Origin of the sequence: Streptomyces sp. NPDC000151 (genome assembly GCF_040301705.1) — a bacterium.
Taxonomy (GTDB): Bacteria; Actinomycetota; Actinomycetes; order Streptomycetales; family Streptomycetaceae; genus Streptomyces.
In genome coordinates this window covers 1-96,168 of record NZ_JBEPFC010000010.1, presented here as the reverse complement: position 1 = coordinate 96,168, position 96,168 = coordinate 1, and the positions used below count along the sequence as shown (strand labels likewise).

The 96,168-nt window shown below is 71.2% G+C and carries 87 protein-coding genes, 2 tRNA genes and 5 pseudogenes; 43 read left to right on the top strand and 51 right to left on the bottom strand.

Going from position 1 to position 96,168, the window contains the following annotated elements:
• Together ABT381_RS05745 and ABT381_RS05740 are read right to left on the bottom strand one after the other, a co-directional pair.
• Nucleotides 1-183: pseudogene (locus ABT381_RS05745) on the bottom strand (phosphoesterase); the annotation flags it as partial.
• A gap of 149 nt (nt 184-332) precedes the next feature.
• Nucleotides 333-767 (bottom strand): CBS domain-containing protein, encoded by a 435-nt coding sequence (locus tag ABT381_RS05740; RefSeq protein WP_351588196.1) that lies wholly within the window; start codon nt 765-767, stop codon nt 333-335.
• Nucleotides 768-882: 115 nt separating this feature from the next.
• Here ABT381_RS05740 and ABT381_RS05735 point away from each other — a divergent pair, with 115 nt between their 5' ends.
• Both ABT381_RS05735 and ABT381_RS05730 read left to right on the top strand, forming a co-directional pair.
• On the top strand, nt 883-1,359 hold the full coding sequence (locus ABT381_RS05735; protein ID WP_351588193.1) for a GNAT family N-acetyltransferase: 477 nt from the start codon (nt 883-885) through the stop codon (nt 1,357-1,359).
• A gap of 375 nt (nt 1,360-1,734) precedes the next feature.
• Nucleotides 1,735-2,700, top strand: a complete 966-nt coding sequence (locus ABT381_RS05730; protein WP_467754607.1) for a SigB/SigF/SigG family RNA polymerase sigma factor — start codon at nt 1,735-1,737, stop codon at nt 2,698-2,700.
• 70 nt (nt 2,701-2,770) lie between these two features.
• On the opposite strand, the gene ABT381_RS05725 is transcribed toward ABT381_RS05730, so the two are convergent.
• On the bottom strand, nt 2,771-4,009 hold the full coding sequence (locus ABT381_RS05725) for a PAS domain-containing protein (RefSeq protein ID WP_351588188.1): 1,239 nt from the start codon (nt 4,007-4,009) through the stop codon (nt 2,771-2,773).
• Nucleotides 4,010-4,347: 338 nt separating this feature from the next.
• Between ABT381_RS05725 and ABT381_RS05720 the strand changes: the two genes are divergently transcribed.
• The gene (locus ABT381_RS05720) at nt 4,348-5,133 is read left to right on the top strand and encodes an ANTAR domain-containing response regulator (RefSeq protein WP_351588186.1); all 786 of its coding nucleotides are present in this window, start codon (nt 4,348-4,350) and stop codon (nt 5,131-5,133) included.
• Between the two features lie 97 nt (nt 5,134-5,230).
• Nucleotides 5,231-6,436, top strand: coding sequence for an aminotransferase class I/II-fold pyridoxal phosphate-dependent enzyme (locus tag ABT381_RS05715; RefSeq protein WP_351588183.1), 1,206 nt, complete (start codon nt 5,231-5,233; stop codon nt 6,434-6,436).
• 71 nt (nt 6,437-6,507) lie between these two features.
• Here the strand turns inward: ABT381_RS05715 and ABT381_RS05710 are convergent, their stop codons facing one another.
• Genes ABT381_RS05710 through ABT381_RS05695 form a run of 4 tightly spaced genes read right to left on the bottom strand, consistent with a single transcriptional unit; the run spans nt 6,508 to nt 8,756 of the window.
• Nucleotides 6,508-7,155 carry a DedA family protein gene (locus tag ABT381_RS05710; protein WP_351588180.1) on the bottom strand — a complete coding sequence of 216 codons (648 nt, stop codon included), beginning with the start codon at nt 7,153-7,155 and terminating at the stop codon, nt 6,508-6,510.
• Nucleotides 7,152-7,934 carry an MBL fold metallo-hydrolase gene (locus tag ABT381_RS05705; protein WP_351588177.1) on the bottom strand — a complete coding sequence of 261 codons (783 nt, stop codon included), beginning with the start codon at nt 7,932-7,934 and terminating at the stop codon, nt 7,152-7,154. Before ABT381_RS05705 ends, ABT381_RS05710 begins: the two co-directional genes overlap by 4 nt.
• Before the next feature lie 40 nt (nt 7,935-7,974).
• Nucleotides 7,975-8,163 carry a DUF397 domain-containing protein gene (locus tag ABT381_RS05700; RefSeq protein WP_351588174.1) on the bottom strand — a complete coding sequence of 63 codons (189 nt, stop codon included), beginning with the start codon at nt 8,161-8,163 and terminating at the stop codon, nt 7,975-7,977.
• Nucleotides 8,160-8,756: a DUF5753 domain-containing protein gene (locus ABT381_RS05695; protein ID WP_351588172.1), complete on the bottom strand. Its 597-nt coding sequence runs from the start codon at nt 8,754-8,756 to the stop codon at nt 8,160-8,162. Before ABT381_RS05695 ends, ABT381_RS05700 begins: the two co-directional genes overlap by 4 nt.
• Here ABT381_RS05695 and ABT381_RS05690 point away from each other — a divergent pair.
• Complete coding sequence (locus ABT381_RS05690) at nt 8,755-9,150, top strand: ATP-binding protein (protein ID WP_351588169.1); 396 nt, start codon at nt 8,755-8,757, stop codon at nt 9,148-9,150. The genes ABT381_RS05695 and ABT381_RS05690 overlap by 2 nt on opposite strands.
• Here the strand turns inward: ABT381_RS05690 and ABT381_RS05685 are convergent.
• Complete coding sequence (locus ABT381_RS05685; protein ID WP_351588167.1) at nt 9,147-9,689, bottom strand: GNAT family N-acetyltransferase; 543 nt, start codon at nt 9,687-9,689, stop codon at nt 9,147-9,149. The genes ABT381_RS05690 and ABT381_RS05685 overlap by 4 nt on opposite strands.
• Before the next feature lie 174 nt (nt 9,690-9,863).
• Between ABT381_RS05685 and ABT381_RS05680 the strand changes: the two genes are divergently transcribed.
• From ABT381_RS05680 to ABT381_RS05665, 4 genes are all read left to right on the top strand, one after another.
• Entirely contained in the window at nt 9,864-12,050 is a 2,187-nt protein-coding gene (locus ABT381_RS05680) for a phage holin family protein (protein ID WP_351588165.1), read from the top strand.
• A gap of 141 nt (nt 12,051-12,191) precedes the next feature.
• Nucleotides 12,192-13,586 carry an amino acid permease gene (locus ABT381_RS05675; protein WP_351588163.1) on the top strand — a complete coding sequence of 465 codons (1,395 nt, stop codon included), beginning with the start codon at nt 12,192-12,194 and terminating at the stop codon, nt 13,584-13,586.
• A 33-nt stretch (nt 13,587-13,619) separates the two neighbouring features.
• Entirely contained in the window at nt 13,620-14,090 is a 471-nt protein-coding gene (gene aroQ, locus ABT381_RS05670; protein WP_351588161.1) for a type II 3-dehydroquinate dehydratase, read from the top strand.
• A gap of 108 nt (nt 14,091-14,198) precedes the next feature.
• Nucleotides 14,199-14,510, top strand: coding sequence for a 4a-hydroxytetrahydrobiopterin dehydratase (locus ABT381_RS05665; protein WP_351588159.1), 312 nt, complete (start codon nt 14,199-14,201; stop codon nt 14,508-14,510).
• Here ABT381_RS05665 and ABT381_RS05660 read toward each other — a convergent pair.
• The gene (locus ABT381_RS05660) at nt 14,443-15,456 is read right to left on the bottom strand and encodes a YihY/virulence factor BrkB family protein (protein ID WP_351588156.1); all 1,014 of its coding nucleotides are present in this window, start codon (nt 15,454-15,456) and stop codon (nt 14,443-14,445) included. The genes ABT381_RS05665 and ABT381_RS05660 overlap by 68 nt on opposite strands.
• Nucleotides 15,457-15,703: 247 nt before the next feature.
• Between ABT381_RS05660 and ABT381_RS05655 the strand changes: the two genes are divergently transcribed.
• Genes ABT381_RS05655 through ABT381_RS05640 form a run of 4 tightly spaced genes read left to right on the top strand, consistent with a single transcriptional unit; the run spans nt 15,704 to nt 18,255 of the window.
• The gene (locus tag ABT381_RS05655; protein WP_351588153.1) at nt 15,704-16,249 is read left to right on the top strand and encodes an RNA polymerase sigma factor; all 546 of its coding nucleotides are present in this window, start codon (nt 15,704-15,706) and stop codon (nt 16,247-16,249) included.
• On the top strand, nt 16,240-16,842 hold the full coding sequence (locus ABT381_RS05650; protein ID WP_351588150.1) for an Asp23/Gls24 family envelope stress response protein: 603 nt from the start codon (nt 16,240-16,242) through the stop codon (nt 16,840-16,842). Before ABT381_RS05655 ends, ABT381_RS05650 begins: the two co-directional genes overlap by 10 nt.
• Nucleotides 16,839-17,267, top strand: coding sequence for a hypothetical protein (locus ABT381_RS05645; RefSeq protein WP_351588147.1), 429 nt, complete (start codon nt 16,839-16,841; stop codon nt 17,265-17,267). The genes ABT381_RS05650 and ABT381_RS05645 overlap by 4 nt, the downstream gene beginning before the upstream one ends.
• Nucleotides 17,268-17,313: 46 nt before the next feature.
• Nucleotides 17,314-18,255, top strand: a complete 942-nt coding sequence (locus tag ABT381_RS05640; protein ID WP_351588144.1) for a class I SAM-dependent methyltransferase — start codon at nt 17,314-17,316, stop codon at nt 18,253-18,255.
• Nucleotides 18,256-18,285: 30 nt separating this feature from the next.
• On the opposite strand, the gene ABT381_RS05635 is transcribed toward ABT381_RS05640, so the two are convergent.
• Complete coding sequence (locus ABT381_RS05635) at nt 18,286-18,474, bottom strand: hypothetical protein (protein ID WP_351588141.1); 189 nt, start codon at nt 18,472-18,474, stop codon at nt 18,286-18,288.
• Between the two features lie 320 nt (nt 18,475-18,794).
• Here ABT381_RS05635 and ABT381_RS05630 point away from each other — a divergent pair, with 320 nt between their 5' ends.
• Nucleotides 18,795-18,950, top strand: coding sequence for a hypothetical protein (locus tag ABT381_RS05630; protein ID WP_351588138.1), 156 nt, complete (start codon nt 18,795-18,797; stop codon nt 18,948-18,950).
• A gap of 21 nt (nt 18,951-18,971) precedes the next feature.
• Nucleotides 18,972-19,229 carry a hypothetical protein gene (locus ABT381_RS05625; RefSeq protein ID WP_351588211.1) on the top strand — a complete coding sequence of 86 codons (258 nt, stop codon included), beginning with the start codon at nt 18,972-18,974 and terminating at the stop codon, nt 19,227-19,229.
• A gap of 172 nt (nt 19,230-19,401) precedes the next feature.
• Here ABT381_RS05625 and ABT381_RS05620 read toward each other — a convergent pair whose 3' ends face one another.
• The 8 genes from ABT381_RS05620 to ABT381_RS05585 all read right to left on the bottom strand — a co-directional run bounded on the left by ABT381_RS05620 (nt 19,402) and on the right by ABT381_RS05585 (nt 30,562).
• On the bottom strand, nt 19,402-19,809 hold the full coding sequence (locus tag ABT381_RS05620) for a hypothetical protein (protein ID WP_351588135.1): 408 nt from the start codon (nt 19,807-19,809) through the stop codon (nt 19,402-19,404).
• Nucleotides 19,810-20,088: 279 nt separating this feature from the next.
• Nucleotides 20,089-22,701, bottom strand: a complete 2,613-nt coding sequence (locus tag ABT381_RS05615; protein WP_351588132.1) for an SCO7613 C-terminal domain-containing membrane protein — start codon at nt 22,699-22,701, stop codon at nt 20,089-20,091.
• Nucleotides 22,702-22,953: 252 nt separating this feature from the next.
• Nucleotides 22,954-24,546 (bottom strand): eCIS core domain-containing protein, encoded by a 1,593-nt coding sequence (locus ABT381_RS05610; protein ID WP_467754591.1) that lies wholly within the window; start codon nt 24,544-24,546, stop codon nt 22,954-22,956.
• 285 nt (nt 24,547-24,831) lie between these two features.
• Nucleotides 24,832-25,665: an aldo/keto reductase gene (locus ABT381_RS05605; RefSeq protein ID WP_351588129.1), complete on the bottom strand. Its 834-nt coding sequence runs from the start codon at nt 25,663-25,665 to the stop codon at nt 24,832-24,834.
• 167 nt (nt 25,666-25,832) lie between these two features.
• Nucleotides 25,833-27,659 (bottom strand): AMP-dependent synthetase/ligase, encoded by a 1,827-nt coding sequence (locus ABT381_RS05600; RefSeq protein WP_351588126.1) that lies wholly within the window; start codon nt 27,657-27,659, stop codon nt 25,833-25,835.
• A 122-nt stretch (nt 27,660-27,781) separates the two neighbouring features.
• Nucleotides 27,782-28,798 (bottom strand): tyrosine-type recombinase/integrase, encoded by a 1,017-nt coding sequence (locus ABT381_RS05595; RefSeq protein ID WP_351588123.1) that lies wholly within the window; start codon nt 28,796-28,798, stop codon nt 27,782-27,784.
• Nucleotides 28,799-29,493: 695 nt separating this feature from the next.
• Nucleotides 29,494-29,676 carry a hypothetical protein gene (locus ABT381_RS05590; protein WP_351588208.1) on the bottom strand — a complete coding sequence of 61 codons (183 nt, stop codon included), beginning with the start codon at nt 29,674-29,676 and terminating at the stop codon, nt 29,494-29,496.
• A 43-nt stretch (nt 29,677-29,719) separates the two neighbouring features.
• Nucleotides 29,720-30,562 (bottom strand): SDR family NAD(P)-dependent oxidoreductase, encoded by an 843-nt coding sequence (locus ABT381_RS05585; protein WP_351588120.1) that lies wholly within the window; start codon nt 30,560-30,562, stop codon nt 29,720-29,722.
• A gap of 160 nt (nt 30,563-30,722) precedes the next feature.
• On the opposite strand from ABT381_RS05585, the gene ABT381_RS05580 reads away from it, so the two are divergent.
• On the top strand, nt 30,723-31,535 hold the full coding sequence (locus ABT381_RS05580; RefSeq protein ID WP_351588117.1) for a PaaX family transcriptional regulator: 813 nt from the start codon (nt 30,723-30,725) through the stop codon (nt 31,533-31,535).
• Nucleotides 31,536-31,795: 260 nt separating this feature from the next.
• Here ABT381_RS05580 and ABT381_RS05575 read toward each other — a convergent pair whose 3' ends face one another.
• The 3 genes from ABT381_RS05575 to ABT381_RS05565 form a co-directional block, all read right to left on the bottom strand.
• Nucleotides 31,796-33,259 carry a sulfatase family protein gene (locus ABT381_RS05575; protein ID WP_351588114.1) on the bottom strand — a complete coding sequence of 488 codons (1,464 nt, stop codon included), beginning with the start codon at nt 33,257-33,259 and terminating at the stop codon, nt 31,796-31,798.
• 125 nt (nt 33,260-33,384) lie between these two features.
• On the bottom strand, nt 33,385-34,731 hold the full coding sequence (locus ABT381_RS05570; RefSeq protein ID WP_351588110.1) for an MFS transporter: 1,347 nt from the start codon (nt 34,729-34,731) through the stop codon (nt 33,385-33,387).
• Nucleotides 34,732-34,765: 34 nt separating this feature from the next.
• On the bottom strand, nt 34,766-35,257 hold the full coding sequence (locus tag ABT381_RS05565; RefSeq protein WP_351588107.1) for an acyl-CoA dehydrogenase family protein: 492 nt from the start codon (nt 35,255-35,257) through the stop codon (nt 34,766-34,768).
• Between ABT381_RS05565 and ABT381_RS05560 the strand changes: the two genes are divergently transcribed.
• Entirely contained in the window at nt 35,256-35,789 is a 534-nt protein-coding gene (locus tag ABT381_RS05560) for an aldehyde dehydrogenase family protein (RefSeq protein WP_351588104.1), read from the top strand. The two genes, ABT381_RS05565 and ABT381_RS05560, sit on opposite strands and share 2 nt — an antisense overlap.
• 133 nt (nt 35,790-35,922) lie before the next feature.
• On the opposite strand, the gene ABT381_RS05555 is transcribed toward ABT381_RS05560, so the two are convergent.
• From ABT381_RS05555 to ABT381_RS05540, 4 genes are all read right to left on the bottom strand, one after another.
• Nucleotides 35,923-37,002 (bottom strand): MBL fold metallo-hydrolase, encoded by a 1,080-nt coding sequence (locus ABT381_RS05555; protein WP_351588101.1) that lies wholly within the window; start codon nt 37,000-37,002, stop codon nt 35,923-35,925.
• A 220-nt stretch (nt 37,003-37,222) separates the two neighbouring features.
• The gene (locus ABT381_RS05550) at nt 37,223-38,554 is read right to left on the bottom strand and encodes an MFS transporter (protein WP_351588099.1); all 1,332 of its coding nucleotides are present in this window, start codon (nt 38,552-38,554) and stop codon (nt 37,223-37,225) included.
• A 136-nt stretch (nt 38,555-38,690) separates the two neighbouring features.
• A complete protein-coding gene (locus ABT381_RS05545) occupies nt 38,691-39,470 on the bottom strand; it encodes a class II aldolase/adducin family protein (protein ID WP_351588096.1) in 780 nt (259 codons plus the stop codon).
• A 168-nt stretch (nt 39,471-39,638) separates the two neighbouring features.
• The gene (locus ABT381_RS05540) at nt 39,639-41,309 is read right to left on the bottom strand and encodes a helix-turn-helix domain-containing protein (RefSeq protein WP_351588202.1); all 1,671 of its coding nucleotides are present in this window, start codon (nt 41,307-41,309) and stop codon (nt 39,639-39,641) included.
• Between the two features lie 222 nt (nt 41,310-41,531).
• Here ABT381_RS05540 and ABT381_RS05535 point away from each other — a divergent pair, with 222 nt between their 5' ends.
• Genes ABT381_RS05535 through hpaD form a run of 5 tightly spaced genes read left to right on the top strand, consistent with a single transcriptional unit; the run spans nt 41,532 to nt 47,479 of the window.
• Nucleotides 41,532-42,557, top strand: a complete 1,026-nt coding sequence (locus ABT381_RS05535) for a ketopantoate reductase family protein (RefSeq protein ID WP_351588093.1) — start codon at nt 41,532-41,534, stop codon at nt 42,555-42,557.
• 59 nt (nt 42,558-42,616) lie between these two features.
• Nucleotides 42,617-44,065: a fumarylacetoacetate hydrolase family protein gene (locus tag ABT381_RS05530; RefSeq protein ID WP_351588090.1), complete on the top strand. Its 1,449-nt coding sequence runs from the start codon at nt 42,617-42,619 to the stop codon at nt 44,063-44,065.
• Nucleotides 44,062-44,988: a 4-hydroxy-tetrahydrodipicolinate synthase gene (gene dapA, locus ABT381_RS05525; RefSeq protein ID WP_351588088.1), complete on the top strand. Its 927-nt coding sequence runs from the start codon at nt 44,062-44,064 to the stop codon at nt 44,986-44,988. The genes ABT381_RS05530 and dapA overlap by 4 nt, the downstream gene beginning before the upstream one ends.
• Nucleotides 44,989-44,990: 2 nt before the next feature.
• The gene (hpaE, locus tag ABT381_RS05520) at nt 44,991-46,466 is read left to right on the top strand and encodes a 5-carboxymethyl-2-hydroxymuconate semialdehyde dehydrogenase (protein WP_351588085.1); all 1,476 of its coding nucleotides are present in this window, start codon (nt 44,991-44,993) and stop codon (nt 46,464-46,466) included.
• A 2-nt stretch (nt 46,467-46,468) separates the two neighbouring features.
• Entirely contained in the window at nt 46,469-47,479 is a 1,011-nt protein-coding gene (gene hpaD / locus ABT381_RS05515) for a 3,4-dihydroxyphenylacetate 2,3-dioxygenase (protein WP_351588082.1), read from the top strand.
• A gap of 258 nt (nt 47,480-47,737) precedes the next feature.
• On the opposite strand, the pseudogene ABT381_RS05510 reads toward hpaD, so the two are convergent.
• Together ABT381_RS05510 and hchA are read right to left on the bottom strand one after the other, a co-directional pair.
• Nucleotides 47,738-47,932, bottom strand: a pseudogene (locus ABT381_RS05510) (transposase); the annotation flags it as partial.
• A 111-nt stretch (nt 47,933-48,043) separates the two neighbouring features.
• On the bottom strand, nt 48,044-48,925 hold the full coding sequence (gene hchA / locus ABT381_RS05505; protein ID WP_351588079.1) for a glyoxalase III HchA: 882 nt from the start codon (nt 48,923-48,925) through the stop codon (nt 48,044-48,046).
• 562 nt (nt 48,926-49,487) lie between these two features.
• Between hchA and ABT381_RS05500 the strand changes: the two genes are divergently transcribed.
• The gene (locus ABT381_RS05500) at nt 49,488-50,768 is read left to right on the top strand and encodes an MFS transporter (RefSeq protein ID WP_351588076.1); all 1,281 of its coding nucleotides are present in this window, start codon (nt 49,488-49,490) and stop codon (nt 50,766-50,768) included.
• A gap of 62 nt (nt 50,769-50,830) precedes the next feature.
• A complete protein-coding gene (locus ABT381_RS05495; protein ID WP_351588074.1) occupies nt 50,831-51,847 on the top strand; it encodes an NADP-dependent oxidoreductase in 1,017 nt (338 codons plus the stop codon).
• A 112-nt stretch (nt 51,848-51,959) separates the two neighbouring features.
• Here ABT381_RS05495 and ABT381_RS05490 read toward each other — a convergent pair whose 3' ends face one another.
• Genes ABT381_RS05490 through ABT381_RS05480 form a run of 3 tightly spaced genes read right to left on the bottom strand, consistent with a single transcriptional unit; the run spans nt 51,960 to nt 54,159 of the window.
• Nucleotides 51,960-53,129: a PucR family transcriptional regulator gene (locus tag ABT381_RS05490; protein WP_351588071.1), complete on the bottom strand. Its 1,170-nt coding sequence runs from the start codon at nt 53,127-53,129 to the stop codon at nt 51,960-51,962.
• Nucleotides 53,130-53,149: 20 nt separating this feature from the next.
• Nucleotides 53,150-53,734, bottom strand: coding sequence for a TetR/AcrR family transcriptional regulator (locus ABT381_RS05485; protein WP_351588068.1), 585 nt, complete (start codon nt 53,732-53,734; stop codon nt 53,150-53,152).
• A 29-nt stretch (nt 53,735-53,763) separates the two neighbouring features.
• Entirely contained in the window at nt 53,764-54,159 is a 396-nt protein-coding gene (locus ABT381_RS05480) for an IclR family transcriptional regulator domain-containing protein (protein ID WP_351588065.1), read from the bottom strand.
• Between the two features lie 331 nt (nt 54,160-54,490).
• Here ABT381_RS05480 and ABT381_RS05475 point away from each other — a divergent pair.
• From ABT381_RS05475 to ABT381_RS05460, 4 genes and pseudogenes are all read left to right on the top strand, one after another.
• Nucleotides 54,491-54,640: pseudogene (locus ABT381_RS05475) on the top strand (peptidase C39 family protein); the annotation flags it as partial.
• A 587-nt stretch (nt 54,641-55,227) separates the two neighbouring features.
• Nucleotides 55,228-55,695 (top strand): annotated as a pseudogene (locus ABT381_RS05470) (oxidoreductase); the annotation flags it as partial.
• Nucleotides 55,696-55,917: 222 nt separating this feature from the next.
• Nucleotides 55,918-56,856 carry a YcxB family protein gene (locus ABT381_RS05465; RefSeq protein WP_351588062.1) on the top strand — a complete coding sequence of 313 codons (939 nt, stop codon included), beginning with the start codon at nt 55,918-55,920 and terminating at the stop codon, nt 56,854-56,856.
• Between the two features lie 385 nt (nt 56,857-57,241).
• Nucleotides 57,242-58,192, top strand: a complete 951-nt coding sequence (locus ABT381_RS05460) for an SDR family NAD(P)-dependent oxidoreductase (RefSeq protein ID WP_351588059.1) — start codon at nt 57,242-57,244, stop codon at nt 58,190-58,192.
• 135 nt (nt 58,193-58,327) lie between these two features.
• On the opposite strand, the gene ABT381_RS05455 is transcribed toward ABT381_RS05460, so the two are convergent.
• Nucleotides 58,328-58,672, bottom strand: a complete 345-nt coding sequence (locus ABT381_RS05455) for a hypothetical protein (RefSeq protein ID WP_351588056.1) — start codon at nt 58,670-58,672, stop codon at nt 58,328-58,330.
• Nucleotides 58,673-59,341: 669 nt separating this feature from the next.
• Between ABT381_RS05455 and ABT381_RS05450 the strand changes: the two genes are divergently transcribed.
• A complete protein-coding gene (locus ABT381_RS05450; RefSeq protein ID WP_351588053.1) occupies nt 59,342-60,766 on the top strand; it encodes an MFS transporter in 1,425 nt (474 codons plus the stop codon).
• Nucleotides 60,767-60,832: 66 nt separating this feature from the next.
• Here the strand turns inward: ABT381_RS05450 and ABT381_RS05445 are convergent, their stop codons facing one another.
• Nucleotides 60,833-61,429, bottom strand: a complete 597-nt coding sequence (locus ABT381_RS05445) for a TetR/AcrR family transcriptional regulator (RefSeq protein WP_351588050.1) — start codon at nt 61,427-61,429, stop codon at nt 60,833-60,835.
• A 171-nt stretch (nt 61,430-61,600) separates the two neighbouring features.
• Here ABT381_RS05445 and ABT381_RS05440 point away from each other — a divergent pair, with 171 nt between their 5' ends.
• The 3 genes from ABT381_RS05440 (at nt 61,601) to ABT381_RS05430 (ending at nt 65,038) form a co-directional block, all read left to right on the top strand.
• Nucleotides 61,601-63,181 carry a class I adenylate-forming enzyme family protein gene (locus ABT381_RS05440; protein WP_351588047.1) on the top strand — a complete coding sequence of 527 codons (1,581 nt, stop codon included), beginning with the start codon at nt 61,601-61,603 and terminating at the stop codon, nt 63,179-63,181.
• Between the two features lie 25 nt (nt 63,182-63,206).
• Nucleotides 63,207-64,403, top strand: coding sequence for an acyl-CoA dehydrogenase family protein (locus ABT381_RS05435; RefSeq protein ID WP_351588044.1), 1,197 nt, complete (start codon nt 63,207-63,209; stop codon nt 64,401-64,403).
• Between the two features lie 176 nt (nt 64,404-64,579).
• Nucleotides 64,580-65,038 (top strand): hypothetical protein, encoded by a 459-nt coding sequence (locus tag ABT381_RS05430; RefSeq protein ID WP_351588041.1) that lies wholly within the window; start codon nt 64,580-64,582, stop codon nt 65,036-65,038.
• A 291-nt stretch (nt 65,039-65,329) separates the two neighbouring features.
• Here ABT381_RS05430 and ABT381_RS05425 read toward each other — a convergent pair.
• The 3 genes from ABT381_RS05425 to ABT381_RS05415 all read right to left on the bottom strand — a co-directional run bounded on the left by ABT381_RS05425 (nt 65,330) and on the right by ABT381_RS05415 (nt 67,217).
• Nucleotides 65,330-65,403 (bottom strand) — tRNA-Met (locus tag ABT381_RS05425).
• A gap of 143 nt (nt 65,404-65,546) precedes the next feature.
• Entirely contained in the window at nt 65,547-66,317 is a 771-nt protein-coding gene (locus ABT381_RS05420) for an SDR family NAD(P)-dependent oxidoreductase (protein WP_351588038.1), read from the bottom strand.
• Between the two features lie 120 nt (nt 66,318-66,437).
• A complete protein-coding gene (locus ABT381_RS05415) occupies nt 66,438-67,217 on the bottom strand; it encodes an SDR family NAD(P)-dependent oxidoreductase (RefSeq protein WP_351588036.1) in 780 nt (259 codons plus the stop codon).
• A gap of 204 nt (nt 67,218-67,421) precedes the next feature.
• Between ABT381_RS05415 and ABT381_RS05410 the strand changes: the two are divergent.
• The 3 genes and pseudogenes from ABT381_RS05410 to ABT381_RS05400 all read left to right on the top strand — a co-directional run bounded on the left by ABT381_RS05410 (nt 67,422) and on the right by ABT381_RS05400 (nt 69,304).
• Nucleotides 67,422-68,281 (top strand): annotated as a pseudogene (locus ABT381_RS05410) (helix-turn-helix transcriptional regulator).
• Complete coding sequence (locus ABT381_RS05405) at nt 68,259-68,774, top strand: putative immunity protein (protein WP_351588033.1); 516 nt, start codon at nt 68,259-68,261, stop codon at nt 68,772-68,774. Before ABT381_RS05410 ends, ABT381_RS05405 begins: the two are co-directional and overlap by 23 nt.
• 95 nt (nt 68,775-68,869) lie before the next feature.
• A complete protein-coding gene (locus ABT381_RS05400) occupies nt 68,870-69,304 on the top strand; it encodes a VOC family protein (protein ID WP_351588030.1) in 435 nt (144 codons plus the stop codon).
• Between the two features lie 115 nt (nt 69,305-69,419).
• Here the strand turns inward: ABT381_RS05400 and ABT381_RS05395 are convergent.
• Nucleotides 69,420-69,493: transfer RNA gene (locus tag ABT381_RS05395), tRNA-Met, on the bottom strand.
• A 104-nt stretch (nt 69,494-69,597) separates the two neighbouring features.
• Entirely contained in the window at nt 69,598-70,392 is a 795-nt protein-coding gene (locus ABT381_RS05390) for a sulfite exporter TauE/SafE family protein (protein ID WP_467754589.1), read from the bottom strand.
• A 112-nt stretch (nt 70,393-70,504) separates the two neighbouring features.
• Here ABT381_RS05390 and ABT381_RS05385 point away from each other — a divergent pair, with 112 nt between their 5' ends.
• Nucleotides 70,505-71,302, top strand: coding sequence for an AraC family transcriptional regulator (locus tag ABT381_RS05385; protein WP_351588027.1), 798 nt, complete (start codon nt 70,505-70,507; stop codon nt 71,300-71,302).
• Between the two features lie 106 nt (nt 71,303-71,408).
• On the opposite strand, the gene rox is transcribed toward ABT381_RS05385, so the two are convergent.
• The 8 genes from rox to ABT381_RS05345 form a co-directional block, all read right to left on the bottom strand.
• Entirely contained in the window at nt 71,409-72,836 is a 1,428-nt protein-coding gene (gene rox, locus ABT381_RS05380; RefSeq protein WP_351588024.1) for a rifampin monooxygenase, read from the bottom strand.
• A gap of 169 nt (nt 72,837-73,005) precedes the next feature.
• Complete coding sequence (locus tag ABT381_RS05375) at nt 73,006-75,039, bottom strand: oxidoreductase (protein WP_351588021.1); 2,034 nt, start codon at nt 75,037-75,039, stop codon at nt 73,006-73,008.
• Nucleotides 75,040-75,060: 21 nt separating this feature from the next.
• Nucleotides 75,061-76,188, bottom strand: coding sequence for an NAD(P)/FAD-dependent oxidoreductase (locus ABT381_RS05370; RefSeq protein WP_351588018.1), 1,128 nt, complete (start codon nt 76,186-76,188; stop codon nt 75,061-75,063).
• 121 nt (nt 76,189-76,309) lie between these two features.
• Nucleotides 76,310-77,389: a LacI family DNA-binding transcriptional regulator gene (locus ABT381_RS05365; protein WP_351588015.1), complete on the bottom strand. Its 1,080-nt coding sequence runs from the start codon at nt 77,387-77,389 to the stop codon at nt 76,310-76,312.
• Nucleotides 77,390-77,442: 53 nt separating this feature from the next.
• Nucleotides 77,443-78,213 (bottom strand): amino acid ABC transporter ATP-binding protein, encoded by a 771-nt coding sequence (locus tag ABT381_RS05360; RefSeq protein WP_351588012.1) that lies wholly within the window; start codon nt 78,211-78,213, stop codon nt 77,443-77,445.
• Nucleotides 78,210-78,962, bottom strand: coding sequence for an amino acid ABC transporter permease (locus ABT381_RS05355; RefSeq protein WP_351588009.1), 753 nt, complete (start codon nt 78,960-78,962; stop codon nt 78,210-78,212). The genes ABT381_RS05360 and ABT381_RS05355 overlap by 4 nt, the downstream gene beginning before the upstream one ends.
• The gene (locus tag ABT381_RS05350) at nt 78,959-79,813 is read right to left on the bottom strand and encodes an ABC transporter substrate-binding protein (RefSeq protein WP_351588005.1); all 855 of its coding nucleotides are present in this window, start codon (nt 79,811-79,813) and stop codon (nt 78,959-78,961) included. Before ABT381_RS05350 ends, ABT381_RS05355 begins: the two co-directional genes overlap by 4 nt.
• Nucleotides 79,814-80,069: 256 nt before the next feature.
• Complete coding sequence (locus tag ABT381_RS05345) at nt 80,070-80,267, bottom strand: CsbD family protein (protein WP_351588002.1); 198 nt, start codon at nt 80,265-80,267, stop codon at nt 80,070-80,072.
• Nucleotides 80,268-80,486: 219 nt separating this feature from the next.
• On the opposite strand from ABT381_RS05345, the gene ABT381_RS05340 reads away from it, so the two are divergent.
• The 4 genes from ABT381_RS05340 to ABT381_RS05325 are packed head-to-tail and all read left to right on the top strand — an operon-like array spanning nt 80,487 to nt 86,651.
• Nucleotides 80,487-82,190, top strand: coding sequence for an amidohydrolase (locus tag ABT381_RS05340; RefSeq protein ID WP_351587999.1), 1,704 nt, complete (start codon nt 80,487-80,489; stop codon nt 82,188-82,190).
• Nucleotides 82,187-82,417 carry a DUF3311 domain-containing protein gene (locus tag ABT381_RS05335; protein WP_351587997.1) on the top strand — a complete coding sequence of 77 codons (231 nt, stop codon included), beginning with the start codon at nt 82,187-82,189 and terminating at the stop codon, nt 82,415-82,417. Before ABT381_RS05340 ends, ABT381_RS05335 begins: the two co-directional genes overlap by 4 nt.
• Nucleotides 82,414-83,838: a sodium:solute symporter family protein gene (locus ABT381_RS05330; RefSeq protein ID WP_351587995.1), complete on the top strand. Its 1,425-nt coding sequence runs from the start codon at nt 82,414-82,416 to the stop codon at nt 83,836-83,838. The genes ABT381_RS05335 and ABT381_RS05330 overlap by 4 nt, the downstream gene beginning before the upstream one ends.
• A 53-nt stretch (nt 83,839-83,891) precedes the next feature.
• Nucleotides 83,892-86,651, top strand: coding sequence for a SpoIIE family protein phosphatase (locus tag ABT381_RS05325; RefSeq protein WP_351587993.1), 2,760 nt, complete (start codon nt 83,892-83,894; stop codon nt 86,649-86,651).
• A gap of 70 nt (nt 86,652-86,721) precedes the next feature.
• Here ABT381_RS05325 and ABT381_RS05320 read toward each other — a convergent pair whose 3' ends face one another.
• Nucleotides 86,722-87,585 (bottom strand): LysR substrate-binding domain-containing protein, encoded by an 864-nt coding sequence (locus tag ABT381_RS05320; RefSeq protein WP_351587990.1) that lies wholly within the window; start codon nt 87,583-87,585, stop codon nt 86,722-86,724.
• A 167-nt stretch (nt 87,586-87,752) separates the two neighbouring features.
• Here ABT381_RS05320 and ABT381_RS05315 point away from each other — a divergent pair, with 167 nt between their 5' ends.
• Both ABT381_RS05315 and ABT381_RS05310 read left to right on the top strand, forming a co-directional pair.
• Entirely contained in the window at nt 87,753-88,817 is a 1,065-nt protein-coding gene (locus ABT381_RS05315) for a bile acid:sodium symporter family protein (protein WP_351587988.1), read from the top strand.
• Between the two features lie 9 nt (nt 88,818-88,826).
• Nucleotides 88,827-89,396, top strand: coding sequence for a putative glycolipid-binding domain-containing protein (locus tag ABT381_RS05310; RefSeq protein ID WP_351587986.1), 570 nt, complete (start codon nt 88,827-88,829; stop codon nt 89,394-89,396).
• A gap of 49 nt (nt 89,397-89,445) precedes the next feature.
• Here ABT381_RS05310 and ABT381_RS05305 read toward each other — a convergent pair whose 3' ends face one another.
• Nucleotides 89,446-91,308, bottom strand: a complete 1,863-nt coding sequence (locus ABT381_RS05305; protein WP_351587984.1) for an exo-alpha-sialidase — start codon at nt 91,306-91,308, stop codon at nt 89,446-89,448.
• 294 nt (nt 91,309-91,602) lie between these two features.
• Nucleotides 91,603-92,553, bottom strand: a complete 951-nt coding sequence (locus ABT381_RS05300; protein WP_351587981.1) for a quinone oxidoreductase family protein — start codon at nt 92,551-92,553, stop codon at nt 91,603-91,605.
• Between the two features lie 100 nt (nt 92,554-92,653).
• On the opposite strand from ABT381_RS05300, the gene ABT381_RS05295 reads away from it, so the two are divergent.
• Nucleotides 92,654-93,112, top strand: a complete 459-nt coding sequence (locus ABT381_RS05295) for a MarR family winged helix-turn-helix transcriptional regulator (RefSeq protein ID WP_351587979.1) — start codon at nt 92,654-92,656, stop codon at nt 93,110-93,112.
• 128 nt (nt 93,113-93,240) lie between these two features.
• Here ABT381_RS05295 and fdhD read toward each other — a convergent pair whose 3' ends face one another.
• The 3 genes from fdhD to ABT381_RS05280 all read right to left on the bottom strand — a co-directional run.
• A complete protein-coding gene (gene fdhD / locus ABT381_RS05290) occupies nt 93,241-94,080 on the bottom strand; it encodes a formate dehydrogenase accessory sulfurtransferase FdhD (RefSeq protein ID WP_351587976.1) in 840 nt (279 codons plus the stop codon).
• A 5-nt stretch (nt 94,081-94,085) separates the two neighbouring features.
• Entirely contained in the window at nt 94,086-94,946 is an 861-nt protein-coding gene (locus tag ABT381_RS05285) for a 2Fe-2S iron-sulfur cluster-binding protein (protein ID WP_351587973.1), read from the bottom strand.
• Nucleotides 94,943-96,168 (bottom strand): complex I 51 kDa subunit family protein (locus ABT381_RS05280; RefSeq protein WP_351587970.1); only part of this gene is annotated, 1,226 nt, incomplete at its 5' end. The genes ABT381_RS05285 and ABT381_RS05280, both read right to left, overlap by 4 nt.

The following is a 96,168-nucleotide window of genomic DNA, read 5'->3' as shown; positions in this document are numbered from 1 at the left end:
CAGCGCGGCCCGGCGCGCGGGCCGCCCGCCCAGCGCCGCCGCTCCCGCCGCCGCGCCCAGCCACAGCAGCCCGTGGTCGGCGGCGCGGCTCAGTTTGGGCAGCACCCGCTCGGCGCCGGGCCAGTGCCGGGTCGCGACCCCGTTGAACGTCCTGCGGTCCCACGTACTCAGTACAGTGCGCATGAGCCACATGTACCCCAGCGGGACCACCGCAGACGGTATGCGCCTGTCTGCCGGAGGAGTCACCGCAGACCCCACAGACCACACAGACGGCACAGGTGGCACAGACGGCACAGGCGGTGCGGACGGTAACGGCCCGTCGTCCGGACGGATCACCACCGACCCGGCGATCCGTCCGGCGCGGCCCGGCTGATGTCCGCCAGGGCCGAGTCGGGGTCCTGGTCCCGCGCCAGGTCACCGATGCTGACCATGCCCACCGGCGTGCCGTCCTGGACGACCGGCAGCCGCCGCACCGCGTTCCGGCGCAGCAGCGTCACCGCCGCCGAGACCGGCTCCTCGGGGCCGACCGTGACCGGTTCCGGGGTGCACACCGAGTGGCAGGGCACGCTGAGCGGGTCCACCCCGTCCGCCACCGCGCGCAGCACGATGTCCCGGTCTGTGACCACGCCCACCAGCTTGCCGCCCTCCGCCACCAGGACGTCTCCGATGTCGTGCGCGCGCATGAGCTGAGCCGCCTCCACCAGCGAAGCGTCGGGATGTACGGCTGTGACGGCCGGCGTCATGACTTCCCGTACCAACTGTGCCATTGCCTGATCGCCTTCTTCCTTCTCCTGCTCTCACGGCCGGCCTCCTGCAGGGGGAGTGCTGGCAGCAGTACCCAAGACGCTCCCGGCCATGCCCCTCGCGTGGTTCGATGGGCCGGTGATCAGACGTGGCGCGATGATCAGACGGCGCAGCGCGCGGGACCTGCCCGCGTGTGTACGCATCCTGCGCGCGGTGCACCTGCACAGCGGCTATCCGTACGCCTGGCCCGCCGACCCGGCGGGCTGGCTGACTCCGGAGGGGCTGACCGGCGCCTGGGTCGCCGAGGACGCGGACGGCCGCGTCGTGGGGCACGCCGCGCTGTGCGGGGGCGAGGTGAACCGGCTCTACGTCGCGCCGGCGGCGCGCGGCCGGGGCCTGGGCGACCGCCTGCTGGGCCACGTGACGGACGAGGCGGCGGCGCGCGGGCTGCGGCCCGTACTGGCCGTCAACGCCACGGACTCCGCCGCGATCGCGCTGTACGAACGGCGGGGCTGGCGGCCGGTGCGCACCGAACGCCAGGACTGGGGCGGGCCGGAGCCGGTCACCGTACGGCACTACGAAGCCCCACGGCACTACGAAGCCCCACGGCGCTGAGAAGCACCACTACGAAGCACCCACGACCGGTCGCCGGACGGTGGGCTGAAAAGCGGCTCGGCCCGGCGGTGGAGCGGCCGGCGGGCGGAATTCGTACGGAGTGAGTGGTGTGCGGTGCGCGCGGGCGGTTACCTGGGCGCCAGGCACGGCCGGTCGGCGGCCCCTCCGGTCCGGGCGCGGGACCGCTCGGCCCCAACGGACTTGAAGGGGGAAGGGTTTACGTAGGGGGCGTCCGGGCACGCGACTAACCGTGCTTCGGACCGGAGGCACGCCCGTGGAAGACCTTTCACGCTTCTCGGGCGCGCCTGCCTGGCCGCGCTTCCACGGGATCTGACGGACTCTGAGTCGACGGATCAGGGAGCCCAGACCATGCCCATGACATCCCAGGCCGAAGAACAGCACACCGCGATAGAACCCACGCCCGAGCAGCGCGCCGCGCGCCGGCGGCCCGACCAGGCACCGAGCCGGCCGCCCGGCAAGCCCGTACGCCGCACGAAGCCGCGTCGGGTCACGGCGGGCAAGGCCCCGCCGGGTGGCGGCAGCCGGCAGCGGGGGCGCCACTCCCACCACGACGCACCCGACACCGCGGCGGACTTCGAGCGGCTGTCCGCCCTCCCCGAAGGCCCCGAACGGGACGAGCTGCGGCGCCGCGTCGTCTGCGCCTGGCTGCCCATGTCCGAGCGGCTCGCGCTCCGTTTCCGCAACCGCGGCGAGTCCGCCGAGGACCTCCAGCAGGTGGCGGCGCTCGGCCTCGTGAAGGCCGTGGACCGGTACGACCCCGAGCGCGGCTGCGCGTTCGAGAGCTTCGCCGTGCCCACCATCGTGGGCGAGGTCAAGCGGCACTTCCGCGATCACATGTGGGGACTGCATGTACCGCGCCGCGTACAGGAGTTGCGCAACCGCGTCCGTACCGCGCGCCAGGAACTGACCCGCAGCGTGGACGACCGCGGACCCAGCCCCGAGGAGATCGCCGACCACACCGGCATGTCGCTGGAAGAGGTGCTGCTCGGCAGCCAGGCGCTGGAGAGCTTTACGACGCTGTCCCTGGACGCCGAACTGCCGGGCGCCGACGACGGTTACTCGCTCGCCGACACGCTCGGCGCCCCCGAGTCCGGCTTCGACCTCGTGCTGGACCGGGAGTCGGTCAAGCCCAAGCTGCGCAATCTGCCGGAGCGCGAGCGGGAGATCCTCTACATGCGGTTCTTCTGCGACATGACGCAGAGCCGGATCGCCGACCGGCTCGGCATCTCCCAGATGCACGTCTCGCGGATCATCAGCCGGACCTGCCGCCGCCTCGCCGACCAGGTCGGCGGCCGCCCGGAGGAGTACGCGGCCACCTGACGCCTGACGCCTGACGCCGGGACCGGCGCCCGTACCGTTCTCACCTGCTCTCACAGGACGGGCGCCGTGCTCACGGCCGGGTGTCGCGCAGCGCCAGTGCCAGGTGTCGCGACACCCGGTCCACGACACCGGCCTCCGCGAGGCTGAAGGCCCGGCGGGCCCCCGTACGGAAGAGCGTGAGCACACCCCGTACGGGGCCGCCCGCTTCCCGCAGCGGCACGCACAACAGGGAGGTGACCGAGGCGCGTACCAGCAGCGGCGCGCCCTGTGCGTCGTGCCCGAAGTCCGCCACGTCGTCGGGCCGCACCTGGAGGGAGGAGCCGCCGGTGCGGGCCGCGTCCTCGACGAGCGGACACCGCGCCGGGTCCTGCCCGGTGAGCGCCGCGGTGAGGTCCTCGCTGTCGTCCGGGCCGAGTACCAGGGTGCGGCGCAGGGCGCCGGGCCCGTCCGGCCCGTTCCCCTCCGCCGGCACCGTCTCGTCCAGTACCACCCAGTCGGCGAACCGGCCGGTCAGCTCCCGCACGGCCCGCTCCACCGCCGCCGGGGGAAGGCCCGGGTCCGGCGCCGGACCCACCGGCGGCCCGGACAGCAGCGCGGTGGTCGTGTCGTCGAGGAGGTCCATCAGCTCGGCGCCCTGCTTCACCTCCGCGAGGTGCGCGCGCTGCCCCTCCCCGCTGTCCCCCTGCTGTTCATCGCCGAGCCATATCCCGTTAATTGATGGTATTTCGTGCGAAGGGAACGCGCCGCGCCCGGTGTGGAAGACCGTGAGCACGGCCGTGCCCGGCTCCTGCGGCGGGCGCAGCGCCGTCATCGTCACGCGCAGCGGCTCGCCGGGCCCGTCGGGCGTGCGGAGCAGCCGGACGATCATGCTGCGATCGCCTTCGTTACGGGCCACGGCGGCGACCTGGGACCGGAAGGCCGCGCGCACCTCGGGGGCCAGCGAGCCGGTGAGCGGCCGCCCCGTCGCGTACCCCGCGCGCATCCCGAAGAGGATCGTCCCGGCGAAGTTCAGCCGCCGCACGACGGTGTCCGGATCCAGCAGCGCGACCACGCAGGGCGTCCGCTGGAACAGCGCCCGCAGCAGCTGCTGCTCCTCCGTCCCCGCCCGCGAGCCGTTGTTGCGGCCGGCCACCGCCAGCCCCTCGTACCGCGGCAGCAGCACGTCGACGACGTGCTGCAACTCGAAAAGGGCAGCGTCCAGCATCGGCTGCTGCTCCTGCGACGGCAGCGCCCGCGCGCTCCGCAACTCCTCCACGCGCTTGCGGAAATCCGCGAGATCTCCGCCCGCTGACTGCTCTACCCCGGCCATGCCCACACCGTATCCGGACCCGCCGCTACCGGCTCCGCCCGGAAGCCATCACGTCCGGAAGAGCCCCATGACGTCCGGAAAGAGCAGAGGTCATACCGCAATGAACGGAGGTCGTTCTGTGCGGGACGGGACGTGCGGGCCGGTCCCGGGAAACCGCCTCCCGAACGACGGGATACCGGCGTTTTCCGCGCCCGCCCGCCGGGCATCCGACTCCCTACGGGCCGGGCCTCCGACATATGCGGGCCGGCCGCGGCACAGCCTCTGCTGAACTGCACTGCCGCACCGCCGGCCCGGGGGCACCGACCGAGGACCGACAAGGACCGAGGGACTGACAAGCAATGGCGACCCACACCCTCTGCCCGGTGGACGAACCCGGCGACGCGCGGGGCTCGTCCGCCCGGAGCCTGGTGAACCTCGCGGACGTGGCCGCGCGGTGCACCCCGGACAGCTGCGGCGCCACCGCCACCGTCACCACCGGCGAAGCGGCCGCCGACCCGCCCGCCGCCGTCACCCATCCCGACCTGACCTCACTGGTCAGCGTCCAGTGGGAGTCCGGCGAAGGGCCCATCCAGGCCGCCCTGGCCTCCGGACACCCCGTCACCTCCGACGACCTGTTGCACGACGACCGGTGGCCCGCTTACCGCACCGAGGCGCTGGAGGCCGGCGTACGCTCCAGTACGACGCTGCCGTACCTGCGCGACGGACTGGCGGTCACCGTCACCGTCTACAGCTTCCGCCCCGGACTCACCGCGGACCCCGGCGACTGCGCGGCCGCCGCGCTCGGCGACCTCGCCGCCACCGGCCTGGCCCGCGACCGGAACTACCGCCGGGCGCTGGCGGAGGTCGGCCGGCTGGACGCCGCGCTCCGCTCACGCCCGGTCGTCGACCAGGCGTGCGGAATCATGATGTACGTACTGGGCTGCGACGCCGACGAGGCGTTCGGCATGCTGCGCCGGCTCTCCCAGCACACCAACCGCAAGCTCCACGACCTCGCCGCCGCCGTCGTCGAGACCCGCGGCCGCGGCCTGGAGCGGGAGCTGCGCGGCCTGCGCGACGAGAACGGCGGACGCGCCCGTGAGGAGAACGGCGGACGCGCCCGGGAGGCCCGCGGCGCCGAGCGGTGACGTGTCGCCGCGCGCGGCACCTCCGTGATCTGCAAGGGTGGTCGGGGCCCGTCGCCGCGCGGGCCCCGACCACCTGCCGTGGAGAGTGGAGGTACGGATGCAGCCGAGCGCCCTGGAGCCGCACCCGGATCCGGACCCGCCCATGGGGCTGCCCATCCTCCCGGAGCTGGCCGCGCACCTCGCCGCGGCGGCCGACCGCACTGACCCCGAACCGCCCGGCGGCGGCCTGCCCCTGCGCGCCGTCGCCTGCGGCTACTTCGAGCGCCGCGGCCTGGGGACCGCCGCCGAACGCGTGCTGGCCGGGCCCGGCGCCCCCGCCCTGCTGCTCGCGCTGCTCGCCGCGACCGGCGGCGACGTCGTACTGCCCCGCCCGTGCGCCGCGTGGTACGCCCCGCAGGCCCGGCTGCTGGGCCGCACCGTGCACCCGGCGCCGGTACCGGCCGAGTCCGGCGGCCTGCCGGACCCGTTCACCCTCCTGGAGGCCGTGCGCCGCGCCCGGGACACCGGCGGCGACCCGCGGGTGCTGCTGGTGTCCGTCGCCGACGACCCCACCGGCACTTGCCCGCCGCCCGAGCTGCTGCACGAGGTGTGCGAGGTGGCGGCCGACGAGGGGCTGTGGATCATCAGCGACGAGACTCGCCGCGACCTGCTGCACGACCCGCACGACACGGTCGTACTGAGCCCCGCCGAGATGCTGCCCGGCAACGTCGTCGTCCTCGCCGACCTGCGGGCCACGCTCGTACCGGCCTCCTGGCCCGCCGCGCTCGCCCGCTTCCCCGCCACCGACCCGGGCGAGGTGCTGCGCGCCGCCGCGCTCGATGCGCTGACCGGCCTCGCCACCCCGCTGCCGGGGCCGCTCGCCGCCGCCGTCGGCCACGCGCTGGGCGAGCCCGCCACCGTACGGGAGCGGATCGCCGCCGCGGCCCGGCTGCACGGCCGGCTCGCCGCCGGGCTGCAGGAGACGCTCACCGCCGCCGGTGCGGTCTGCCGCCCGCCGCACGCCGGCAGCCACCTCTACGCCGACCTCGAACCGCTCCGCCCCGCCTTCGCCGCCCGCGGCGTCACGGGACCGGCCGCGCTGGAACGGGCACTGGCCCGCTGGGCCGCCCGCGGCGGCCACCGCTTCGGCGACGATCCCAAGGCCCTGCGCGTCCGCCTCAGCACGGAGGCCCTGTTCGACCCGGACCCCGACCGCCGCAGACGCCTGCTGGCCGCCCCCGACCCGCTGGAAATCCCCGGAGTGGCGGAGGAACTCGCGGCCCTGGGCGAAGCGTTGGGAACAGCGAGGGGGACGGAGGGCTGACGGCCCGTCAGCCCGCTGGTCGAGTGCGTGCCCGGTGGTCGGGTGCGTCAAGGGCTACGTGAGGACGTACGTCAGATCGAGTGATCGTGCGGGCGGCGGAGGTGGCGGACGCGGCGCCAGGCCGCCGGGGCCGCGCTGAGCACGACCGTCAGGCCCACCGCCGCGACCACGCCCTGCCACGGCTTGCTGAAGAGCGAGCCGCCCAGTATGCCGATGAGCTGGTACGTCGCCGCCCAGGCCAGGCAGGCCGGCAGGTCGCCGCGGGCGAACCAGCGGACCGGCAGCTTCGCCAGCAGGCACGCCAGCATGATCGGGATGCGCCCGGCCGGCACCAGCCGGGAGAGCACGAGCACCAGCACGCCGTGCTCGTCCAGCCGCGTCCGGGCCTGCGCCAGCCGCTCCGGCGCCGACCGGTCGCGCAGCCGCTCCAGCCACCGCGAGCCGTTCTTCGACCGCACCCCGCGCGCGCCCAGCCAGTACAGCCCCATGTCGCCGAGGAACGCGGCGGCCGACGCGACGAGGAAGACCAGCAGCAGCGCGAACGGCGAGGTGTGGTGGAAGGCCACGGCGGCCGCCGAACTGACCAGCGCCCCGGTCGGCACCACCGGCACCAGCGAGCCGAGCACCACCAGCACGAAGAGCGACGGGTAACCGGCAGCCTGCTGCGTGGACTCCGGCGGGACCACGGTGGCCAGGGCCAGCGTCCAGGAAGCGCTCACCGGCCCGCCGCCAGCCGCACGGTGGCCCCGTGCTCCAGCCGGTGCACGGTCACCTCGGGCGCCACCAGCGCCGACTGCCGTACGAACTCCTGCCCCGGCGCGTGGAATTCGTGCGGCCGCACGGCGTCCATGCCGATCGGCCAGTACGTGCCGTAGTGCACCGGCACCGCGTCGCGCGGCGCGAGCCGGGCCGCCGCGACCGCCGCACGGCGCGCGTCCAGATGCCCGTGCCCGAGGAACGGACCCCAGCCGCCCACCGGCAGCAGCGCCACGTCGCACGGCCCGACCTCGTCCGCCATCCCGTCGAACAACCCGGTGTCACCCGCGAAGTACGTCGTCGCCGTGCCCCGGATCACATAGCCGAGCGCCGGCACGCGGTGCGGACCGTACGGCAGCCGCCGCCCGTCGTGCGCGGCGGTGACCGCCCGTACGGTGAGCGGGCCGACCTTGGTCTCCTCGCCCGGGCCGAGCTCCGTCACGGGCAGGTCGTGTGCGGCCGCGGTCCGGCGCAGCCCGGGCAGTGCCCGGGGCGCGCCGGGCGGCACGATCAGCCGCGTACCGGGCGCGAGGCGCGCGAGCGAGGGCGGGTGGAGGTGGTCAGCGTGCAGATGCGAGATCAGTACCGCATCCGCCACGGTGGCGCGGCCGTCGGGGACGGCCCCGCGCCGTCGCCGCAGATGCGCCAGGCGCCGCACGAACAGCGGGTCGGTCAGCAGCCGGGTCCCGGAGTCCTCGACCGTCGCGGTGGCATGTCCCCACCACGTGATCTCCACCGACACCGATGACCTCCGTACGCCGCGTATGCCCCGCCCATCGAGCCTACGCCCGAGCCGCGAAGGCTATGAACGCGGCAAACGCGTCCGGGCACACGTCGAGGGTGGGGCCCTCGGGGGCCTTGGAGTCCCGGATGTGGACGGTGGCGGGGCGGCTGGGGGCCACGGCGACCTCAACGCACTCGCCGCCGCTCGCGTCGCTGTAGCTGCTCTTGAACCACTTCAGATCGCTCATAGCTCATCCCTCAACTGTTTGATCAGCTTTGTCGATTCCTCCGGCCGGAGGGCCTGGCGCCCGATCATGGCATAGCGGCGCGCCAGCACTCCGACTTCTTCTGGTCGCGATACCAGAGTGCTATGCCCGTTGCCTTCTAGGTAGGCCAGGGTCGTCTGTTCCGGAGTCTCGATCACGGTCATGGGGCCGTAGAGCCCCGCATGCTCGCCCTGGCTCATCGGCATCACCTGGAGTACGACGTTGGGCCGCTGAGCGCACTCGATGAGGTGCTCGTACTGGCGCCGCATGACGTCCAGGCCGCCGAGCCGCCGCCGCAGCGCGGCCTCCTCATGGATGACGCTGATGCAGCACACCGGTTTGCGGTCGAGGAGCGCCCGGCGCTCCATCCGTGCCTTCGCCAGCGCCTCTGCGACAGGCCGCGGGCCGTGCGCAGGAGGCGCAGTACCTCCGCCAAGTACTGCTGCGCCGGGCTCAGGCCGGCCTTCTTCTTCGGCTGCGCCATTGCAGCCCCCCTCAACGTGGTTCAACGGTCGGTCAACGGTCCACGTGCAACCACTACCGAGCGTAGCCACCGCCACTGACAGTGGACCCATGAACGCAGAAAGTCACCCCTGGCGGCAGCGGTTCACTTCCGTCCCCCAGTCCGTGGGCAGGGCCCGGCGGGCCGTACGGACCGCGCTGCTCGCGCACGGCGTCGCGCCGGACACGGCCGACACCGTCGTTCTCGTCGTGTCCGAACTCGCCGCGAACGCGGTCCGGCACGGCCGCGTACCCGGGCGGCTCTTCGAGGTCCGCATCGGGCTGGACGGCGAGAAGGAGATCACCGTGGAGGTGGCGGACGCGGGCGACGCCCGGCCCGCGCTCCGGGGGCCCACCGAGGACGCGGAGACCGGCCGCGGGCTCGTGCTCGTCGCGGCGCTGGCCGTCGCCTGGGGCGTGCGGGACCGGCAGATCGGCAAGACGGTGTGGGCGCGGATCGGCCGCTAACGCCGGCCGACGTCGGAACCGGGCGCGTCGATGACGTACACCCGGACCGTCCGGCCGCACGTCGGGTCCACCGTCTCGCGGTCCAGCCGCATACCGAGCTTGCGCATGATCCGTTCGGAGGCGTCGTTGCCGCGCTGCGCGATGCTGATGATCCGCTCCAGGCCCCGTTCGCGGAACCCGTAGTCCAGCGCGGCGCGTGCTGCCTCCGTGGCGATGCCCCGGCCCCAGTACGGCCGGCCCAGCCGCCAGCCGATCTCCACGGCGGGCAGCACCTCCGGCAGGAAGTGCGGCACGGACAGTCCGACGAAGCCCGCCAGCTCGCGGGAGTCGCGCAGCTCCACCGCGAACAGGCCGAAGCCCTCGATGTCCCACTCCTGTTCCCAGGAGGAGATCCCGGAGGCGGTCTGCGTCAGGCTGCGGGTCGCGCCGCTCCCGATCCAGCGCATCACTTCGGGGTCGGCGTTCACGGCCGCCATCGGCTGAAGGTCTCCGGGGAGCCAGCGGCGTAACGTGAGCCGCTGCGTGTGCAAAGTGATCACGCTTCATCCTGCCAAATCCGGCTACCGCGCCACCGCGCGGGAAGCTGTTTCCCGCCCACCACCTACCCCTGCCATGCGTCGTCCATCGCGGTCCGGTCCGTTCCGGCGCGTGTGGCACGCTGAGGCGCGTACCGGTGACACGTACCGGACATGCGTGAGGAAAGGTGAGGCGGAGTGCGGCGACCCCGATGGCGGAGCGCGGGCCGTGCCCTGCTGCGAGTGATCGCGGTCTGGGCGGTCTCGACCGTCGCCATGCTCGTGCTGGCCGGTGCGCTGCCCGATTTCCGGCTGCAGTCGGCGGACGGCGACAGCGCCACTCGGACCGCGGTGACCGCGGCGCTCGGCGCCGGCGCCTTCGGCCTGCTCGGCGCGCTGGTGTGGCCGCTGCTCGTACGCGCCCTGCTGCTCGTGCCCGCGCTCGTACTCGGCCTGCTGGTCTTCGCGCTCAACGGCTCGCTGCTGCTGGTCGCGCTCTGGCTGATCCCCGACGGGCGCGGCGCGGCCTCCCCGGAGACGGCCGTGGTGGTCGCCGCCGTGATGTCGGCGGTCTCCTCCGCCACCGGTGCGGCGCTCGCGGTGGGGGACGACGACGCGTATCGAAGGCGGCTGGCCCGGCTGGCCCTCCGGCGGCGCGCCTCGGTGGTGCAGGACCCGGCGGGCGCCCCGCCCGGCACGGTCTTCCTCCAGCTCGACGGGGTCGGGCACGACGTGCTCGTGGACGCGCTCGCGGGCCCCGACCCGCTCATGCCCACGGTCGCGGGCTGGGCCGGTGCGACCCACACGCTCACCCCCTGGCGCACCGACTGGTCCAGCCAGACCGGCGCCAGCCAGCTCGGCATCCTGCACGGCACCAACCACGACCTGCCCGCCTTCCGTTGGTACGAGAAGGAGACCGGCGAGGTCATCGTCAGCAACCGGCCGACCAGCGCCGCCGAGCTGCAGCGCCGCGCGATGGCCAGGACCGGCAGCGGCGGGCTGCTGGCCGTGGACGGCGCGAGCCGCGGCAACCTCTTCAGTGGCGGTGCGGAGCAGCTCGCGCTGGTGCTCTCGGTGGCCGCCCGCCGGGGCCGGTACAACCGCTCCCGGGCGGGCTACTTCGCGTACTTCTCCGACCCGGCGAACGCCACCCGCACCGCCGCCTCCTTCGTGGTCGAGGTGTGCCGGGAGATCGGGCAGTCGCTGCGGGCGCGCTTCCGGGAGGACGGGCCGCGGGTCAAGCGCGGCGGCCTCTACCCCTTCGTACGGGCCTTCGCGACGGTCGTCGAGCGGGATGTGGTGGTCGCCGCGGTGATCGGCGACATGCTCGTGGGGCGGACCGCGATCTACGCCGACCTGGTCGCGTACGACGAGGTCGCGCACCACTCCGGGCCGGAGAGCCGGGACGCGCGGCTGGTGCTGCGGCGGCTGGACCGGTCGCTCGCGCTGATCGCCAAGATCGCCCCGCACGCGCCGCGCCCGTACCGGATCGTGCTCCTCTCCGATCACGGGCAGAGCCCGGGCGAGACGTTCGCCGGGCGGTACGGGCTGACGCTGGAGGACCTGGTGCGGGCCGGCTGCGGGCTGCCGGTGTCGCGGCGGGCGCGCCGCTCCAGCCCCACCGGCGCCGAGGCCCGGAACACCGCGCGCGCCGCGCTGCGCCGCCCCGAGGAGGAGCCGGAGGAGACCACCCGGCGCGCCCGCCGGGCCGCCGAGCCGATCGTGCTGGCCTCCGGGAACCTCGGCCTGGTGTCCCTGCCCTCGATACCGGGCCGGGCGACCCGCGAGCAGATCGACCGCCGCAATCCGGCGCTGCTGAGCACGCTTGCCGAGCATCCGGGCATCGGCTTCCTGCTCGTACGGTCCGAGGAGCACGGCGCGGTCGTGCTCGGGCCGCGCGGGGGCGCGCACCACCTCGATACCGGTCGGGTCGTCGGCGAGGACCCGCTGGCGCCGTTCGGGCCGGGCGCGGCGGACGCGGTACGCCGTACCGACGGCTTCCCGCACGTCGCCGACATCATGATCAATTCCTCGTGCGACCCGGAGACGGGCGAGGTGCACGCCTTCGAGGAGCAGATCGGCTCGCACGGTGGCCTCGGCGGCCGGCAGTCCCACCCGTTCCTGCTCTGGCCCGAAGACCTCACGCCACCGGCGGCCGAGGGCACGGAACTGGTCGGCGCCGAGCGGATACACCAGGTGTTCCGGCGGTGGCTGGGGGAGGGCGGCGGACCGGGCGTACCGGTGGGCCCCGAGCCCCGCCCCAGTACGGAGGAAGCATCGACCGCCGCCGCGCCCCGACCCAGTACGGACGAAATCCGGCCGGGGGGTGTCGGGCCCGAAGCTTTTTCGTCCGGTGACGGCGCCACGCAGGACAAACGGCGCTGATTTGGAGGCGGCCTCCGGGGTCGCGGACCATGGTGGGGCGCCCGCAGCCACCCGGCCGGGCGCGGCGCGTGCCGGTGACCCCGGTACGCACGGAGCCCGGCGACCTCGGGCGCAGCGCACAAGAGAGAGCCACCACCCGCCATGCACGACCGGCACACCCGCCGCTTCGGTCTGGGGACCGCCACCGCCCTGGTGATGGGCAACATCATCGGCGGCGGGATCTTCCTGCTCCCCGCCTCGGTCGCCCCCTACGGCACCGTCAGCCTCGTCGCCTTCGGCGTCCTGACCGTGGGCGCCCTCGCGCTCGCGCTGGTCTTCGGGCGGCTCGCCCAGCGCCATCCGGACACCGGAGGGCCGTACGTCTACGCGCGCGAGGCGTTCGGCGACTTCGCCGGCTTCCTCTCCGCCTGGTCGTACTGGACCATGACCTGGGTCAGCAACGCGGCGCTCGCCGTGGCCGCCGTCGGCTACGTCCACGTGCTCTTCCCCGGCCACGCCTCCAAGGGCATGGACCTGGCCGTCGCGCTGATCGCCCTCTGGCTCCCGGCGATCTCGAACTTCGCCGGCACCCGCTACGTCGGCGCCGTGCAGCTGGTCTCCACGGTCCTCAAGTTCCTGCCGCTCCTCTTCATCGCGATCGCGGGCCTCTTCTTCTTCGACCCGCACAACCTCGGCTCCTTCCACGCGGGCAGCGGCAGCTCGCTCGGCGGTCTCTCGGCCGCCGCCGCGATCCTGCTGTACAGCTACGTCGGCGTGGAGTCCGCCGCGATGAGCGCGGGCGAGGTGCGCGACCCGCAGCGCAACGTCGGCCGGGCCACGGTCCTCGGCGTCATCGGCGCGGCCGTCGTCTACCTCCTCGGCACCGTCTCGGTCTTCGGCACCGTCCCGCACGACCAGCTGGTGAAGTCCCAGGCCCCGTTCTCCGACGCGATGAACGCGATGTTCGGCGGCACCTGGGGCGGCACGCTGATCGCCGCGGCCGCCGTCATCTCGATCGTCGGCGCGCTGAACGGCTGGACGCTGATGAGCGCGCAGTCCCCGTACGCCGCCGCCCAGGACGGCCTGTTCCCGGCCGCGTTCCAGAAGAAGCGGCGCGGCGTGCCGACCGTCGGCGTACTGGCCTCGACGATCCTGGCCACGGCCCTCACCGTGATCAACTACGTCTCCGGCGCCGGCGGCGTCTTCGAGATCCTGGTCCTGATCACGACGTTCTCGGCCACCGTGCCGTACCTGCTGGCCGCCGGCGCGCAGGTGTACTTCCTGCTCACCGGGCGCCGCGACGAGGTGCGCCCCGGCCGCTTCGCCCGCGACCTGGTCCTCGCGCTGGCCGCCTTCGGCTTCACCTTCTGGCTGGTGGCGGGCGCCGGATACGCGGCGATCTACCAGGGCGTCCTGTTCCTCTTCGCGGGCATCCTGGTGTACGCGTGGATGCGGGCGCGGCGGACGGTACGCGAGCGGGAGTCGGCGGAGGGCCTCCAGGCGGCCGAGGGCCCCGCGGCGGCCGGGGAGACGTCAGAGGGGATACTGCAGCCCTGACAGCATCCCGTCGCCAGGAGAGTTGAGCGCACCATGCCCCGTCGTAGCCTCGCCACCGCCCCGATCCTCGTCCTCAACGGCCCGAACCTGAACCTCCTCGGCCAGCGGCAGCCGGAGATCTACGGCTCCGACACCCTCGCCGACGTCGAGGCGCTGTGCGCCAAGGCGGCGGCCGTACACGGCGGCACGGTCGACTGCAGGCAGTCGAACCACGAGGGGCAGCTCGTCGACTGGATCCACGAGGCCCGGCTCAGCCACGCGGGCATCGTGATCAACCCGGCCGCGTACTCCCACACCTCCGTCGCGATCCTCGACGCGCTCAACGCCTGCGACGGGATGCCGGTCCTGGAGGTGCACATCTCCAACATCCACCACCGCGAGGAGTTCCGGCACCACTCCTACGTCTCGCACCGCGCCGACGGCGTCATCGCGGGCTGCGGCGTCCAGGGCTACGCGTTCGCGATCGACCGCGTGGCCACGCTGGTGGCCGCCGCGCACCAGTAACCCCCGCGGCGCGCCCGTCCGCACATTGGCGCGAAAGCGGGTTCGGCGTGCGAGGCTGGGGGAAATGCTGGAATCCAGCTCCGTAGGCGATGGCTGAGAGGCGGCGACATGGACAGTCAGGTGGATCCGCTCACCGACAAGGAGCTCGAGGACCGGCTGGCGGAGCTGCCCGGCTGGACGGTCGCCGACGACAAGCTGACCCGTACGTACAGCTTCGACAGCCACCTCCCGGCGGCCGCGATGGTCATCCACGTGGCCCAGATCCAGGAGGAGCTGGGCCACCACTCCGAACAGACGCTGGGCTACAACAAGCTGACCATCGCGGTGAACACGCACAGCGCCGGCGGCCGCGTCACCGAGAAGGACTTCGCCCTCGCACGGCGGATCGAAGACGTCGCAGCGGGCCACGGGGCCCGCTGACCCGCCCCCGCCCGGCGCGCGGCCCCGCCGCCCGCGTCAGCTCCGCGTTGAACTGCGCGCCGGTCAGCAGGGACAGGTGGGAGAACCACAGCCAGATCAGGAAGACCACCGGGCCCGCGAGCGACCCGTACAGCCGGTTGAAGGTGCCGACGTACGACGCGTACAGCGCGAAGCCCGCCGAGGAGACCAGCCACAGCAGGACCGCGAGGACACCGCCGGGCACCCCGCGCCGCACCCCGCGCGAGGCCGGCGGCCCCGAGCGGAACAGCACCAGTACCAGCACGGTCACCAGGCACAGCAGCAGCGGCCACTTGACCACGCTCCAGGTCACCTCGGCGGCCCGGCCCAGCCCCACGGCGCGCCCCATCGCGCGCGCCAGCGGCCCGCTGGCCAGCAGGGCCACCGCGCTGCCGATGAGTGAGGCGAGCAGCACCAGAGCCGTACCGAGGATGCGCGGCGCCTTGCGCCACGGCGGCCGGTCGTCCTTGACCCGGTGCATGGCGTGCAGCGCCCGCCGGAACACCGCGAGATAGCTGCACGAGGACCACACCGCGCTGACCGTCGCGCCGCCCACCACCAGCCAGGCGGCGGTGCGCTGGTGGGACATGGAGATCAGCGCGTGGTGCAGCGTGCCGCTGGACTGCGCCGGGGCGAGCGCGCTGATGTGCGCGATCAGCTGCCCGGTGGCGGGCGGGTCCGCCAGCCCGATCAGCGACACCGTGACGATCATGGCGGGCAGCAGCGCCAGCACCGAGTAGTACGTCAGGCTGGCCGCCCAGTCCGTCAGGTCGTCGCGCCACACGGACAGCGGCGTACGGCACAGCGCGGTCCGCCACTGCCGCCAGTCCGGCAGCGAGCGCACGACATCCTGTACCGCTCCCCGCACCGGCCCGGCCCGCTCCGGTGTCTGCTGTCCCGGTACCCGGCGCTCATCGCCGACCTCCATCGTGCTGGTCTTCCTTTCCGTACGGACCGTTCCGCTTGCGGCCCGCGCCCCATCCTGCCCCGTTCCGCGGCCTCTTCCGTACCGGCCCCTTGTCCACCGTGCCCGGCGAATGATCGGAAAACGGGAAAACCATCGCGCTTTGCGCGTGCCGTACCGGGACATCGGGACCGGAGCGTGCCCCAATGGGTACCGGGGCAGTGATGCCTGGCACGCATGTTCCGCGGTGCCGACCGAGAGGAGCGGACGGGTGCCCGAACCCGGCGATGCCCTCCTGGCCGTACGGGCCGGAGAGGGGGACGAGGGGGCGTTCGAGGTGCTCGTACGACGGCACGGCCCGCCGCTGCTGCGCCTGGCGACCCGGCTCCTGGGCAGCAGGACGGACGCGGAGGACGCGGTGCAGGACGCATTCGTCAACGCCTGGCGCCGCATCCCGGAATTCCGCGGCGATGCTTCCTTCTCGACCTGGATGTACCGCATCGTCACCAACCGCTGCCTGAACATCCTGCGGGCCCGCCGCCCCACCCAGGACCTCGGCTCGGTCCCCGAACCGCCCGCGCCCGAACACGCCTCGTCACCGGTCCGCGCGGCCGAGTCGCAGGCGGCGGTGCGCGCCCTGACCGACGCCATGCAGGGGCTCACCCCCGAACAGCGCGCCTGCTGGGTCCTGCGCGAACTGCAGGGGCTGCCCTACGACGAGATCGCCGAGATCGTCGGCAGCACGCACCAGGCGGTGCGCGCCAGGGTTTTCCGGGCACGCCGCTATCTGACGGAGGCGATGAGCTCATGGCGGTAGGAGACGCGTACGAGGGCGAGGATCCGGCACTGCCCTGCGGCCGCACGCTCTCGGAGGTCTGGGAGGCCGCGGAGGAGACGCCGGACGACCCGCACACCGCCGGCTGCCCGCACTGCCAGGAAGCGGTGGCGGAGCTCGGAGTACTGGACGACTACGTACGCCGGGCCCGGGGCGGCGACGCGGACGAGGCGGCCGAGGCGGCGGACGCGGCGGCCGCCGAACGGATCACGGCGCGGGTGATGGACCTGGTCAGGACCGACCTGCGGCCCGGCCGCACGCTGCCGCTGGGCGAGCCGGCGGACGACGCCTGGATCACCGAGGCGGCGGCCGCGAAAGCGTTCCGCGCGGCGGCCGAGGCGCTGCCCGCGGTGTTCGCGGGCAGCTGCAAGGTCACCCTGCAGGCGCCCGACGGGCCGGCGACGGTGAACATGGAGGTCGCGGCGGGCCTGGAGTGGCCGCTGCCGGAACTGGCGGAGCGGATCCGGGAACGGGTGCTCGCGGCGGCGGACGAGGTGGTCGGCATGTCCGTCTCCGCGGTCGACGTCACGGTAGTGGACCTCATCGACGCGGACGCGGGGGAGGAGCCGGCATGAGCGGCGCACATGGGGCCGAGGGCCCCGGCATGAGCGGTGCACATGGGGCCGAGGGTCCCGGCAGGACGGAACGCGAGCTGCGAGCACTGCTGCAGCGGACCGCGGCCGAGGCCGCCCGGGCCACGTCGGGGGTCGCATACCTCCGCCCCGGCCTCGGCGACCTGGTCCGCGGCGCGGTCCCGCTGCTCGCCCCCACCAACGGGCCGCGCGTCACGGGCGTACGCGCGGAACCGGGCGACGCACCGGGCCTGTGGCGACTACGGATCCACCTCGCCGTCCGCCGCGGCCATCGCGCGCTGGACGTGGTCCGCGCGGTACGCACGGACGTGACGGCCGCGGTCCAGCGAGCGTTCGCCCCGGAGGGCCCGGACCAGCACGGCATCGCGACGCTCACCGTCACGGTGACGGTGACGGACTTGGCGTGAACGGCGCATTGCAACGGAGACCACGGAGGCCACGGAGGCTCGCCCCATGAGCGATAGGCAACCACATCCGCACGCGCACTCCGGCCCTCACTCCCACTCCGATGGGCATGGACACGACACCACCCACCCCGACTGGGGAGACCTGGCTCCGGTGCTGGAGCGCGAGGCCGAACTCGCCACGCCCCTGTACGAACAGGTCACCGACTGGCTGCGCACGCTGCTCGGCGGGGCCGAGGAACGGGCCGCGGGGGAGGCGTCCGTACGCCGCGTCTGGGACGTCGGCTCCGGCCCCGGCGTCGTCACCTGCCTGCTGGCGCAGGCCTTCCCGCACGCCGAGGTGGTGGCGGTGGACCCGACGCCGGCACTGCTGGCCCGCGCCCGGGACCGCGCCGCCCGTCTCGGCCTCGGCGACCGGGTCGTCACCCACGAAGCGGAACTGCCCACCGGCATCACGGAGTTGGGCACGGCCGACCTCATCTGGACCAGCAAGGTGCTGCACCACGTCGGCGACCAGCGGGCCGCGGTGGCCCTGCTGGCCGGACGGCTGCGGCCCGGCGGTGTGCTCGCGGTGGCCGAGGGCGGGCTGCCCGACCGGGTACTGCCGCGCGACATCGGTATCGGCAGGCCCGGGCTGCAGGCCAGGCTGGACGCGGCGCAGGAGGAGTGGTTCGCGCGGATGCGGGCCGCGCTGCCGGGGTACCGGGAGACCGTCGAGGACTGGCCCGCGCTGCTGGCGGACGCGGGCCTCGCCGACACCGGCAGCCGCAGCTTCCTGCTCGACCTGCCGGCACCGCTGGACGGCGCCGCGCGCGACCACGTCGCGGCCCGGCTCTCCCGCGCCGCCGAACAGTACGGCGACCTACTGGACGACGCGGACCGCGCGACACTCGCCCGCCTCGCCGACCCGGAGGACGAGGCAGCCATCGCCCACCGCCCCGACGCCTTCCTCCTCACGGCCCGCACGGTCCACGCGGGACGCGCGGAGTGACGTACAGGACCAAGACCACGTGACGTTGCGTCAGTCGCCGGATTCGTCGCGAGACCCGTCCGCGCACACGAGAAAGCTGCGCGCCAGTATCCCGTTCCCCGATTCATCCAGCTTCGCTTCGTCGGCGGGGGAGAGGGAGAAGTCGGGGGCGACGGTGGGACAGGGCGAGAAGGGCCCGCCGTCCGGAGTGGGCGTGGAACCCACGGGCGTGGAGTCCATGGGAAACCATCCGAACTCCGGCTCAGGCGACACCGTCCCGCCCCCGCCATTGAGCCACAACGTCATTCCACCCCCACCAATCACCAACACGCCCCACACACCGATCAGCCACCGCTTCCCCCGCCCCGACATCGTGCCCCCTGGTTCCCCGACTCTGACTGCCGCCGATCGTACGACAGTTCGGACGGAGGAGGCGTGCAACCGAGTTGGCGCACACTGGCGGCGTACGCGCCGGGGTCGCTGCCGCTCGCGTGTCCTGTGGCGCGCGCCTTGGACTGCCGAGGTGGATCTCCGCTGCGCAGGACGCGGCCGCTGTCGTCATGTCGAACGGCCACGACAAGCAACGAGCGTTGTTACTACTGGACATGGCGGCGGGGCACCTGTCATCAGGGCGCCTCGACGGTGCGTTCACACTGGCCACACCGCCGCGGATGGTGCGCGAGTTCGACGATCGGCTGTACGGCGTGTACCGGTAGGCGCGAGAGGAGAGACCGGCCGTGAAATTGGGAATCACAGGGCATCGCGGGCTGTCGGACCTGGTCGAAAGACTGATCCGTGAGCGGCTTGCCGCCGAAGTACAGCAGGCACACATGGCGGGTAGTGAAATCCTCGTCGGCCTGGTTGATCGGCTCGTGGCCGTGTGGGATGGCAAACCGGCGCGCGATTACGGAGGGACGGCGGACGTCGTGGGGTACGCCCGGCGCATGGGCGTACCGGTCGACGTGGTGTGGCCTGCCGGCGCCTCGCGCGACTGAGGACGCAGAAAGCGCCCCGTCCCGGATCTTGCCGGGGCGGGGCGCTGCTGCTTGGAGGCGAACTGCCATGCGGACAGGAGATCAGGTCAAGGCGGCAATTGAGGGGAGTGGTCGTTGCGCCCGTTCGAGCTGTCCCACGGCTGCTCGCGGTCGGCAGCCGTCGTCGCTCCGGTCAGGGAACGATCACGTTGAAGGGCTGGTCGGCGTAGGCGCCCTTCACTCCTGTGTATACGCCGAGCTTCTGCGGGTCCTTTCCACAGACCCCCGACGGCCCCGAAGCGACCCGGATGTCGGCATTCCACTTGGCGCCGGGGCCGGTGGTTGCCACGGGGATGCTCTTCGCGAAGTCAACGTCCGGCGCGACCTTCAGGCAGTAACGTCCCGGGTTGACCTTTTCGACGCTCACGACCCCCTTGGATCTCCTGACCGTCCCGTCAGCGTTGACCACTGCGCCGGCCTGTGCGTAAGGCGCGTGAACCTTGGGCGCGTCGTCGGCATCGGCCGCTGTGGTGCCACCCACGATGGCGGCGAGCCCGGCGCTCGTCGCCCCCAGGAGCAGCAGAAACTTCTTTGTGCGCATGTAGCGTCCTTCACAACGAAGTTGACCGGTCACTCCAAGTGAGCGACCGGATTCATTGTGTGGCAGCTGGGCTTCTTGGGTGATCACCCCTGGGGGTGATGCTCAACGACGCGGAGTAACTAGTGCGGCGATAGTCAACTACCCATGTGCGTGGGGCATTTGGGTTCCGCTGAATGTGTGAGTTGCGAACGGAAAAGCGTATCTGCATCCCTGGGGGCGAACCCTGTTCCCTTCAGCCCGGCTCGTACCCGCCCCTTCCCGGAGGCCCATCTCGGAGGCTCACTCCATGCTGCGCACCGTGTCTCGTAGGCGTCGGGCCTCGGCGATCCGCTTTTCGTAGGTGGCCCCGAGGAGCAGTAGGAGCAGGCCGGCGGCGGCCAGCGGGACCCAGCGGGGGACGAGGCCGAGCACCTGGACTGCGGTGGGGGCGAGTTCGTGCAGCCCGACCAGTACGAGTACGGCGCCACCGAGGATGAGCGGTGCCTGCAGGCGTGCGCGTACCCCGATGACGGTGAGGAGCAGGGCGGTCGCGCCCAGGAGCAGCGGGCGTACCCAGTTCTCGTCGGTCCACGTGGCGGCGAGGCTGGGGAGCATCGTTGCGCCCAGCCCCGCCCCGTAGGCGGGCCAGGAGCCGGTCCCCGGGGTGCGCGTGCGGCGGCGGTGGCCGATGACCAGTGCGGCTGCCGTGACCGGGAGCGTGTACGCCTCGGGGGCGGTGATGTCCGCCAGCGCGAGGCGCACCCAGGAGGACGCGATGAGCAGGGCAGTTCCGGCGAGTGCGGCGCGGCGGCGGTCCGGGCGCAGCGCGATGGCCAGGCCCGCGACCCCGCTCACGGCGAGGGCGAGGCTCAGCGCGCCGGCGTGGGGGACGGTCAGGGCGAGGGCGGTTGCCGCAAGGGCATAGCCCGTACTCTCGACGGCCGTGGAGACCTGATCGCGCCCGGGGCTGCGGTGCCAGGCCGCCGCGGCACCGGCGGAGGCCAGGGCCACCGCGAGTACCGCGAACGCGGTGACGTGCCTGGGCAGGCCGGCGGTGGCGCCGGACGCGACCGCCTCGACCCCCAGGGCGAGGACGGCGAAGGCACCCGCGACACGCGCCGTCGCGCGCACGGTGGGCCGGGCGGTCGGCGCGGAAAGAACGTGGGCGAGGACGCCGGCCGACGCGGCGAAGGTCCCCCATACCGCGAGCACGGCGGCCCGGTCGGCCGACGACCACAGCAGGGCGAGCGTGCCGGTGGCAGCCATCACCAGAATCCGCGGTACGAGTGCGGCCTCCGGCCGGCGCACGACGTCCACCACCACGGCCATGGACGCCACGGTCGCGGCCGCCAGCACCCACCCGTACGGCAGCCCCAGCGCCACCGGCACCAGGAGCAGCGCGGGGACGGCAGCCAGTGCCTGGGCGTTGTGCAGGGCGCGCGCCAGCCGGTCCGTGTGCCGGTCGCCGACGGCACGGGCACGCAGTACGGCCATGGCGGCCAGGACGGCGGCGCACAACCAGAGCACGACCAGCGGCGCGGGCGCGAGCTGCCAGCTCCACGGTGCCGGGTGACCGTCGTACCAGAGCGCCACGCCGTGGGCGGCGGGGAGGAGCAGGGCGTGTACAAGTTCCGGCAGCACCGCAACGCCGGTCAGCAGCAGGGCAGTTGAGGCGGCGAACAGCTCTCCCACCGCAGCCGCGGCTCCGGGCGGCGCTGCGAACGGCCGCCCACCTCCGGCAGGCCGCCCACCTCCGGCCGATCCCTCACCTCCGGCCGGTTCCCCACCTCCGGCCGGTCCCTCACCTTCGGCCGGCTTCGCCCACCGGCCGCTCCGTGCGCAGGACGCCGCCGACCACACCGCGATGAGCGCCGCCGGTGCCGCGTATCCGGCCGCGGCCCACCCCGAGGGCATCAGGCACCGCAAGCCGGCGCCGATGGCCACGATCAACGCCACGACGGCCACACCCTCGGCGCCGGAGCGCAGCGCGAACGGCAGCGCGCGGAAGCCGCGGCACAGCGCCGTACCCAGCAGCGCCAGCAGACCCAGCGGCACCCAGGCCCGCATCACCTCGGCCGACGATGGGGCAACCATCGCGCACACCACCGCGAGCGCCCCGCCCAGCAGCGCCCATCCGCCGCCGACGGCACGGGCCCCCGTGGCCAGGATGGTGGCAGCCCGTTCGCCGCCCAGCCGGTCGCGGAATCCGGTATGCCCGGCGGCGGCGCGCGCCGTGAGTACGTACAGGGCCGCGAAGTCCACCGCGGCCGTGACGATCATCGCGGTCGCGTAGTCCTCGGCCGTTCCGCCCAACGCGGCGGCGGTCAGGGGGCCGGGCAGCAGTGCCATCAAGAACCCCGCGGGCAGCGGGAGCCGGAGCCGCTGCCACCAGCCGTAGCCCGCCGCGCCCACCGCCGTCAGCGCGGTGAGCACCGCCCAGTAGCCCGCCGTGCCGACGCGGTCCAGACCGGCGAGCCCGGCCTGCCGGGCCGCGTAGCCGTCAAGGAGTACCAGGGCGAGGCCCACCGCGGCCGACGCCTCGGCGGTGGCCATGAGCTGCCGCCGCCGCAGCGGACGGGGCAGTGCCAGCGCGCACGCGGTCAGCGCGAGCAGTACGGCGGCCCGCCCGCCGATGCCCAGCCGTCCCCAGCTCACCACGGTGAACACCAGCGCGGCCACGACGACCAGCACGCCACCGACGATCAGCAACGCGGTACGGGCGGACGGCGCGGAGATCTCTCGCCCCGATCCGCCCGTACCGCCGCCGCCCCCGCCGACGGGCGCGATCGCCGGCATTCCCGCGGATGCGGCCACCGGCGTTCGCGCAGGCGCGTCCCGGCGCGCCCGCAAGGCGGCCAGCAACTCGCCGTGCCGCCGCACCAGCCACTGCCTGCGTGCGTCCAGCGCGCTCAACTCATCTGTGACCTGCCACAACGCGAAGGCGTCCGGCCCGGTCAGGGGCAGTCGGCAACGGGTGCACCGGGCGGGCGGAGGTGACCCCAGAGGCGTTCCGCAGTCCGGGCACCCCGGTGATTCCATCTGCATGGCGCGAGTATGCGCAGCCCTGCCGACCACGGGCCTGAGTACGCGTACTCAACACGCCCCAGGTGCTCGTCGAGGTGTGCGTCGCGCGTCATGCTGCCCAGTGCGGCACCGAACGTGCTCCTACACCGCATCCGCTTTCGGGTTGACATTCTTCGCGAGGAGTTCGTTCATTTCCCCGTACGCCATCGACGCCTTGCTGTTGCTCTCGTCGTGGAAACGCATCAGGTAGTGGTACATCACGCCCACACATTTGTCGCGGCTCCGGTACTCCGCGTTCCCGGTGAGCTGCATGTCCTCGGAGATCTCCTTGATCGTTCCGTCGGGCATGGTGTAGAGCGGATGCCACACGAGGGTCACGGCGGGATTGAGCCGCTGGATCATGCGCAGTTGGGGGATCTCCTGCGCGATCAGGACGCTGTCGGGGTTGTAGGCCCGCAGGAACACGTGGACGGGGCCTGTCGCGCGCTCGACGAACGCGGTGGAGAGGACATTCCACAGGGGCGCCTGGAGCTTCCAGTTGGCGTGCAGCTCCAGCTGGTCCATGATCTTGCCGAGTCGGCTGAACTCCAGTGAGGTGTGGCCCTTTCCATGGGCGTAGACGCTCACGTCGAAGCCGCCCGACCAGAGTGCCAGGGTGGGAGTGGTGATCTTCAGATGGTCGCCCACGAGGTTGACGAGCTCCCGGTACCAGGTGTTCGAAGCCCGGAGCTTGCGCCGCTCCGCGGAGTCGATCGACTCGTCCGCTGACTGCCGGTTCAGCTTCTCCTGCTCGGCGACCCCGCCCAGCAGAAGCTGCCAGGCGCTCTCGGTCACGTCTGCCGGAAAGCCGCCCTCCTTCATCATCTTCTGGAATACGGGCCACTCGGGGTGATCCTGCGCCTTGGCCGCGTAGTGCTCGGTGGGTGCGTTGGCCGACGGTTTGCGGCGTTGCACTGTGTCGGTGCGCGCGGGCTCCGCGGCGCCCGCCACCGCCCGCTGGGCCGTCTGCTCGGCGGCCGGGGCGCTCCCGGACGTGACCCGCCGGGCGTTCTCCTCGGCGGCGACCTCATACCGGTCCGACGGGTCGGAGACCTTCAGCCCGTTGCCGTTGTCCGTACCCGAGACGGGGCCCTGCCGCTGCTGGACGACATGCGTGAGTTCATGGGCGAGCGTGTGACGGTCGCCGCCGCCCTCACCGAGCACGACGTGGCTGCCGGAGGTGTAGGCGCGGGCCCCGATCTCCTGCGCCGACTTCTTCGCGGCCGCGTCGTTGTGAATGCGGACGTCGCTGAAGTCGGTGCCGCCGAACCGCTCCTGCATGTCGTGGAGTTCCGGCCCTGGCAGGGGTCGGCCGGGACGGCTCAGCACGTCGTGCGCCGCCATCCGGCGCTGCGGGGGCGCCTCTTCCGGCGCGGCCATCCGGCGCTGCACCTGATCCTCCTCCACCGGGGCTTTCACCGGGGCCTCCGCCGGGGCTTTCGCCGGGGCCTCGTGATGACCGCAGGACGCCCCGTCCCCGTGAACGTGCCGCTGTACCTCCAGCAGATGGGCGACCGTGGCGTTACCGACCGAACGCTGCAGCGCCATGACGGACGCCGGGGAGTGTCCGCCCGGCAGCTGCCCGGCGAAAGCGGTCGCCGTCCGGGAGGCCTCGGCGGGCGGCAGCACGGCGGGCCTGCGCAGCTCGCTTCCCTGCCGCTGTGCAGCGCTCGCATCCTGCTTCCGCTCCCGCACGTACTCACTCCTCCGGTACTGCACGCCGCAAGCCTGTTGCCCGGCCCGTCGGTTCCCTGTCTAGACGGCATCGGCAGCGCGTGACAAGAGGCGTAAGGGCATGCGGCACGTCCTTGCGGGTACACCACGCGGCTCCCCCGGGCAGCCGCGAGCGTGCGGCTCCAGCGCGCCGGCCACTGGAGCCAGGGACACGACGGCGCCGGACACGACGGCGCCGCCGCTCGCCCGAAGGCGAACGGCGGCGCAGTAGCGGAAAACCCGCGAACCGCTCAGGCGGATTCGGGCTCAGGCCACGTCGAACGTGGCCGGGTCCGGGCCCAGGCGCTTGTCGGCGTTCAGGCCGGCGATCGTCTTCAGGTCGTCGGCGTCCAGCTCGAAGCCGAAGACGTCGAAGTTCTCCTTGATCCGGGACGGGGTCGCGGACTTGGGGATGACGACGTTGCCGAGCTGGAGATGCCAGCGCAGTACGACCTGGGCGGGGGTCTTGCCGTGCTTCTCGGCGATCGTGCCGATCGTGGCGTTCTCCAGGAGGCCCTTGCCCTGGCCCAGCGGCGACCACGCCTCGGTGGCGATGCCGTGCTCGGCGTGGAAGGCGCGGGTCTCGGCCTGCTGGAGCTCGGGGTGCAGCTCGATCTGGTTGACCGCGGGGACGACCGAGGTCTCGTTCAGCAGCCGCTGGAGGTGCGGCGGCTGGAAGTTGGAGACGCCGATGGCCTTGGCGCGGCCGTCCGCCTGGATCTTCTCGAACGCCCTGTAGGTGTCGACGTAGGTGTCACGGGCCGGCAGCGGCCAGTGGATCAGGTACAGGTCGACGTAGTCCAGGCCCAGCTTGGCGAGCGAAGCGTCGAACGCGCGCAGGGTGGAGTCGTAACCCTGCTCGGTGTTCCACAGCTTCGTCGTCACGAACAGCTCGTCACGGGCGATGCCGGATGCGGCGAGGGCCTTCCCCGTGCCCTCCTCGTTGCCGTAGATCGCGGCGGTGTCGATGCTGCGGTATCCGGCCTCCAGGGCGTGACCGACAGCGGTGAACGCCTCGTCGTCCGGGATCTGCCAGACACCGAAGCCGAGCTGCGGCATGGTGACGCCGTTGTTGAGGGTGATGTGGGGAACCTTGCTCACGAGCGAATCGGTCCTTTGGTCGGCGTACAGGTTCTAGAAGGCTCAACGATCATCCGTCGGCACGCATTCCCGCGCACGCCGACGGACTGAGCCGTCACCCGATCCGCCCCGGGGCCGCCGTTCGCGGCCATCCCGCTTACTCGTGCAGCCGTTCGAGGGGCGCCGAGTTACCGCTCGTACAGCGCCGCCACCTCGGCCTCGTACGCCGTCTCGATCGCCTTTCGCTTCAGCTTGAGCGACGGCGTCAGCAGGCCGTGCTCCTCGCTGAACTGGCTGGCCAGTATCCGGAACGTACGGATCGACTCGGCCTGCGAGACGAGCGTGTTCGCGGCGACCACGGCCCGCCGGATCTCGGTCTCCAGATCGGGGTCGCGCACCAGGTCGGTCGCCGGCAGGGACGGCTTGCCGCGCATCTGCAGCCAGTGCGTCACCGCCTCCGCGTCCAGCGTGACCAGCGCGGCGACGTACGGCCGGTCGTTGCCGATCACGATGCACTGGGCGACCAGCGGGTGCGCCCGCACCCGTTCCTCCAGCGGTACCGGCGAGATCGTCTTGCCGCCGGAGGTCACCAGGATCTCCTTCTTGCGGCCGATGATCGTGAGGTACCCGTCCTCGTCCAGCTGCCCGAGGTCGCCGGTGGCCAGCCAGCCGTCGTGCAGCACGGCGTCGGTGGCCTTGGGGTCGTTGAGGTAGCCCTGGAAGACCTGGCCGCCGTGCACCCACACCTCGTTGTCGTCCGCGATGTGCACGGTCGTACCGGGGATGGGCAGCCCGACCGTGCCGAACCGGGTCTGCTCGGGCGGGTTGGCGGTGGCCGCGGCGGTGGACTCCGTCAGGCCGTACCCCTCGTAGATCGTGACGCCCGCGCCCTCCCAGAAGAGGCCGAGCCGGCGCTCCATGGCCGAGCCGCCCGACATCGCGTGCCGGACCCGGCCGCCCATCGCCGCGCGGACCTTGCTGTAGACGAGCTTGTCGAACAGCTGGTGCTGCATGCGCAGGCCCGCGCCGGGCCCGGAACCGGTGCCGAACGCCTTGTGCTCCATCGCCTCGGCGTACCGCCGCGCCACGTCGACGGCCTTGTCGAACGGCCCGAGCTTGCCGTCCGCCTCGGCCTTCCGCCGCGCCGCCGCGAACACCTTTTCGAAGATGTAGGGCACCGCGAGGATGAAGCTCGGCTTGAAGGACTGCAGGTCGGGGAGGAGCGCGGTGGCCGAGAGGTTCGGCTGGTGGGCGAGCTTCACCCGGCCGCGGATCGCGGCGACCTGGACCATCCGCCCGAAGACGTGCGCCAGCGGCAGGAAGAGCAGGGTGGACGCCTCGTCGCCGGCCTTGGAGTGGAAGACCTGCTCGTACCGCTCGACGACGTTGTCGGCCTCGGCCATGAAGTTGGCGTGGCTGATCACGCAGCCCTTGGGGCGGCCGGTGGTGCCGGAGGTGTAGATGATCGTCGCGGGCGCGTCCGGGGTGACCGCCATCCGGTGCCGGTGCACGACGTCGTCCTCGATGTGCCGGCCGGCCTCGACCAGCTCGGCCACCGGGTCCGCGTCCAGCTGCCACAGCAGGCGCAGGTGCGGCAGCCGGTCGATGACCGACCCGATCGTCATGGCGTGGTCCTCGTGCTCGACCAGACAGGAGGAGACGGCCGAGTCGTGCAGCGTCCAGAAGACCTGCTCGGAGGAGGAGGTCGGGTACAGCGGTACCGACTGCGCGCCGACCGACCACAGGGCGAAGTCGAACAGCGTCCACTCGTAACGTGTCCGCGACATGATCCCGACCCGGTCGCCGAACCGCACGCCCTGGGCCAGCAGCCCCTTGGCGAGGGCCATGACCTCGTCGCGGAACTGGGCAGCGCTGACGTCCTGCCAGTGTCCCGCGTCGTCCTTACGGCAGAGCGCGACCCGGTCGGGGGCGGACTCCGCATTCTCGAAGACGGCGTCCGCCAGACCGCCGACCCGGGGCGCCGTCGCCAGTGGGGGGACGGTGTACTCGCGCAATGACCCGCTCCTCGTGGTGCTCCTGCAGCGCCGAGACCGTACCCCACGAGAGCGGCCGAACGGCAGTGACTGCCAAACGTCCGAACCGTTGCCATAGGCCCTGGTCATCCGACGAAAACGGGCTACTTCGGGGAACCCCGGACATGAACCCGTGAGTAACGTGCCGAACGATCACGCCGCAGGGACCGTATCTGCACCAAATCTTTCCGATTGGAATCAGCCACGGCAAGCCTGAGCGTGGCCGACTTGCCTCTTGAGTCGCTTGCGACGGAATGCGCAAAACGCCCGGCGGGCGCCACCCGCACCGACTCAGCGCCAGGTGTCGCCGGGCTCGCCGGCTGCGCGGGAACGTGCTGCGCGAAGCTAGACATGATGATCAGGCGGCAGCGCTCGCGGCCGTCCTGAGTGAGGTGGCCGTGGAGATCCGCGGTCACGTCGACGGACCGGTGCCCGAGCCACCGGGAGCCCTCGCGGAGGGCGGCCCCGTTGCTCATCGTGATGGTCGCCCACTTGTGCCGGAGGTCGTGCGGCTTGTAAGGGGGAAGGCCGAGCCGGGCAATCGCTGCGTCCCAGGATTTACGAACCAAGCCAGGGTGCGTCATCCCGCCACGGGCGTTCCGCACAGGCAAGAACTCATGAAATGCATCGAGAAGAGCAGGGGCCGGGATATCGCTCGCTGGCGCCAGGACGGCGCGAAGCCCAACACCATCGCTGGCCGTCGGACCGCGCTCTCGGGCCTCTTCTCTCACGCCGCACGCCACAAATGGATCGCGACGAACCCCGTCAGGGAAGAGCGCTTCGACGTCGGCCGCGGTCACCTTGGCCATCGGCTTGTTCCCCACATGGGGCAGCACGTGCAGACGCATGATCCGTTCGTATCCGACGAGGGTGCCGGGGGCGCCCACCTTCGACGCGAGCCAGCCCTCCGCGTACTGACTGACCGAGACGCGGCCGGCGGTCGGATCGACATACGTGTTCTCATGCTTGTCGTTCTCGACTTTCGTGGCGAAGTCGAGAGCGTCCCGCTTACGCTCGAACGACTTCTCACGCTGCCGCGCGGTACGCCCGCCCGGCTCCCGATAACGAACCACCCACCGCTTGCCAGCCGCGGTGGCGCCCTTGGCCATGAGCTTGGCCAATGTTCATCCCAATCCCCTGAGACGGTTCGTTATCCGTCCAGGACTTCGACTGGGTGATGTTGTAGCTCGGAAACCCGGCCGCACCAAATGAGGCACGAACTCTCGGGTTTGGTGGCGTTTAGGCGGCAGCCGGACCGTCGCTGGACTTTGGATGTGTACGAAATAGATCCGGCTGCTGCGCTGATGCGAGATTTGCCGCCAGCAGTGGCTCCGAGTCGTCGCCCGGGCGTAGGTGCGGTCCCTGAGGACAGCCCTGGGCCGGGTTCTGGGCCGTCGGGCCCCTCTGGGCAGCCGGATCCGTGCCAGTGCCGCGGCGGCTTGCCGGGTGTTGTGGCCGGCGGATACCGAGCAGGCGGCTGCCCGCGGCGGCAGGCAGCCGGGAGGCCATCCCGACGAGCGCGGTGTTGCGTGCCATCCGCGGCCACGCGTCGTCGGTCATGACGGCTCCTGTGCCGCGGAGCCGGCCTGCAGGTGATCACGTCAGTCTGGCCTGGCCAATTGTTCGTCCCGCAGTCCGACACAACCAACGCGAACGCAGCATGCCCATCGATGGGCCTCGGTGAGGAAGGTGACAACAGCGCAGGCCCCCGACCGTGGACAGCTGGAGCTCTGTGCTGGGAATGACCGTGAACGGGATCAGTGGCTGTCGGCCAGACCCCTGCTCAACTTCTTATTGAGGCGGGCGCTGGGCTCGTTCAGGCCGGTGTTTTCCCGAGTACCCAGTCGTCGAGGTACGCGTAGCTCTCCGCGAAGGTCAGCCCGTGGACGAGGACCTCGGGGACACACAGCGAGTACGCCTCGGCGGTGCCACGGCTGCTGCTGCACGGCGGCCGGGCGCTGCGCTGCGGGTACGTGGAGGCCGTCGGGGTGACCGGCACCGTACGGGTGCGGGCGGGGTGATGGTTGCGGAGGGTATGCGGGTTACGTAGACCTCGGTGTGTCCCATGGGGGCGCCCCGTTCTGTGCCGCGTGCAGCCGGCAGGTGTGGCGTGGGGCGGCGCTCGCACTCACGCCGAAAGGGCTCGTTGCGGACGAAGGTGAGGAGGGCTTCATCCCCGTCCTGCCGACGCCGGCCCCGGCCCCCGACATGGACGGCGAGCTGACCTGCGACTGGCGTGACGAGGGTGCCTGGTAGCCGCTGGGCGACCGGCCTAGGGTCGCGGACCGGGCATGTGGGGGGCGGTGACCGTGCGCGACAAAGTGCGACCCGTACTCCTCGATGTACGGCGCGAACAGCGGCATCGTCTTCGTCATCTCGGTGGCCGCGTTGGGAACCACGGCGTTCGCGGTGATGCCGGCCTTCGCCAGCTCCATGGCCCAGGTGCGGACCATCGCGGCGATGCCCGCCTTCGCGGCCGCGTAGTTGGTCTGGCCGAAGTTGCCGCGCTGTCCGGCCGGGGAGCCCGCGACGATCATGCGGCCGCCCTCGCCCTGCTCGCGCATCCGTATCGCGGCGGCGCGGGCGCAGGTGAACGTGGCGCGCAGCTGCACCTGTTGGACGGTGTCGAAGTCCTCGTCGGACATCTTCCACAGGACGCGGTCGCGCAGGACGCCCGCGTTGGTGACCATGATGTCGAGCCGTCCGAACTCGGTCGCGGCCCGGTTCACCAGGGTGTCGGCGGCCTGAGTGGTGCCGACGGCGACGACCTCGGCGACCGCGCGCCCCCCGTCCTCGGTGATCTGCTTGACGGCCGCCTCCGCCGCTTCGGCGTCCACGTCGTTGACGACGACCGAGGCGGCGGAGAGGGGAGCAACGCTATGCACTCTGATTGCGGCGGTCAAGAGAGTGCGTCACATTGGGTCTGTACGTGCTGACGCGACGCGGGAGGGCGATATGGCAGGCGACCGAGGTGGCAGGGCGAGCGGGAACGCCGCAACGGCGGGGGGCGGGGCGGAAGAGCCCAGGACGGAGCCGGGGCTCGAGGTGGCCCTCCGCCCCCAGTCCCTCATGCTCACGTTCCTCGGCAACTACGTGCTGGGCGGCGATGTCTGCGTCTACTCCGGCAGCATCATCGAGGTCTTCGGCCGCACGGGCGTGGGCGAGCACGCCACCCGCTCGACCCTGACCCGCATGGTGGGCCGCGGCCTACTGCAACGCCGCCGCGAAGGCCGCCGCATGTACTTCGGCCTCACCGATCGCGCGACGGCGATCCTCCGCGAGGGTGAGGACCGCATCTGGAAGCAGGGCGCCGTCAACGACGACTGGGACGGCACCTGGACCTTGCTCGCCTTCTCCCTGCCCGACGCCAGCCAGCGTCAGCGCCACGACCTGCGTTCCCAGCTGACCTGGGCGGGTTTCGGCCCGCTGATCGGCGGCCTGTGGATCGCGCCGGGGCGGGCGGACGTCGCCGCGATCACGGAGAACCCCGAACTCGGCCCCTACGTCACGGTGTTCCGCTCCACCGTCGACCCGGCCACCGACATCTCCCGCATGGTCCAGGACACTTGGGACCTCGCGACCCCGGCCGCCGGCTACACCGCCTTCCGGAGGCGCTGGTCTGCGTTCGCGGACGGGGACAGCGCTTCGGATGTCGACGAACTCGCAGTCAAGCTGGGCCTGCTGACGGAGTGGCTCCAGATCGTTCGTGCCGACCCCCACCTCCCGGTCCAACACCTCCCCGCCGACTGGCCCGCCGCCGAGGCGGAGGACGTCTTCCGCCGCGCCAACGCCCGCGTGGACGCGGCGGCCGGCGCGCTGGCGGAGGAGCTGTTGGAGACGCTGCCCCTGCGGGGGTGAGGGGCCGGCGCCTCCGCCTCCCGGCCCGTACGTATCCGCATCCCCAGCGGGCTGATCCACATCAACGATCAGACGGTCAACGACGACGTCGTCAGCGCCGGTCGCATGCCCTGATGGTTGGTTGCGTGTCGGCTCGGCCTCGGACAACCGCGGCCGAGCCGGCAGCGGCCGGTCCCGGCACGGCGCCATCGACATGACCCACATGGGCGCAGACCACAGGTGCCTGCGCCACGGCCGATGCCACGCGGCTGGGCCGGGTCTCAGTCGGGGTAGGGCAGGAGGGTCGTGTTGATCTCCTTCCAGGACGCCTTCAGTTCCGCGAGCAGTTTGGGCTCGCCGCCGGCCAGGTCGGCCTGCTCCCGGGCGTCCTGGGCCAGGTTGTACAGGTGGTCGGCACCGGCGGAGTCCTGGTAGTACTTCCAGTGACCGCGCCGCAGCGCCCGGTTGGCCCGGACCCGCCAGAACAGGTCGCGCTCGGGCAGAAGCTCGCCGCGCAGCAGGTAGCCGGCCAGGCTCGTGCCGTCCAGCGGGTAGTCGGGGGCGGGCCGAGCGCCGGCGGCCTCCAGGAGGGTGGCGGTCCAGTCCGGAGTGAAGTTCGGCTCATGGCTCACCTGGTTGGCGCCGATCCGGGCGGGCCAGCGCAGGATTGTCGGGACCCGGATGCCTCCTTCCAGCAGGTCGGCTTTGCCCCCGGTGAGCGGCCAGCTGTAGGAGAAGCGCTCTCCTCCGTTGTCGCTGGCGAACAGCACCAGGGTGTCGTCCTCCTGGCCGGACCTGCGGAGCGCGTTCATCACTTGGCCGATGGCGGCGTCCAGGCTCTCCACCATCTCGGCGTACTTCTCCACCGAGCCGCCGTCCTTGTGCTGCAGGGCCTGAAGCGCCCCGTCACTGCCCCCAGCCCGGATCTTGGCGGCGATCTCCGCCCCGGTCTCGGCATCGCCCTCGGTCAGCCACGGCCAGTGCGGAGTGGTGAAGTTGAGGTTGAGCAACCACGGCGCGTCGTGCTCGCGGCCGACGTACTCCACGGCCCGCTCGGTCAGGATGGTGGTGTAGTAGCGCAGGTCCTGGTAGGACGCGTCCCCCTCGTAGAGGTCGTACTCACCGAGCTGGCCGAGCTTGGAGAAGTACTCCAGTGTGCCGCCGAGGTTGCCGAAGAATTCGTCCCAGCCCGACTTGGTGGGGCTGTAGTCGGGCAGCCAGCCGCAGTGCCACTTGCCGATCAGCGCGGTGGAGTAGCCGGCGGCCTTCAGTAGGGAGGCCAGCGTGGGGTGGGTGGGCTCCAGCCCCTGGGTGCGATTGCCGATCGGCTCGGCCAGCCCGCCCTTGGTACGGCCCGGGTAGCGCCCCGTATAGAGGCTGAACCGGGTGGGGGAGCAGGTCGACGATCCGGAGTAGGCGTTGGTGAAGCGCACGCCCTGGCGGGCGAGCCGGTCCAGGTTCGGGGTCTTGATGTGGGGTGCGCCGTAGGAGGACAGGTCGGCCCAGCCCAGGTCGTCGGCGAGGATCACCAGGAGGTTGGGGCGCCGATGGTTCTTGCGGTCGGCGCGGGCGCGGAAGGGCTGCTCCGCCTGCTGTGCACTACCCGCTGAGGGGGTCGCGGAGGCGGGGGAGGCGGTGGCCAGTCCGGTGGCGGCGGCGATGACACCACCGCCGAGCAGCCCACCCAGGAAGCGGCGGGATATGCCGTCGGAGGCGGCGTTGGGCAGGTAGGGGCTGTCGGTCATGGGGAGTCCTTGTCGTCGATGGCGGCCGGTGGGAGCGCAGGCGGACATCATCCGGGCGTCGCGCGGACGGGCCCGGATCGTGTCCGGCGGGGACTGGTGCAGGCGAACGGATGTCAGTCCTGGGACTACTGAGAGCTGTTGGTGGGGTGGGCGAGGTCGAAGGGCCTCGGGTAGGGGCCTGGCCGGAAGGTGAGGTAGCGGGTGGGGGAGGTGGCGTCGATCCTTCGGGCCTCGGTGTTGAGGGCGTCGGGGGGTGGTGTCGCCCCAGTGGCCTGTGGTGATCCGCTGGTTGAGCTTGTGCAGCGCGGCGACCTGTTCGGCGGCGGTGAAGGTGCAGTGGCCGGCGTTGTCGACGTACGCCTGGCGGAGCAGGGTGGTGGTGCCGGCGGCGGTGACGGCGCGCCGGTGGGCGCTTGTCGCCTGAACGGGGATGAGGGGGTCGCCGGTGGTGTGGATGTCGAGTTGGGGCTTGCGGAGCTCTCCGGTGAAGGCGATGTTCGGAAGAGCACAAAGCCGAACACACCCATGGTGATCGAACCGGTGAGGACGACGGGGCGCCGACCGAGCCGGTCTGACAGCGCCGACCAGCCGATGACGCCGATCACCGCGAGGGCGGACGAGAGGGTCAAGGCATTGAGCACGGTCTGTCGTGGGTACCCGACCTGGACGCCGTACGCGATGAGGAACGTGGTGAGGGTTCCCTGTGCGACGAACGCGGCGAGCCCCACACCGACGGAGAGCACCAAGTTGCGGGGGCGGCGCAGGACATCGAGGAGCGGGAGCCCGCTCTTCTTCGGCGGCTGACGATGGGCTGCGGCGAAGACTGGCGTCTCCTCCACCCGCAGTCGGATGAACAGGCCGACCACCAGCAGGACGATGCTGAGCAGGAACGGGACGCGCCAGCCCCAGGAGAGGAAGGCCTGTTCGCCGACGACGGCGCTGGTGGCCGTGAGGACCGAGGTGGAGAGAATCATGCCGAAGGGTGCTCCGGCGTTCGTGAAGCTCGCCCAGAGCCCCCGGCGCGAGGTGGCATGCTCGGCGGACATCAGCACGGCACCGCCCCACTCCCCGCCGACCGCGATGCCCTGCAGCACACGGAGCAGCACCAGCATGACCGCCGCCCAGCTCCCCACCTGCCGGTCCGTCGGCAGCAGACCGATGAGGAAGCTCACAACGCCCATCAACGTCATGGTCGTGACCAGCATGCGCTTGCGGCCCAGCCGGTCGCCGTAGTGCCCGAAGACGATGCCGCCGAGCGGGCGGGCCAGGTATCCGGCCGCAAAGGTCCCGAAACTTGCGACCGTGCCGGCCAGCGGATCCAGACCGGAGAAGAAGATCTTGCTGAACACGACGGCCGAGGCCGTGGCGTAGAGCAGGAAGTCGTAGTACTCGATCACGCTGCCGATGAAGCTGCCGACGACTGCGCGACGTAGCTGCACGTTGTTCTGAGACGGTGGTGCGGTATTCGCCATGGCTGCCATCCCTGTCTGTCGCGAGGTGTCCGCGTCATCGGACCGGGGCGCGTCCGATGCGATCTTTCGTGATCCGCGTGGTGCCGCCGCAGATGGTCCGGATGTGCGCGTCCGTGAAGGCGCGGATGGTGGGGTGCTCCCGCAAGTAGCCGCACCAGCCGCGCGGTTGGAGGCATCGCGGGATCGTCCGCTGCTGCGGCTCCGTGGTCCGCCGCTTGGCCTTGGTCGCGTCGCGTTGCTCGCGGGCAACTCCCCGGCCCCCGCACAAGTGCGCCGGGCCGTCGCTCGGCGAGCCCAGGTTGGGGGCCTCTTGCCTTCGTCGCGAGGGAACGTACGTCGTTTCTCTTACGTCAGTCAATATTCTGCACAAGAACAGCTCTCCTCCCTCGTCCGGCACGCTCCGCTTCGACAGTGATGACGGCTTCGTCGACTTCTCCGGAGACGCCGGCGTCCCGTACACACGTCGATCGAGGACACCGGACGGGTCGCCGAACTCGCCTGGGAAGCGCCCACAGTCAGTCGGCATGCCCGAATTACTGAGAGGCGCCGACGAAATGCCAACACTTGGCAGCCCCTCGGATACGAGCAGCGCTCGTCACCGGAGTGGCTGCGGCCGGTCAGGCGTGGCGCGGATGCGGCTCGGAGGCGGGCCGGCGGTGGGCCCAATTCTGGCCGGCCCCTCCACGTGTGGCGCGACTTCTCCGAGACTCGGGCGGAGCCGCACTCTGCCGCGACCCGCCGCGGGCATGGCCCGGGCAGTGGAAAGAAAGGCGTGTGAGCGTGACAGCGCAGTCCTCCGCACGTGTGCATCGGGTTCCCGATCCGAGGCGGCGGGCGAGCTGGTGAACGCCACCCGCTACGGCCTGGTCACCGGCCTCTGCACCGGCGATATGGACTCGGCGCTGCGGCTCGTTTCCTGGTTCGACAGCGGCATGGTCAAGGTGAACGGACCGACCACCGGAGCCGACTTCCACGCATCCTTCGGCGGCGAGCAGGAATCCGGGTACGGCCCTGCCGAGCAGGGTCGGCGGTCCTCGACTTCTACTCCCGGCACCTGACCGCGACCGTCTTCCTCGAGAAACCCGCGGGCCTCGGCTGAGCCCGCCCTCAGCACCCGGCGCGCTTTACCGACCTTCGCCGCGGCGCGGCCGGTGGAACACACCGGCCGCGTCTGCCTTGATGTCGTGGCCGTCAGCAGCAGCCTGCCGTATGCGTGTTCGCGGCTGCGACCGTCGCCGACGCGGTGGTGCCCGCTGCGTCCTGGTCCTGGGCGATGCGGCCGCGCAGCATATTCTCCATGACCTTCATGAAGCGCTGTGTCCCGGAGGCGCCCACGACGAACGGGTTCTTGGGGCCGCTGGGTGCGTCGCGCAGTTCCTGCATGCGCTCCAGGCCGTAGTCGCAGAAGGGGTGATTGCTCAGTTCGACGTCGACCCCGGCCCGCCGCATCCGGGAGGTGAAGGTGAGGACGGAGGAGAGGTACGTCTCCTTGTCGGTGGTGGCCGCGGGCGGATTGGTGCCGCCCCACAGCATCGCGGTATGGCGCCTTCCCCTGTCCCATACGGGAAGGATCGGTGACACGCTGCCGGGAGTATGACCCGGGGTGTAGTGCAGGTCCACAGTGGTGTGGCCCAGGGTGAGCCGCTGGCCGTCGCTGATGTCGAGGTCGTGCCGGGGTTGGTCGGGCCCCGGCGTGGTCGTCATGTAGGTCCAGTCGGCGGGGGACATCAGCACCCGGGCGCCGTACTTGTCGGCCAGGTACTGGGCGCCGCCGAAGTGGTCCCCGTGGCCGTGGGTGACGACGACGTACTTGATCGTCGACGGGTCGGCTCCGAGCTCGCGCAGACCCCCGACGATGTGCTGCTCGGCCCCGTTCGGGTTTTCCAGGGCGTCGATGAGGATGATCCCGGCCGAGGTGAGGATCGCCGTGGCGGACACAAAGCCGGCGCCCAACACCGCGACGTTGTCGAAGATCCGCTGCGGGGCAGGTGCGGCGGGCCGCGGCGGGGTGTAGCCGGCGGTGAGCGCGCTGACGAGGCTCTTGAGGACCGGGTTGTCACCGGCCAGTTCGGCAGCCCGGTCGAAGTAGTGCTGTGCGGTGCTGCTCGTGGCCGCCGAGGCCTCGGCGGTGGCCTCCGGAAGCAGGCTCGTCACGCCGGCGGTGACCGCCGTGGCGGCGCCGAGCTGCCAGAAGCGGCGGCGCGTGAGGGTGCCGTGGGAGTGTCCCTCGGACGGTGCCGGGCGGCTTGCGGCGGCTTGCGGCTCGTTCATACGGGTGGCTCCTTGGGGGATCGGTTTGGACAGGGTTCCTGTCTCGTGTGAGGGGGATGTGGCCTGTGCCGGGTTGCGGGCCCCCCGGCTCGCCGTGGATCCGTGGAGTGCCCGAGGGAGCCGCCCTGTCCGCCGGGTACAGGGCAGGAGAGGCACCCGGGGTGTCCGTGACGACCGGTCGACGATTACCAGCGAGGGCTTTCTCGCCGGTCAGCGTTCTTCAGGCAGTCAGGGCCGCCTGCTCGTCCCGCTCGCCGGCCGCGGCGTCGCTCAGCGACACGCCCTGGCGTTCTTTCAGAACGAAGGTGACGGCGAGCCCGATCACCGTCATGACGGCGAGGTAGACGCCGACGGAGTACACGGTGTGGGTGCTGGACTGCAGGGCTTCGGCGATCATCGGCGCGAAGGCGCCGCCGAGGACAGCTCCGATGGCGTAGGACAGGGCCGCGCCGCTGTATCGGACAGCGGTGGGATAGAGCTCCGCCAACAGCGCGGCCTGCGGCCCGTAGGTCAGTCCGAGGCCGACGCTGTAGAGGAGGAGGGCCACCGCGATGAGTCCGATGTTCGCCGTGTTGAGCAGGGCGAAGAAGGGGAACATCCAGGCGAGTTGGACGATGAAGCCGATCCGGAAGACGCGGATGCGGCCGAGGCGGTCCGACCATCGGCCCGCGGCCACGGTGCTGACCAGCCAGCCGACGGCAGCGACCATCACGGCGATCAGGATCTGCGTCGGGTCCATGTCCAGATGGTTCACCGAGTAGCTCTGCACATAGCCACCGGTGGTCATGTAGCCGACGGCGTTGTTGGCGGCGAAGAGAAGGGCCCCGGCCACGACCAGCGGCCAGTGATGCCTGAGCAGGGCCGTGAGGGGAGTGCCCGGCCGGGTCCCGGACTCCTTCAGCTGTCGGTAGACCGGGCTTTCGTCCACTCGCCGCCGGATGACGAATCCTACGGCGACGAGCACCACGCTGAGCAGGAACGGGACGCGCCATCCCCAGGAGAGGAACTGCTTGTCCGTGGTGAGGGCGGTGATCGTGGCCAGGACACCGTTGGCCAGGAGCAGGCCGAGCGGGGCTCCGAGCTGCGGATAGGCGCCGAACCTTCCGCGCTGGTGGGCGGGTGCGTGTTCCACGGAGATGAGGGCGGCGCCGCCCCACTCCCCGCCGGCGGACAGTCCCTGGAGGATCCGCAGGAGGACGAGGATGACCGGGGCGCCCGTCCCGATGGTGCCGGACGACGGCACGAGTCCGATCAGGGTGGTGGAGACGCCCATGAGCAGCAGGGTGGCGATGAGCATGGCGCGGCGGCCGAGCCGGTCGCCGAGGTGGCCTGCGAGGGCGGCCCCGACCGGGCGGAAGAAGAAGCTGATGCCGATGGTCGCGAAGGAGATGACCAGTGAGTCCTCGCCCAGCCCGTCGAAGAACAGCTGGTTGAAGACCAGGCCGGTACACAGAGCGTAGATGAAGAAGTCGTACCACTCGATCGTGGTGCCCGCCATGGCGGCGAGCGCGACCGTGCGATGCCTGCTGGATGAGGCGGTGGATTGGGACATGGGGAGTCCGATCGTCGTCGGGTCGTCGTTGGCCCGGGAAAGAATCGAAGGTCACAGCCATCACGTGGCGGAATGGATGGTGTGCGCGGGGACGTGGGTGCCGGGTGCCCCCGCCTCGTCCCGAGGGGGAACGGCGTCAGACGGCGTAGCCGGGGTCGATGCGGTCGATCTTGCGGCGCAGGGCCTCGAACAGACCTCTGCCCGCCTGGGTGCGGTCGCCCATCTGGAAGGACTCCTTGGTCGAGCGGATGGCTGCCTCCCGGCTGACCGGTGTCAGCGGCTGTCCGGACGACTGGGCGGCAAGCTGGATCTCACAGGCCCGTTGCAGGGTCCACAGGGCGGCGAACGCGGCAGGCACGGTCGGCCCCAGTGCCAGCAGGCCGTGGTTGCGCAGGATCATCAGGTCGCGGTCGCCGAGGTTGGCCACCAGCCGGGGCTTTTCGGCGGGGTCGACGGTGATGCCCTCGAAGTCGTGGTAGGCGACCATGTCGTGCAACTGGGCGGCGTAGAAGTTGTCCGGGTCCAGCCCGCCCCGCAGGCTGGCGACTCCGGTGCCGGCGGTGGTGTGGGTGTGCATGATGCAGTGGGCGTCGGGCCGGTTGGCGTGGATCACCGAGTGGATCAGCAGTCCCGCCTCATTGACGGGCCAGTCAGAGTCCGACAGGACGTTGCCGTCGAGGTCGATCTTCACCAGGTTCGAGGCGGTGACCTCGTGGTACATCAGCCCGAACGGATTGATCAGCAGGTGTCCCTCCTCGCCGGGCACCCGCACGGTGATGTGGTTGAAGATCATCTCCACCCATCCCAGGTGGTCGAAGATCCGGTAGCAGGCGGCCAGTTCGAGCCGCGCATGCCACTCCGCTTCGCTCATGTGCGCCGGCTTCGCCGAGCTCATCGGGGTGTCCAGAACGGTCACTGTTGTACTCCTCGAGTGCTCCATGGGTATCGCCACTACGGCGCATTGCCCGGTGTGCAGGAGCATGGGCGCGGGACCGCTCGATATCCAATGTCGAGACCTATAGCGAATGCCTGCGCCCGGTGTTGTATCCGACAGTCGCGCGGCGGTGAATGGCACCGCGCCGCATCAGTCGGTGACCCGGTGCCGTGCAGGCTCGTTCAGAGCACTCAGTTCCAGCGTGAGCATCAGGCGCCGTGCGGGGTCCGAGAGTGACACCCCGAACAGCTGCTTGGCCCGGCGCAGTCTGAGCCGGAGTGTGTTCTGGTGGATGTGCAGCTCGGCACTGGCCGCCGCGACATCGCCGAAGTGCCGCAGGTACGTGAGCAGCGTGGCGCTGTAGTCGGTGGCGTTCTCGTCATCGTGCGCCCGCAGGCGCTCCGCGATGCCGGTGCGCAGTTCGGCGTCGCGCCGTACGGCCTGGAGCAGTCGGCGCAGCACCAGCTCCGGCCGCAAGTCTTCGGCTCGATGGGCGCCGGGGGCTGCGCCATGCTGCTCCAGGTGGTCGAGTGCGGCGTCGATGTCGCGGCGGGCGACGAGCAGATCGGGCGCCGTGGGGACAGCTGGGGAAAGGACCGCGGTGAATGGCCGGTGCAGGCTGCGCCTGGCCCGGTCCAAGAGGTGCTCCAGCAGGGACTCGGCGGACACCGAGCCTGAACCGGCCGTCGGCAGCAGCAGGTAGAGGCGGTCGTCGAGCAGCGCCGCAGCCGGTTCATGTCCGAAGGAACGGCCATCGAGGACGGCCAGGTCCAGCATCCGCATCAGGGCAGCGCGGCGCCGCGATTCGGTTCCTGGTTCCGCGGGCTTCTTCTGTTCCCGTTCCAGCGCGACTTCGGCCAGGCCGATCAGTACGGCGGGAAAACGAATTTCGCCGGACGGGTTCTGCTGCCCTGTGCGGCCTTCCAGCGCGGCACGCAGTGCGCGGTCACGGCTTTCCTGTTCGGCGTCGACCTGGCGCCGAAGTGCCAGCATGTGCAGCGCCGCGATGCGGGCGGCTTCCTGCAGGGTCGGTCCGCAGTCGGGGACCGCGCCCTCGTCGGGAAACGCGACCCACAGCGAGCCGAGCACGTCCTCGCCCGCCCTGACGACCACGGCCATGCGGGGCAGGTCTCCGGGGCGGTGCTGACGTACGACCGTGTCGCTGCCCCACACCTGACGGTCGAGGTGATCGGCAAGCGCCTCGTCCGGGACGCGTCGGCCGAGGATGCCACGCCTGCGGGTCTCGTCGATGGGCTGGTCGGGCAGGCTGGAGTAGGCGACCAGTAGCTGTTGGGTATCCATGATCGCCACAGCGCCGCCGACAATGCCCGCGAGCGCGTTGGCCAGGGAGAACAGGTCACCACCGGTCAGTCCGCCGCCGGGGGGCGCGTCCGCCGCGCGGGCGGCCAGCAGGGTGGTGGCCAGGCGTTGGACGCGCGTCCACGGCACTTGCGGATTGACGCCCAGCACCGGCACCCCGGTCTCGCGGACCAGCGCGACCAGGTCCGGTGGCGCCGGAGCCGCACATTTGATCGCGAGCGCACACGAGGTCCTCGCCGCCGTCTGCAGAGCAGCGCCCACCGCGTCGTGGTTCGCGATGTCCAGGCCCACCCCGAGCAGAAGCCGGCCGGGCTCAGCGGCCTGGAGTGCCTCCGGACAGTCCAGCAACTCCACGCCCCTGACGTCATGTTCGCGATCGCCCTCGGACAGGACCGTGATCACCCCGTCCTGCAGGGCGTCGACGAGTTGAGCGAGCGGGATCGCGGTCATACAGGACCTCTTCTCCAGGGCGGTATCGATATCAACATCGACAAGCGTCACCAAGTGTAGGACTCGACATTGTTGCGGAGGGCCGCGCATCGCATGCTCACTGCGGACGGCCACACCGGCCCACCCATGCACGGCCTATCGAGAAGGAGGTGCGACGGTCTTGACGCCACCGTTTGTCATCGCACCCGTCGACCCCGCAGCCCGGCCATCCGCGTTCGGCACCGAGCGGTCTGCACCGCTCGAGCCGTCCCCCTGCCGGTGGAGCTGAGTACGGTGGGACATCGGATCACCATCGTGGGACCGGGCGCCGTCGGCGCCACTCTCGCCGGGGCGTTCGCCACGTCGGGCGCGGAGGTCTCCCTGCTCGGCCGGCCCGGACCGCACCTCGACGCCATCGCGGAGAACGGGATCCGGCTGCGGAGCTCGGTAACCGGCCCAGCGGTGCGGCACCGCCTGCGCACCGCCCACGATGCTGCGCGGCTTCCGATCCCGGAACTGGCCGTCGTGTGCGTCAAGAGCCAGCATCTGCTCTCGGCGGCCCGAAGCATCCGGCCGTGGATCGACCGCGGTGTGGAACTGCTCATCGTCGCCAACGGCGTGCCGTGGTGGCTGCTGTCCACCGTGGAGAACACCAGCGGTGACGTGATCCTGCGGACCGTCGATCCCGACGGGGAGTTGCTGCACCTGCTGCCCGCGCCACGGGTGATGTCCGGGGTCGCGCACTTCAGCAGCATCCTCGACACGGCCGGGCAGGTCACTCACATCAGCGGCAGCAGGCTGGTCATCGGCGACCCGACCGGCGGGATGTCGGACCGTGTCACACGGTGCGCCGCAGCCCTGTCCGCCGGCCGCGTCCGCGCGGAGCCCAGCACGGACATTCGCCGGGACATCTGGGAGAAGTTCCTGGGCAACGTCAACCTCAATCCCCTCAGCGCGCTGACCGGCGCGACCGTTCTGGAGATCCTCGACGATCCGGACGTACGACGGACCTGCATCGCACTGTTCGACGAGACGGCAGCCGTCGGAGCCGCACTGGGCATCCCGACCTCGATGACCGCCGACGACCGGCTCGACATCGCCCGGCAGCTGGGCGCGTTCCGCACGTCCATGCTGCAGGACGCCGACCGCGGCCGCCCATTGGAGCTCGATGCCATTGTCGGCGCCGTCCGAGAACTCGCGCGCCGCACGGGTGTCCCCTCCCCGTCCCTCGACACCGTGCACGGACTCCTGGCGCTCCGCGAGCGTGTCCGCCATGCCGGTGCGGCGGTCGCCGCCGACATCCCGCGCTCGCGAGCGTGAACCGTTCCAGGCACCGGTCCCGGTGTGGATCTGCCCCGACATACAGGAAAGGAGGCCCGATGACGCATCCGCTGGGGAACTCCCCGTCGAAGGTCATCGCGGTGCATCTGAACTACCCGAGCCGGGCGAAGGAGCGGGGACGGACCCCTGCCCAGCCGTCGTACTTCATGAAGCCGCCGTCCTCGCTGGCCGGCACGCAGGAGGCGATCATCCGGCCGCGGGGCTGCGAACTGCTGGGCTTCGAGGGCGAGATCGCGCTCGTCATCGGCTCGCGGGCGCAGCGGGTGCGGCCGGAGGACGGGTGGCGGCACGTGCGGTGGGTGACCGCCGCGAACGACGCGGGCGTGTACGACCTGCGCTACGCCGACCGGGGCTCCAACCTGCGCTCCAAGGGCGCCGACGGCTTCACCCCGATCGGCCCGCGCCTGCTGGAGGCCGGTGAGCTGGATCCGTCGGCGCTGCGGCTGCGGACCTGGGTCAACGGCGAGCTGGTCCAGGACGACACCACCGACACCCTGCTGTTCCCTTTCGGAGAGCTGGTCGCGGACCTGTCGCGACTGGTCACCCTGGAGCCGGGGGACGTGATCCTCACCGGGACGCCGGCCGGCGCCTCGGTGGCCTCGCCCGGTGACACCGTTGAGGTCGAGGTCACCGGGTCGGGCCTGTCCACCGGGCGGCTGCGCAACCCCATCGCAGCGGCCGACCACGACCTGGAGACCTGGGGCGCCATGCCCAAGGCGGACCGATCCGAGGTGGAGTCGGCGTACGGCAGCGCCTTCGTCCCGGAGCCCCCGCTCGCGCCCGGACTGGAGGCCGGACTGCGGTCGGTGGCCGTCGCGACGATCAGCGCCCAGCTGCGCAAGCGCGGCCTGCCGCACATGTCGATCGACGGGGTCCACCCGGCCACGCCCGGCACCCGCATGGTCGGGATCGCGCACACCCTGCGCTACCTGCCGCTGCGCGAGGACCTGTTCCAGAAGTTCGGCAACGGCATGAACGCGCAGAAGCGGGCGATCGAGGAGCTCAAGCCAGGGCACGTGCTGGTGATGGATGCCCGCCGGGACACCACGGCCGGCACCCTGGGCGACATCCTCGCCCTGCGCGCGAAAGCGCGCGGCGCGGCCGGTGTCGTGACCGACGGCGGCCTGCGCGACAGCGCGGCCGTCGCCGCCCTCGGGCTGCCGGTCTTCCACGGCGGGGCACACCCCTCCGTCCTCGGCCGGCGCCACGTGCCGTGGGACACCGGCGTGCCGGTCGCCTGCGGCGGAGCGCTGGTCCAGCCCGGCGACCTGCTGGTCGGCGACGACGACGGCGTGGTCGTCATACCCCCCGATCTCGCCTCCGAGCTGATCGCCGACTGCGCCGAGCAGGAGCGGCAGGAGCGGTTCATCACCGAGCAGGTGACAGCCGGAGCCAGCGTAGACGGGCTGTACCCGCTGGGGCCCACGTGGCGCGAGGCGTACGAGGCCTGGCGTGAGAAAAACGACAACGAAGGAGAACAGGCATGAAGTTCCGCAGCGACCCGCAGTCCATCCGGGGTTCGATCGCCCCGGTCGTCACCCCCTTCACCGCCGACGGTGCAGTGGACCACGAGTCCCTTCGGGGCCTGGTGCGCTGGCAGCTTCAGTCCGGTTCGCACGGCATCTCGCTGGGCGGCTCCACCGGTGAGCCGTCCGCGCAGACGGTGGCCGAGCGGATCGCTGCGATGCGTACCGCGGTGGAGGAGATCGGTGACCGGGTGCCGTTCCTGCCCGGTACCGGCTCGGCCAAGCTGGAGGAGACCCTGGAGCTGACGGCGGCCGCACGGGACCTGGGCGCGGACGCGGCCCTGGTGATCACCCCGTACTACGCCAGGCCGACCCAGGAGGCGCTGTACACCTGGTACGCCACGGTGGCCCGCGAATTCCCCGACCTGCCGATCGTCGCCTACAACGTGCCGTCCCGCACGGCCGTGGACATCGCCCCGGAGACGGTCAAGCGGCTGTTCGCCGACTTCGACAACTTCGTCGGTGTGAAGGAGACGACGAAGGACTTCGAGCACTTCTCCCGCGTGCTGCACGCCTGCGGCCGTTCGCTGCTGGTGTGGTCGGGGATCGAGCTGCTGTGCCTGCCGCTGATGGCCCTCGGCGGGGCCGGGTTCGTCTCCGCGGTGGCCAACCTGGCCCCGACCGCGGTGGCCCGGATGTACGAGCTGTGGGAGGCCGGCGAATTCGATGCCGCGCGCGACCTGCACTACCGCCTCCACCCACTGGTGGACCTGCTCTTCGTGGAGACCAACCCGGCGCCGGCGAAGTGGGTGCTGCACCGGCAGGGCCGGATCGCCTCGCCCCATGTCCGCCCGCCGCTGACCGAACCCACCGACGCGGGCCTGACCACCATCCGCGCGCTGCTCGCCGAGAGCGGCGACCTCACCCAGCAGATCGGAGCCTGACCATGACGATCGAGAACCTGCCCTCGACGATTCGGCACTGGATCGGCGGCGAGCCGGTCGACAGCACGGACGGCCGCACCTTCGACGTGGCCGACCCGGTGTCCAACATCGTCTACGCGCAGGCCGCCGCCGGCGGCGCGGCCGACGTCGACAAGGCCGTGGCCGCCGCCCGGACGGCTTTCCCCGCCTGGTCGAAGCTCGGCAACCGGGAACGCGCGAACATGCTGGGCCGCATCGCCGACGCCGTCGAGGCACGACACGAGCAGCTGGCCGCCTTCGAGTCCTACGACTCCGGGCTGCCCATCACCCAGGCCCGCGGCCAGGCCCGGCGGGCGGCCGAGAACTTCCGCTACTTCGCCGACGTCATCGTCGCCCTCGGCGAGGAGGCCTTCCGTCAGGTCACCGACCAGATCAGCTATGTCGTGCGCACCCCGGTCGGGGTGGCCGGACTGATCACTCCGTGGAACACCCCATTCATGCTGGAGTCCTGGAAGCTCGCCCCGGCGCTGGCCTCCGGCTGCACCCTGATCCTCAAGCCCGCCGAGTGGACCCCGCTCTCCGCCTCCCTCTGGCCGGAGATCTTCACCGAGGCCGGAGTCCCGGCGGGCGTGGTGAACATCGTGCACGGCATCGGCGAGGAGGCCGGCCAGGCCCTCGTCGACCACCCCGACGTGCCGCTGATCTCCTTCACCGGCTCGACCGACACGGGCAAGCACATCATCCGGTCCTCCGCGCAGCACCTGAAGACCACCTCGATGGAGCTGGGCGGCAAGTCCCCGGTCGTCGTCTTCGCCGACGCCGATCTCGACGCCGCCCTGGACTCCGTCGTCTTCGGGGTGTTCTCCCTCAACGGCGAGCGCTGCACGGCAGGTTCGCGCGTGCTGGTCGAGCGCCCGATCTACGAGGAGTTCACCCGCCGCCTCGCCGAGCGCGCCGACCGTGTGAAGGTCGGGCTCCCCGCCGATCCGGCCACCGAGGTCGGCGCCCTGGTCCACCCCGAGCACTACCAGCGGGTCCTGAACTACGTGGAGATCGGCAGGAAGGAGGCGAAGCTCGTCGCCGGCGGAACCCGCCCGTCCCACCTCCCCGAGGGCAATTACCTCCAGCCCACCGTCCTCGCCGACGTACCCCGCGACGCGCGGATCTTCCAGGAAGAGATCTTCGGCCCCGTGGTCTGCGTCGCGCCCTTCGACGACGAGGCCGAGTCCATCGACCTCGCAAACTCCACGCCGTACGGCCTCGCCGCCTACGTCTGGACCAACGACCTCAAGCGCGGACACCGCATCGCGCACGCCGTCGACTCCGGCATGGTCTGGATCAACTCCCACAACGTCCGCGACCTGCGCACGCCCTTCGGCGGCGTCAAGGCCTCCGGCGTCGGCCGCGAGGGCGGCGCGCACAGCATCGACTTCTACACCGAGTCCAAGATCGTCCACCTCGCCCTCGACGACGTGCACACCCCCCGCTTCGGAGCCTGACCATGACCACCGCATCCCCGGACGTCCCCGACGTCATCCGCTCCGCCTACGCCCAACTGGTCGTCACCGACCTCGCCAGGGCCCGCTGGTTCTGGGCCGACATGCTCGGCTTCCACATCCAGTACGAGGACTCCACCTCGCTCTACCTGCGCGGCACCGACGAGCTCACCCACCACTCCCTCGTCCTGCGCCAGGGCGAGACCGCCGCTCTGGATCACATCGCCTACCGGGTGCGCACCCCCGAGGACGTGGACAAGGCCGAGAAGTTCTTCACTGCCCTCGGCAGGCCCGTCCGCCGCATCCCCGCCGGCCAGGGCACCCGCGGTGTCGGCGACGCCGTCCGCGTCATCGACTCGCTCGGCTTCCCCGTCGAGTTCTTCCACGACATCGAACGCGCCGAGCGCCTCATCCAGCGCTACGACCTCCGCCGCGGCGCCGAGATCGCCCGCCTGGACCACTTCAACATCTGCACCCCCGACATCCCCGCCGCCTACGCCCACTACCAGTCGCTGGGCTTCGGCTGCTCGGAGACCATCGAGGGCGACGAACACGAGCTCTACGCCGCCTGGATGTACCGCAAGCAGACCGTCCACGACGTCGCCTTCACCGGCGGCGCCGGACCCCGCCTGCACCACCTCGGCCTCGCCACCCACGAATCCCACCAGGTCCTGCGCACCGCCGACATCTTCGGCTCGCTGCACGAGGAGCACCACATCGAGCGCGGCCCCGGCCGGCACGGCGTGTCCAACGCCTTCTACGTCTACCTGCGCGACCCCGACGGCCACCGCGTGGAGATCTACACCTCCGACTACTACACCGGCGACCCCGACCACGAGACCTACCGCTGGAACGTCCACGACGACCGCCGCCGCGACTTCTGGGGCAACGCCGTGATCGAGTCCTGGTACAAGGAAGCCACCCCCGTCCTCGACCTCGACGGCACCCCCCAACCCGTCACCGACACCCTCCTCGACGAATCAGCCGTCCAGGTCGGCGCCGACGGACTCGGCTGAACCCGGCGCTCCCTCGACGCGTCAGCCGCGGCGTGTACCGATCCACCTCGCGACCCCGTCGGACAGTGGTGTTCCACTGACTGAGCCGGCCGGTCACGACGTGGCCCAGGCCGGGTGCTCCAGTGGCGGTGAGCTGGATCCGCAACAGAGCGCCCCGGGCCTGGCCTTGAACGTGACACGCCTCGGCGCTCACTTCACGACCACCGGCGGCGAAGAAACCGAACCGACAGGCCCGGCCGCCCGACGACCCGTATCCACCAACTCAGCCAGGACCCGCTGCCACGTGCCGTCCGCCGACCAACGGCGATGCCGCTCGTACACGGTCTGCCAGGGACAGTACCGCTCCGGCAGGTCCGGCCACGGCACCCCGGTACGGGCCCGGAACAGCACCCCGTTCACCACCTTCCGGTGATCCGACCGCTGCCCGCCCGGCCTGCCGTTGACCGGCAGCAATGGCTCGATCTTCCGTCACTGGGTGGTCAGTTCGTGTCGTCGCACCATGCCGGACGCGTGCCCGCACCGGAGCTTGGCCCACCCAGCCCGGCAAGAGCCATCAGAAACGACCTAGCCCGCGCCCTGGACCGCCTCGACCAGAGTGTCGGCTGCGAGCAGACCGAGCTTGTGGGAGGCGAGGGGACTGTCGCCCGTGAGCAGCTTCCGATCTCGGTGAGTCTTTCCGGTCATGTCATCGTTGATGACGTTGAGTCCCTGCTTGCTCAGCAGGTCGGCGACCAGCCAAGGCAAGCGGCCGGGGAGATAGCCGATATCGAGGTTCGGCCCCTCATCGAGTGCGTCAGGGAAGACGCAGACCGAGTACCCCTTGAACGGGGACTCGTTCTTACCCAACGAGGCAGCAAGCAGCGCAGCCGGGCCATGGCACAAGGTGATGATGAACTTGTCGTTCGACAGAGCCCAGTCCAGCGTCTGGCTCACCGCCCCACTGGCCGGCAGGCCGACTACGGCTGCATGTCCGCCTGGGATGAAGACGGCGATGTAATCCGAATCCTTTCCAAGGTCGTTGGCGACGACCTCGGAGAGCTTCTTGGGCTGCTTGAGCTTCGGCTTGAGGGCTTCGTACGTCGCCATGACCGCTTCGTCTTCGTGCGGCATGGCCCACAGCTCGAGCTTCGCCGGGTAGCCCTCCAGCGTAGCGACGTCGACGTCGAAGCCCGCCTCCATCATGTGATGAAGCGGAAGCAGCATCTCGACGGGATGATTCCCGGTGGAGAACATTTTGCCGTTCTCCAGCAGTACGTAGCGCTCCTCGGCCGCGATCATGAGCACCTTCCACTTCCCCTGGGTGTAGGCGCCCTTGTGCCGCACTCCATCGAAGTCAGTCTTCGACGACGTGTACTGACTCAGCGAGTACGGCGACGGGAAGTACGCGTTGTCCTCGGCCGCATCCGGCGCGGGGTCCCTGCTCAGGTCATTTGCGGCACGTGACATGTTGAGTACCCACTTTCCGGCTTCGGGTTGATTTGTGGTGACCTTACCGACTCAGGTCGGTCCGGCACGTCGAGCCAGGGCCTTCATCGAGGCATGCTGTCCCGTTGCACGGGTCCGAGTGCGGAAGCACCACCACACAAAGGCGAGAGGCACCCCGTTCGAGATCACCGCTCCCCATACTGTCCGGCGCCCCCGCTCGACGCGACCGGACGGCTGCGGGCAGCGCCTTAGAGGCGCCTCCCACCAGGCCTTTTCTCGCCCGTTGGCGGCAGTAACAGCCAACTCTGTTCCGGCCCACAAACCGCCGGAATCCTCCATGGCAGATCACCCTCGCCAGAGCACAGGCCCTGCTGCCCACGACAGCGGAGCAGGGAATAGCCCGTAGCGCAAAGAAGTTGGCTTTTAGCGGATCGCCGCGTTAGCGTGCGAGCTAAGGCAGTTTTCTTTGCTTTAACGTTCGTCGGGCGACGCCCGCAACGGCCTGCCAGCGCCCCGCCCCGGCCCCACCCCGCCCGCGTGGACGCCCACCCGGCGCCGGCTCCACCACGAGAAGAGACTCCGCATGTCCACTCCCCTCCGCTTCGCCCCCGCCACCCAGCGGCCGACGCTGTCCCGCGGCATATCGTTCTGGCTGCTCGGTGCGATCCAGCTGTTCCTGCTGTTCGCGGCCAGCGCCCCGTCCCCGCTCTACCCCGTCTACCAGGCCGAATGGGGATTCGGGCCCACCGCGGTGACCCTGGTGTTCGCCCTGTACGCCTTCGGTCTGCTCGCGGCGCTACTGGTGGTCGGCTCGCTCTCCGACCACATCGGGCGACGGCCCGTGCTCATCGTGTCCCTGCTGGTCGAGATCGCCGCCATGGTGATCTTCATCGAGGCCGGTGGACTCGGCTGGCTGCTCGCCGCCCGCGCCGTGCAGGGCCTCGCCACCGGCGCCGCCATGGGCGCCATCGGCGCGGGCCTGGTCGACCTGCAGCCTCCGCACAACCCACGGCTCGGCGCCCTGGTCGGCGGCACCTCCATCCTGCTGGGGCTGGCGCTGGGCGGCCTCGGCGCCGGCGTCCTGGTGCAGTACGCCCCGGCACCGACGACGCTCATCTACCTTGTACTCATCGCCGCGTTCGCCATCACCCTCGCCGGTGTGGTGTTCATGCCGGAGACCACCGCGGGACGGCCCGGCGCCCTGGCCTCACTCCTCCCCCGGGCGTCGCTCCCCCGCCGGCTGCGCCCGCACATGCTGGTGATCACGCCCAGCCTCGTGGCCCTCTGGGCGGTCGGCGGCTTCTACCTGTCGCTGGGCCCGGCGCTGACCGCCGCCGTGCTGGGTGAGCGGAACACCGTGATCGTGGGTGCGGTGATCGCCGTACTGACCGGCGCCGGCGCCCTCGGGCAGCTGTTCCTGCAGCGAAGGACGCCGCTGCGGATCCTGTCGTACGGATCGGTGACGCTGATTGCGGGCATGCTGATCACCATGATCGGCGTGGCGGCAACCATTCCGGCGGCCTATCTGCTCGGCACGGCCCTCGCCGGATTCGGTTACGGCGCGTCGTTCCTCGGCGCCATGCGCACCCTGGCCGCACAGGCGGAGCCCGAGGAGCGGGCTGCGGTCTTCTCGGTCATGTTCCTGATCAGCTACCTGGCGTTCGGCCTGCCCGCAATCGTCGCAGGGGTGTTCTCCACCCGCCTGGGGCTGACCCTCACCTCCATCGGATACGCGGTGGTGGTCATCGCCCTGGCGCTCCTCGCACTCCTCGGCCTGTACGTGCAAAGGCGCCGCATGGCACCCCAGCCGCCCCTGCAGCCCGCAGAGGCCGCCGGGCCTCAGCCTTCGCGTCAGAACGCCTGATCGCCTGATCGCCGAGCTCCAGGACGCATGCGAAAAGTTCCGACACAAAGGACAGACCAGTGATGCAGCAGTCGCTGCCCGAGAAGGCTCTTGAAGTGCGGCTGGCATCGCGGCCACAGGGGTGGCCGACGCCGGACACCTTCGACATCGCCGAGGGCCGGGTCGGCCGGCCTGCCCCCGGGCAGATCCTGGTCCGCAACGAGATCATGAGCGTCGACCCGTACATGCGGGGCCGCATGAACGCGGGCAAGTCCTATGTCCCGCCCTTCGAGGTCGGCGAAGCGCTCCAAGGCGCGGCCGTGGGTGAGGTCGTGGCTAGTGATTCCGCACAGTTCACGGTCGGGCAGAAGGTCGTCCACCCGTACGGCTGGCGCGAATACGCGGTCGTGGAGGCGGAGAAGGCCACGGTGGTCTCGCCGGACATCGCCCCGCTCGGCGCACACCTCGGTGTGCTGGGGATGGTGGGCCTCACCGCGTATGTCGGCCTGTTCGACGTGGCGTCCTTCGCGCCGCGCGACACGGTGTTCGTCTCCGGTGCGGCCGGCGCCGTGGGTTCGCTCGTCGGGCAGATGGCCAAGCTACGCGGCGCCCCACGCGTGATCGGCAGCGCGGGATCGGCGGAGAAGGTCCGTTACCTCATCGAAGAGCTGGGCTTCGACGCGGCATTCAACTACAAGGACGGCCCGGTGCTTGATCGGCTGAAGGCTGCCGCGCCGGACGGCATCGACGTCTATTTCGACAACGTGGGCGGCGACCACCTGGAAGCCGCCATCGAGGTGCTCAACGGCCACGGCCGGATCGCCGCATGTGGCGCGGTCGCACAGTACAACGCAACAGAGCCCCCGACCGGGCCGCGCAACATGTTCCAAGTGGTCACCAAGCGGTTGGAGATGAAGGGCTTCATCGTCGGCGACAGTATCCGGCGCAGGCCCGACTTTCTCCATGAGGTCGGGGCCTGGCTGCGCGACGGCCGACTGATCGAATCCCGGACCACCGTCCACGGTCTGCGCAATGCCCCCGACGCGTTCCTAGGGATGCTCAGGGGCGAGAACACCGGAAAGATGCTCGTCACCATCTGAACCACCTGACAGCCCACCGAACCGGCCTCGCAGGCTTGCCGAGTCCCCACGACATCCTCGGCCTGCGAGGTCGTCCGCGTACGAGTGCAGCGCCTCGCCCGCAGGCTGCGGCTCAGCCGGCGCGATCGCTGCGTACGGCTTCCATCGCCACGACCAGGTCGGCGATCGCGCGGGGCTGGGTGAGCGAGCGACCGGTGAGCTCCTGGAGACGGCGAAGCCGGTAGCGGACGGTGTTTGCGTGCACGTAGAGGCGCTCGGCGGCCCGCTCGGCGGAGCCGTCGTGGTCGAGCCATGCCTGCAACGTGCCCAGCAGCACGGCACGCTCCTCACTGGGCAGGCCCAGGACGGGGCCGAGGACCTGACGGGCGACGCGGTGGCCTTCATCAGGGTCCCGGGCCACGAGACCGGCCAAGGGGCCGGGGCCCAGTACATTCACCTCGGCGCGGCCCTCCGGCAGGCGGTGCAGCGCGGCGCAGGCCAGGCGCAGCGCCCGCGGAGTCTCCCGCCACGCCCGGAAGACAGGGCTCACGCCGGTTCGCGCCGACGCGCTCTCCCGTACCAGCTCGATCACCTGGCGGAACTGCTCCGGGCGCAGCGACACCACCCCCATCTGCGCGGCGGAGGTCAGCTGCCATGCGGAGGGGATGCCGCGTTCCGCCAGCCGCCCCTCGATTCCCGGCAGGCTCGGGTCGGCCGGGCCGAGGGTCTCCGCGGTGATGACGATGTGGTCGGTGTCCGAGGGCAGTCCGAGGAGCTTGGGCACCTCCCAGGGCGGGGCATCGGGGCCCGGCTCTCCCGCGAACAGCGCCTCGACCAGGGCCGAGCGTCGCTGCTGGCGCTCCACGAGCAATTCCGCGGTGGTCGACCGATACGCCTCGGTGAGCGCAATCGCGTACTCATCACTGAGCTGCCACACCCGGGTGGCCGCGGAGAGGACCGTATCGACCGCCTCCCGGTCCGAGGTGCCACGGCTCCACTCGGTCAACAGTTCCCACAGCGCACCAAACCCCATGCGGTATGCGCGCAGAAGCTCTGGCAAGGGCGCGCCCTGCCGCGCGCGCTGCCGACCGGTCCGTTCTGCCGTCGAGAGGTCATGGAGGTGGTCCGGTTCACGTAGGGCGGCGACCATTGAGCGCATGTTCTGTTCCACCGACCGCTGAAGGTCGGCGCGGGACACGACTTCTTCCTCCCGGTAGAAGTCGATTTCCTTGAGAATGCCGGCAAGGACATCGTCGATCAGACGCGGCAGCTGCGACTCGACCCAATCGGGCAGCTCCGTCACGTTCGACTCCCTCACCGTACTCACCCTTCCATGGCCGGGGCGCAGGCGAGGAGGTCCTCCACCAGGGCGCGGGCATAGGCACCGTCCGTCGGTTCGATGCCGAACAGGACGCGGAAATGCAGCGGAGCCACGACGTGGTCCATCACCTTCTCGGTGGCCGGCGGCTCCTCACCGCGGGCGCGGGCACGGGCGGCGATCAGGTCGATCTGGTCCGCCCGCCTGCGCAGGCAGCGGTCCCGTACCTCGCCGTCGCCGACCGCGTTGACCACGGTACGGAGCGAGGCACTGCCTTCGGGCGCGCTGATGTGTTCCAGCACGAGCTCCGCCCACGTACGGAGATCCCCACGGAGGCTGCCGGTGTCCGGCGGCACCGAGTCCGACGTCAAACGGCTCTCGGCGACCGAGGTGAGCAGCTGATGCACATCGCCCCAGCGCCGGTAGACGCTCGTCGGGTTGACACCCGCCCGCGCGGCGATCGCCGGAATCGAGACCTGGTCGGGGCCGCGCTCACAGATCAATTCCGTGGCAGCCTGCTCCACTGCTGCGAGGACGCGAGCGCTGCGGCCGCCAGGGCGGCTCGCGGCCCGCTGCTCTGAGGTGGCCATGAAATCAGTGTAGAGCAATGATATTGGCTTTAAGCGTGACGCAGCGCCGCCCTCCACCATGCCACCGTGACGCCCGCACGATAAGCAGCAGGCGCAGCTGAACCGCTCCGTCGATCAGCGGATGAAGTCGGCAATGTCCCGGGCTGCCGCGAGGAGAAGGGGGCCAGCTCGCGGATGCGCTCCGGGGGAAGCCGATCGTTGATCGCTGACATGGTGATGGCCATGGACGGATCGGAGGTTGCCGAGGGGATCGGCGCCGCCAGTCCCGAGACGCCGGGCAACAGGGTGTCCCTGTCGAAGCAGTAGCCACGTTCGCGGATTTCGGTGATTTGCCGATGGACCGCCGCAGCCACTACGGCCCTGTCCGGGATATCCGCCCTCATCCGGCGCCGCAGCGGCTCATGCACCAGCAGCTGCGCGTCCACTCGATTCCACTGGTGTGCTGTCCTCGCCCGGCAATGTAAGGAGGAATGGCGGCAACGGCAAGCGGGGTGAGGGGGCGTGGTTCCGGAGGTAGTTTCAGGCTGAGGTGGCCGTCCAGGCGAAGTGGCCAGGCGTGGTTTGCGCTTCGAACGGAGTAGCTGCCCGAGTCAGTACGGATCCGGCCCGTTGGGCCCCAACGGGCCGGAACGGACGGCAGCGGAGGTCAACACGAACTCAGCACGGGCCGAGTTGCGTTGCTTTTGGGTGGGGAGGCGTACTTCGTTGACCTGCGTGTTTGTTAAAAATCACGCTCTCTACCAAGTGGCCGCCGCGCAGATGGAGAACATCTGGCTCCGCACGAAGCGCAAGGACGCAAACGGCCAGGTCAAGAGCGGTACGGGTGGTGTCTGCTACCTCTACTTCCCGGCTAAGCCAGCACCAACTCAGCACCGGGTTCTGCGCGAGCTGGGGATTTGCCCGTAGCCGTTGAACCCGGCTCCAGCGGCAGGTAGTCCCCGAAGGTCGTCTCCACCACCTGGCGGCACCGCTCCCGGCCGTCGGTGGTGAGGTGGCCGTAGCGGTCGACCGTGATCTTGATCGACCGGTGCCCGAGTCATCGGGACACCTCGTGGATGGACACCCCATTCGTCAGGGTCACGGTCGCCCACTTGTGCCGAAGATCGTGTGGAGTGTATGCGGGCAGTCCGAGCCGCTGGATCGCGCGATCCCACGATTTCCGGACCAGCCCCGGGTAGGTCATTCCTCCGGCTTGATTGAGGATGGGCAGACGTGAAGCAAAGGCATGCAGGTCTTCAGGCACCGGAACGTCACGCCACTCTCCCTCCTTGCGGTGTTTGAGCGGAGCATAACGAGCGACGTAGCATCGATCCGGACCCCGATACCGAACCATCTGCCGCCCCAAGCGCAATGTGCCTTCGTGGAAGTCCTCGGGAAAAACCCCAAGCGATTCGCCGATACGCAATCCGCAACAAGCCATGAGCCACAGAGCCGGTTCCAATCGCGGGCCGATGGAATGAGCGATTGCTTGTATCTCTTCAAGACCCGGAAGGCGTTTCGCCGTCGAGGCAGTCGCCGCCACGGTCGAGTCCGTGGGCGCAGCCCGTACCGGCATCCGCCTGTCGCCCGGCGGCGGCATCTGGGGTGTGACCGAGGACGACGTGGCCGAGCTGAACACCGCTCTTCTGACGGAGCTGGCCCGCCTCGACCTGGCTTACGTGCACCTGGAGGCCACCACCGACGAGGAAGTTCTCCTCCAACTGCGCAAGACCTGGCCGGGCACCCTGATCGTCAGCCCCACCATGCCCGGCGGCCCGAAGCAGACCGGGATGGCGGAAGCCGACCACTGGCTGGACCTGGGCGCCGACCTAATCGCCTTCGGCCGCGGCTTCCTCGCCAACCCCGACCTGGTCGAACGCCTGCGCTCCGGCCTGCCCGTCGCGCCCGCCGACGAGAACACCTTCTACCAGGGCGGCGACGCCGGGTACCTCACCTACCCGACGTACCAGCACACGGCCTGACCGTCTCACCGCAGGTCAGGTAACGGAAGCGTGCTCCACGCGACAACCGCGATGAGGACCGCGGGGACGGTCCTGGCCTTGTCGGGCTGCCCGTACACCGTCGACCGCGGCACTCCGAGCATTACGTGACCTCGATGGCGTAGGGCGCCGACCACTGCCAGGTCGCCGGAGCGGCTGAGAAAGCCTCTACGATCCGGTTGAACACCGAACCGGGGAGGGGACATGGCCGAGGGCGGGGAAACAGACGCGGTCGCCGAGAGACCGGTGGAGCTGGCCTACCGGCCGACCGTCGGCGAATTGGCGTCCGCGCTGCGGGCACGCGCGAGGAGCACCGGCGCGGGACGCTTCCAGCGTGGAGCGCTGGTCTGGACGGTGGCGGCCACGACCGTCGGTGCCCTGCTGTCGGCGGCCGGCTCCGGCCACCGGGACACACCGTGGCCGTTGTACGCGGGGGTGGTGGTCTTCGCCGTCTTCATGACTGCGGTGCCGTGGTTGCAGGCGCGCCGCCTCCACCGGCTCGCCGAACGGCAGGGGGACATTCGCGGGACGGTCGACGACACCGGGCTCCGGCTCACCACCGCGCACAGCTCGGCCGGCCTCGACTGGCACCTCTACTCGCGCTATGCCGAGACGCCGGAGCTGTTCGTGCTTCTCAGCGCCGACAAGTCCGCCGTCGGCTTCGTCGTCCTGCCCAAGCGGGCCGTGGCGGGCCCGGAGGAGGTGGACCGGCTCCGGGCGGTCCTCGACCGGCGGCTCGTGCGCGCGGACGACGCCGAGGCGCCCGGAAGCCCACGGAGCCGGGGCCGGGCCGTCGGCCGCGGGGTCGGCTCCATCGGACTGTTGCTGCTGGGGCTGCTGCTGTTCTTCTTCGCCTTCGCCGCCGTCCAGCACGCCGCGCACCCGGACCGCTTTCCCGGGATCCAGAACAACACCGCCCCGGTAGCGGCCGTCATGCTGGGGCTGGGGGCACTTGCGATCGCCGGGGCCTGGTGGCTCGTACGGCGGATGACGGCCATGCGGATCGTGACCGCCGTGCTCGCCGTCCTCGTCCTGCTGGCCGGTGGCGCCGCCCTGTACCGCGTTGGGCCGATGCTCCACTGCTGGGGCTCGGACCGGATCACCCGCGGGCCCGAGGGCGCCTACGTCTGCTACGACTTCTGAGCGGGCCACGGTCTCCGAGCGGGCCCGGACATCATCTCTCGAAGCGCTCAAGGCCACCGGTGACCTTGCGGCTGGTGTCTGCTCACCACGCCGCCCTGATCAAAGCCTTCACCGTCCAGCCGAAGCGCGCTGCCAAGCGACCGAACCTCCATCCCTACCCTCAGCGGCGCGGTGCGGTGATGGGCCGGCACCGCGTCGGCGGGATGTCGGCCGTCCGGCGGGACTGTCGGTGATCCATAGGCGATGTGTCGGTGGCCGTTGGAACCGTGGGTGTCGAGTCGCCCAAGGGAGCAGCCGCAGCCGCCTTCAAGAGCAAGGTGGCCTTCAAGAGCAAGGCCGCCTTCAAGAGCAAGGCCGCCTTCAAGAGCAAGGGAACCTCGTCGCCATGTCGTCCACGTCCTCCACCCCGCCCTGGAATGTCCAACGGCTACCCGGTGCCGATGGCCGCGTCTTCCTGGTCACCGGCGGCAATGCCGGCATCGGGTACTTCGTCGCGGAGCAGTTGTCGGCAACCGGCGCCACCGTCGTACTCGGCAGCCGGAATCCCGTCAAGGCCGAGGTCGCCATGGCCTCGATCCGTGCGCGTGTCCCCGGTTCGCGGGTGCGGGCCGTACGGCTGGACCTCGCCGACCTCTCGTCGCTCGAAACAGCGGTGGAATTGCTCGAGGTGGAGCACCTTGACGCGGTAGTCCACAACGCCGGCGTCGCGCTTGACGACCCACCGCGCGAGGAGACCGGGGACGGTCACGAGCTCATGTTCGGCACGAACCACCTCGGGCACTTCGCTTTGACCCAGTGGCTGATGCCGCTGCTGTCGGCTGCGCCGGCGGCCCGCGTTGTGACCATGGGCAGTTTCGCGGCGAAGTCCGAGCGGCTCGACCTGGACGACCTGCAGTCCTGGAAGGACTACCGGCCCAAGCGCACCTACGGACGCTCCAAGTTGGCACAGATGTACTTCGGCGTCGAACTCGACCGCCGTCTGCGCGCTGCCGGCAGTACGGTGGCGAGCGTGGTGGTCCATCCCGGCGGCGCGCTGGACTCCCTCACCCCGTCACGGCCACCGGTCCATGTGCGAACTACCGGCGCACGGCTGAGCGCGGCCCCTGCGGCCCTCCTCGTCCAGGGCAAGCACGCCGGCGCATGGCCCGCGGTCCGAGCGGTGCTCGACCCGGCCGTGCGTGGAGGCCAGTTGTGGGGACCGCGCGTCTTCGGCCTGCGCGGCAAGCCCCGACGCGAACCGGTGTGGAACCACCTCGCCGACCCCTCCGTCGCGGCGCGGTTGTGGGACGCGAGCTGTGATCTGACCGGCACCGACCTCAGCACCCTATCCGGATAGCTCAGGCACGCGCGCGTTGGCCAACAGGTGGGTTATGGGGTCTTGATCTCGCAGAGCAACAGGCTGCTGATGTCTTCATCGGCCACCCCGTGTGGCAGCGTGCTGGCACGACCCTGCCGGCGGTCGAAGATCGGCTCACGATCGGGCGAGGTGTTCACCGATCCGCAGGAACGCCTGGGCCAACGGGGCCACCGGTACGGCGGAGGAGATGACCTGGGAACCGAAGTGGACGGCGACGAGGCCGAGGCCGGGTGAGACGAAGAGCCGCTGGCCATGGATGCCGCTGGCCAGGTAGGAGCCGTACGGGTCCTTCAGGACCCACCACAGGTCGTGGTACGAGAGCGCAGCCGGCGAATCGGGGGGTGCGGTGGGGAAACGTACACGGCGGGGGTAGCCGTCGGGGACGCCGCTCACGAGGGTCGTGGCCACTTCCTCGGGCACCACCTGCCGGCTGCCGACCGCCCCGCCGCAGCGCATCATCTCGCCGAGGCGAGCGATGTCGCGCGCCGTGGCGCTGAAGCCGCCGCACGTCGCCTCCAGGCCGTCGCTGTCGAGGATGTAGTAGGCGTCCTCCTCGGCGCCGAGGAGGACCAGAGGAGTTCGCTTTCTCGTGGGCCAGGACCGCCGCTATGAGGCCGATGTAGGACTTGGCCGCCGAGGCGTTGAAGTGCGGGGTGTGCGGTTCAGTGCTGTGAAGGTACCTCTCGTAAACGACGGAGCCCCGGTGCATCACGAGGAACGCGTTCGTCTGCGCGGCGGCGAAGAGGTCCGCCGGCGTGATCGTGGCGCCGCCGCCCAGGTCGATGTCGAGCGTGTCGAGGTCTGATGGCTTGCCGGGCAGGTACCGGGGGCCGTACTCCATACGAGGCACTCATTAACGTACAAATAGTTCAGTTAAGAGGACGGTTAAGGGGGTAGGAGGGAAGCTCTGCGGGTAGCGGCACCGCAGTACCCCAGCCGTTGACCGGAGCTCCGGCGAGCGTTACGTTGCCAAATGGTTCGATCATTAGCAGACAGCGTGTACGGGAAGACAGTTTGTGCGAGACGTGCGGCTGCTCTGAATGGATCGACCCTCGATCGGCGCGCACCCCTGCGCGGCCTCGTTCGTACCGCCTCCGCACCCTTCCCTCCGAGCCGCAGGAGTGCCCCGTGATCGAACCGTCCTCGTCCGCCCCGCCTCTCGATGCCGTCGGAGCGCCGCCACGCCCGGAGTTCGACAGGCGGCGCGCGTGGCTGATCGCCGCGATGATCGTCACGTTCATGCTGATCAACTATGCGGACAAGTCCGTCCTTGGGCTCGCGGCCGTGCCGATCATGGATGAACTCGGCATCAGTAACAGCGCGTACGGGATGATCTCCAGTTCCTTCTCGCTGCTGTTCAGCCTCTCGGGCCTGATCGTCGGCTTCGCCTCCGCGCGGATCACCAGCCGGGTCCTGCTGTTCACGATGGCCGCCCTGTGGGCGGTGGCGCAGCTTCCGGTCCTCGTGGTGGCGTCAGTGCCGACGCTGGTGGCGGGGCGGGTGTTGCTCGGGGCGGCTGAAGGGCCCGCGGCGTCGATGTCGTTGCACGCGCTGTACAAGTGGTTCCCCGCGGACCGGCGGGGCTTCCCCTCGGCGCTGCAGATCGGCGGTGCCTCGCTCGGCATCCTGGTCGCGGCGCCGGTCGTGACCTGGCTCATCACGGCCTTCGGCTGGCGCTCGGCGGTTGTGGTTCTCGCGGTGACGAGCGCGGTGTGGAGCCTGGTGTGGTGGCGGGTGGGCCACGACGGTCCGTACGGCCGGGAGCGCACGCCCCGTACCGCGGATACGTCCGCCGGCACTCCGCCCGCCGCTGCAGGGCAGGAGCGACTGCCGTACCGGCGCCTGCTGCTGGACGGAACCGTGCTCGGGAGCGTCACCGCGGCTTTCGGTGCCTCCTGGGCGTTGGCACTGAGTCACGCCTGGCTGCCCGTCTACCTGCGGACGCGGCTCGGCATGACGCCGGGCGAGGCGGCCACGCTCATCAGCGCTGTCTCCGCCTTCAGTCTCGTGCTGCTCCTTTCGGTGCCCCCGCTGATGGACAGGCTGCGCCGACGCGGCTTTTCGAGCAGGTGGTCGACCGGCGCTCCGCAGGGTGTCGCCGTGGCCGTCGCAGGACTCGCCATGGCCGTCTTTCCGTTCGTCGACGGGCGCGGAGTTCAACTCGTCTTGATAGCCCTGGCGTTCGGCGGCCACGCCATCGTTTTCCCGCTGTACTACATGACCGCATCCGCCGTGGTCCCGCCGATCCAGCGGGGGGGCGGTGTTCGGCATCGTCGCCGCCACCGGCACACTGCCCGGGCTGATAGCCCCGTCCCTGACCGGGCACCTACTGGACTCGGCCGTCTCACCGAGCGCCGGCTACATCCACGCCTACCTGCTGACCGCCGCCGTCATGCTGGTCTGCGGCCTGGTGGCCCTGGTCGCCATCCGGCCGGAGCGGGACGCGCGCCGACTGGGCCTGGCCGACTAGGACTTGTCCAGACAGGGCCCGGGCCGCGCCCTGCGGCCGCCCGCGTCGGCGTGAGCCCTTCTTCGGCGCGTCGCCGCAACTGAGCGACAGCTCTCGGGCGGCACGGCCACCACCCCTCCGGCCCTGCCCGGGCACGGTCGATGCCCCCCTCAGGCGGGCGGTTCGAAACCGCTGGCCCAGTACCGGCCGTGCATCGCCAGATCGAGCAGCATGCGCACGACTTCCTCGGCGGGCAGGGAGGGGGTGTCCTGCTCGACCCACCAGCGCAGAACGGCGATCTGCTCGCCCACCCACACCCGGGCGAGCAGTTCGGGGTCGATGCGCGGCTGGACCGCGTTGCGTTCGGCGCGGGCGCGGAACTCGCTGGCCGTCGCCGCCGCGCAGGCGTCGACGAACATCTGCAGCGGCTTGCCGTCGCCCTCCCCGCGCAGCACGATCCGGTACAGATCGCGCTCTTCGCGCGCGTGGCGCAGCATTTCCAGGACCGGCTTGCCCGTGAAGCCGATCGCGCTGTCCGCGACCGCGGGCTCCAGGCGCTCGGCGAGCCCGGCCAGGAGGTCGGCCGTCACGCGGGCGAACAGGTCTTCCTTGTCCCGGAAGTGGGCGTAGAAGGTGGCGCGGGCCACGTCCGCGCGCTCGGTGATGTCCTCCACCGTCAGCGCGGTGAAGCCACGTTCCAGGACCAGCTCCACCATGGCCGTGCCCAGGGAGCGGCGTGACCGCCTCGTCCGTCTGTCCTCGGCCACGGGCCCCTCCTCGGTCGTCGCGATGCGTGCGGCGCCCAGTCTAGAAGACTCTTGACACCGGACAGGTTACTGAACAAGCTGTCCGTAATTGGTCTAGCTGTAATCTAAGTCCGTCGGCCCGCCGGGGCCATCGGCTCACTCCGCTTCGCCTCCCTTCTGGAGCAGGTCTTCATGAACCTCGGCACATATCTGTCGCGCAGCGCTCGCTACTGGCCCCAGGCCCCGGCCCTTGTATGCGGGGACCGCTCTTGGACCTTCACCGAACTCGACCGCGCGACGGACCGGTTGGCCTCCGCCCTGTCCGCCCGGGACCTGCGGCCCGGCGACGCGGTCGCCTCGCTCGCCTGGAACCGCGGTGAGCTGGTGGAGGTCGAATTCGCCCTGTACAAGGCGGGTTTGACGCGCGCGCCGATCAACGCGCGTCTTGGGCGAGGGGAGATCGAGCACATCCTGCGCTACGCCCCTGTGAGGGTGCTGTTCTTCGACGCGGCCCATCGCGAGGACGCCCTGGCGGCGATCGCCGCGGCCGGTACCGAATGCCTTCCCGTGCCGCTGGACGGTCCGCAGGAGCCCGGCTCGGGCGAGGTCTCCTATTCCGCGCTGCTGGGCGAAGGCGACCGCCACCTCGACGAGGCCCCGTTCCTCGTCGAGGTGGACGAAACCGAACCCTGTGTCCTGAACTTCACCTCCGGTTCCACCGGAGCACTGAAGGCGGCGGTGCAGACGGTCGGCAACCGTCTCGCGAGCATGCGCAAGCTCTTGATGTCGGACGAGTCCCGGCCCCGTCCGGGCACCCGCTACCTCGCCTGCGGCCCCATCACCCATGCCACCGGCATGAGCCTGCTGGCCGGCGTGTTCGGCGGCTCGACGACCTACGTCCTGCCGGCCTGGAGCCCGGAGAGTTTCTTGGAGGCTGTCGAGAGGGAGCGCATCACCGCCACCTTCCTCGTGCCGGCCATGGTGAACATGGTGCTCGCCCACCCCGGCGCCGCCGCGTACGACCTGTCCTCGCTGACGAGTGTGCGGATCGGCGGCGCGCCCATCTCACCCCAGCGCCTGCGCGACGCCGTGGAATTCTTCGGTCCCGTCGTCGCCCAGGGATACGGCCTGGGCGAGACCACCAGCGTGGTCGCGGGCCTCAGCGGCCAGGAGATCGCGCACGCGGTGAAGGAGGATCCCGAACTGCTCCGGTCGTGCGGACGGGCGACCTACGACACCGAGATACGCGTCGTCGACGAGGCGGGCCGGGAGCTCGGTCCGCGCGAGGTCGGCGAGGTCATCGTGCGCGGACCCGACTGCGTACGCGAGTACTGGCAGGAGCCCGAGCTGTCCGCAGAGACCTTCCGCGACGGCTGGGTGCACACCGGCGACCTGGCATGGATGCGGGAGGACGGCTACCTGTTCCTCGTCGACCGCAAGAAGGACATGATCATCTCGGGCGGCTTCAACATCTACTGCACCGAGGTCGAGGCCGCCCTGTACGAGCACCCCGCCGTCCAGGAAACCTGCGTGGTCGGCGTGCCCGACGAGCAGTGGGGCGAGGCCGTCAAGGCCGTGGTCGTACGGAACCCCGGCATCGCCGACGTCACCGCCGACGACCTGATCGCCTTCTGCGCCGAGCGCCTGGACCGCTTCAAGAAGCCCCGCTCCGTCGACTTCGCGACCGAGCTCCCCCACAACCGCAACGGCAAGCTCGACCGCAAGGCCGTACGCGAACCGTACTGGGCGAACGCCGACCGCCGCGTCAACTGACCTGTCACCACAAGGAGTTATCGCAGTGACCTTCTCCCTGCGCCCCACCTGCGGCGATCCGCGCACCGCCGAACTGGTCGAGCGGCTGCGCGACTACCTCGACGGCGAACTCGCCGACCATGAACGCGAACGCGGCATCACCCGCGAAAGCCGCCTCACCCGCGCCGATCTCGAACCGATCTGGCGCCGGAGCCGCGAACTCGGCTTCTACGGAATCCATCTGCCCGAGGAGTACGGCGGCCAGAACCTCACCTACACCCAACTCGCGGCCCTGAAAGAGGAGATCGGCGCCAGCGGACGCGTCCTGGCCCACTCGGTCCTCGGCGACATGGGCGGCCCCCTGCGCGCCGGCGACATCCTCAAGCACGCTACCCAGTACCAACTGGACACGTACCTCCTGCCGCTGATCCGCGGCGAGCGCGCCTGCTGCTTCTCCCTCACCGAGACCGACGCCGGCTCCGACGTCCGCTCCATGCGCACCGTCGCCGTACCCGACGCTGACGGCTACCGGCTGACCGGCCACAAGGTGTTCTCCTCCGCCGGCCCCTTCGCCGACTTCGCGATCGTCGTCGCCCGCATGGCGGGCACCGGCGAACAGGAGGGCGACAAGCCGCTGTTCTCCGCGTTCCTCGTGGACCTCGACAGCCCCGGCTGCCGGGTCGAGGACGGAGCGACGCCGATGTCCGGCGAGCACATCGAGAGCGACATCCTCCTGGAGAACTGTCACGTCCCCGCCGCCAACCTCCTCGGCGAGGAGGGCAAGGGTATGCGCATCGCGCTCGGCCGGGTGACCACGAACCGGCTGCTGCACTGCCCCACCGTCCTCGGTGCCACCCGCCGCGCCCTCGCCCTGACCCTGGACCGCACCCGGACGCGCACGGTCGCGGGCGGACAGCCCCTGCTCATGCTCCAGGCCATCCAGCACAAGGTCGCCGACATGGCCACCGAGCTGTACGCCGCGCGTTCCATGACGTACGCCGCGCTCGCGGCCCTTGACGAGGGGCGCGAGGTTCACGCCGAGGCGTTCATGTGCAAGCTGTTCGTCGCCGAGTCCGCCTTCCGCATCCTCGACGAGGCCGTGCAGATCCACGGCAAGGAAGGGCTCACCCAGGGCAACGAGATCGAGTACCTCTTCCGCAAGATCCGTATGTTCCGCGTCCTCACCGGCACATCCGAGATCCAGCGCAACGGCATCGCCAAGCTCCTGGCCTTCCACCACTGACCCGCCGCCGCACCGGTGGCCGCGGTCGACCGGCGAGGGTCCGGCGTGAGCCCCATTTGTAGGGGCAGGCGGGGCAGGTGTGGAACGGGTGTGGTGGCGTGGGCCGGCGCTCGCACTCACGCCGAAGGGATCGTTGCGGACGTAGGACGAGGGACGAAGGGCGGGGGAGTGTGACTGTGCGCGACAGAGTGAGACCCGTACTGATCGCAGCCAGTGTGTGCGCGGGGCTGGTCGCCGGGGCCTCCCTCGCCGTTCCGGCGGTGCGCAGCATCCGCGCCGAGGGCCCGAGCGACATGTACGCGGCCCTCAGCGAGTGCGGCGGCTACGTAGTGGTGGTGGCCCCCTTCGTTCTGCTCGCCTTGCTGCAGCGGCGGTTCTTCGGACCGTCGGGGATGATCTCTCGCCGCCGGTTACGTCAATACCGCCTGGTGGCGGCCGTGGTCTTCATCGGGACGGAGGTGCCGGTCTTCTGGTTCGTCGTCCCAGGAATCGTCGGTCTCGGGGCCCCGCGCGGTGGTACCTGGGCCGCGGTGATCGGCTGTGTGACGGGGATTCTTGTCGTCACCGCCGGCGTGACGGGTCTGGCCTACTTCCTGCTGGACGTCATCGTCGGGCGGCTGCGCAGCGCCCGCTGACCGGCATGACTGGCATGACTGGCATGACTGGCATGACTGGCATGACTGGCCTGACCGGCACCTGTTGACCGGCGCTTACGGCACCTGCTGCCCCTTCGGCGGTGGGTCTCGTACACCGAGGACGGCAGGCCCCGCCGGCGGTACGCAGCCATGCCCGGTCGCAGTGGGCCGTGCAGCGGTCGACGCCGGCCGACGCCGGTCGACGGCGTCCTGCTTGGCCTCGTCGATCGCTCGGGGAAGGCACGGCAACAGTGACGGCCGGGGTCCTCAGGACCCGGCCCTTCACTCTCGTAGCGGGGACAGGATTTGAACCTGCGACCTCTGGGTTATGAGCCCAGCGAGCTACCGAGCTGCTCCACCCCGCGTCGGCACGCTGAACTGTACGGCACCAGCCCGGATAGGCCGAATCGCGAGCGGTCCGGCCAACCGCCGGCCGGGCGTTGTTGTGTCGCATCACCGACGTCCCGACCCCGACACTCCGTGCGCACAGCAGGTGCCGCCTGCCGAATCAGTGGGCGGTGAGGCCGCCGTCGACCACGAGTTCCGAGCCGGTGATGAACGAGGACTCGTCGCCGGCGAGGAAAAGCATGGCCGAGGCGATCTCCTCGGCGCGGCCCGCACGGCGCATGGGGGTGCGCACGATGTCCGGTTGCTGGTCGCCCTGCTCGTCCAGGAGGTTCTGGATCATGGGCGTGGCGATGACACCGGGGTGGATGGAGTTGATACGTACGCCCTGACGGGCGTATTCGACGGCGGCGGTCTTGCTCAGCAGGCGCACGGCGCCCTTGGACGCCTGGTAGGCGGCGGCTGCTCCGCTGCCCACGATCCCCAGGACGGACGAGGTGTTGATCACCGAGGCGTTGCCGGTGGCGCGGAGAAGGGGCATGGCAGCCCTCATCCCTAGCCAGGTCCCTTTCTGGTTGATGTCGATGACTCGGTCCCACACGTCTTCCCGGGTGTCCTCGATGCCCGGCCAGTCCACGATGCCCGCGAGGTTGACGAGAACGTCCAGAGTGCCGAACCGCTCGCGTACGGTACTGATCACGTCGTCCCACTCCTGGGCGGAGGAGACGTCCAGTACCGCGGTGACCACCTCTCCGCCGGTCGTCTCCTCGATCCGCTGCGCCAGCGCGCTGAGGGGGTCCTGGGCCACATCGGTGAGGACCAGGCGCGCGCCTTCGCGGGCGAACAGCTCGGCGGTCGCCGCGCCTATTCCGCCCGTCGCGCCGGTGATCAGTGCGACCTTGCCGTCAAGTCGTTCAAGTCGTTGTCCGGTCATGGTGGTGTGCTCTCCGCTTTGATCGTGGTCGTGGTCGTGGTCTCGGTGGCAGGCGCAGGCGCAGGCGCAGTCATGGTCGTGGTCTCGGTCGCGATGCGGTGCGGCCGGTGATGTGTACGGTCAGGCCGCAGTGAAGCCGCCGTCGGCGGCGACCACTGCGCCGGTCATGAAGCTGGAGCGGGTCGAGGCGAGGAACCCGATGATCTCGGCGATCTCCGCAGGCTGCGCGACGCGGCCCAGCGGGTGTGCGGCGGCGAAGGAGCGCAGGTAGGCGCGGCTGTCGTCGCGGATGTTGTCGAGCAGGTCGGTCTCGATCACGCCCGGTGCCACGACGTTGGCCCGGATGTTGTGGGGGCCGCCTTCCAAAGCGATGACCTTCGTCAGCTGGGCCAGGGCGCCCTTCGACGCAGTGTAGGCCGAGCCCTCGGGCAGCCCGACAGTGCAGGTGTAGGAGCCGACGTTGACGATCGCCCCGCCTCGTCCGTTCTCGCGCATGGTGCGGAACGCCTCCCGCGCATGAAGGAACGCGCCGCGGGCATTGACGGCCATCAGGGCGTCCCAGTCCTCCGCCGTGGTCTCGGTGAACGGCCTGTTCAGCGTCCGCCCCGCGTTGTTGACCAGGATGTCCAGCCCGCCGAAACGCTTCCGGGCCAGTGCCACCGCCCGCAGGGCCGTCTCCTCCCGGGAGACGTCACCGACCAGAGTGGCCACACCGTCGAACTCTGTGGTCAGGTTCTCCACCTCGGGCCGGATGTCCTCGGCCAGGACCTGCACCCCACGGGTGTGCAGCCACGCCACAGTGGCTCTGCCGACCCCGCGCGCGGCACCGGTCACCACCGCCACCGTGTCGCGCAAGGCGTCATCACCCGGAGTGGTGTGTCGTCCGGTGCCTGCCGTCATCTTTGTTCTCCCTGCTCAGGGGGGCGGGACTGCTGAGGTCGGCGGGTGGGCGGTGGCAGTGCCTTAGCGGTGTTACGTGCCGTGCCGTCCTCTCGCCTCACCTCAACCGAGTCTGGGCGTCGCACCGGCCGCCAACCAGGACATACGCTGCCTGGGTGCCGCACACCCAGGCAGCGCACCGTCGGCCGGGCCTAGCCTGGAGATATGTCTGACAACGCCCTGGGAGAATTCCTGCGCGCCCGGCGCTCCGGCCTGCGGCCCGAAGACGTCGGTATGGCGAGCTACGGCGTACGCAGAGTCGCCGGGCTGCGGCGCGAGGAGGTCGCGGTGCTGGCCGGAGTGAGCGCCGACTACTACACCCGTCTCGAACAGGGCCGCGAGCGCCACCCTTCTTCCCAGGTCCTGGACGCCCTCAGCCGCGCGTTGCACCTCGACACCGACGCCCGCGCGCACGCCTACCGACTGGCCGGCACCGCACCGACCGGCCGGCCCCGCAGCGGGACGTGGTCAGCCCGGCACTGCGCCAGCTCATGGACGGCTGTCCCCACACCCCGGCCTTCGTCCTCAACAGCACCCTGGACATCCTGGCCGGCAATGCCCTGGCCGACGCCCTGTACTCACCTTTCAACCCCGCGGACAACCTCGCCCGCATGACGTTCCTCGACCCCGCTGGCCGAGATTTCTACGCCCGCTGGGAATGGAACGCACAGGCCGTCGTGGCCAACCTGCGCCAGGCAGTCGGCCTCGATCCCGACAACCCCCGGCTGCATGTGCTCATCGACGTACTGACCGGACAGAGCACTGAATTCTCCGCCCTGTGGCAGGCTCACACCGTGCGCGGCAAGACCCAGGATGCCAAGCGGCTCAACCACCCCGACGTCGGTCCGCTCACCCTCACCTACCAAGCCTTCGACGTCCGCGACGCACCCGGCCAGCAACTCGTCATCTACCACGCCGAACCCGGTAGCCCCAGCGCCCAGGCACTGTCCCTGCTCGGCACCATCGACGCCACGCGGCGACAGCCAGATCCCTTGGAGCACCATGATCCTCCCCAAAGATCGTGACCCCCGCTTCATCACCATCCGCCGTGGAGGGACGCTTAGGGACTCCGACCATCGACTCCTGGCTTTGTGGGCTGCCGCGTGCGCGGAGCACGTTCTGCCGCTCTTCGAGTCGGTGCAGCCCTCGGACCCGCGCCCCCGCGAGGCGATCGAGCGGATTCGGGTATGGACGCGCGGCGAGATCAGGATGTCGCAGTCCCGAACGGCGGGTGGCCATGCCATGGCTGCGGCAAGAGAGTTGAGCGGAGCCGCTCGGCACGCCGCGTATGCTGCCGGCCAGGCGGCGGTGGTGGCGCATGTCGCCGCACACGAGCTGGGCGCTGCGGCCTACGCGATCAAGGCCGTGCGTGCGGCGGCCCCCGGACGGCAGGGTGAGAGCGCCGGCAGGGTCGAGTGCCGTTGGCAGCGCGAACAGCTCCCGGAACCGATTCGTGAACTCGTTCTGGATGACCAGCGGTTGCGCAACGAGATCTGCTGGTCGGTCTTCGACTGTTGACGGGCTTGACGGCTTGTCTGTACTGCGTTCTTGGAATCTACCGTTCCGGTCCCTGTTGGGAGATGAGCAGCAGAACTCCCTGCTATGGTGCGCCGATGTCATCGATCAAGCAGTTCCAAGTCACCTTCGACTGCGCGGAACCTGAGCGTGTCGCTCGCTTTTGGTGCGAGGTGTTGGGGTACGTCGTACCGCCGCCTCCGGAGGGGTTTGCTACTTGGGACGATTTCAATCGCGCACTGCCGCCTGAGCGTCAGGGTTCAGCGTTCGCATGCATTGATCCCTCAGGTGTGGGCCCGCGACTGTTCTTTCAGCGCGTTCCCGAAGGCAAGGTCGTCAAGAATCGGCTGCATCTTGACGTGCGGGTCGGCACCGGGCTCGTGGGAGCGGAGCGCCTGGCCGCGCTTGAGGCCGAATGCGCACGGCTGGTCGCGCTCGGCGCGGTACGCGTGCGACTACTGCCTGCCGATGGCTACAACGAGTCGTGCATTGTGATGCAGGACGTCGAAGGCAACGAGTTCTGTCTCGACTGAGCGTTCTTCGAGACGGCGTGGTGGGAAGTCCCGGGGGCCGGTCGACTCGACGGTCATCCGAAATGCAAAAAACCCCGGGCCCGGCGGATGGAATTCCGCTGGGCCCGGGGATCAGTAGCGGGGACAGGATTTGAACCTGCGACCTCTGGGTTATGAGCCCAGCGAGCTACCGAGCTGCTCCACCCCGCGTCGGTAAATACGACTCTACGCGGCCGGAGCCGTTACGCCTAATCGGCTCTGGCCCCGGCCCCTGCCGATCGGCCGCGGCCCCGGAATGATCCAAACGACACCCCCTAGCCCCACCGCAGCATCGCGGCCGCCACCACCGCGAGCAGGGCGATGTAGGACCACGCGTACGTACGGTCCGGTATGCGTGGTGGGCGGCGGCGTAGTACCGCGATCACCGGCAAGGCGCCGAGGAGCAGTGCCGCGGCGGCGCCGGGGTCGACGAGGCCCACCAGGTGTACGTGTGCGTCCGTGCCGGCCGGGAGGGCAGAGCCGCTCAGGGAGACCATGGCGGCCGGGAGTGCGATGGCCAGGGTGAGGGGGTTGGCCAGGGCGGTCGCCACGTGCATCGTGTGCCCGGCCCGGCGCATCGCGGGCACCGTCATGACGCTGCCGCCCACGCCCAGGAAGGCCGCGACCGCGCCGACCGGTGCGCCGAGGACGGGTGGCAGGGGCCGCGGCGCATCGGAGGCCGCCTTGGCCGGCGACCGCGGGCGGAGGAAGCCGGGGCGCAGGAGCAGGTCGGCGATGGTGAGGGCGATGTACGCGACGAACGCCCAGCGGGCCAGGGCGGGCGGGGCGACGCGCGTGGCGAGCGCGCCGGCCGAGGCGCCGGCCGCCAGCAGGAGGAGGAGCGTGCCGCTGCCGCGGAGGGCGCCGAGCACCCGCCGCGGCGTGACGGCCGTCGCGAATCCGGCGTTCACCACCATCACCAGGGCCGAGGTGGCCGTCGCCACCCGCATCGCGTCCGCACCGAGCGCGGCGTCCGCCCACACCACCACCGGGACCGCGACGAACCCGCCGCCGAACCCGAACAACACCGTCGTCACTCCGGTGAGGAGCCCGATCCCGGTCAATGCCATTACGTCCACTACGTCCACACGACCCACTTCACCAGCTCCGGCGGTCGGCCCGCATGCGAAAGTCGGTCTTCTTCTTTCGCGGCTCGGCCAGTACCGTGGCTACGGTGGCGGGGTGAAGAACGTTTCCCTGGACAGCGTCGACCACGTCGACCGGGCCGTCCTGCCCATCGGTACCGACTACCCGGCCGGCCACGTACTGGACTGGCACGAGCACCGGCGCGCGCAGTTCCTGTACGGCGCCACCGGGGTCATGGTCGTCGACACCGATGAGGGCACCTGGACCGTGCCACCCGAGCGGGCCGTGCTGATTCCGGCCGTCACCCGGCATCGGGTCCGCATGCTGGGGGTGAGCACGCGCAGCCTGTACATCGAGCCGGACGCCGTCCCCTGGTGGCCCGCCACCTGTACGGTCGTGGACGTACCGCCGCTGCTGCGCGAACTGCTGCTGGCCGCCGTGGAGTTCGAGGCCGAATACCCTCTCTCCGGGCGGGAGGGGCACATCGCCGCGCTTCTCCTGCACGAGATCGCCGCGCGCACCCCGCTCCCGTTCCACGTCGGGATTCCCGCCTCGGCCGAGCTCGCGGCGCTCTGCCGCGCGTACCTGGCCGCTCCGGACGCCGGGGTCAGCAACGCCGACTGGGCCGTGCGGACGGCCATGAGCGAGCGGGCCTTCACCCGGCGGTTCCGCGCGGAGACCGGTGACAGCCCCGCCGTCTGGCGGGCCCGCGCCCGCCTGCTCGCGGCCGTCCCACTGCTGCGCACCGCGTCGGTCACCGAGGTCGCCGGCCACCTCGGCTACGCCTCTCCCGCCGCCTTCACCGCCGCCTTCACCCGCGCCTTCGGCGCGCCCCCGTCCCGCTTCGCCAAGCGCCCCGCGGGCGGCGGCGCCGGCGCCCGCGGACCCATCTGATCAGCGGAACCCCTGCGGGCCTCTGGCCGCGCTCAGCCGGTGGCAGCGCCGAGCCACTTCCGCTCGCGCTCAGTCGACGGCGGCGCCGAACCACTTCCGCTCGCGTTCAGCCGACAGCAGCGCCGAACCACCTCGGCAGCTCGCCGAGCAGCCCCCGCTGGTCCTCGCCGGCCCACGCCACGTGGCCGTCCGGTCGCAGGAGCACCGCGGGCACGTCCAGTTCCTCGCTGACGTCGATGACATGGTCGACCCGGTCTTCCCAGCCCGCCACCGAGAGCCGGCCGGTCTGGTCGAGCAGGAGGCCGCGGCCGTCGTGCATGAGCTCGTAGAGGCGACCCCGTTTCAGCTGCACGTCCCGCATCCGCCGGCCGAGCAGTTCGTGGCCCTCGCCGAAGTCGTAGCTCACGTCGACCGCGGTGATGATCCCCGTCACGTACCGGTTCACCTCCTCGAAGTCCATCAGCTTGGAGAACAGCTCGCGCAGCGCGGTCGCGCCCGGATCGGTCCCCAGCAGTGTGATCTGCGCGCGGGTGTTGTCCAGCACGCGGGCGCCCACCGGGTGCCGTTCGGTGTGGTAGCTGTCCAGCAGCCCCTCCGGGGCCCAGCCACGCACCGCGGCGGCCAGCTTCCAGCCGAGGTTGAACGCGTCCTGCACGCCGAGGTTGAGGCCCTGCCCGCCGGTCGGCGGGTGGATGTGCGCCGCGTCGCCGGCCAGCAGCACCCGGGCGACCCGATAGCGCTCGGCCTGCCGGGTGGCGTCGCCGAACCGGGACAGCCAGCGCGGCGAGTGCGCGCCGAAGTCGGTGCCGGCGGTCGCCCGCAACTGCCGCGTGAAGTCGTCGAGGGTCGGCTCGGCCGTACGGTCCTCGGCCACCCCGTCGGCCGGCACGACAACGCGGTACACCCCGTTCTCGCCGGGGGAGACGCTGAATCGCAGTTGGGCCTTGCGGACTTCCTCGACGACAGCGGCAATCGTCGCCGGGTCCTCGGTCAGCTCCATTTCGCCCAGCAGGGTCTCGACCTTGGCGGGCTCGCCGGGGAAGCCGACGCCGAGCAGCTTGCGCACCGTACTGCGGCCGCCGTCGCACCCGACGAGGTAGCGCGAGCGCAGCTGTGTCCCGTCCGCCGGTTCGACGGTCACCCCGTCCTCGTCCTGGCTCAGCCCGACCACTTCGCAGCCGCGCCGGATCTCGGCACCGAGTTCGAGGGCACGCTCGTTGAGCAGCCGCTCGGTGACCGGCTGCGGGGTGGCGACGCCGTACGGGTGCGCCGTGTCCAGCCGGTCCGGCCACGGCTTCACGATGCTGCCGAAGAGGCCGCCGGCCTGGAACGTCTCACTGACCGCGAGGAACCGGTCCAACAGGCCGCGCTGGTCCATCATCTCGACGCTGCGCGCGTGCAGGCCCTGCCCGCGGGACTGCCTGGTCGGCTCGGTCGACTTCTCCAGTACGACCACACGCACACCGTGCAGCCGCAACTCGCAGGCCAGCATCAAGCCGGTCGGCCCACCACCGGCAATGATCACGTCGATCAACGCACACCCCGTTTTCCGTGGATTCTTGCTCAGGCCGGTGATTCTGCGGCATCACCGGGGCCTTGCCGCAAGGCCCCCAGTGCGCTATACGTTGAGAGTGGCAAGGAGTGGGTAACCTCCTTGCCTTTACTTTTGGGGCCTTTACTTTTGGGCCTTTGCCGCTTGGCCATTACATGGCCATGCACAGTCTCCGGGCATCGAGGATCGCGGCGTGTACGTTGCGGTGGGCGACCGCGTCGCCTATCCGGAACAACTGGTAGGAACCGTTCTCGTGGATCACCTTGTGCTGCGGGCGGCCCTCGGTCAGTGCGGTGAGGTCGCACTCGCCCAAGTTGCGTGAGTCCGGCCGCAGTTGGTGGTACAGGTCGTCGAGGGGCAGGGTCCCGTGCTCGACGACGACCTGGTCGACCGTCCGCTCGGTGAGCACGTCGGAGTACGCGTTGGCGAGGGTGGCGACGAGCGCGCCGCCCTCCCGCCGGACCGACCGCAGCACATGGTCGGGAGTCAGGACCACGCCGGAGGAGTACAGGGTGCGCAGGTAGTCCGGGTAGAGCGTGCCGGTGACGTCCGCGCCGACCATCCGGTCGGGGGTGACGATCTCCACCTGCGCGCCGGTACCGGTCAGCCGCTCGGCGGCGGTCAGCGCCTGCTCCCCGCCGTGGTCGTCGAAGATCAGTACGCGGCGCCCTGGCCGGGGCGCCCGGCTCAGTACGTCCCAGGTGGAGTCGGTGAGTTCCGCGCCGGATTCGACCACGTCGGTGTCGGGGAGGCCGCCGGTGGCCAGTACTACGACGTCGGGCCGGGTGGCCAGGACGTCGGCGGGCTCGGCGAGGCAGCTGAGCCGGATCGTCACGCCGAGGCGCCGGATCTCCTGGACCAGCCAGTGGACGATCCCGGCCTTCTCGGCGTGGCGCGGGGTACGGGAGGCCAGCAGCAGCTGCCCGCCGAGCCGGTCGGCGGCTTCGAGCAGGGTGACGCGGTGCCCGCGCTCGGCGCAGACGCGGGCGGCCTCCAGCCCCGCCGGTCCGCCGCCGACCACGACCACCTGCTTGGCCGCCTCGGCGCGGGTGACCAGGTGCGGGATCGTCGCTTCCCGTCCGGTGGCGGGGTTGTGCAGGCAGAACGTCTCGACGCGGGAGGCGCAGTAGGTGGCCCCTACGCAGGGGCGGATGCGGTCCTCCTCCCCGCTGATCAGCTTGGCGACGATGTGCGGGTCGGCGATGTGGGCACGGGTCATCCCGACCATGTCGGCGTGCCCCTCGGCGATCGCGTGCCGCGCGGTGGGCAGGTCGGCGATCCGCCCCGCGTGGAAGACCGGGATGCCGACTGCCCTGCGGATCGCGCCCGCGACCGGGAGGCGGTCGCCCAGCGGCCGGCCGAAGACCGGTATGACCTCCGCCAGTTCGCGGTCGGTGTTGCCGGAGCCGTGCACGACGGACAGGAAGTCGAGCATGCCGGTGCCGGCCATCGCCGTGGCGATGTCGACGCACTCGGCAGGCGTCAGTCCGTCGGGCACCCCTTCGTCTCCGGGAATGCGCATGCCGACGACGAAGTCGGCGCCGACCTGGTCGCGGACCTCCGCCAGCACCATCCGCCCGAAGCGCAGCCGGTTCTCCAGGCTGCCGCCGAACTCGTCGGTGCGGTGATTGGTGCGCGGCGACCAGAACTGGTCGATCAGATGGCCGGCCATGGCGGCGATCTCTATGCCGTCGAGCCCGCCCTCGCGCGCCCGCCGGGCGGCCGCACCGTACGCCTTGACGATCCGGTCGATGTCGAACCGCTCGATCACCTTGGGAAAGCTGCGGTGTGCCCGCTCGCGCACCGCGGAGGGGCCGAGCGCCGGCAGCCACCGGTCGATGTCCCACTTCGACCGGCGCCCGAGGTGCGTCAGCTGGATCATCACGGCGGTACCGTGCCGGTGCAGCCGGTCGGAGAGCGAACGGTAGAACGGCAGGATCGCGTCGTCACCCGCGTCGAGCTGGTCGAAGACATTGGCCGAGTCGGCCGCGACGTTGCTCGACCCTCCGATGATCGTCAGTGCGATGCCGCCCTTGGCCTTCTCCTCGTGGTACAGCTCGTACCGCAGGCCCGGCGCACCGCCGTCGAGATAGCCGGACGGTGCGTGTCCGGTGCTGTAGACGCGGTTCTTCAGCACCAGGTTGTTCAGCTTCAGCGGCTGCAGTACCGGGTCGTTCGGGCTCATGGCAGAGGCTCCTTCAGCAGGTCAGCGGAAGCGGCCGGGGCGGAACGCCGCGAGCAGCGGGCTGCGTTCCCCGGTAGTGATTTCGTCGGCCAGCAGCTCGCCGGCGATCAGGGCGAGGGTCGCGCCGCTGTGGGTGAACGCGACGAACAGGCCCTGTACTTCGTCGAGTTCGCCGAGTACCGGCTCGCCGTCCCCCGGGATCGGCTTGCGGCCGACGCCGTAGGAGTCCAGCTCCAGGCGCGGATGGCCGGCGAGGACGGCCGACGCCTCGCGCAGCAGCTTCTCGACCGTGGAGTGCTTGACCTCGTACGTGCCGTCCGCATGGGCCACCACCTCGCGCGCGGTGGCGTCGGAGTCCATCACCAGCGCACCGTCCGGAGTGGGCCGCAGCGCCACGCGCGGGGTGTTCAGGGTGGCGCGCAGGGCCGTGTCGACGGGCGTGGTGCGCACGAGCAACGCCTGGGGTGTCGCGTCCGGGATCTCCACGCCGTATTGCCGCACCGTGCCCGGCACGTCGGCCCCCGTCGCCAGCAGGGCCGTGTCGACGTCGATGCGTTCACCCGCCCCCGTCCGTACGGCGGCCACGCGGTCCCCCTCGACGACGACGGAGGCGGGGCCGGCACCGGTGAGGATCCGGCCGCCGGCCGCGACGAGGTCGTCGGCGAGCTGCCGGACGAGGGGGACGAGGTCCACCCACCCCTCACCCGGGTTGAAGATCGCGCCCTCGTCGGGGATCGCGGCCGGGTCCACCCCGGGCGTCCACTGCGCCACTTCGTCGCGGGTCAGCCACTCGGCGTCGTACCCGTTGCGCCGCATGTGCGCGAACGCCGCCCGGTGCGACTCGGCCGCACCGGGCGCCGCCCAGGTCAGCCCGCCGTCGAACTTCAGGTAGCCGGACGAGGGGACGCGGGTGGCGAAGGTGCGGTACCGGTCCATGCCGAGCAGTCGGAGCCGGTGGTACGCCTCGGAGCGCTTGCCACCGAAGGAGTTGAGCCAGGACAGCGACCGGCCTGACGCACCGTCAGCCAGTTCGCCCGCGGTGACCAGGACGACGTCGGCGCCGCGGCGGGCGAGCTGTGCAGCCGTCGACACACCGATGACACCACCGCCGAGGACGGCGACGCGGGGACGGGAAGGGGAAGTGCGCATGGGAGTGCCTTTCGATGGGGCGATGGGGCGATGGGTCAATGAGTCGATGAACGTGAGGAAGGCTTGGCATGGGCAGGCCGGGCCGTACGCCGAGGACGCACCGGCCGGTCTTCCGGACGGCTCAGGCGGAGTGGTCCCGCGAGTGGTCCCGCGTACCGGGTCCGGCCGTGCTGGAGCGGACGATCAGCTCGGTCGGCAGCACGATCCGCTCACCGGGCAGGTCGTCGCCCTTGATGCGGGCGAAGAGCCGCTCCGCGGCGGTCCGCCCCATGTCCAGTGGCGACTGGGCCACAACGGTCAGCGGCGGGTCGACGAGTGTGGTCCAGTCCAGGTCGTCGAAACCGACCATCGAGACGTCGCCGGGGATGGCCACGCCGCGTCGGCGGGCCGCCTTGAACACACACTGCGTGGAGACGTTGTCGGCGGCGAAGACCGCAGTGGGCGGCTGAGGGAGCGTCAGCAGCGCGTCGGCCTCCTGCTCGGCACGGGCCACCTCGCCGATCCCCGCGTACCGGACCAGCTCGGCCGAGGAGGCCGCGAGGTACTCGTCCACGGCGGCGAGATAGCCGCGTATACGGTCGGTCGACGGCCGCGCCGCACCCCGCGCCGCCAGCCGGCCGGTGCTGCCGCGCACCGCCACTTCCGGGCCCTCGTCGAGGTCCACGCACGCCAGCAGCCCGATTCTGCGGTGGCCCAGTGTCAGCAGGTGCGCGACCGCCCCGTAGGCCGCCGCCGCGTTGTCGATCACCACGCTGTCGGCGTCGAGCACACCGCTCGACCGGTCGAGCAGGACGATCGGCACACCCAGCTCCTGGGCGTGTTTCAGGTGCCGCACATCGGTGACCGAGGTCGGCGCGACGACGATGCCCTCGACCTGCTTGTCCAACAGCACCTGGACCGCGGCGCGTTCGTCGTCGAGCCGGTCGTCGCTGTTGGTGAGGATCGCCTCGTAGCCCTGCGCGCGGGCCACGTCGCACACGCCGCGCACCGCGGTGGCGAAGTACGGGTTGGAGATGTCGGCGCCGACGAAGCCGATGGTGCGTGTACTGCCGGACCGCATGCTGCGCGCGACGACGTTGGGGGAGTACCCCAGCCGGTCCGCCGCCGCCGTCACCCGGTCGCGCAGGTCGTCCCCGACCCGGCCGTAGTTGCCGAGCGCCCGGCCGGCCGTGGCCACGGAGACGCCGGCTGCACGGGCCACGTCGGCCACCGTGGGGCGTCGGCGTCCGCCGCCCGCGCCTGCACCGGTCGCCATCACAGGACCTGCGAGAGGAACTTCCGCAACCGCGGAGAGCGTGGCGCGTCGAAGATCTGCTCGGGCGGTCCCGACTCCACCACGACTCCGGCGTCCATGAACACCACCGTATCGGCAACCTGCCGGGCGAAGCCCATCTCGTGCGTCACCACGATCATCGTCATGCCACCGCCCGCGAGGTCGGCCATCAGCTGCAACACCCCCTTGACCAGCTCGGGGTCCAGCGCGCTGGTGACCTCGTCGAAGAGCATCACCTGGGGCTCCATCGCCAACGCCCGTGCGATGGCCACCCGTTGCTGCTGTCCGCCCGACAGCTGACCGGGCCGGTGCTCGCTGCGGTCGGCCAGTCCCACCTCGCGCAACCGCTGCCGGGCGATCGTCTCGGCCTGCTCCTTGGGCAGCTTCTTCACATGGGTCAGCGCGAGCGTGATGTTCTGCAGCGCGGTCTTGTGCGGGAAGAGGTTGAAGTGCTGGAACACCATCCCGATGCGCTGCCGCAGCAGGTTGATGTCCATCGTCGCGGTGTCGGCGCCGTCGAGCAGTACCTCGCCCGAGGTGCGGGTCTCCATCCCGTTCAGGCAGCGCAGCAGCGTCGACTTCCCCGACCCTGAAGGGCCGATGACGCACACCACCTCGCCCGCCGGCGCGGCCAGCTCGGCGCCGCGGAGGACCTCGACGGACCCGAAGGTCATCCGGATGTCGCGCGCCTCCAGCGAGGCGCCGGTGGAGCGCGGCGCGGCCGGCGGAACGGTCAGGTCGGGTGTGGTCATGCCAGCGCCTCCTTCTTCGGTCCGACGGGCGACGGCTCCTCGGCCGCCACGGCCGGGCGTGACCCCTCGCGCAGCCGTCGGTCGATGGAGTTGACCAGGTGGGTCAGCGGGACGGTCAGCAGCAGGTAACACAGGCCGGTGGCCAGCAGCGGGGAGAGGTTGCCGGCGGTCACCGCGTCGTCCTGGCCGATCCGGAACAGCTCGCGCTGCGTGGTGATCAGGCCCAGGAAGTACACCAGGCTGGAGTCCTTGATGATGGCGATGAACTGGTTGACCATCGCCGGCAGGACCCGGCGCACGCCCTGAGGGACCACCACCAGGCGCAGCGCCTGGCCGTGGCTGAGTCCCAGGGCACGGCACGCCTCGCCCTGCCCCTTGTCCACGCTCTGGATGCCGGATCGGAAGATCTCGCCGATGTACGCGCCGGACATCAGGCTCATGGCCAGGACGGCCACCGGGTACGGCGAGGCGAGCCAGCTGATCTGTGCGGAGAAGACCCCCTCGCCGACGATCAGGATGGTCAGCGCCGCGGGCAGGCCGCGGAAGACGTCGGTGTACACGCGGGCGGGCACCCGCAGCCATCGGTGGCGCGACAGGCCCATGATCGCCAGCGCCATGCCGATGACGCTGCCCAGCAGGGCGGACGAGACGGCCAGGGCGAGGGTGTTGCGCAATCCGTAGGTCAGCAGGTCCGGCAGTACGTGGCGGATCAGCTGCCAGTCGAAGAAGTTGTTGAGGAGGTCGTTCACTGCTGCCCCTTGGCGGTGTACGGCGGCAGCTGACCGGTGCGGGATACCGGTGCCTTGGGGAAGTACTTCTTGTAGAGCCGCAACCACGTGCCGTCGTCGACCAGTTGCCTCAGCGCGCCGTTGAGCTTTCCGGCCAGCGCGGTGTTGCCCTTGCGCACCGCCCAGCCGGCCGGGTAGTCGGTGGCCGGGACGGTGACCGGCTGGCTCAGCCGCAGCTTCGGGTACTTCTTGGCGATCGCCAGGTTCGGTTCGAAGTCGTTGAAGAAGCCGGCGACCCGGTCGTTCTTCAGCGCCAGGTCGGCGGAGTTGGCGTCGGGGAAGCGGACGATGTCCGCGCCCGGGAGGAACCTGTTCGCGTTGGTGTCGGCGATGGAGCCCTGCAGTACCGCGATCCGCTTGCCCTTCGTGCTGGCGGCATCGGCGGTGATCCCGCTCTTCGGGCCGGTGAGCACCCCGAAGTAGCCGGCGAGGTAGCCGTCGGAGAAGTCGACCGTCTTCTTCCGCGGCGCGGTGATGCCGACGGCAGCGGCGGCCACGTCGAACTGCCGGTTGTTGACCGCGGGCAGCAGCCCCGAGAACTCCAGCGCGACGATCCGCGGCTTGAGGTGGAGCTTGCGTGCCGCGGCCGAGATCAGATCGACCTCGAACCCGGTCAGCTCGCCGTTCTCCTCGTAGGCGTACGGCTTCATGTTGTTCGACGTACCGATCTTCAGCGTGCCCGCCTCGGCGACTCCTGCCGCTTTCGCGGCGGCATCCGTGCCGGTGGCCGCACCGGTACCGCAACCGGCTGTCCCGAGCAACGACAGGGCGACCGCGGCGACCACCCCCCGTACCGAACGGACCTTCGCCATTGTTCCTCCAACCGTGCCGGGGTCGAGAGAACGTTCTCTCGTCGAGGTGTGAGAACGTTCCCACGGTGCCTGTGGAGCGTCAAGACCTCAACTCGTGCAGCGTGAAGACCCACAACCCGTGCAGCGTGCAGACCCGCAACTGGAGGACGACCGCCGCCGATCCGGCCCCCTCGGGCCACGGCCCGTCGGTACACGTGCGACGGCCCGGCGGCCGCTCACGGGGAGCGGGCCGCCGGGCCGCACGGGTGCTGCCGGGTCAGGACTCGTCGTCGCGGTCCGTCAGGGAGTCCTTCATCCCCCGGGTCTGGCCCTTGGCGTCGTCCACGGCGTTCTTCGCCTTGCCCTTGGCCTCGTCGGCGCGGCCCTGGCCCTTCGTACGGCTGTCGCCGGTGGCCTTGCCGGCCATCTGCTTGGCCTTGCCCTTGAGCTTGTCCATGGCGCCCTTGTCACCCATGCCGGTACTCCTTCGTCTCGTCGGCGGGACGGCAACCACGCTGCCCCACCCCTCGCCGGCCCGCACCCCGGAGAGGGCCGGGCCGGTGCGGTCACCGGTGGCTGGACCGGTGGAACCCACCCCCATCTGGTCCTGTCCCGCCGGTCGTCCAGCGGGCAGCATGTCGGGAATTCCATGCCGATCAGCAGGCGCCGGCCTGCGTCAGGTGGTGACCGCTCGATGCCCGAGGTACCCCGTACCGCCGATCCATGCACAGCCGCCGATCTGGTCCTGCTCAACGGCACGGTCCGCACGATGGACCGGGCCGGTACGACCCGTACCGCACTCGCCGCGCGCGGCGGACGGGTGCTCACCGTCGACGACGACGCCGCGGTGCACGGGCTCATCGGGCCGCGCACCCGGGTACTGGACCTCCAGGGCCGCTGCGCGGTGCCGGGGTTCATCGAGACCCACAACCACCCCACCTTCTTCGGGCTGACGCTCGCCGCCGATGTCGACGCGGGCAGCCCGCCCAACGCCACCATCGCCGACATCGTCGCCCGGGTGGAGCAGGCCGCCGCCGACGCCGAGCCGGGCATGTGGGTGCGCGGCTACCGGTACGACGACACGCTGCTCGCCGACGACCGGCACCCCACCCGCGCCGACCTCGACCCGGTGTCCAGGGACCGGCCGGTCTGCCTCCAGCACGTCTCGGGCCACTTCTGCGTACTGAATTCGGCGGGGCTGCGGCTGCTCGGCATCGACCGGAACACCCCCGACCCGGTGGGCGGCGCGATCCACCGGGACGCGGCGGGCGAGCCGGACGGGGTGCTCGCGGAGACCGCCGCGTTCGCCGCCTACGCGGCCATGCCCAAGCCGGAGACCGCCGACCTCGCCGAGGCGATCGGGCTGGCCGGTGACGCCTATCTGGCGGCCGGCGTCACCACCGTCCACGACACCGGGCTCGGGCTGGTCGGCGGGCCCGCCGAACTCGACGCGTACCGGATGGCGCGCCGCAACGGACGGCTGCGCAACCGGATCCAGGCATACCTCGTACAGGATCTCTTCCCCGGTCTGTCGCGCGGCGAGCTCAGCCCGGTCGAGGCGGGCGTCGCCGGGCTCGGCGACGACCTCTTCCGGGTGGCCGGCGTGAAGCTGTGGGCCGACGGCTCGCTCCAGGGCCTGACCGGCTGCGTCTCGGAGGGGTACGCCTGCGCGCCGGACAAGAACGGGCTGCTGATCTTCCCGCAGGACGACCTCAGCAGGCGGGTGGCCACGCTGCACGAGGCCGGCTGGCAGGTCGCGATCCACGGCAACGGCGACGCCGCGATCCAGGCGATCCTGGAGGCGTACGCGAAGCTCGGCCTCGACCCAGTGGAGGGCGACCGGCGGCACCGTATCGAGCACTGCCAGATGGTCAGCGAGCGGCAGCTGGACCAGATGGCCGGCGCCGGCATCCTCGCGTCCTTCTTCATCAAGCACGTCTACTACTGGGGCGACCGGCACCGGGACCGGTTCCTCGGCCCCGAACGGGCGCGGCGCATCGACCCGCTCGCCTCCGCGGTCAAGCACGGGGTGACCTTCGGGCTGCACTCGGACACGCCGGTGGTCCCCGTACCGCCGCTGGAGGGCATCTGGTGCGCGGTGCGCCGGACGACCCGCGACGGCCACGAGCTGGGGCCCGAGCAGCGGGTGGACGTGGACACGGCGCTGCGCGGCTACACCAGCCAGGCCGCCCACCTCGGCTTCGAGGAGCGCGACAAGGGCAGCCTGGAGCCGGGCAAGCTGGCCGACATCGCGGTGCTCTCCGCCGATCCGGGCGCGGTCGCGCCGGACGCGGTGCGGGCGCTCCAGGTGGACGCGACGGTCATCGGCGGCGAGGTCGTCTGGGGCGGCGCGGGGCTGGACGCCGGGGGCCCCGCCGGGGGAGGGGCCGGCCGGTGAGCGGTAAGCGGAAGAGCCTCGGCATCGGGCTCGGGCTGCCGGCGCTGGCGATCCTCGTCGTCATGCCGCTGCTCGCGGACACGGACGTGTACGTCCTCGGCATCCCGCTGCTGTGGGCGTGGATGTTCGCGTGGTTCCCGCTCACCAGCCTGTGCCTGTGGGTGGCCTGGCGGATCGACGAACCGCGGTACCGGGACGAGCGTACCGACGAGGGGGCGGCGAGATGACCGCGGCGATCTTCTTCGGCGTCATGGCGGTCTCCGTCCTGGTCGCCTTCAGCGCCCGGCGCGGGATGAAGAACATGTCGATCGGGGAGTACCTCGTCGGCGGCCGGTCCTTCCCGCCCTGGCTGCTGTACTTCCTCGCGGTCGGCGAGATCTACAGCATCGGCACCATGATCGGTTTCCCGGCGGGCATCTACGCGGGCGGCGCGAGCTACGGCATCTGGTTCCTCGGCTACATCCTGCTGGCCTATCCGCTGGGGTACTACATCGCACCGCTGATCTGGCGGGCCGGGGTGCGGTACGACGCGATGACCGTGCCCGACGTCTTCGGGCGGCACTTCCGCAGCCGGAGCCTGGAGCTGGTCACCGCGGGCGCGCTGCTGGTCGCGCTGGTGCCGTGGGGCCAGTACCAGTTCATCGGTATGCAGGTCGTGCTGCAGGCGCTCGGGCTGCCGATCAGCCCCGTGCAGTCGGTGCTCCTGGCGGGCGTGATCGCCTTCCTCTACCTGGCCGTCTCCGGGGTCCGCTCGCCCGCCTTCGTCGCGATCCTGAAGGACGTGCTGATGGTGCTCGGCATCGTCGTCGCGGGGGTGGTGGCGGTGACGGCGGGCGGCGGCCCGGCGGAGGTCTTCGGCCCGGATTCCGTGCCGCGCGCGCAGGTGACGATGAGCGGGTCGCCGATGGTCTTCGCGCTCACCACCATCGTCTTCCAGAGCGTCACGTTCTACCTGGGCTTCTCCGCCGCGTACATCTTCACCGCCAAGTCCGAGCGGGCGATCAAGTCCTCGACGGTGTGGATGCCGGTCTACATGCTGATGTATCCGTTCCTCGTCGCCACCGCCTACTTCGCCTTCGCCGACCGCCCGCACGTGAAGGACCCCAACACGGTCTTCATGGCGATCGTCCAGGACCGGCTGCCGGACTGGCTGGTGGGCGTGGTGGCCGCGGGCGCGGGCCTGTCGGGCGTCCTGGTGCTGGCCGTCACCGCGCTGACCATCGGCGGCATCGTCTCCCGCAACCTCGCGCCGAACATCCGCCCCGAGGCGCAGCGCCGCACCACCACGGCGGTGGTCGCGGTCTTCCTGGTCGCCGCCGCGGTGCTCACCCTCACCGCCTCGACGCTGATGCTGACGGTGCTGAACCTGACGTACTACCTGCTCGGCCAGCTCGTACCGGGCTGGCTCGCGCTGATGTTCTTCCGCCGGGTGCGGCCGTGGGCGGTCTCGACTGGGATGCTCGGCGGCGTCGCGGCGTCCATCGTGCTGTACGTGACCGATCCCGACCTGGGCGGCATCAACCCCGGCCTGGTCGCCGTCGCACTCAACTGCGTACTGATGTTCGGGCTGAGCCTGCTGTGCCCCGGCCCGGCCACCGAGCCGGTGTCGGCGCTCCCTCGGGTGACGTCCGGTCAGGGCGCGCCCTAGGCCGGTCGCGCGGCTCTGCGGCAGGAGGGAGGCAGCAGTGTTAGAAATTGGTTATGGCGGGACATCGTCGGATTCGTCACCCTTTGCGGGCAGGGCCGCGCTCCCTGCTGAATCCGCGCAGCCTCGCCGGACAGGTCTTCATCCTCCAAGTGGTCATCGTCCTGCTGCTGGTGGTGGCCGCGGTCTCGGCCCTGGCCCTCCAGGCCAAGCGGGACAGCAAGGCCGCGGCGGAGCGCCGCTCGCTGTCCGTGGCCGAGACCTTCGCGGCCTCCTCCGGCGCGGCCGGGGCGCTGGCAGGCCCGCACCCCACCGCGGAGCTGCAGCCGCGCGCCGAAGCGACGCGCAAGCGGTCCGGCGTGGACTACATCGTCGTCTTCGGCCTGGACGGCATCCGGGTGACGCATCCCGACCGGAAGCTGATCGGCAAACATGTGGTCGGCGCCTTCCCCCAGGCCCTGGCGGCCGCCCGCAAAGGACAGTCGTACACCGAGGTCATCGACGGTCCGCTGGGCGCGGCCGTCGACACCACGGCCCCCATCGCCCGCGCCGACGGCTCCCTCGTGGGCATGGTCTCGGCCGGCATCACCCTGGAGCGCGCGGAGAACCCGGTGGACCGCCAGATGCCGGTACTGCTCGGCGCCGCCGCGCTGTGCCTGGTGCTGGCCGCCGGCAGCACGGCCCTGGTGACCCGGCGGCTCCGCCGCCAGACGCACGGCCTGGGCCAGGCCGAGATGACCCGGATGTACGAGCACCACGACGCCGTCCTGCACGCCGTGCGGGAAGGCGTGGTGATCCTCGGCGGCGACGGGCGGCTGCTGCTGGTCAACGACGAGGCACGGCGCCTGCTGGAGCTGCCCGACGGCCTCGACGGGCGCGCCGTCGACGAGGTCGGCCTGCCGGACCGGCTCGTGGAGCTGATGTGCTCCGGGCGGTCGGCCACCGACGAGGTGCACCACGTGGGCAAGCGGCTGCTGGCCGTCAACGTACGGTCCACCGCACGCGCGGGCGGACCGCGCGGCAGCGTCACGACGCTCCGCGACACCACCGAACTCGCCTCCGTGACCGGCCGCGCGGAGATCGCCGGGGAGCGGCTGAAGCTGCTGTACGAGTCGGGGGTGCGGATCGGCACGACCCTGGACGTGGTGCGCACGGCGGAGGAACTGGCGGAGGTGGCGGTGCCGCGGTTCGCCGACGTCGTCACCGTCGACCTGCTGGAGACGGTGACCGAGGGGGGCGAACCGGCGGCGCACACCGACTGGCGGATGCGGCGGACCGCGGCCCGCGGCGGCCACGGTGCCCCGCCGCTCTACCCGGTCGGCGAACCGGTCGACTTCTTCCCCACCACGCCGCAGGTGGCGGCCATGGAGCGGGGCCGCGCCACGCTGGAGTCGGACCTGACGCGCGACAGCGCGTGGGCCAACCAGGACACCGTCCAGAAACAACGGATCCTGGACTACGGGATGCACTCGCTGGTGACGGCGCCGCTGCGGGCCCGCGGCGTGGTCATGGGCATGGCCAGCTTCTGGCGCATGGGCGACTCCCCGCCCTTCGAGGAGGAGGACCTCTCCTTCGCCGAGGAGGTCACCGCGCGCGCCGCGGTCTGCATCGACAACGCCCGGCGCTACGCGCGCGAGCACGCCATGGCCGTGACCCTCCAGCGCAGCCTGCTGCCCCGCGGCCTGCCCGAGCAGGACGCGCTGGACGTGGCATGGCGGTACCTGCCGGCCCAGGCGGGCGTGGGCGGCGACTGGTTCGACGTCATCCCGCTGCCGGGCGCGCGGGTCGCGCTGGTGGTGGGCGACGTGGTGGGGCACGGGCTGCACGCCGCGGCGACGATGGGGCGGCTGCGCACCGCGGTGCACAACTTCTCCTCGCTGGACCTGCCGGTGGACGAACTGCTCGGCCATCTGGACGAACTGGTCACCCGTATCGACAGCGAAGAAGACAGCGAGGGCACCCGCGGCTGGGAGGGCGTGACGGGCGCGACCTGCCTGTATGCGATCTACGACTCGGTGAGCGGGGTGTGCACGGTGGCCACGGCGGGCCACCCCGGCCCCGCCCTGATGGGCCCGGACGGCACGGTCACCTTCCCGGACGTGCCGCCCTCCCCGCCGCTGGGACTGGGCGGCCACCCCTTCGAGACCACGGAGCTGCGGCTGACCGAGGGCTCGTCCCTGGTGCTGTTCACGGACGGCCTGGTCGAGGACCGGGTACGCGACATCGACGTCGGCCTGGACATGCTGGCCGCGGCGCTGGAGGGGGCCGCGGGCCGCAGCCCGGAGGAGATGTGCCAGGCCGCCGTCGACGCGCTGGTGCCCGAACGCCCCTCCGACGACATCGCGCTGGTCGTCGCCCGCACCCGGCTGCTCGCGCCGGCGAAGGTGGCGGACTGGGAGGTGCCGCCGGACCCGGCGGAGGTGGGCCGGCTGCGCGCGGAGTGCGGGGCACAGCTGGAGGAGTGGGGCCTGGCGGACATCGGATTCAGTACCGAGCTGATCCTCAGCGAGCTGATCACGAACGCGATCCGGTACGGCGCGCCGCCGGTCCGGCTGCGGCTGCTCCGCGGCCGCTGTCTGATCTGCGAGGTGGCGGACAGCAGCAGCACGGCACCGCATCTGCGCCGGGCGACGAGCACGGACGAGGGCGGTCGCGGGCTGTTCCTCGTCGCGCACCTGTCGCAGCGGTGGGGGACCCGGTACACCCCCGGCGGCAAGGTCATCTGGACCGAACAGCAGCTCTCGGGGGCCACCGCGGCCGCCATCGAGACCCCGGCCGACGTCCTCCTGGACCAGTTCGACGACACGGGGTTCTGAGCACGGGGTTCTGCGAACGGGGTTCAGCGAATCGGGTTCCGGCCCTTACGGCATGTGCCGCCGGTCGCCCCTACGGAAGGTGCAGCCGGTCGCCGCCCGCCAGGATCGCGGCCGCCAGCGCCTCGGCCGGGCGGCTCGCCGGGGCGTCCGGGCGGCCGTGCACCAGGACGAAGTCGACGCCGCCGAGGTCCGGCAGGCCCGCCCGGGATCCGACGCGGACCAGCCCCGGCGGGATCATGCCGAGCGAGTGCGCCATCACGCCGAGCCCCGCGCGGGTCGCCGCGATCAGCCCGTTCAGGCTGCCGCTCGTACAGGCGATGCGCCACTCGCGGCCCTGCGCCTCCAGCGCCTGGAGCGCGCGGGCCCGGGTCAGCGCCGGCTGCGGGAAGAGCACCAGCGGCACCGGTCGCTGCGGATCCAGCCGCAGCCGCTCGCTGCCGATCCACACCAGCTTGTCCCGCCAGATCAGCCGCCCCCGCCCGTCCTCCGGGCGCCGCTTGGCCAGTACGAGATCCAGCCGCCCGGCCGCCAGCCGCTCGTGCAGCGTCCCCGACAGCTCGACCGTCAGCTCCAGGTCGACCTCCGGGTGGTCCCGGCGGAACCCCTCCAGCACCTCCGGCAGCCGGGTCAGTACGAAATCCTCGGACGCGCCGAACCGCAGCCGGCCGCGCAGCCGCGTCCCCGCGAAGAAGTCCGTGGCCCGCTCGTTGGCCTCCAGGATCGTGCGCGCGAAGCCGAGCATCGCCTCGCCGTCCTCGGTCAGCTCCACCCCGTGGGTGTCCCGCGCGAACAGCCGGCGGCCGGCCGCCGCCTCCAGCTTCCGCACGTGCTGGCTGACGGTCGACTGCTGCACACGGAGGCGCTGTGCGGCCTGCGTGAAACTCAGGGTCTGTGCCACGGCCAGAAAGGTCCGCAGCTGTACCGGATCGAACACGTCCCCGACCCTACCCCCGCCCATCACGTTCCGGCATGACAGTGACTACGGTAAGAGGGCTTCCCGATTGCCGCGATCAGGCGCACTCTGGAGAGGGCACCGTCCATGCCCCGGTGCGTACGGCACACCGCACGCACCCGCCCGAGCCGCCGACCGATAGAGAGACCATGCGCCGCCCTCAGTTCAAGATCCCCTCCTGGCTCCCCGTGGACGGATACATCCTGGCGCTCATCGGCACGGTCGTGCTGGCGGCGCTGCTGCCCGCCAGAGGCGCCGCCGCCACCGGCGCCGAGGGCGCCTCGACCGGCGCCGTCGCCCTGCTCTTCTTCCTGTACGGAGCCCGGCTCTCCACCCGAGAAGCGATGGACGGGCTGCGCCACTGGCGCCTGCATCTCACGGTCCTGGCGTTCACCTTCGCCGTCTTCCCCCTGCTGGGCCTGGCGGCGCGCGGCCTCGTCCCGTATGTGCTGACGCCGCAGCTCTATACGGGCCTGCTCTTCCTGTGCCTGGTGCCCTCCACGATCCAGTCCTCGATCGCGTTCACCTCCATCGCACGCGGCAACGTCGCGGCGGCGATCTGCGCGGGCTCCTTCTCCAGCCTGGTCGGCATCGTGATCACGCCGCTGCTGGCGGCCCTGCTGCTGGGCGGTGACGGCGGCGGCTTCTCCGTCGACTCGCTGCTGTCGATCGTCTTCCAGCTGCTGGTGCCCTTCGTCGCCGGACAGCTGCTGCGCCGCTGGATCTCGGGCTTCCTCACCCGGTACAAGAAGGTGCTCGGCTACGTCGACCGCGGCTCGATCCTGCTCGTCGTCTACAGCGCGTTCAGCACCGGCATGGTGCAGGGCATCTGGGGCCGGGTCTCCTTCTGGCGGCTGGTGGAGCTGGTGGCCGTCGAGGCCGTCCTGCTGGCCGTGATGCTGACGCTGACCACGTACGGCTCACGGAAGCTGGGCTTCCCGCGCGCCGACCGCGTCGCGATCACCTTCGCGGGCTCGAAGAAGAGCCTGGCGGCCGGGCTTCCGATGGCCAGCGTGCTGTTCGGCGCGCAGGCCAGCCTCGCGGTGCTGCCCCTGATGCTCTTCCACCAGATGCAGCTGATGGTCTGCGCGGTGATCGCCAAGCGGTACGCGCGCCGGGCTGAGGCGGCGGAGCAGGCGGCGGCCGACGGGGCCGGGCAGGCCGGGTCCTCCGGCACCGTGTCGGCCGCCGACCCGGTAGGAGCGCGCCGTTAGGGTGCCTGCATGACGGGCCATCACGTCCTCACCTGGGACGTCAGCGCGAGCAAGGGCATCGAGACCGCGTGGGTCGACCTCGGCGAGCGGACGCTGTCCGCGCACGGCCGGGCGGTGGGCACCGTACCGGAGGCGTACTGGATCACGTACGAGCTGGAGACCGGCGAGGACTTCGTGACGCGGCGGCTGCGGGTGCGGGCGGAGAGCGCCGCCGGCAGCCGCGAACTGGACCTGCGCCGCGACGACGAGGGCCGGTGGACCGCGGGCGGCGAGCCGCTGGCGGGCCTGGAGGACGCGCTCGACTGCGACCTCGGGCTGTGCCCGCTCACCAACACGATGCCGCTGCTGCGCCACGGGCTGCACCGCTCTCCGGGCGCGTACGAGTGCACGATGGCGTGGGTGTCGGTGCCGGAGCTGGCGGTCCAGCCGTCCCGGCAGCGCTACGAACACCTCGCCCGCACGGAGGAGGGCGCCCGGGTGCGGTACTCCTCGGGCACCTTCCAGCGCGACCTGGAGTGCGACGGGGACGGCCTGATCGTCGACTACCCGGACCTGGCGCACCGCACCCAGACCCGCTGACCGGCCGCCCCCGCCGCGCCTCCTCGTCGGTCGCCGCTCCACCTCCTCGTCAGTCGCCGCGCACCCGGTCCAGCGGCAGCCGGAGCACGGCCGGCGCCGCCGCCGGTGCGTTCTGCTCCCGTACCGCGGCCAGCTCACGGTCGCTCAGGGCGCGCCCGTAGACGCGTACCTCGTCCAGCGCGCCCGTGAAGTACGCGCGGGCGTCCGGCTTCTGGCCGAGGTGCACCCCGAACGTGTCGTTCCGGCTGACCGAGCCGGGCACGTCCGCCACCGAGGTGGTGTGCACACCGTCCACAGTGAGCGACAGGCGGTCGTCCGACCGGCGCAGCGCGAGGTGGTGCCAGCGCCCGTCGTTGGCCGCGCCGGCCACGGCGGCCTGCGCGGACTTCGCGGGCCCTGCGCCCGCGAGCGCCGTGACGTCCGCCGTGAGCCGGTCCTTGGCGGGGTCGGCGCGCAGCGCCACCTGCGGCGCCCTGCTGCCCACGCCGCCCATCCACAGCAGCGGCTGCTCGCCGCTCTTCGCCTCGTACCGGAACCAGAGGCTGCACGTGAAGTCGCGGTCGCCCAGCGGCAGCGACGAGCGGAACGGCAGCCGTACGGCGTCGTCCCTGCCGTCGAACGCCAGCGCCCGCCCGAAGCGGCCGTCGGCCGTACGGGCGCCGCCCAGCACGGCGGCCGGCCGGGCACCGGCCCCGCTGTCCGGCGTCGTCGGGTCGGGGCCGCGGCGCTGCCCCAGCCAGTCCTCGGTGAACCGCGCGAAGCGGATCTCGTCCCGCGCGTCCACCGCGCCGCCCTCGTAGAGCAGCCCGACCTCGTCGTGCGAGATGTTCGCCATGTCGGAGTAGCCGGACCAGTCGGTGGTGATCACCGCGCCCCGCTCCGCACCCTCCCACGTGCGGCCCTCGTCGTACGAGGAGCGGATCGTCATGGTGCGCCGCCGGTCGGGGTCGGCGGGCGCGGCGAACAGCAGCCTGCTGTAGCCGTCGGTACCCCGCGACCGCAGCCGCAGCACCGAGCCCTGGACCATGGGCGAGTACAGGTCGGGGATGGCCCGGAACGGCTCGGCGAAGGACTGGCCGCCGTCCCGGCTGACCGCCGCCGTACGGTGCCCCAGGTCCGTGCCGTCCTGCTCCCGCCCGTTGACGTAGATCCCGCCGTCCGCGCGCTCCACGAGCGTCATCTCGGACGGCTTCTGACGGAACGTGCCGTCCGGCGCGGTCGGCCAGGTGTCGACCGCGCCGGTGCGCCAGGTGGCGCCGCCGTCGTCGCTGTGCATCAGCGCCGCGTGGTTGGCCGTTATCCGGCCGCCCTCGTAGCTCTCGGCGTTGACGGCGTAGACCAGGCGCCCTGCGTGCCGCCCGCGGGTGAGCTGGATACCGTGCACAGGTCCGGTCGCGTACCAGGAGTTCCACGACGGCGGGCGGAGCGCGGAGGTCATGTCCCGGGGCGCGGACCAGGTGCGGCCGTCGTCGTCGCTGTACTGCAGGTGCGGCGTGCGGTCGCACGGTATATCGCAGTTGCGGCCGTCCGTGCGGCCCTTGTTGTAGGTCTCGGCGAGGACCACGCGGCCGGTGCGGCGGTCGACGACCGGCGCCGGATTGCCGTGCGTGTCGCCGCCGCCCTCGTTGACGACCTGGAGCGGGCCCCAGGTACGGCCGCCGTCGGTGGACCGTTTCAGCACCAGGTCTATGTCGCCGGCGTCCCCACAGTCGTGCACCCGGCCCTCGGCGAAGGCGAGGAGGGTGCCGCGCGGGGTCGTGACGATCGCGGGGATACGGAAGCAGGCGTAGCCCTTTTCCTGGGCGGCTTTGAACAGCACCTGCTGGGTGAGGCCGGCCGGGGCCGCCTCGGTGGGGGGTTGGGCGTGTGCGGGAGCCGGGGGGAGAAAGGCGAGCGCCGCCGTGGCCAGCATGGCCCACCAGCGGCGTCGCACGGGTCTCGGGCCGGGACTGCGGTGTTCGCTCGGATCTGACGTCATGGTCCGACCTGCCCTTCGAGGCATCGGCGAGGCATCGGCGTCGGCCGCGCGGCGGGCCCGGGAAGCCTCCCGGAGACCCGCCGGGCGGATCATCTGGACATCCCACGTATGGACATCCCACGTCCCATGTTCGTGCGGAGGAAGGTACTTGTCCCGCAGGCGCCCCGGCAAGGAGCGTGCGTCACCCGGATTGGCCGGGGAGCGCCGGTGCCGTCCGAGTACGGCCGTTCAGGGGATCAGGACGACCTTGCCGAGATTGGTGCGCGCCTCGATGACCGCGTGCGCGCGGGCGGCCTCCGCGAGCGGGATCTCCGCGTGCACCGCCGGGCGCAGCCGGCCGTCCCGCGCCAGCTCCCACAGCTCGGCGCCGTGCCGCGCGTACACCTCCGGCTGGTGCGCGGCGAAGTGGCGCATCGTCATGCCGGTGACGGTCTTCGCGCCGGCCAGCAGCTCGTACGCCGGTACCGTGCCGCCGCCGGAGTTGAAGAAGATCAGCCGCCCGCCGGGCGCGCACGCCGCGAGGGCCCGCGGCAGCAGCTCGCCGCCGACCCCGTCCAGGACGATCTCGGCCGGCTCGCCCCAGGACTCCGCCCCGTACGTCACCACCTCGTCGGCGCCCAGCCCGTGCAGGAAGGCCGCCTTGGCCGGACGGGCGGCGCCGCTCACCGCCGCGACCACCCGCCGCGCGCCCCGGACCTTCGCGAGCTGCACCGCAAGGTGCCCGGTCGCGCTCGCCGCGCCCGTGACCAGGACGGCAGCGCCCGCCACGGGCCGCGCGGTGTGCAGCGCGGTCAGCGCCACCTGGCCGCCGCGCACCAGCGCCACCGCGTCCACCGCGCTCGCGCCGTCCGGAATCCGGCTCGCCAGCGCGACGGACACGGTGACCAGTTCGGCGTACGAGCCCGTGAAGGGCAGCCCGGTGACCCGGTCGCCCACCGCGTACGCCGTGACGTCCGGGCCGGTGCCGACGACCTCCCCCGCGACCTCGCCGCCGAGCACGCCGGGCAGCGGCGGGCCCCCGCCGTTGCCGTCGCCGCGCACCGCGCGCACGGACGGCAGCGTCACCCCGATCGCCTCCGTGCGCACCAGCAGCTCACCGGGGCCGGGCACGGGCGCCTCGGCCTCCTCCATCCGCAGTACCTCGGGACCGCCGTACTCGTGGAACCGGACGCGCCGCACGCGCACCTCCAGGGGTCGCCAAACGTTGGGAGCCCCAACGGTACTGTAGAAACCGTTGGTTGCCCCCATGGTTTTTGCGTTCGCTCGATAGGCTGATGGCATGGCCGAAACCCCCTATGTACCCACGCGCATCCGCGCCCTCCCCAGCTGGCTCCTCGGCCGCGCCGCAGCCCGCGGCCACCGGCTCGTCGCCGAAGCGCTGGCCCGCGAGGGCATGCGGATGATGCACCACGCCGTGCTGTCGGCCGTGGCCGAACTGGGCCCGGTCTCCCAGGCGGACCTGGGCCGCAGCCTGAGCATCGACCCCAAGGACATGGTCACGATCGTCAACGACCTGGTCGCCGAGGAACTGGTCACCCGCGCGCCCGATCCGGGCGACCGCCGCAAGAACGCCGTCACCATCTCGCCGGCCGGCAGCCGCACGCTGCGCCGCACGCAGAAGCTCGGCGACGCGGCCAACGCGGAGCTGACCGCCGCCCTCAGTCCGGCCGAGCGCGACCAGCTCGTCGACCTGCTGACGCGCATCGCGACACCGGGGCTGGACGACCGCTGCAGCTGACAGCCGGGCCCTGGCATCCGCTGTTCCGGCGGCCCGTCAGGGCTTGCGACGCGCAGTTGGGAGGCCCGGCCGGCGCAGGGGGCGCACCCCGCCGGCCGGGCCCGTCTGCCCACTCCTGAGGGGCGCTCTCAGTCGAGGGAGCTCAGGGCGATGCGGTGCTCGCCCGCGTACACGTTCATCGAGCTGCCGCGCAGGAAGCCGACCAGCGTGAGGCCGGTCTCGGCGGCCAGGTCGACCGCGAGCGAGGACGGCGCGGAGACCGCCGCGAGCATGGGGATGCCCGCCATCACGGCCTTCTGCGCGAGCTCGAAGGAGGCGCGCCCGGACACCATCAGGACGGTGTCGGACAGCGGCAGCCGGCCCTGCTGCAGCGCCCGCCCGATGATTTTGTCGACCGCGTTGTGCCGACCGACGTCCTCCCGCAGGTCCAGCAGTTCACCGTCGACCGTGAACAGTCCGGCCGCGTGCAGCCCGCCGGTACGGTCGAACACCCGCTGGGCGGCGCGCAGCCGGTCGGGCAGTACGGACAGCGTGGCCGGCTCGACGGTCATCGCGTCGTCGTCCTTGAGCGCGAAGCGCGCCGTGGTCCGCACGGCGTCCAGGCTCGCCTTGCCGCACAGCCCGCACGAGGACGTCGTGTAGACGTTGCGTTCCAGGGTGATGTCCGGGACGGCCACGCCGGGCGCGAGCTGGACGTCGACGACGTTGTACGTGTTGCTGCCGTCGTCGGTCGCCCCCGCGCAGTAGACGATATTCGCCAGCTCCGCCGCGCTGCCCAGCACACCCTCGCTGACCAGGAAGCCGGCCGCGAGCGCGAAGTCGTCGCCGGGTGTGCGCATCGTGATGGCGAGCGGCTTGCCGCCGAGCCGGATCTCCAGCGGCTCCTCGGCGACCAGGGTGTCCGGGCGGGTGCTCACGGCTCCGTCGCGGATCCGGATGACGCGCCGTCGCTCGGTGACCCTGCCCATACTGATCAGTCCCGGTTCTGTACGTGTTGGTAGCCGAAGCGGCCCTTGATGCAGAGGTTGCCATGGGTCACCGGGTTGTCGTGCGGCGAGGTGACCTTGACGATCTCATTGTCCTGCACATGGAGGGTGAGATTGCAGCCCACCCCGCAGTACGCGCACACCGTCGTCGTCTCCGTCTGCCGCCCCTCGTCCCACGTGCCCGCGGCCCGCAGGTCGAACTCCGACTTGAAGCTGAGCGCGCCCGTCGGGCACACCTCGATGCAGTTGCCGCAGTACACACACGCCGAGTCGGTCAGCGGCGCGTCCTGCTCGGTGGAGATACGAGCGTCGAAGCCGCGCCCGGCGACCGCGATGGCGAAGGTGTTCTGCCACTGCTCGCCGCACGCGTCCACGCACTTGTAGCAGAGGATGCACTTGTCGTAGTCGCGGACATAGAGGTCGTTGTCGACCTTCGGTTCCTCGTTCACACGCGCCGCGCCCGGGCCGAAGCGCTCCGGCTTCGCCTCGTACTCCTTGATCCAGTCCTCCGCGCGCGGAGTCGTCGACAAGTCGACCGAGGACGCCAGCAGCTCCAGCACCACCTTGCGGCTGTGCCGGGCCCGCTCGGTGTCCGTACGGACGGCGATGCCCGGCTCCGCGCGCCGGGAGCACGCCGGGGCGAGTGTCCGTGCGCCCTCGACCTCCACCACGCACACCCGGCACGCGTTCTTCGGGGTGAGCGTGTCGCCCTGGCAGAGGGTCGGCACGTCCTTGCCGGCGGCCCGGCAGGCGTCCAGGATCGTGGCGCCCTCGGGCACGCGGACGGCCTCGCCGTCGAGGGTGAACTCGATCAGCCGGCGCGGCGGCTGCAGCGGGACAGCGGTCATCGGTAGACCCCCAGACGGTCGATGGCGGATTCCACGGCGTTCCACGCGGTCTGGCCCAGGCCGCAGATCGAGGCGTCCCGCATGGCCCGGCCGACCTCCCGCAGCAGCGCGATGTCGTCGGCGGCCGCGGCCCCCGTACGGTCCCTGATACGGACCAGCGCCTCCTCCTGGCGCACGGTCCCGACCCGGCACGGCACGCACTGCCCGCACGACTCGTCCCGGAAGAACTCCGCGATCCGCAGGAGGATCCGCGGCAGGTCGACCGTCTCGTCCAGGACCATGACGACACCCGACCCGAGCGTCGTCCCGGCGGCCCGCGTCCCCTCGAAGGTCAGCGGGATGTCCAGCTCGTCGGGGCGTACGAAGCCGCCGGCCGCGCCGCCGAGCAGTACCGCGCGCGGCGTCCCCGTACAGCCGCCCGCCGCCTCCAGCAGCCCGCCCAGCGTCACCCCGAACGGCAGCTCGTAAATCCCGGGCCGGGCCACCGCCCCCGAGACGCAGAACAGCTTGGTGCCGGTCGAGCCCTCCGTGCCGGTCGCCGCGTAGGCCGCGGCGCCGTGCTCCAGGATCGGCAGGACGTTCACCAGCGTCTCGACGTTGTTGACCGCCGTCGGCTTGCCGAACAGGCCCTTCTCGACCGGGAACGGCGGCTTGCTGCGCGGCTCCCCGCGCTGCCCCTCGATCGAGTTGAAGATCGCGGTCTCCTCGCCGCAGATGTACGCGCCGGCGCCCCGCCGGATCTCGATGTCGAAGGCGTACCCCTGGCCCAGTACGTCGTCGCCGAGCAGCCCTCTCGCACGCGCCTGGTCGATCGCGTACTGGATGCGGGCCAGCGCGCGCGGGTACTCGCCGCGCAGATACAGGTAACCGAGGTGCGCCCCGGTCGCGTACCCGGCGATCGTCATCGCCTCGACCAGCGCGTACGGATCGCCCTCGATCAGCACCCGGTCCTTGAAGGTGCCCGGCTCGCTCTCGTCGGCGTTGCAGATCAGGTAGTGCGGGTGGTCGGGCTGCCGGGCGGTGGCGTCCCACTTGCGGCCGGTCGGGAAGGCGGCGCCGCCCCGCCCGACCAGGCCCGCCTCGGTCACCTCGCGGATCACCGCTGCCGGGCCCAGCGCGAAGGCCCGGCGGAGCGCGGCGTACCCGCCGTGCGCCCGGTAGTCGTCCAGCGAGGCCGGGTCGACGGTGCCGATGCGACGCAGCAGGACCAGATCGGGGGAGC

Excerpts from the sequence above, each read along its gene's own strand:
- ABT381_RS05740 (WP_351588196.1), bottom strand. The coding sequence starts at position 767 with ATGGCACAGTTGGTACGGGAAGTCATGACGCCGGCCGTCACAGCCGTA.
- ABT381_RS05730 (WP_467754607.1), top strand. The coding sequence starts at position 1,735 with ATGACATCCCAGGCCGAAGAACAGCACACCGCGATAGAACCCACGCCC.
- ABT381_RS05725 (WP_351588188.1), bottom strand. The coding sequence starts at position 4,009 with ATGGCCGGGGTAGAGCAGTCAGCGGGCGGAGATCTCGCGGATTTCCGC.
- ABT381_RS05720 (WP_351588186.1), top strand. The coding sequence starts at position 4,348 with ATGGCGACCCACACCCTCTGCCCGGTGGACGAACCCGGCGACGCGCGG.
- ABT381_RS05715 (WP_351588183.1), top strand. The coding sequence starts at position 5,231 with ATGCAGCCGAGCGCCCTGGAGCCGCACCCGGATCCGGACCCGCCCATG.
- ABT381_RS05700 (WP_351588174.1), bottom strand. The coding sequence starts at position 8,163 with ATGAGCGATCTGAAGTGGTTCAAGAGCAGCTACAGCGACGCGAGCGGC.
- ABT381_RS05690 (WP_351588169.1), top strand. The coding sequence starts at position 8,755 with ATGAACGCAGAAAGTCACCCCTGGCGGCAGCGGTTCACTTCCGTCCCC.
- ABT381_RS05695 (WP_351588172.1), bottom strand. The coding sequence starts at position 8,756 with ATGGGTCCACTGTCAGTGGCGGTGGCTACGCTCGGTAGTGGTTGCACG.
- ABT381_RS05675 (WP_351588163.1), top strand. The coding sequence starts at position 12,192 with ATGCACGACCGGCACACCCGCCGCTTCGGTCTGGGGACCGCCACCGCC.
- aroQ (WP_351588161.1), top strand. The coding sequence starts at position 13,620 with ATGCCCCGTCGTAGCCTCGCCACCGCCCCGATCCTCGTCCTCAACGGC.
- ABT381_RS05665 (WP_351588159.1), top strand. The coding sequence starts at position 14,199 with ATGGACAGTCAGGTGGATCCGCTCACCGACAAGGAGCTCGAGGACCGG.
- ABT381_RS05660 (WP_351588156.1), bottom strand. The coding sequence starts at position 15,456 with ATGGAGGTCGGCGATGAGCGCCGGGTACCGGGACAGCAGACACCGGAG.
- ABT381_RS05650 (WP_351588150.1), top strand. The coding sequence starts at position 16,240 with ATGGCGGTAGGAGACGCGTACGAGGGCGAGGATCCGGCACTGCCCTGC.
- ABT381_RS05645 (WP_351588147.1), top strand. The coding sequence starts at position 16,839 with ATGAGCGGCGCACATGGGGCCGAGGGCCCCGGCATGAGCGGTGCACAT.
- ABT381_RS05640 (WP_351588144.1), top strand. The coding sequence starts at position 17,314 with ATGAGCGATAGGCAACCACATCCGCACGCGCACTCCGGCCCTCACTCC.
- ABT381_RS05635 (WP_351588141.1), bottom strand. The coding sequence starts at position 18,474 with ATGGACTCCACGCCCGTGGGTTCCACGCCCACTCCGGACGGCGGGCCC.
- ABT381_RS05630 (WP_351588138.1), top strand. The coding sequence starts at position 18,795 with ATGTCGAACGGCCACGACAAGCAACGAGCGTTGTTACTACTGGACATG.
- ABT381_RS05620 (WP_351588135.1), bottom strand. The coding sequence starts at position 19,809 with ATGCGCACAAAGAAGTTTCTGCTGCTCCTGGGGGCGACGAGCGCCGGG.
- ABT381_RS05575 (WP_351588114.1), bottom strand. The coding sequence starts at position 33,259 with ATGACCGACAGCCCCTACCTGCCCAACGCCGCCTCCGACGGCATATCC.
- ABT381_RS05570 (WP_351588110.1), bottom strand. The coding sequence starts at position 34,731 with ATGGCGAATACCGCACCACCGTCTCAGAACAACGTGCAGCTACGTCGC.
- ABT381_RS05560 (WP_351588104.1), top strand. The coding sequence starts at position 35,256 with ATGCCCGAATTACTGAGAGGCGCCGACGAAATGCCAACACTTGGCAGC.
- ABT381_RS05565 (WP_351588107.1), bottom strand. The coding sequence starts at position 35,257 with ATGCCGACTGACTGTGGGCGCTTCCCAGGCGAGTTCGGCGACCCGTCC.
- ABT381_RS05555 (WP_351588101.1), bottom strand. The coding sequence starts at position 37,002 with ATGAACGAGCCGCAAGCCGCCGCAAGCCGCCCGGCACCGTCCGAGGGA.
- ABT381_RS05550 (WP_351588099.1), bottom strand. The coding sequence starts at position 38,554 with ATGTCCCAATCCACCGCCTCATCCAGCAGGCATCGCACGGTCGCGCTC.
- ABT381_RS05530 (WP_351588090.1), top strand. The coding sequence starts at position 42,617 with ATGACGCATCCGCTGGGGAACTCCCCGTCGAAGGTCATCGCGGTGCAT.
- dapA (WP_351588088.1), top strand. The coding sequence starts at position 44,062 with ATGAAGTTCCGCAGCGACCCGCAGTCCATCCGGGGTTCGATCGCCCCG.
- hpaE (WP_351588085.1), top strand. The coding sequence starts at position 44,991 with ATGACGATCGAGAACCTGCCCTCGACGATTCGGCACTGGATCGGCGGC.
- hpaD (WP_351588082.1), top strand. The coding sequence starts at position 46,469 with ATGACCACCGCATCCCCGGACGTCCCCGACGTCATCCGCTCCGCCTAC.
- hchA (WP_351588079.1), bottom strand. The coding sequence starts at position 48,925 with ATGTCACGTGCCGCAAATGACCTGAGCAGGGACCCCGCGCCGGATGCG.
- ABT381_RS05500 (WP_351588076.1), top strand. The coding sequence starts at position 49,488 with ATGTCCACTCCCCTCCGCTTCGCCCCCGCCACCCAGCGGCCGACGCTG.
- ABT381_RS05495 (WP_351588074.1), top strand. The coding sequence starts at position 50,831 with ATGCAGCAGTCGCTGCCCGAGAAGGCTCTTGAAGTGCGGCTGGCATCG.
- ABT381_RS05485 (WP_351588068.1), bottom strand. The coding sequence starts at position 53,734 with ATGGCCACCTCAGAGCAGCGGGCCGCGAGCCGCCCTGGCGGCCGCAGC.
- ABT381_RS05465 (WP_351588062.1), top strand. The coding sequence starts at position 55,918 with ATGGCCGAGGGCGGGGAAACAGACGCGGTCGCCGAGAGACCGGTGGAG.
- ABT381_RS05460 (WP_351588059.1), top strand. The coding sequence starts at position 57,242 with ATGTCGTCCACGTCCTCCACCCCGCCCTGGAATGTCCAACGGCTACCC.
- ABT381_RS05455 (WP_351588056.1), bottom strand. The coding sequence starts at position 58,672 with ATGATGCGCTGCGGCGGGGCGGTCGGCAGCCGGCAGGTGGTGCCCGAG.
- ABT381_RS05440 (WP_351588047.1), top strand. The coding sequence starts at position 61,601 with ATGAACCTCGGCACATATCTGTCGCGCAGCGCTCGCTACTGGCCCCAG.
- ABT381_RS05420 (WP_351588038.1), bottom strand. The coding sequence starts at position 66,317 with ATGACCGGACAACGACTTGAACGACTTGACGGCAAGGTCGCACTGATC.
- ABT381_RS05415 (WP_351588036.1), bottom strand. The coding sequence starts at position 67,217 with ATGACGGCAGGCACCGGACGACACACCACTCCGGGTGATGACGCCTTG.
- ABT381_RS05405 (WP_351588033.1), top strand. The coding sequence starts at position 68,259 with ATGATCCTCCCCAAAGATCGTGACCCCCGCTTCATCACCATCCGCCGT.
- ABT381_RS05400 (WP_351588030.1), top strand. The coding sequence starts at position 68,870 with ATGTCATCGATCAAGCAGTTCCAAGTCACCTTCGACTGCGCGGAACCT.
- ABT381_RS05390 (WP_467754589.1), bottom strand. The coding sequence starts at position 70,392 with ATGGCATTGACCGGGATCGGGCTCCTCACCGGAGTGACGACGGTGTTG.
- ABT381_RS05375 (WP_351588021.1), bottom strand. The coding sequence starts at position 75,039 with ATGAGCCCGAACGACCCGGTACTGCAGCCGCTGAAGCTGAACAACCTG.
- ABT381_RS05370 (WP_351588018.1), bottom strand. The coding sequence starts at position 76,188 with ATGCGCACTTCCCCTTCCCGTCCCCGCGTCGCCGTCCTCGGCGGTGGT.
- ABT381_RS05360 (WP_351588012.1), bottom strand. The coding sequence starts at position 78,213 with ATGACCACACCCGACCTGACCGTTCCGCCGGCCGCGCCGCGCTCCACC.
- ABT381_RS05350 (WP_351588005.1), bottom strand. The coding sequence starts at position 79,813 with ATGGCGAAGGTCCGTTCGGTACGGGGGGTGGTCGCCGCGGTCGCCCTG.
- ABT381_RS05345 (WP_351588002.1), bottom strand. The coding sequence starts at position 80,267 with ATGGGTGACAAGGGCGCCATGGACAAGCTCAAGGGCAAGGCCAAGCAG.
- ABT381_RS05340 (WP_351587999.1), top strand. The coding sequence starts at position 80,487 with ATGCCCGAGGTACCCCGTACCGCCGATCCATGCACAGCCGCCGATCTG.
- ABT381_RS05330 (WP_351587995.1), top strand. The coding sequence starts at position 82,414 with ATGACCGCGGCGATCTTCTTCGGCGTCATGGCGGTCTCCGTCCTGGTC.
- ABT381_RS05325 (WP_351587993.1), top strand. The coding sequence starts at position 83,892 with ATGGCGGGACATCGTCGGATTCGTCACCCTTTGCGGGCAGGGCCGCGC.
- ABT381_RS05315 (WP_351587988.1), top strand. The coding sequence starts at position 87,753 with ATGCGCCGCCCTCAGTTCAAGATCCCCTCCTGGCTCCCCGTGGACGGA.
- ABT381_RS05310 (WP_351587986.1), top strand. The coding sequence starts at position 88,827 with ATGACGGGCCATCACGTCCTCACCTGGGACGTCAGCGCGAGCAAGGGC.
- ABT381_RS05305 (WP_351587984.1), bottom strand. The coding sequence starts at position 91,308 with ATGCTGGCCACGGCGGCGCTCGCCTTTCTCCCCCCGGCTCCCGCACAC.
- ABT381_RS05295 (WP_351587979.1), top strand. The coding sequence starts at position 92,654 with ATGGCCGAAACCCCCTATGTACCCACGCGCATCCGCGCCCTCCCCAGC.
- fdhD (WP_351587976.1), bottom strand. The coding sequence starts at position 94,080 with ATGGGCAGGGTCACCGAGCGACGGCGCGTCATCCGGATCCGCGACGGA.
- ABT381_RS05285 (WP_351587973.1), bottom strand. The coding sequence starts at position 94,946 with ATGACCGCTGTCCCGCTGCAGCCGCCGCGCCGGCTGATCGAGTTCACC.